We start from the raw sequence: 115,343 nt of genomic DNA on the forward strand, positions 1-115,343 counted from the left end.
CGGACTTTTGCAACCCTAACTGTGATCACACAGAGATCACAGCAAGCGGCACAAAGCGGTTCATGATTGAACAGTGCGGCGCTTGCCGAAAGAACAAATAGCGGCAGCCAAGGCGGCCGCACTAGGGAGATGAAGGCTGATGTCCAACAATAATCAATTCACGCGCCGTAGCCTGTTGAAGACCGCCGGCAGCATTGCGCTGGTGTCAGGAATTTCCGCGCCAGCGATTTTGCGGGCGCAAACCACCGACGTCATCAAGATCGGCCATTTGACGCCACGCACCGGTTTCCTCGGACCGCTCGGCGAATATGCCGTGATGGCCGCCGACCTTGCGGTGGAAGAGATCAATGCCGCGGGCGGCATGGCGGGTCGCAAGGTCGAGTTATTGAAAGAGGATTCGGTCAATCCGCAGACCGCCTCGACCAAGGCGGAACGCATGATCGAGCGCGACAAAGTCGCCTGCATCATCGGCGAGATTTCTTCGGCGTCGTGCCTGACCATCGCGCAGGTCGCCTCTCGCACCAAGACCCTGTACATCAACACCGGCGGCAACTCCGACGCGTTGCGCGGCAAGGATTGCCAGCGCTATATGTTCCACGTGGAGTCGCAGAATTCGATGTACGTGAAGACCGTCGGCCGCTCGCTCCTGCGCGATGGCCTGGTCAAGGGCAAGAAGTGGTATTCGCTGACGGCGGACTACGCGTTCGGCCATGACCTCTTGAAGGTTTCAAAACGCTTCATGGAAGCAAATGGAGGCCAGTTCGCCGGCGACGATCTGGTGCCGACCGACGCTGCCGATTTCTCCGCCTACTTGCTGAAGATCCGCGAGGCCAAACCCGACCTGGTCGCGATCAATCTCGCCGGCAACCAGACCACCAATTTCCTCAAGCAATATGCCGAGTTCGGCCTCACCATCCCGGTCGGCGGGTTCGGCTTCGACACCGCATTGGCCTGGGCGGCAGGCAAGGGCAACTTCGTCGGCACCTGGCCAGTTGTCTGGCATCACCTGATCGACACCCCCGGCAGCAAGGCGTTCGTGGCGGCCTTCACCAAGAAATACAACAAGCCGCCGGAGAACCAGGCCTGGGGTGATTACATCTCCATGAAGATCGTGGCGCAGACCATCAACGAACTGAAATCATTGGAATCGCCGAAGATTATCGAGCATTTCGAGAAGGGTGCGAAGTTTGATCTTCTCAGGACCCGGCCCGGCTACTTCCGCGGTTCGGATCATCAATTAATGCACGAAATGTATGCGGTCACAGCGCTGCCCGCCGACAAGATCAAGAACCAGTGGGACATCTTCTCCTCCAGCCCGGCGGTCCCGGGTCCCACCGAAGACCTCGAAGTGATCGCCGCCACCAAAGAGGAGAACAGCTGCACGTTCCCGAGCTGACGAACGGATATTGGCGTCTCTCTGGAGTTCCGGAGAGACGCCAACTCTCTATCCTGTTCGCAAACCTCCCTGGCGCGCAGCCGGCGCGTATTCCAGCAGCGGGACCAAAGTGATGTCCGCCGTGTTATTAGCCCAGCAAATCCTCAACGGCCTGCTCGACGGCGTATACTATCTGCTGATCGCGCTTGGCCTGTCGCTGATCTTCTCGCTCGGCGGCATTGTCAATCTCGCGCACGGCGCGTTCTACGCAATCGGCGCCTATCTCACGCTGGTGCTGTCGCCCTATCTCGGCTTCGGCGGGTCATTCGTGGCGGCGCCGATCGTGGTGGCGCTGCTCGGCGTGGTGATCGAGCGCACCTTGTTCAGCCGTTTTTATCGCTCCGATCCGATCCTTTCGCTGCTGATGACATTCGGCCTTGCCATGGTGGCGGAGCAGGCTCTTCGAATGATCTTCGGCGCACCGCCCTTGTCCTACTCGATTCCGCAATGGCTGCGCGGACAGGTCGCGATGGGCAGCTTCATCTATTCGTTTTATCGCGTGGTACTGCTTGGCATTGCAGCGACTTGCATCGCCGGCCTGTGGATGCTTCTGCAAAAGACTTCCTTCGGCCGCGTGGTCCGCGCCGGCGTCCAAAATCCAGACATGGTCGGTGCGCTCGGCATTTCGTTGCAACCCTATATGTCTGCGGTTGCAGCGCTCGGCATCGGGCTCGCAGGCCTCGCCGGCGTGCTGCTGGCGCCGATCTATTCCATCCATCCCGCGATGGGCCAGGAGATCATCACTCCGGCGTTCGTGGTCGTGGTCATCGGGGGCCTTGGATCGTTCTGGGGCGTGGTTGCGGCAGCATTGCTGGTCGGCCTCGTCAAAGGCGTAATGGTTGGGATCGGCTATTCCGCAGCCTCCACCGCAGCGATCTATCTGTTGATGCTGCTGGTATTGCTGTTCCGGCCACGCGGCCTATTCGGCGAACGCATCACGCGGTTCGAGTAAGGCGCTGGAAATGTTGAAGCACCTGCCAGTTCCGCTATTGATCGCCGCCCTCGGACTTCTCGTGCTGCCGCCGGTGCTGCTCGCGCTTGGCTTGACCATGACCTCGGCCACCGAGGTCGTCACTTACGCGCTGGCCTGTATGGCGCTGAACATTCTGGTCGGCCATACCGGCCTTGTGTCTTTCGGCCATGGCGCGTGGTTCGGCCTTGCCGCCTATGCCGCCGCCCTGCTGCAGCGCAACTGGATGCACGATTCGTTTTTCGGCCCGACCCTTGTCGGCGTCCTGAGCGTAACCGTGATCGCCGCTGCGTTCGGATTCCTAATCCTTCGACGGCGCGGTGTCTATTTCTCGCTGCTGACGTTGGCTCTGGCGGCGATGCTATACGCGGTGTCATTTCGCTGGACCGAAGTCACCGGCGGCGAAAACGGCCTCGGCGGTATCACACGGCCGACGCTGTTCGGCTTCAATCTGGAATCCTCCACAAATTACTACTGGTTTGTCGCAATAATTGCGTTCGCAGCGCTGATCCTGCTATGGCGATTCCATAACTCGACGGTCGGTAGCGTGCTGGTAGCGATTCGCGAGAACGAGCAGCGCGCCCGTTTTCTCGGCTATCCGACCAACCGCTACAAACTCGCCGCCTTCGTTCTGTCCGCAGGGATCACCGGACTTGCCGGCATCCTGCTGCTTTATCAAAACCGCATGACCTCCGCCGATCCGATCTCGGTCTCGTTCTCCGGTGATCTGCTGGCGATGGTCGTGATCGGCGGCATGCGCAGTTTCCTGGGCCCCGCGCTCGGCGCGCTGTTCTTCATCCTGTTCCGCGAATTTCTGGGTATTTATACCGAGAACTGGCTGTTCTGGTTCGGTCTGGTATTCGTCGGCTTCATCGTGTTTTCACCGACCGGCCTGATCGGTGTCGGCGAGCGGCTGATAGCGCCGTTTCGCAAGAAGACAACAGAAGATGCCGCAATGTCGGCGCGCCGCATCGAACTCTTGCCGCTGCCTGAATTTTTGCGGCCCAAATCTCACATCCACGGACCGGTGCTTGCCGCACGCCACATCGTCAAGAGTTTTGGGGGGATCAAGGCCGTTCAGGGCATTGATATCTCCATCGCAGACCGCACGCTGCATGCGTTGATCGGCCCAAATGGCGCCGGCAAGACCACGGCGTTCAATCTCTTGTCGGGTATGTATCCGCCTGACGAGGGCACGGTATCCTTGATGGGCCAGCCGATCGCCGGACATACACCGGAGGAGATCGCCGGAGCAGGCATCGGCCGCTCGTTCCAAATTACCAACCTTTTTCCGGCGCTCAGCGTTGGCGAAAACATCCGTCTCGCCGTGCAGGCGCGGCATCCGCGCCGCTTCGATCCTGTCACCAATGCCCTGTCGATCGACGCGATCAATGCCGAAACCGACGCTACCATCCGCTATCTCGGTCTCGCGGGCATTGAAAAGGCCGAAGCGGGCAACTTGTCCTATGGTGGCCAACGCCTTCTCGACATGGGCGTGGCGCTCGCCACCGCACCGCGCGTGCTGCTGCTGGACGAACCGCTGGCGGGGCTTGCCGCGGCGGAGCGCGAGCGGATCGGTGCCATTATCAAGCGCATCTCGTCGGATTTGCCAGTGCTGCTGGTCGAGCACGACATCGACCGGGTGTTTCAGCTGGCGGATCATATCACGGTCATGAACGAAGGCCGGGTCCTGCTCGACGGCACCGTCGACGAAGCTCGAGCCAGTGCAAAGGTGCAGGAAGTCTATATCGGTTCCGGCGCCACCGAGGTTGCCGCGCGCCCGCGAGAAACCGCGGCCCGTGTCAACGCGTTGCTGACGGTCAACAATATCGACACCTTCTACGGCAAGAGCCACATTCTCAACGATGTCAATTTCACGCTGCACGAGAACGAGATCATGGCGCTGCTGGGTCGCAACGGCGCCGGCAAGTCAACCCTACTGAAAACGCTGGTCGGCATCGCGCCAGCGTCGCACGGATCGATCAGACTCTCCGACAGCCAGCTTATCGGCAATTCGTCGGCGCAGAATGCGCGGCTCGGGATCGGCTACGTGCCACAGGGCCGCGGTCTGTTCGCGGGCATGAGCGTCGAGCAGAATCTTGAACTTGGTGGGCTGAAGCGCCAAACCGGCAATGGCGTGCATTGGACTCGGGAGCGCATCTACGAATATTTCCCGCGGATTCGAGAGCGGCTCGACAGCCCAGCGGATTATCTCTCGGGCGGCGAACAGCAGATGGTTGCGGTGGCACGCGCGCTTTCGGGCGACGTGCGGGTATTGCTGCTCGATGAGCCCTTCGAAGGCCTCGCTCCAACCATCGTAGAGCAGTTGTTCGAAACCTTCGACCGGCTGCGCAGGGAAATCGCAATCATCATCGTCGATCACCATCTCGATCTGGCGTTAGCGCTGTCTGATACCACGGTAGCGCTGGAGCGCGGCCGGGTGATCCACCAAGGGCCGTCCAAAGACTTGCGCCACGATCTCGACCTGCGCCGCAAGGTGCTCTGGCTGTGAGAGGACCGCGAGGAAGGATGATCGACACATCGCCGTCGTAGGCACGCCGGGCTTATCGGACGGCCTGGGCCGCGATTTTTGCCCGCGCCGGACGGGAACTTCCACGCTCACCCATCCTTTCTGCTGAAGTTTCTCGCCGCCAAGCATTTGTGGGACGGTCACCCTTCGCGTATTTAGGCGTTATGGAACGGCGATGTCCGTTCTTCTCTCGACAGCCGACATTCCGCGCCCCACCTGCGATGTCCGCTCCGTGCCATGAGCCGACATCGCTCCAATCAAGCAGCGATACTTGTCAGGCTCCTTAGCGGCCGTAGGGGAAGCAGCGGTTGCGATCGAGTGTGAGACCGAAATGCGCTCCCAGCGCAGCGATGGCCGCTTCCTGCTGAGGATAAGGATCGGCATTGGATGCGGCAACGATGATGATCCGGAACCCGCCGCGATCCTTGCCACCCGGTGGCAGCATCGCTGTAGTCAGTGCATTGCCCTCCCTGTCGCGCAACGTGAGGAAAAGCGGCATCTCTCGCTGTACATGGGCCTCGAGGCCGATGTCGCGCTCGATCGCGTTGGGCCGCTCCGGACGCCAGGACTGGACTGCCTTCTCCCGCTCGCGGCAGAAATATTTCTCGACTGTGTGGCTCATCAGGCGCGACTCATGCGCCGCTTCACCTTCCGTCTCGATACGGAACCAGGTCTTACCCTTCGGCGCGTCGCAAACATACTGCATTTCGCCCGTCCTGCGATCGCCGCAATTCGAGGGCGGCGGGCCTGCAAAACCAATATGAGATTCGCTACCGTGTATATAACGCTGCACGATCGTATAATCGGAAGTGCGGCTGCAACACCCGCGCGACTATTGCCTGAGAGGCACCGCGCCAGTCGACGCGAAGGGCCAACGCACTAAATCGCTGCGCGATAGCCCGCTGCGCGGGGAGCCCGACCGCGAGCACGGTAGCCGGGGTCAAGATCGTCGATAGCGCGCGGGTCGCCCTGTCTTGAAGATCGAGGTGTCGTCAACCTCATTCAAGACAGGAGTTTCCTATGAGTACGGATGCTGTCAGCCCGCTGCGCCAGCGCATGATCGAGGACATGAATGCGCGCAAGCTCTGTGCGGGCACGCAGAGAGGCCATATCAGCAGTTGCAAGCGGTTCGCGGCGTTTGTGAAGCAGTCCCCCGACACGGCCACACTTGAGGACATCCGCCGCTTCCAGCTGCACCTGGCCGAGACGGGCGCGAGCATCTGCAACCGCAACCGCATCATGACCGGGTTGCGGTTCTTGTTCCGCGTGACGCTGCGCCGATTGGACCTTGCGGCCGAGATCTATCATCTCCGCGAGCCTCAGAAGATCCCGCTGGTGATGAGCCAGGATGAGACGCGGCGCCTGCTGGCCGTCGCCGGCAGCCTCAAGGCCCGCCTCCTGCTCAGCCTCGGCTATGGCTGCGGGTTGCGCGCCGGCGAGGTGGTGCGGCTCAAGGTCAAGCATATCGACAGCGCGCAGAAGATCATTCGCATCGAGCAGTCCAAGGGGCGCAAGGACCGTAATGTCATGCTGTCGTCAAAGACGCTCGATCTGTTGCGGCAATGGTGGAAGGCGCGCCCATCGCGTCACGATGCGCAAACGCCCGTGCCGGAACGCTGGCTGTTTCCCGGCACCAGGGCCGGCAAGCCCATGACCACCCGCCAGCTCAACCGCCTGTTTCATGAGGCGGCCGATGCGGCCGGGATCAGGAAGGGCGTGACGCTGCACGCGCTGCGCCACAGCTTCGCGACCCACCTGCTGGAGGACGGCACCGATATCAGATTCATCCAGGCGCTGCTGGGTCACGACAAACTGGACACGACGGCGCGCTATACCCGTGTCGCCACCGGCATGATCGCGGCGATCGAAAGCCCGCTCGACCGGCTGTCGCAGCCTCGCAAGAGACCCAGGAAGAGCAGGAAGAACCCGCCGCCGGCGTAACGGCCGGGAGCTGTGTCGCGTCCAGCGCTGGAGGTCGCGGATATCTTGCGCGACCACGGGGCGGCGTGGCGGCGCGCCAATGCGGGCCACGTCAGTCTCGGCCAGCTGAAAGTCATGAGTGCGATCGAGCGCTGCCGCACGGCGGCGCTCGGCGGCCATGTGGCGCGCTGCGAGAACGAGACCTGCGCCCACACCGTCATCGCCTACAACAGCTGCCGCAACCGGCACTGCCCCAAGTGCCAGGGCGCTGCGGCCCGCGAGTGGCTGGCCGAGCGCGAGGCCGATCTCCTGCCGGTGCCGTACTTTCATGTGGTGTACACGCTGCCGGCGCAGATCGCCGACATCGCCTATCAGAACAAGGCGGTGATCTACGACCTGCTGTTCAAAGCCTCGGCGGAGACCACGCTCACGATCGCGGCCGATCCCAAGCATCTCGGCGCTCGCATCGGCTTCATGTCGGTGCTGCACACATGGGGTTCCGCGCTGACGCATCACCCGCATGTCCACATGGTCGTGCCGGGTGGTGGCCTGTCGCCGGACGGATCGAAGTGGATCGCGTGCCGACCACGCTATTTTTTGACCGTGCAGGTTCTCTCGGCGTTGTTCCGCAGGCTGTTTCTGGAGATGCTGGTCGCGGCTCACCACGCCGGCCGCCTGCAGTTCTTCGGCGAGCATGCGCGGCTCGCCGATAAGGCTGCATTCGCTGCCTATCTGACGCCACTGCGCGAGATCAATTGGGTGGTCTACGCCAAAGAGCCGTTCGCCGGGCCCAGGCAGGTGTTGCGCTATCTGTCGCGCTACACCCACCGCATCGCGATCTCCAATCGCCGGCTGCTGTCCGCCGACGAGAACGGTGTCACCTTCAAGTACAAGGACTATCGGATCGAGGGGCCCGCCCGCTACAAGGCGATGACGCTGGCGACCGACGAGTTCATCCGGCGCTTCCTGATCCACGTGCTGCCGAAGGGCTTCCATCGCATCCGACACTATGGCCTGCTCGCCAACGGCGCCCGAGCCGCAAACATTGCGCACGCGCGCCAGCTGCTCGCTCAGCCGGCGCGCCCTAAAGAACCCGAGACGCCCGAAGCCGCGATCAACGAACCCCGCGTGCTGCCGCGTCCATGCCCGTGCTGCGGCGCCCGCATGATCGTCATCGAGACTTTTGAGCGCGGCTGCGAGCCGAAGCACCGCCCCACACCGGCGCCGGCGCCGATCAGGATCGACACATCATGAGACCATCGCCGCCGATCAACGACCGCAGTGACAAGCGCTATTCTGGCCGGCTCTCAGCCGGCAGCGCCCACGCTCGCATCGCTGTGCTGGATTCACCAGCAGTCGCGCGACCAATCTTGTCGCGCGACGCGCAGATCGCTCGTTCATACCGACGCACACCCCTACGCGTGGCAGAAACCCGATCATCGCAACCGCTCCGGTCCAGTCTTCTCAGGCCCGAGCCCGCCGCAAAATCCCCATAGCGCCCGCTGCACCGTCAGCGCCCCACCTCCCGCGATTTCGTGCCTTGGCGCTTTTCGGACGCCGGCCGTCGGTGCCCGGGGATAGCTTCGTCATCCCGGCATCCGAAAACCTGCACAATTTCGGAAGTGAACGCACTCATTCGATCACCTCGTCGGCGAACGACAGCAATGTCGGGGGCACGGCAATGCCGAGCGCTTTGGCGGTCTTGAGGTTGATCACGAAGGTAAACTTGCTCGCCTGCTCGATCGGGAGATCGCCGGGCTTGATACCGCGAAGTATTTTCGCGACATAGCTGCCCGCATGGCGAAAGCCGTCCGCGAGGTCACTTGAATAGGACATCAGAAGGCCGGCGCGTCCCCATTCCGGGTATACGCCGACCTCGGCTTTGCCGACGCGGCAACGAGAGGCATTAGAGTTCTTCCAGCACACGTTCCCGCACGAGCGCTCCGACTTGAGCCATTGGCGCAAGCGGTTCTGCGACAAGCTGGAACTGCTGCTGGCCGAGAGCCTTCGGGTGGCGCACGGCAGCGGCGCATTGCGCAGCAGGACCTGGCCCGGGTCACGGTCGATACCACGGTGCAGCCCAAAGCCATCAGCTTCCTGACCGACGCCAAGCTGCTGCATGCGGCGATCCGGGGCCTGAACTGGCTGGCCACGAGCCACGGGGTTCGGCTGCGGCAATCCTATCTGCGCGTCGCCAAGCGTGCCGCGATGATGGCCGGACGCTATGCCCACGCCAAACAGTTCAACCACCATCGCAAGCAATTGCGCCTGCTGCGCGCCCGGCTTGGCTGGATCGTCCGCGACATCCGCCGCAAGATCGAGGGCAACACCGAGCTTGAGGCGGCCTTCGAGATCGCTCTGGCGCGCGCCAGCCAGATCCGCTCGCAGCAGCAGCGCCAGCGCGGCTACAAGCTCTATTCTTTCCATGCCCCGGAGACCGAGTGCATCGGCAAGGGCAAGGCCTCGGCGCCGTACGACTTCGGCGTCAAGGTCTCGATCGTCACCACCAACGCCCGCGCTCCCGGCGGCCGGTTCGTGCTGCACGCCAGGGCGCTGCCGGGCAATCCCTATGATGGACACACCCTGCGCACCATCATCGAAGATACCCAGAAGCTCACCGGCCGTGAGATCGAGCGCGCCTATGTCGATAAGGGATATCGGGGCCACGATGCCCCGCATCCGCGCCAGGTCTTCATCTCCGACCAGAAGCGCAGCGTCTTCGGCGCTATCAAGCGTGAGCTCATGTCAGGGCCGGCCTTAGATATTTCCTATGTTGCGACGGAGAGTTAAGGAGGCTTCCGTGAACAGCTGTTGTCCGCGACCAATATCTTCGTATTTCATCGCCTCCAGCAGCAATTGCAGCGCCTCGCGCAGCCGTAAATCACAATCATTGAACAATGCGTTTCTCAGCGCCTGCTGCGGGGCCGCATCGTCGATAACGACAATATTTCCGCATCCGTCCTCCGGCGCATGTTCGTTCAATTGAAACAGCTTGATCATGTTGCGGGCATTCTCGATCATGATGATGAGATTGGGAATGACCGCCCGATACAAAATTGAAAAAATCTCACTCGGAGATTCGCTTGGTGGTTGCCTCATGGAAGCGCCCGTCTCTGATACGTCTGTGTGCAAGACGTATTGTTAAGTAAATCTTTCAAATATCCACTTTCTTCTGTATCGCGCGCTTTATGCGCGATAGCCTTGCCGATTCGAACAACAGTGACGCGTCTATTGATTTCATTTGATGCTGGATTTTTTCACGTGTTTGCGGATCGTCGATCAAACCAACAATGCCATAAAGCGTCTTGAGACTTCTCTGCAGTACATCGATGCTGTGACTCAATGTTTCGCACCTGCTTGCGGCCGCGACAATTTGATCCGCCGTTGCTCGCGGAGGCATTTGAACAACATCGATTTGAATGGCGTCGGCAGATGGATGGGTGGGCTTGGTCGATCTTTCCAACAGTTGAACTACGGTCCCCATCGTCTTCCCTTTTATTTCTATTCAGCAAATGTGCCAGGTGTCTGGCCCCCGGGTTGGAGGCCAGCCGTCGTCGCCATCAGGCCGCCCGCACCGTAGTCAGGAAATTGCCAACCTCTAGCTTGAGGCGGTTGCTTTCGAGGGAAAGCGATTGCGCCGACCCAAGCACCTGCGATGATGCCGTCCCGGTTTCGCTCGCGCCGCGTTGTACGTCGGTGATATTCGAGGCAACCTGCGTGGTGCCCTGCGCCGCCTGCTGAACGTTGCGGGAGATCTCCTGGGTCGCCGCTCCCTGCTCTTCGACCGCGGATGCAATGGTCGATGAGATTTCCGAGATCCGGCCGATCGTTCCGCTGATCTCCTTGATCGCTGCCACTGAGTCCTGCGTCGCCGTCTGGATGCCCGCAACCTGGTGGCTGATCTCGCTGGTCGCTTTTGCAGTTTGCTCGGCGAGCGCCTTGACCTCGGATGCGACCACCGCAAAGCCGCGTCCCGCCTCTCCGGCGCGCGCCGCTTCGATGGTTGCGTTCAGGGCGAGCAGGTTGGTCTGTCCGGCAATGGTGTTGATCAGTTCGACTACATCGCCAATGCGCGTTGCCGCCTGGGACAGCGCATTGACGCGATCGTTGGTCTTTTGCGCCTGTTCCACCGCATCGCCGGCAATTCTGGCGGCTTCCTGCACCTGACGGCTGATCTCGTTGACCGAGGAGGCCATCTCTTCGCTGGCGGACGCCACCGACTGGACGTTCGCCGATGCTTCCTCAGAAGCGGCGGCGACTATGGTCGAAAGCTCCTGGGTATGCTCCGCAGTCTTGGTCAGCGTATTGGCCGCAGCCTCCAGTTCGGTCGACGACGACGACACCGTCTCGATGATCTCGCCGACTGCGTTCTCGAACTGGTCGGCGAGCCTGTGCATGTCAGCCCTGCGTTGCTCGACGGATCGCTTTTCGGTTTCCGCCTGCTCGGAGCGCAGCCGGTCGGCCTCGATCATATTGTCCTTGAAGACCTGCACTGCGCCCGCCATTTGGCCAATCTCGTCGGTGCGTTCAACTCCTGCTACGATCACCGAAGTGTCACCGGTTGCGAGCTTGCCCATCGTTGCCGTGATAACCTGGATCGGCGTAGCGATCGACCGTGCGGTGAAAAGTGCAATGATCCCGCCGGCGCCGACGCCCACTGCAAGCAGCACCCACAGCACCGTCGCCAGGAACGACATGCTCGTCTGTACCGCGAGCGCCTCTTCGGCGAGCATCTTCTTCTGGTTGGTCTTGATACCCCCGGAGCGGGTACCGTCGGCGCCCTTGGGTCCATCGAGCAAATCGAGAATCTTGAGCGCGCGGGGTGCCGCCTCTGTGACGAGAATTGCGACGGGTACGTTCCAATGCGCGGACTCCCGGATACCGAACATCTTTTCGTACAGCGGCATAAATTCTCCCCGCGCCTTGCCGACTTTGTCGAACGACGCCAACTGACCAGCGGTCAGCAGCCCTTTTTGGGCACTCACGGCGGCAAAGCCTTTTTCGAAACGCTCCCACGGCCCGGCGAATTTCTCTTTGTCGCTTTTCTCACCCGACAACAGATACATGCGAAGCTGGGCCGTGGCGGCCGCGAAATTTCCACGCGTATCGGCCATCGCCTTGAGCAATTTCTTCCGGTCGGATGTTGCCTCCAGGGCGTCCTCCTCGTTGATCATCCGGGTGATCTCCGAAAATATTACCTCGGCGCGAGGACCGGCTTCGATCAGCAAGACCTTGGTCGCCGGCAGCGCGTCGGCGGTGAAGGCGATCGCCTCGGCCTTGTCCTGGGCAGCGCGGAACTCCGCGAGTAATGCCTTGGTCTCGGACCATTTGCGCTTGTTCTCGGGGTTGGTGAAGTGCACGGCCCTGTCGTCGAAGGCGGCCACGGTGGTTTCCAGTTCCTTCCACATCGCCGCACGATTGAGCTTGCCTTGCGGGTCGCCGGTCAAAAGGTAGCCGCGCAGCGTCGCCAGCGTAGAATAGAGATTGCCGACCATCTCGGTGCTCGCCAGTGCTACCGGCGTGCGCCGGTTTACCATGCGATCGACGATCGTGGAGACTCCGTCGACGGCAAACACCGTGTATCCGACCGCCATCGCGATGATCGCGCACACGGCAGCAAAGCCAGCGATGAGCCGGCCGCGGATACGTAGTCCTGAAATGAATGGCATAAGGGATCTCCAAATTTATGCTTAAATCCGACGATGTTGAGGCTCGAAATCATGCGTTCCTTATTCGCGGGGAACATTCCGTCGCCCTCTGCACGTCCGTTCTCGGACGCGTCAGCGTGCAGGACGCATCATTAACGAAGATAATTAGAACGACATTAAGCAAAATTTTACCAATGCTGCAGGCGCGCTGCAAAAAATGCCTCTCAATCGCGATAGCAAATACAAAAATTGCAATCGAGCGAGTGATGCGCGCCGTGTAACTACAAATTTTTCACAACGCCTGGCGATACGGAAAGAGAAGCGACTCTCAATGATGTGGCAGCGAAGATGAAATATCGGCACGATCCCGAGAATCGGAACACCGGTTCCGAAAAAACCTCACGTCCAAACACGGTCGGCGCAATTTCGCGCAAGGGAATAGGTTCACTCTCGTCATCGACGAATGGAAACAATTGTGGCCGCAATTGCATGCCGACGAAGGCAGGCGAATATGCTCGCGCAGACCTGCTGCAATTATCGCGGCCGGACGCCGGGCTTGCCGATTTGCGGAAACAGCAGTTCGACCCCTGAATCCGAAAGTACTTTGCGGAATACTTCCAGCGATTCGTCGGACACCGGCAAAGCGCCGTCATATTCTTCAAGCCGCCGCACCACGCCCGACGACACGCCCGCCTGCTCGGCAAGCCGCCTGACGGACCAGTTCAAAATTCCCCTGGCTGCGCGCATTTGAGCGCCGGTGAGTCTGGACGGCGGGGCAGAGAATTCCAACTGTTTCTGGTCGTGTACATCGATGGACGTGCCGATCCACTCTTGAATGCTGCCGTCCAGGGTCAGGATCGGCGCAGCACTGCACCTGAACCACCGGTAAGCACCGTCGGGTTGCAGCAAGCGATGCTCAACCTTGTAAGGCCGTCCGGTCTCGACCGCGACCGACCAGCTTTTCAGCGCGGCATCGCGCTCTTCTTCATGCAACAGGTCTACCCAGCCATGCCCATGAACCAGCCGCGGACCGTCTTGCCCTGCAGCTTTCCAATTCGGCAGCGAGGTGATGCGGCCGTCGGAGCTGGCGGTCCACACCAGACCTTCTACCGCCCTAATCAGCGCGTCGTGGCGTTCGATGCCAGCCCTGAGTGGCTGCAACGATTCGTAGTTCTTGGTAATGTCGAGCGCAACGCCTAATAGCTTGGCGGGCTCGCCGGCCTCGTTGAACAATATCTCGGCCTGGTCGTGGACCCAGCGGAGCCGGCCATTTGGCCTGATGATGCGAAATTCACGCTCGAGCGGCAGGCCATCGAGCAGCATGTCGCCGACGTCACGCTTCAAAGGGCGATCGTCGGGATGAACTCTTTGATTGAATTCCTCAATTGACGGAGCAACCGTGCCGGGATTCAGTCCCAGTAATTCATGGAAGCCGCGGGACCAATGCATTTGCCCGGTTAAAACATCTAGACGCCAAATCCCGGCACCAAGCTTCTCTTCAAAGAAGCGAAGTGTATCAGTTGCTCCGAGGTCGCCCTCGAGCTGGATCAATTTCAAAGCCTCTCGCTTGCAGTCTCCAGGGAAAAATTCCAACTGAGCAAAATAAAATTTCCAACTCACCAAAATAGAGTAGAACGAAATTACAAGCTATTCCCCAAATGGCTTGCTGATATGCCCAGAGCTTGATGCTTGCTGGCACGCCAGCTACCCATGATCGTCTCTAGCCGGGAAGACATATTGCTCGTCAATCAGAATTTTTCCGGGTGGTGAAGTTTTTGGGCCACACTCGGGGCAAAGCGGAGAGCTCTTGTGTCGTCGAAATTACAATGTGATTTTCGAAAATGTCATGGCCGACTTAGGTGACCTGGTGTCGCGGAAGCCGCGGGTCTACACCGACGAAGAACTCGAAAATCTCGACGATGAAGAGGCGGACGACCCCAACGAGCCATCCTAAGAGAGCCAGGGTTTCAAGGTGGACGAATACGTCGTCTACCCGCAGCACGGCGTCGGCAAAATTGTTAGCGATCGAGCGGCATGGCGCTTGAATCACGTCCGGAGCGACGACATCGACGCCAAAACCGGCCAAAAGGCGTTTCCGAGATTACCCACTAACTGGACATGCTGCGGACATGCCAAAATCGACGCAAATGACCCGTAACGAAAATTCTGGGAACGTCTTCGACACCACAAACGTTTGACCGCGGACGTTGGAGTCAATTCGCGTTTCCCTCGCTAAATCCCACCTCAATCACCATCTGTACCGGTTAGAGTTGAGGCCAAATCTGCCCATCCACTGCACCCTGCTTCCGTTTCAAGCGCTCTGAGCTGGCCGCAGAGGAAGATCGTCGATCGCGTTCAATACAACATCCGCATGCGTGAAGTTGCGGAAGCTACCGATTGCGGCCGGACGTCCGAGCAAATAGCCCTGCATCTCGTCACACAGTTCGTCCTGCAGGAATTGCAGTTCAGCGTCGGTCTCAACGCCTTCCGCGAGCACGGGCAAACCAAGGCCACGTCCAAGACCCAGCACTGCACGGACGATGGTAGCGGCCTGACTGTTGGAATTTACCGACTTGACGAAAGAACCATCGACCTTGATCTCAGTCCGTAGCAGGCACGGAATGATGCTCATGTGCGATGCGCCAGTCGCCATCGACCTTGCGCAGGCCAACAGTCAGTCGGAACAAAAAGCCGTCCTTGTCTATAGGATTGCTGGACGAGTCAGGTCCGCACCACATGATGGCGACCGCGAAGGCGACGTCAGCGCCTGCGGTAACGGCGAGTTCTCGAAAGTCGAAGGCCGTACCCGGCTTGTGGTAACGGAAAAGCAGATCCCAGGTCTGTTCGTAGGCTTCGATGCCCCTGCATTGAAGTGGCGGCGGCAAGTCGAACATCACCATGTCCCGCTCGTGGTGCGCAAGAATGGCGGGAAGATCGTGCCGGCGGACAGCGTCCGCCCAGCCCTCGAGAAGGGCTTTGATCCGGGCTTCTTCGGCCTTGGCCTGTTCAGGCATGGTTTGGGCTCCTTGTTGAGAACCTAGGACGAACGAAGGCTGGCAAATCCGACAACGTCTAAGCCACTGAAGCTCACAGCGCCAGTTTCGGGAATTTAGGCCATTGGCGCTTGGCCGTCGACTTTGCGCGAATAGCTGCCGTTCCTTGTAAGTTCGCTAGTGGCCCTGGCCGGACCTCCCGCGATTTCCGCTTTTCCGCCGCTCGTGGGAGCTAAGCAGACATCACTTAGAGATGGCAGAACGGTCGCGATGTGAGTACGCGCCATCCGCTAATTCAGTTTGCCCTTTTGGGCATCGGACGATGGATGTGTGGCCTTTGCCGAATTGCGCGCCTCCATCCGGTCTGCCAGCATCCGAAGCTCATCCGCAAGAACGGTCCCTCTCGGAACCGGATAATCATGGGAAATGCGATCATTCATATAAACGCGGAAAACCACTTCTTCCGCAGTCTCAACGATCCGCACTCGTTCAATGCCGGAAAGGGCCATGCTGTCTGCGGCCGGACTTCCAATCGCCTCCTCTAACGAGGTCCTCAACGCACCGATAAGGTCTGCCGTCTCTACTGTGCTTAGAGCGATTTCGTGTTTACCGCGCTCATCGGTGAACCCAATAATCACCCTTCCATCCCGTGAATCCGTATAGGTTAGTTTCATAACCTTGGCTCTCATTAGGGCCACTTAGCAGCAGCGCGATCCGCCTAAGCTCTCATGAGTCTTCAAGCGCTCGAAACCAGTGGGATGACGGTGCGGCACTTTCCGGCGGAAGATGGAACTGGCGGTTCGGCGGCCAACTCAACAGACACGTGACCAAGCCCATGCTCATTCAACAGCTTGGTCAATTCGGAATGCACCGCCCGCCAAACCTGGTTTGGGTCAGCGTCGGCTGCGGGATGTAGGCGAACCCGCAATTGTGTTGGCGCAGTCTGCACTATCTGAAACAACTCCACACCGGGTACATGATCGATCTCAAGCGCGAGCGGTGGCACTGCGACTTTCTCTCCGCGTTCGGTTGGGAAGGTGAGGATGTCGGCAGTGCGGCCCCGCACGCGGATCGCCGGAAGCGGGTTGCCGCAAGGACAAGGATCAGGTCGTTGCAGGATGCGGTCGCCTAGATCGTAGCGGAGGATCGGCTGCACGCGATTGGCGAGGTTGCTCACGAGGACCGTATGCGACTCCTCGCCGGGCGGAACCGGCCGATAGCTCGCATCGACGGGTTCGAGAATCACCCAATCGCTGTTGACATGATACCAACCGTGTTCACAGCCGATGGCCATGAACAGGCATTCCGTCGCGACGTAAACGGTCCGGACCTTGGCGTGGTATGCCCTGGCGATCCGGTCGTATCCGTCCTGCGAAAGCCCTTCCGAAGTCGGAAGAACCAGCACCGGCTGAATATGCAGGCGACCGGCATCCTGCTCGGCGGCCAATAGTGCCATGACGCTGGCGTATCCGATGAGCAGAGCCGGGCGGTACCGATTGAGTTCGGCGACCAGATTGCGCAACGGCGCCTGCGCCGGAAGCGCCCGTAATCGTCGGGCCGACCGTTTTGCGCGGATTGCAGCAAAGCTGGTTGCGCCGATGTAATGGCCGCCCATCGCCAGCACCGACGCCGCGCGGCCGCCGCGGACGAGGAGACGAAGCATGTCGCTGGCGTTAAGCCAGCCCATTATCATGCGCAGCGAAAAAGCGAGTGTGACCGTCCAATTGTGTGTGTCCAACAGAAATATTCCAGGTGTCCCGGTGCTGCCCGAAGTGGTTGCCACGGAATACTGGCCAAGGAGACGTTGCCCGATCAGCTCAGGGTTATCGACGAACCCTCGCACTGCCGCGAAACTAACTTCGCGATCGGTGACCCAGTCGTCAAAATGACGCATTAGCTCTTGCTTATTAGCCACCGGCAGCACGGACGAAGTCTCAATCCGCTCCGGTAGACCCTGATAGAGTTCGCGATAATAGGGCGAGTTGGCGCGAGCGAAGGCGACGGCCTCGCTAAGCCGAGCGCGTTGTCGCTGCGCGATGGCGTTGAGACCTTGCCTTCTTGCGCGGTGCGCATCGAGCAATACCGATGAGATGCTTTCGCTCATGACAAGTGAACCCACAGCAGGCGAGCGCGTGGCGATGACATTCACGTCGCACCACCGCGCAAGAGGCTCGCGAAGGCTTACAGGATCATCAGACGAAAACGGCCTATAACTAACCAACCGCGCCCGACTCGCAGGCGCAAGCGCTTGCGCCGCGTGGGGCGCGGAGGTTGACGCTCGCTTTCTCTGGCCGCTAGGACGCTGGCACTGTCGGCGCTGACCCCGTCGGGCACTGGCACTGTCGACTCAGGTCCTGTGGCGCTCGTGGTGCGAGAGACCGTCTCGATCAACCCGGCCTTGATGTAGACCCGCGCAGGCAGCGGACCCAACTCACGACTTGGTGAAATCGGGTTAGGGCCTGATCCGCCAACAGGGCGCAATGGAATTCGCTTTGACGGGATGCGGCCCATAAGGCATCTACCCGGAGCTTCCCCACGTAGCCGCCTTGAGGTCCATGCGCTGCCCGCTCATCATCGGCCTGTTGCTGCTCGCGTCAACCGACGCGGCCATGCCCGTTGACCTGTCCAGGGCATGCCACCGTCATTGACGGCGACACACTCGAAATTCACGGGACGCGCATTCGCCTATGGGGCAGCGACGCGCCCGAAAGCACCCAGCTGTGCCGGGGAGCGGACAGCTTGCAGTATCGCTGCGGCGCGAAATCCGCGAACGATCTCGACACATTCATCGCGAAACGGTCGGTGAATTGTATCCCGATCTCGCTGGATCGATACGGACGGACCCGTCGCGGCGTGTTCGGTGGCCGGAGCCGATCTCGGAGAATGGCTGGTCCGCAGCGGACTCGCGCTCGACTGGCCGCGGTATTCCAAAGGCAAGTACGCTGCGGCCCAGCGCGATGCCGAGCATGCCGGGCGTGGGATATGGGCGGGTGGCTATGTTGAGCCATGGCTCTATCGCGCATGCATTAGATCAAACGGACGCCCGGTGGATTGCTCGGATGATGCGAACGCGCATCCCTGATTGGCGGGATAAGAAAAGGGGCAACTGTTGGGTTACCCCTTAATAGGAGTCGCCCGGTCTGCCGTTGTTCGCGAGTATCGGCACCATGCAGGCACTGATCGCCGAGAGCTACGACAATGGCCAACGACCACCTTGTGCAGCCACCGCCCATCCTTCAGCAGGACAACAACAACCGCAAAATCGGCATCTGGACCGCAATCCTCCTGCTCGGACCGATTGCCGCTGCCATCGTTCTTGGAGCAGGAACGCGCATCTCTGAAGGCTTCGAACCGTTCACGAAATCGGCGAATGAGCGCGTCTCCGAAAGTTTCGAAGATGTTAAGGGCATCGCCCCCGTCTCCGACGAACTGAAGTACGCGCTGGCGTCGCTGAGCCAGAGCGCGCAGAAGCCGCCGGTTCAGGCCGAAGGCAATGAATGACCCTGTCGATCAATTTTGGCCTGCCAATATCTCTTGGAAGGCATAGCGCAGGTGAAGCGCGGCCACGCACTTTGCGTGGCTCGGATGCAACTAAGTTCATCGTGATGCTGGCTTCCTGGCGCTCTGCTGTTTTGACGGTTCACCCATATTTGCGAAGCTGAGTTGATCCGACTTGGAAGTGGCACGTTTGAGCTCGCTACGATGAGACCCAACGGGATTATCGCAGCAAGTACAATATTTGCCGCTCTCCTACTCCAGTCGGTCGCAGCCAGAAGCGCTCATGACGAGGCTGGCAAGATCACCACTCGAAATGCGACCTATACGATCATAATCCCGCACGAGAGTTACGGCGCGCCATGGCGCGTCTACCGAAATAAGAAAAGTTCTTTTGTCCCACGGAACAGGCGGAGTTCGGCATTCCCGTCGGGACTAAGAACTACGACCTCATTCCATTGATTGCGAGCCCAAGCGGTTCGGGGAATAGATGGTGGGATTATTCGCTCATTGTTGAACGAGGCGAGCACGCCAGCATTAAAGCGCTAGTCGATGGATGCTTTGCAGATAGCTGTAAAATTCGCGCTACGCAGGTGAACCATGCAGCGGATGATGTCCGCTTTCACGTTGGGTGATCCGAGGGGTCGAAAATAACCGCTCACTTTAACGCAGGTGTTCTGTCGATCAGAAACGCAGGATAAACCTGAGAGAGCCCCTAAATGCTGAGACGTGCACGCGACTGTTCGAGGCGCTGCAGGAGTGTAGCAAACCGTCAAACCAAAGCGACTGCCGTTCAGAATACTCCTCAGCAAGTCAGTCGATTAACTTCTTTTTCGCGGGAATAGAAAACGACTGTCCCGGATTTTCGAGAAAGAAGTTTGATCAAGCGTGTCGAGCCGCCAGCATCGACCGGCGAACCGTCGGACGACAAGAAGTCGATCGATTATTTGTGGCCGGGATTTCGAAGCGCGCTATTTCATGATTGGGGGATGAGATGCTGCAAGGCGCCTCCGTGCACAAGCCTGATGCCGCCCAGAGCGCGCTGTCACGCATCGGGAGGCGATTTGGGAGTTGGCCGGCAATCGTCTTTGCCTTGCTCTCGCTTTCCTTCGGATCGGCCATCATCGTTGTCAATCCGCCACTACGCGGGCCGGACGAGATATCGCATTTTCTGCGCATTTATTCGTACACACGAGGCGAGCTTCTGCCCGTCACCGAGATCAATGGCCGCAAGGGAGTCTTTGTGGAGCCCGTCCTCTACGAACGGCTACATTTCTTCAAGGACGCAGGGGAACGGTTCGCCAGGTATAGAGACGCGGGATTCCGCTACGGCCAAGTCATGGTCGAGTATCATAACATCATCATCGGCGCGAGAGATGATGAGGCCGCACAAACGCCTGTGTTCGCGCCGTTCGCCGGCACAGAGGGCTATAGTCCGGTGGCCTATGCTCCTTATATACTCGCGGTAGCTATCGGACGTCTGCTCAGCCTCGATTTACCCGAACTGCTGTTCCTGATGCGCTTCCTCGGCCTGGTCGTTTTCACGGCGGTAACGTCCTACGCCATCGCAGTCACTCCGGCCCTCCCATGGGCGTTCGTGTTGATCGCGATGCTGCCGGTATCGCTCTATAACCGCGTTGTTCTTAGCGCGGACGGTGCGGCGCTCAGCTATGCGCTGGTGATCACCGCACTCTGCTTCAGAGCCGCATTGAATCCCTCTGGCGGGAGCGTCTGGGAGCGCTCGCTATGGATGACGCTATGTGTACTCGCCAAACAGCCGCAGATTGTTTTCGTACTGTTGGAGTTGATGTCCGGCCGGCTCGGGGAGCTCCTTGGCCGGTGGAAGAGCATTGCGATCGTGGTACTGCCTGGCGTTATCCTGTCGCCGCTGTGGGTGATCGGAGTCTCAGCGGATGTAGCGGCGTGGCGTGTCCGCGAGGGACACGAATATCCATTAGAGCAGTTTGATCCGTTGTGGAAACTCGCTTACATGTGGGAGCATCCATTTCATTTCCCGCTGGCGACATGGACGGCTCTGCGCGAATGGGGCGCCCCGCTGTGGCCGGAACTCATTGGCATCCTGGGCTGGCAGGACATTGTGCTTCGGCCCTGGACTTATATCGTGCTCACGGCCCTCCTCCTGCTTGTCCCGCTGCAAAAACTGCCGCTGGGTGGAACGCGTGCGCGCGTAGCGATCGTGACAGGCTTTGCCGTCCTCAGCTACTCTGTGTTGGTTTATCTGATTTTTTTCCTCACCTACACGCCTGTCGCTTCGCCCCATGTCTTGGGCGTTCAAGGACGTTACTTCGTCATCGTCCTGCCCATGGCTGCGATCTTCATGGCCTCGCTGATCAACCTCGAATTACCGTGCGGCGTGCCTGCGTTGGTGGCGATTACCGGCTCAATGATTGTAGGAGTCACATCCGTGGACGCGGTGCTGAAAGCGCACTGGTGATGTGGGCCAGGGACGGACATGTGCAGTACTCGTCCCTTAGGTCTGCTCCGGGTCAAACTCAGAAGTCTGAGTGCGCAACTGGGAAGTCCGCTTTGCCCTCAACAACGGGCATCGTCAGCCAGACCTGTCAGGTCCGAAAACCTGCACAGTAACGGACATTGACGAGGGCGTGCGCGATGTCTGTTTCGTGCACAATACCGGACTTGGCCGCTGCGATCACCTGATCGATTTCGCGCCTTACCGCAAATGCACAGCGGACCAAGCTATCTGATTTGCTCGTGACGCAACGCCGCGTCAGCGACGACGCGGCCTAGCAGGAATTCTCAGGACGGCGGCGTTCGCGAGATAAGGATTGGCCCCGCAGTAGGCCGTGCGACCCGATGCGCTAGCCTGACATTGCTGGTAGCTGGTGAATCCACAATCGCCCGCGCCAGCGTAGTCGTCGCCTTGCAGGCAATACTCGCTGGCTGCGAGCGGGGTTACGCCAGTTGCGAAGATGGTCGCAGACGTCGCGAGGACAAGAAAGACGGTACGCATTTTTCTCTCCCACGTTGAAGTGCCCCACTTGACGGTGGGTCCAAACGCGCGGGGTCTATGTGAACCGGCTCACGTCGGCGGATGCAAATTTTTGAGATCGAACGCGCAGATGTGTAAGGAAGCCTGTCAAGTCCGAGTTGGGTTCAGTTGCTGACTCATGCGGTGCAACATGGCTCTCAGTTCATGCCTTCCGCCGGTCGTGCAACTGATGTAGCCTGATCATTGAGCTGCCGAGCGGGACGTGCCGAAGTCCCTTTTATCTTAGCCGCAGCGCTCATGCCGTCGGCAGGCGCGCATCGAAATCAAACCGACGTCTGCGTTTGCGGGCTCCCGTGCGGCTCCGCAGGGGCTCCGCATGCCAGCAGCTTGTGGAGGTCCGCCATGAAAGTTCCCCGCCGTCAATTCCTGCATCTGGCAGCGGCCGCTGCCATGCTTCCGGCATTATCCCGGCTCGCTTGCGCGCAGAGCTAGCCGACGCGACCGGTGCACCTGCTCGAAGGCTTTGGCGCCGGCGGTGCACCTGACATCGTCGCGCGATTGATCGGTCAATCGCTGTCGGAGCGACTTGGACAGTCATTTGTTATCGAGAATCGCAGTGGCGCTACCGGCAACATCGCCACTGAGGCAGTCGTGGGGACATCCCCGGACGGCTACACGCTGCTGTTGGTTGCCACGCCAAATGCGATAAATGCGACCCTACTCAAGCTCAACTTCGACTTCATCCGCGATATCGCGCCGATCGCAGGTATCGTGCGTGTGCCCTTGGTCATGGAGGTACACCCATCGGTTCCCGCCAAGACAGTCGCGGAGTTCATCGCCTACGCGAAAGCCAATCCCGGCAAGGTCAATATGGCGTCAGCCGGGACCGGATCTACGACCCATTTGGCCGGCGAAATGTTCGAAACGATGGCCGGCGTCGATCTCTTTCACGTGCCTTATCGGGGCGCGCAGGTATTTCCTGCCCTTCTCACCGGCGAAGCGCATGTCTACTTTGGCCCGCTCATCGATCGAATATGTCAGGGCCGGCAATTTCCGCGCCTTGGCGGTAACGACGGTGGCGCGGTCGCCAATATTGCCGGACGTTCCAGCTCTGGGCGAAATCTTGCCCGGTTACGAGGTAAGTGCATGGTTCGGCATCGGCGGTCCAAAGCGCACGCCGGAAGAAGTCATCGAAAGCTGAACAAGGAAGTCAACGTCAGCATCGCCGATCCGAAACTCCAAGCGCGGCTTGCCCATCTGGGCGGCACGGCTCTTGGCGGGTCGCCCGCCGACTTCGCCAAACTGATCTCCGACGAGGTCAAGAAGTGGAGCAATGTGATTCTGGCGGCCAATATGAAACGGGAATGACCAGCAGGGAGCTGCCGCACTTCGGGATTTCGGCCGGCCGATGTCGGCTCAGGGTCATTCGCGTCGGTTTGGCCGCGTACCGACGACTTCCGCTCTACCCCTGATATTGTTGCAAAGTCGAAAATCGAACAACCGAAAAAATCTCGTGAAGGTTGATCTTTGGACTCCTCTGCTGTTGCGTCGCCTTTTAGAGCCACCTCGGAGGTCCGTGATCGATCCTGGCTAAAACGATATGGTCCCTCACGCCGCCGCGCGTAAAACGCATCAGCGGCTCTAAGAATTTTCGCTCGTCACGCCAAAAAGACTTTTGCAACAATATCCCCCTAAGAACAGACATCGTTACCGTGCGTCGGCATGTCTCAAAGGGCCAATGCACTAAATCGCTGCGCGATAGCCCGCTGCGCGGGGAGCCCGACCGCGAGCACGGTAGCCGGGGTCAAGATCGTCGATAGCGCGCGGGTCGCCCTGTCTTGAAGATCGAGGTGTCGTCAACCTCATTCAAGACAGGAGTTTCCTATGAGTACGGATGCTGTCAGCCCGCTGCGCCAGCGCATGATCGAGGACATGAATGCGCGCAAGCTCTGTGCGGGCACGCAGAGAGGCCATATCAGCAGTTGCAAGCGGTTCGCGGCGTTTGTGAAGCAGTCCCCCGACACGGCCACACTTGAGGACATCCGCCGCTTCCAGCTGCACCTGGCCGAGACGGGCGCGAGCATCTGCAACCGCAACCGCATCATGACCGGGTTGCGGTTCTTGTTCCGCGTGACGCTGCGCCGATTGGACCTTGCGGCCGAGATCTATCATCTCCGCGAGCCTCAGAAGATCCCGCTGGTGATGAGCCAGGATGAGACGCGGCGCCTGCTGGCCGTCGCCGGCAGCCTCAAGGCCCGCCTCCTGCTCAGCCTCGGCTATGGCTGCGGGTTGCGCGCCGGCGAGGTGGTGCGGCTCAAGGTCAAGCATATCGACAGCGCGCAGAAGATCATTCGCATCGAGCAGTCCAAGGGGCGCAAGGACCGTAATGTCATGCTGTCGTCAAAGACGCTCGATCTGTTGCGGCAATGGTGGAAGGCGCGCCCATCGCGTCACGATGCGCAAACGCCCGTGCCGGAACGCTGGCTGTTTCCCGGCACCAGGGCCGGCAAGCCCATGACCACCCGCCAGCTCAACCGCCTGTTTCATGAGGCGGCCGATGCGGCCGGGATCAGGAAGGGCGTGACGCTGCACGCGCTGCGCCACAGCTTCGCGACCCACCTGCTGGAGGACGGCACCGATATCAGATTCATCCAGGCGCTGCTGGGTCACGACAAACTGGACACGACGGCGCGCTATACCCGTGTCGCCACCGGCATGATCGCGGCGATCGAAAGCCCGCTCGACCGGCTGTCGCAGCCTCGCAAGAGACCCAGGAAGAGCAGGAAGAACCCGCCGCCGGCGTAACGGCCGGGAGCTGTGTCGCGTCCAGCGCTGGAGGTCGCGGATATCTTGCGCGACCACGGGGCGGCGTGGCGGCGCGCCAATGCGGGCCACGTCAGTCTCGGCCAGCTGAAAGTCATGAGTGCGATCGAGCGCTGCCGCACGGCGGCGCTCGGCGGCCATGTGGCGCGCTGCGAGAACGAGACCTGCGCCCACACCGTCATCGCCTACAACAGCTGCCGCAACCGGCACTGCCCCAAGTGCCAGGGCGCTGCGGCCCGCGAGTGGCTGGCCGAGCGCGAGGCCGATCTCCTGCCGGTGCCGTACTTTCATGTGGTGTACACGCTGCCGGCGCAGATCGCCGACATCGCCTATCAGAACAAGGCGGTGATCTACGACCTGCTGTTCAAAGCCTCGGCGGAGACCACGCTCACGATCGCGGCCGATCCCAAGCATCTCGGCGCTCGCATCGGCTTCATGTCGGTGCTGCACACATGGGGTTCCGCGCTGACGCATCACCCGCATGTCCACATGGTCGTGCCGGGTGGTGGCCTGTCGCCGGACGGATCGAAGTGGATCGCGTGCCGACCACGCTATTTTTTGACCGTGCAGGTTCTCTCGGCGTTGTTCCGCAGGCTGTTTCTGGAGATGCTGGTCGCGGCTCACCACGCCGGCCGCCTGCAGTTCTTCGGCGAGCATGCGCGGCTCGCCGATAAGGCTGCATTCGCTGCCTATCTGACGCCACTGCGCGAGATCAATTGGGTGGTCTACGCCAAAGAGCCGTTCGCCGGGCCCAGGCAGGTGTTGCGCTATCTGTCGCGCTACACCCACCGCATCGCGATCTCCAATCGCCGGCTGCTGTCCGCCGACGAGAACGGTGTCACCTTCAAGTACAAGGACTATCGGATCGAGGGGCCCGCCCGCTACAAGGCGATGACGCTGGCGACCGACGAGTTCATCCGGCGCTTCCTGATCCACGTGCTGCCGAAGGGCTTCCATCGCATCCGACACTATGGCCTGCTCGCCAACGGCGCCCGAGCCGCAAACATTGCGCACGCGCGCCAGCTGCTCGCTCAGCCGGCGCGCCCTAAAGAACCCGAGACGCCCGAAGCCGCGATCAACGAACCCCGCGTGCTGCCGCGTCCATGCCCGTGCTGCGGCGCCCGCATGATCGTCATCGAGACTTTTGAGCGCGGCTGCGAGCCGAAGCACCGCCCCACACCGGCGCCGGCGCCGATCAGGATCGACACATCATGAGACCATCGCCGCCGATCAACGACCGCAGTGACAAGCGCCATTCTGGCCGGCTCTCAGCCGGCAGCGCCCACGCTCGCATCGCTGTGCTGGATTCACCAGCAGTCGCGCGACCAATCTTGTCGCGCGACGCGCAGATCGCTCGTTCATACCGACGCACACCCCTACGCGTGGCAGAAGCCCGATCATCGCAACCGCTCCGGTCCAGTCTTCTCAGGCCCGAGCCCGCCGCAAAATCCCCATAGCGCCCGCTGCACCGTCAGCGCCCCACCTCCCGCGATTTCGTGCCTTGGCGCTTTTCGGACGCCGGCTGTCCGAGCGTGGAGATGGTCTCGGCATGCCGGCATCCGAAAACCTGCACAAATGCGGTCGTGGGTTGAAGCGCAGCTGCTGCCTCCTCAGCCGAAGCATGGCGAAACTAGCAAACAAAAACTGAAGCCTGTGGAGACATCCGGACGCGTTCCGGGCAGTCGAGCTGATCCCCTGCGGCCATGGCCGAGCTCGACCCGCCGCTATTCTCGCGACGGTTGGCCGTAGTTCTTTGATGGCAGCGGGAACCTCCGAGCAGACCTGCCACCGCGGGCGTTACGGCCAACCGAACGCGGTAGTTCGATCAGCCCGTACGCGCCGAACGCTTCGCATTGGAGGCGTTCAGCGGCACGTCAGGGAAACTCGTGGATGCTTTTTCAGGGCGTTGGGCTGGGGAGGTAGCTTTCTCGCCAGAAAGACGCGTCTCGGCCGCCACCGCCGACGAGGAAAAGGGCTTCCAACGAGCGAAGCAGGTCTTCGTCTCGTCGACGGTCAGCTTTGCCGCCTCCCCTACTACAAATGGCTCCACGCAACACGAGGGCAACACGGCCTTTCCCGCTTCGTTCGCGTCGGAGTGGGATACAGATACCATCGGCCTGATCGTGCTCGTCGTCGTGTTGATGATCTTTTTTGTCGCCGCCAAGCTGTCAGAGATTCATCACCCGCAGGACTAATTGCCGCCTTAACCCCAGTAGACCCTACTCACTTGATTGGGGTCGGCGTCATGGACCTGTTTGGGGCCGAGAAAATTGCCACTGTCAGGGAGCAATCCGCAGAGATCTGCCGTCTCTGCGGTACCAAGCTCGTTCTCGTCAGAGTGATCATCGATTCCGACACCGGCTCTACCTATCGAATGTTCGAATGCAAGTGCGGAGAGCGCATTTGGAACGACTAGGCTAGAAGTCTGCAACTGGGCGGTTAGACCTCAGTTGGCGGCCCGACGCACGACGGGACCGGACGACATGCGCCGGGCGTTGCCACTGCGAGGTGCCCCGAAATGGCCTATTCAGGCTGGGTCTGATTCTTGGCGGAATTGGGCGCGCTAGCCGACGCCGTAGGGCTTGTTGAGAAAGTAGTCGCGGTTGTATAGTCCAACATTGGGACGGATTGCCACTTTTTCCCAATGATTCGGCAACCAAGAGAAACTGTTAATTGCTGAGCGAGCATGAAGTACGCGCAAGACTCTTGTAGTCTGTCCATCAGCGTAGAGACGACAACTCCGAAGCGTCCACGATGTCTAGTGATCCTGGCGTAGCAGCAAAGCCCGGTCGTTTGCTCCTTACAAATCGAGAATAGAAGGAAATTCATTTCGCTTTTTGGGCCCGCACAATAGAGGCGTGCACCATGAACACTCCGGATGAGGACACCGTATTGAAGGCAACTGAGGATGCCAGGCGCATCCTTGCCGAATACATCGCACCAGGGCCGCGCGACGCTACTCAAACGGTGCACCGGCTATTGGCCGTTCTCGATACAGAGGAAGTCGTTCGCGCTTTGGATCGTATGAAACGGCGCCAGACCATGCGGCTCGTGGAGTGAAGCGGCCCCGGCAATACGCAACGCACCGGGGCCACCAACACTGGGAGATGGCCCCAGGCTGGGGGCTTGGGAGCATGTAGCCAAGGGCGGTGCAAAGTAGCCCGCGATCCGGCCCTCGTCTGTCCGGCTGCCGACATAGGGCCCGCCAGCGTGAACCGGCGGGCTGAAGTGCACGCGAGGTGCGAGGTCATGCGACCGCTAGTCACGCGAGGTGCGACAAGTGAGAAATGCCGCCCATACCAGTCCAGCGACCCAGCCCACGAGGATTGTCACAGCCACGATGCGTAAGGGTAATGGGGTTGCATCCATCAATGCCAGCGCAGTGCAGATCACCGCGACCCATTGACGATATACCGAACGCAAATGGGCTTGCCGATAGACCGCACGCAACACGCGCCAATAGATCGTCGAACGCATGGTGATTTGATCACCTCATTGAAGCGTTCCTGTAATCAAGGCTTCACAAACCTGCGGCAGAACCGATACATCCCGCTGCTCCGATCCACAATGGACTTCAATTTGCAAACCCGGTTTTGCGACGGCTGACATGGCCCATGCCCTGGCGCCGCAAGCTTAAGAGGGACCTGATCTACCTCGATACGAGTAAGCAGGTTGACGACCCCGTCACGTCAAGGTCTTCGCCACCACCGACGCCGCGGAAACCTGGTTCGAGGAAAACGGTCCCGAAGGCGTGGCCTTTGAGTATGAGGTTCGGGAGTGAACCGCATCGGCCGCAGGCCCTCAGCGCCACGTTTGCTCCCTTAGCCGACGGTCAAGACTACCCAGGATATGGCCGCGGCAAAAAGGGCTTGAGAGCTGATACCGAGCGGCCACTTAAGGTTCGACTTCGTGTGGATCCACTTGTGAAAACGCTGCAAGGCCGCCAAGGGGCGATTTGGAAATACGGTGTGCACGAACCGTACCGGGTCGGGCGCCATCCCCGCGAGGGCGCCTAGCACGATCACTCCAGTCGCCGCCGGCGTCGCGAAGAGCCAAATTGCTATCAATAGACCCGCACAAGCATCGAAGCCGATAAGGGCCAAATCCAGATAGAGCCTCAGATCCCCTATTAGGCGCCGATTGTTTGCGCCGAGCTTGAGCGAGATCGCCCGAACGGGATAATCCCAATGCGGGATCGCATCGATCGCAAAGTGGCTTGCGAAGGCTGCTAGCGCAACGAGGACCGGATGCGCAGGAAACAGGCTAGCGATGGCGCCGCCGACAACTGCATGAGTGCTTAAAATCATCTGTGGGGTAAGGCCATTTCCAGATGCGGGTGCGTGGCTGGGGTCGTTTCTTCAAGGAGCCATCTACAACGAAAAGCCTGGCAACCGACTACACCGCAAATTAAAATGCGGCCCCAGCGGGCTTGAAGGCTGGGGCCGTAAGTAAGGAATATGCGTCTGTGCCGAGAAACAAACTGGGTTCGGCACATCCACTTGATAGCAAATGGCAGAGTACCTCGTACCTGCTCTATTGGGTGTCCAATCGGATCTTTTGGGGTGCCCCATCAGGCCGTTGTTCGAGCCGGCGCAAATGGGAACGGGAGGCAGCTGGGCGCGTTGATGATGGCGCCAGAAGCTTTCCAGCATGGCGCATTGGAATGACGGCCCCAGTTATTGAGAGGACTGGGGCCGTTTCACTCCGAAAACGAAAGCCCGGCTTTTGGCCGGGCGAATCGAAAATATTCCGAAACGTGATGAAACGCGAACATCTTAGATCAGAAGAGACACCAGTGTCGGTTCGCTTTGTCACCTAGGAATCGGAATTTGGTCCCGTAAGATTACGGAGATCCCCGCCCGCTTCGTCGCGGCAACGCTAGCCGGCGCCGTAAGGCTTGTTGAGAAAGTAATCGCGGTTGCCCAGCGCTTTCTCTGCGTACTGGCCGATCGCAACGGTCGCCTAGACTGTTGGTAACATCAATTGTTGCCCAATTACGCCTCATGAAGCCGGTGCTCCGTACCCCACCCTTTGTTGGGGGCCGCCATGGAGCTATTTCGAGCTGAGAAGATTGCCACCGTTCAGGACCAATCAAACCATGACTGCCGGTTCTGCGGAGGAAGGCTCACTCTCCTCAAAACGATCATGGAATCTGAAAGCGCAGTCGTCATTCATATATTTGAATGCGGGCAGTGCGGCGACCGCGTTTGGAATGAATAGGCGGCCCGACGCATGACACTTCCAGACGACATACGCCGGGCCTTACCACTACGGATTACCCCCGGAATGGCCTGTTCAAGCGGGTCTGATTCTTGGCAGAATTGGGCGCGATGAATGGCGGTGGTACTTATTTTGACTCCAAGCTGTTTCCTTTATCCTATTTCAGGTGACGACGATGATCGAAGAAAAGGTCGCCCGCCTGCGCGCACATGATAATAACATCACCCGATATCGGCGGCTGCTTGAGACCGATCTTTCGGACCTTGAGCGTGGGTTTATCGAAAGGCGCTTGAACGAGGAAAGGTCGGCTATGAAAAGCTTGGCCAATCACCCAGTTTCCGGCGGCCGAGACTGAATGCAGCGCCAGCAGAAAATCACTCTTGGGGAAATGCGCCAGTCCGGCCCTCGCCACCACGGACGCCGCGGAAAAATGGTTTGAGGAAAACGATCCCGAAGGCGTGGCCTTTGAGTACGAGGTTCTGGAGTGAACCGCATCGGCCGCAGGACCGCTTATGGGCGACCCAAAGATCCTTATCTACAACGCCTTCACTGATCATCGCGTCGCGCGGACGCAACTGCCGCTCGCAGCATGCGGTCATTGATTTCCGTGTCAATGTTGGTGGCGCGCTCGTCTCCGCGCAAATCGTGGCTGCGGGAAACGGAATTTGCAAAAGCGCCCGCAGTTCGACCGCCGAACCTGCGGTCGCCGCTTCACCGCGAATAGATGGTGGGAGCGTCCACGGCCATATCCAGCAGAGCCGACTGTTCAGTTCGGCAGCTTGGAAAGGGTCTCAGGACCAAACCGCTGCAGCTTACTCTTGCGGCAATGCAGATCATTATCCACGCTCAGCCAGCACGCTACCCTGCCCTTCGCGATCCAGATCTTCAGGTGGTCCAGAGATCTGCGGATGTCAGATCACTCCAAAGAACGACCGCGCACACCTGCCCTCACTAGATTTTTCTTGATCTCCCGGTGCACACGTCGTGCACACGCCACCCTCTAACCAATTGAAAAACTTGAACTCTCGCTCCAATCCATCATGGGTGCAACGGAGAATCTGGCTTCTAACATATTGTTTTCATTCAACTTAATAATCTTTGCGGCCCAATCGATTTTTGGTTCGACGGACGATCCGAAGCGCTAGAGCTAAAGCATTTTCCTTTCTTTTCAACGGCTTGATCTGATCACTCGATTATTTTGACTTATTTCGACCATGCCCGGTACTGCACGGCAGTACCAAAATGCCCGCGCAGTACCGCTCCTCGACAAAGTGTTTTGGCAATGCCCAACTACGCCAGCTGGTCGAATTTGAAATGGGAATGGCACTACCGTGACGCGGACGCCTGATCGATCAGCAATCCGAGCGTAGCTATACGGGTTCGTTCGGTGTAACCGCCTGTTTGCTGCTACAGAGACGCGCGACGCGCAAACAACACCGCCTGCCGCTCCAAAGCTCTGCGCAACTCGGCAGAATAACCAAGTTCGTCAATCAGCGCATCGACCATCTCTTTGGGCTCATCTTCGGCAGTGAAGTGCAATCTCTCCCATCCTCTCATCGACGGAGGGGCAATGGATTGAATCTGCTTTTCGAGCGCGGCGAGTTCACTAAAATAGTCTCGTCCTGCGCCCAACAATGGTACACTGAAGTATACCGCCTTGCAGTGCCTCCGGCAAAAGACCGCGCGCAGCCGCTTAGCAGCTTTAGCGTCTCGTGACTCCTGCAAAGCACACGGCTCGCGACTGCGCCACATCCTCCCGGTGTTGTAGGCATGGGAGAACTTGTGGCTATATCCCTCCGAGCCTGTCCATGCTTGTTGTTGATGCGCACCCTAAAACCGCCGCCGGTTACCGCAGTGACCCCGAAATATCGAACCTGACCCGAATGGTCGACGAGGGCATAGACGCCGTGTTCGTCTGGCAACTTTTCTAGCGCGACCGGCACGCGCGTCGTTAGCGCGTCTAGCACGGAATAAGGTTCAAGCACTGGGATCACCAATCCATATTGGCCGCTTGGTCAAATCGACCAGCCAAGTGGTCCACGAATCGTTCCATCTCTTCAAGAGACTGCATAGCCCGAGCGTAGGTCCCATCCGAGGCCATGGTCAGTATGATCGGCAACTGACGTTGCTGGATGTAGAGTTCGGCCGGCTCTCTGGGGCCACTCCACAAGTGCAGTATGAACGCGTCAATGATCTGCAAGGCGGCGTCATCATCGAAAGTCAAACGCTCGCCCATCGTCAGCCGCTTGTTGCCAAGGCGATGAGGAAGCAGCAGAGGGACAGCACCTGCACCGGAGTGAAATTCGAAAGCCTTTCCATCCTTCCCGAACGCACCATGGGCCACGAAATTTCGTAGCTCCCTGCGAATTTCGATCAGTTTGTCGTAGAAGCCCTTCGTGGCAGAATCAGAAAGGTCGAGCGCATACTTAAATTTTTCAGCCCAATTTTCGTCTGCAAGGCGCGCAACGTCTTTCCCAGTTTGCAGTCGCCCGCTGAGGATCGAAATGTGGATGAATACGTGCTCAGTCCAACTGAAGAAGGACTCGATTGTGGTAAGAGCCAGCCATTGAGCCTCCGTGCGCAGTTGGAACGCTGGGCGCGATATTGATGTCCACTTTCCGCTAGTCGTTTCCCCCTCAGTTATGGTTTTTTCGTCTTTGCGCGCTTCGGCTTCGACAGCCTTGCTCCGATAAGCCTCCCTAAAATACGTGAAACGCGCAAAAAGCGCATCGCTATTATTGGTGACGTTAACGGAAGATGCCTCGACCGCTTTATCCGCAAGCCAATCGAAGAAGGGCTCGGCAGCCCTAGTCGCCTTCTTGATGTGCGTCACAATATCGCGCGCAGCGCCTTCATCCATTTCCAGATCGTGAACAAAAACACCGACACCGAATTTTCGATGTTCGATCAAGAATGCCTTGCCTTGATAATCGATGGGCACCGACCAAGAAATCTTTTCGAATTGGCCCAAGTTCTTGAAGCCAAGCAAGTCTACAAGAAGAAAGTAGACCAAATAGTACGGTGGCAAGCTGCGACCGGCTTCTGAGCGCTTTGCGTTGAAAAGAAACTCCCTGTCCGCGTGTGTGGCATCGCTAGCTGGGGAAATCGGACCAAGCGCCCGCCTTGCGGCCTCTCGTACGGACTCCAGTTCCGCAGGTAGCGGCAGACTCATTGGCATATTGAGTTCGTTAGTTGCGTAACGGAGGTCTGTCCAATCGATTTTTCGGGTCGAAACACGCGCCCTTGCTGAAATATACAAAATTATGTATATTGAGCCCAATGATCGCCCCAAATCCGTCGAGTTCCGCGGCAGCGCACTCGACGATTTGTGCGCGTTTCCGCAGGCAGCCCGGCGTGAAGCTGGCGTGAAGCGGGATATCAACTCGACCAAATCCAGCGCGGGCGCGAGCCGGACGACTGGAAGGCTATGAATACGGTCGGCCGAGGGGGTACGCGAAATTCGAATTCGCGAAGCCGCGGGAGCTCAGAGTGTTGTATGTGGCGAAGTTCGACGACGCCGTCTACGTGCTGCACTGTTTCCAAAAAAAGACGCAGAAAACGAGCAAAGCGGATCTGAACCTGGCCGCGCAGCGTTATCGGGATTTGTTAAAGGAGCTAGGTCAATGAGCAAGAAACGCTTCGCCAATGTGTGGGACGCAATTGAGGAGACGCCTGCGCAGGCTGAGAACATGAAGCTCCGTTCGGCGTTGATCATGGCGTTGAAGGATCATATCGCTCGGACAGGGCTAAGCCAGTCGGAGGCCGCTAAGCTGCTTGGTGTTACCCAGCCACGTATCTCCGATCTCATGCGCGGCAAGATCGAATTGTTCGGCCTCGATACCTTAGTCAATATGATCGGGGCTGCCGGCCTGCATGTTGAAATGCGGGTCTCGGACGCAGCCTGATCGAAAGCCGCTCGCCGACAGCGTGGTAAAGCATTTGGTACTGCACGGTTGACCGCAACCCGGTTTAAGTGCTGATCGTGCTTCGCTTTTCCCGCTCAGTCCGTCCACTCCATCATGGGTGCAATGCAAAATCGATGCGTTAACATATTGATGTTATTTCGCTTTCTCGTCCCATCTGGAATAGCTGATTTTTTAGCCGACAGAAATTCAAAGCTGACTGGGAGGCATTTTCCTTTCGTTTCAAGTGGTTAAGCGGATCGCCTGCTCGTCCTTCAACGATGCTGCACCTCGCCTGGTACGGCATCGCAGTACCACATGAGCTCGTGCAGTACCGCGATGCTGCACCAAGCTTCTACACTTCTTATCGATCCACCTAAGTTCAGACGCAAAGCAACCTGCCGTCCTCCCCGCGCCTAGAGCTCCACAAGTGCAATCGCAGTTTCGGCGATTATAGAGCAAGAAATCTTGCCGGAATGTTGCTTCGGAGGGGAGCGGTCGCGCTCTCTGAGTTGCTCGGCGTTTGGCCCGTCCAATAGCGGTCGTTTCAAATTCGTATAGACTGGGGAGCCGTTTCACTTGCCTCGGAACCTCGATGCGATCCCTTTGGTCGCGACTGCTAGCACTTTGGATGATGCTGGTCTTATCGGGAGCGGCGACAGCCTATCTCCTGTTCGAGTCCTTTCAGCAGACAGCGAACGCGCGCGTCGCGCGCTCTGAGGAGTTGGTCGCGCGGGCCTGCCGGGATATCGCCGACCGCTACCAATTCTTCGTTTCCGGTTGGACTGGCGGGCAGGTCGACGATCGAGTGAAGCAGGAGCTCACGGCACTGGTTCAGGTCGCGCTCTCAAGCGCCAACGGCGTCGAGGGCGGTATCTGGCAAGCCGATGCTGGCTCACTCGCCTACGCCTTCCCCTCCTATGAGGGTACGGGTCCGAAGACGGATCTTCCCGCTGCAGAGCTGAGCACGATCCGTGAAGTCAATGCCGAAGCATTCCGCTCCCGACGGCCGTCCGGCCTGCGGCAGCCGGCGCGCTCGCAGACTCTGCTGGTGCACGCCTGCCCGCTGCGTGGACCGCTGCAGGGCACCACCGCCTGGACCATGACGCGTGCCTTCACAGCGGAGGGGCCGGCCTACACTCAATTGTTGACCGGGCTGCTCGTGCTTGCACTCACCATCTTCGGATCGGCGATCTGGCTCGCGCGCGTGCTGTTCTCATGGTCGCGGAAAATCGCTGTGCTGGAGAAGGCGCTCGGCAAGGGCGAAAGCGGGTCGGTCGACCTTCCAACGCTTCCGCATACCGGCGAGCAGGAGCTCGACCGGCTGGTCGACGCGCTCAACCAGACCGGCGATCGGCTTGCGCTGGAGCGTCGTCGCGCCAGTAGGGCCGAACGCCTGGCAGCAGTCGGGCACCTTTCCGCAGGACTAGCGCACGAAATTCGGAATCCCATTGCGGCGATGCGGCTCAAGGCGGAAAACGCTCTTGCCGCGAGCGATGATGCCCGCAAGACGACCGCGCTGGAGGCGATCCTCAAGCAGGTCGCGCGGTTGGATACGCTGCTACGCAACCTGCTGCAAATGACCCAGGCCGGCGAGCCCAAGTTGAGGGATGTCGAGCTTGCGCCGTTCCTGCAAAACACGATCGAGCCTCACCAGGAACTCGCGGCAGCCAACGGCTTGTCGCTGGAGGTGGGAACTCCCGAGCCGAACGATCCGTTACCTCGCTTCGACCCCTTTCAGATGCAGCGGGCTCTCGACAATCTGATTCTTAACGCGATCCAGAACACGCCCGCTGGCGGACGCATTGTCGTGGATGCCCTGCACCAGCAGGACAAGTTGCTGCTATGCGTGACCGACAGCGGTGCAGGCGTGAGCGAGGAGATGCGCGAGCGCCTGTTCGAGCCGTTCGCAACCGCGCGCTCCGAGGGGACCGGGCTTGGACTTGCCATCGTGCGAGAAATCGCGCGTGCTCACCGCGGAGAAGCTCGCCTTGCGTACACCGGGCGCGGTGCGAGGTTTGAGATTGAGGTGCCATGGCAAACGTCCTGATTATCGATGATGACCCGGCCTTATGCGAGGGCCTCGCCGAGGCATTGAGCGACCTCGGCCACATGCCACAAACAGCGTCATCGGGACGCGAAGGTCTTGCCGCGCTGTCCGAGAAGATGGACGCGGTGCTGCTCGATCTCAAGATGCCCGGCATGGATGGAATCGAGGTGCTGCGACGCATCCGATCGCAGGAGAGCCCGCCTGCCGTGGTGGTGCTGACCGCCTTTGCGAGCGCCAATAATACCATCGAAGCCATGCGGCTCGGAGCTTTCGACCATCTCACCAAGCCGATCGGACGCGCTGAGCTGAAAACCCTCATGGAGCGCCTGCCGTCGCGGCGGCGGCCGGTCGTCAACGTAAGCAAGAGCAGCCTTGATAGTCTGATCGGATCGAGCGAGGGCATGCGGCGCGTGCAAAAGGCGATCGGGCTCGCTGCCGACAGCCAGGCGACTGTTCTTATCCTCGGCGAAACCGGCACGGGTAAAGAGCTGGTGGCGCGTGCGCTGCACGTGCACAGCCGGCGCAAGGACGGCCCCTTCATCGCCGTCAACTGCGCCGCGATCCCGCCTGACCTGCTCGAAAGCGAACTGTTCGGGCATGTGAAGGGATCGTTCACGGGCGCGACCGGCGACCGCACCGGCGCCTTCCGCGACGCCGACAACGGCACACTGTTTCTCGACGAGATCGGTGACATGCCGCTTGCGATGCAGGCGAAGATCCTCCGGGTGCTGCAGGAGAAGTTGATCACTCCGGTCGGCGGCAAGCCGGTCCGGACCACGGCGCGGGTCGTTACCGCAACCCACCGCGACTTGCCAAAGCTTGTGGCTGCCGGCGAGTTTCGCGAAGACCTCTACTATCGTCTGAATGTGGTTCCCATCGCGATCCCGCCGCTGCGCGAGCGGCCATCCGATATCGTGCCGCTCACCGAGCACTTCCTTTCCCTATCGGTCACTCCCGGCCAACCGATGAAGCAACTCCGTGCGAGCGCGATCGACAAGCTCAGCCGTTACAACTGGCCCGGCAATGTCAGGCAATTGCGCAATGTCATCGAACGGGCGTGCGTACTGACCAGAAGCCACACCATCGACGCCGGCGATATCGACACCAGCGCCGAGGAAAATGACCCAATTCCGACCGCTCTTCGGGAGAGCGATCTGCCGGCAGCGGTAGCGCGGCTTGAGGAAGCGATGATCCGCAAGGCGCTGGACGCCTGCGGCGGCAACCGCACCGAAGCGGCACGCCGTCTCAACATCAACCGCCAGCTTCTCTACACCAAGATGCAGCGTTACGGCCTGACAGGCGGCGATGCGTCAGAAAATCCGACACGCGCCGTCGGAAAAGACGACGACTGAACTACCTCACCTCCCGTTAACTCCTTCACAAACAAGCACTTCGGCTTTGGCACGCCCGTTGCTGAACCTTTCGCGCCGGCGACCAGGTCGCCATTCGGAAGGAGCTTGATGATGAAGATGACAACGACACGGATGCGCGCACTTGCGTGCGCGTTCCTCGCCGCGACCGCCGTCGGCGCCGTCGCGAGTGCCCATTCGCAAACCCCCGGCGCAGTCTGGGATTCGTCGCAACTGCCGGAGTCGCGCGGCCGGGTGAAGCAATACACGTTGACGCCGCGCGGTGACGTTGACGGGCTGATCCTTGCCGATGGCACGGAAGTGAAGCTGCCGCCGCATCTTTCCGCGCAGATCGTCTATGCGATCCGCCCGGGTGATGAGGTTTCGATCCGCGGTCTTCGTGCGCGGGCGATTCCATTAGTCGATGCAGCTTCGGTCACCAACATCGCAACCGGCAGAAGCGTCGCCGACAACGGACCACCTCGCGGTCCCGACCGCGGCGGCATGCAGCAGGCCTTCAGCGGCCGGATCGTTACAACACTGCACGGCAAGCGCGGCGAGGTGAACGGCGCGCTGCTCGACGACGGCACCCAGCTTCGCTTGCCGCCGCCGGAAGCCGAGCGTCTTGCCGACTGGCTGCAGCCTGGGCAGATGGTTTCCGTACGCGGAGAGCTGCTCGACACCGCACTCGGCCGGGTGGTCGACGTGCAAGCGATTGGCGCTTCACCAGGCCAGATGACCGAGCTCGACGGACCGCGTCCGCCGCGCGGCCCCAACGGCGGCCCCGACCGGTTCGGTCCGCCTCCGCCGCCCCCACCGGCTCCGCCGCGCGGCTGAGTCCGCCAGCGAATTTCAGAAGCAACAGACCAAAGAGGAGAACAATATGCACTGGATTGATCCCGATTGCCTGCCGGAAGTGAAAGGCACCGTCGAACGCTTCCTTCTCAACCCGCACGGCGAGATCGACGGCTTTGTCATGAGCGGCGAGACGCAGGCGCCCGTCCTCGTTCACACGCCGCCGCAGATGGAGGCCGAGCTCACCCGCCACGTAAAAGCCGGCGACGTGGTCAGTGTCCGCGGCGTCCGGCCGCGGAAAGCCGACCTCATCGCGGCGGTCGCGGTCACCACAACGAACGGAGCGAGCGTGATTGACCGGGAACCGGATCATGACCGCGAGCATCCCACGCTCGAAAAAAGGAAGATGTCGGCCGAGGGAACCGTTCGGCTGTCGCTATTCGGCCCGAAGGGCGACCTCCGCGGCGCGCTACTTGCCGACGACACGGTGATTCGTATCGGGCCGAAGGAGGCTGAACAGGTTGCGAAGCTCCTTGCGCCGAACGCGAGGATCGCCGTGAGAGGCGACGGCATCGAAACCAAACACGGCCGCGTGGTGAATGCGAAGGAGATCGGCACCGGCAGCGGCGATCTTCGTCCGATCAAGGAGGCAAAGCCGAAGCCCAAGCACGAGGCAAAACCAAAGTTCGATCAGGCTGCACACACCTGCGGCGGAGAGCGGTGAAAAGAAATTGGCGGAATCACATCGATGGTCGAGGCCGGACATGTCCAGCGATTCAGTATCAAGACAGCGCGCCAACCGCGCCCTCGATGCCGCCAATTTCTTCCTGGCCGATGTCCGCGACGGGCTTGGGCCCTATCTCGCCGTCTATCTCCTGACTGATCAGAAATGGGACGAAGCCAGCATCGGCGTGGTGATGTCGATCGCCAGCTTTGCCGGCATTGTCGCGCAGACTCCCGCCGGCGCGGCGGTCGATACGATAAGGGCAAAACGTCTGGTGATGGCCTGCGCGGCACTGATCGTCACTTGCGTCTCTCTGATCTTGCCTCTTTGCCCCGGCTTCTGGCCCGTTGCGGTGTCGCAAGGCATCGCGCATGCGGCGGGCGCGATCTTTCCGCCTGCGATAGCCGCAGTTTCGCTCGGCGTCGCAGGCCATCGCGCCTTTACCGTCCGCGTCGGCCGCAACGAAAGCTTCAACCACGCCGGCAATGCGGCAGCTGCGACGATTGCGGGCGGCACCGCCTATTTCTTCGGCCCACAGGTCGTGTTCTATCTGCTTGCCTTCATGGCGATCGCAAGCCTCGTCAGCGTGCTGGCGATCCCGGAAGACGCGATCGACCATGAGCTGGCGCGCGGGCTGCACGACCATGGGATAAATCTGGACGGAGCCCGGGAGCAGCCGTCAAGCCTGAGTATTCTCCTGACTTGCCGCCCGCTTCTGCTCTTTGCGGTTTGCGTGATGCTCTTTCATCTCGCGAATGCGGCGATGCTTCCGCTGGTTGGACAAAAGCTCGCGCTGCAGGACAAGGGTCTCGGCACCAGCTTGATGTCGGCCTGCATCACCGCGGCGCAAATCGCCATGGTGCCGATGGCGATGCTGGTGGGCGCCCGCGCCGACCGATGGGGGCACAAACGCTTCTTCCTCGCCGCGCTACTGATCCTGCCCCTTCGCGGCGCGCTTTACACGCTGTCCGACAACAAGGCCTGGCTCGTCGGAGTGCAGCTCCTCGACGGCATCGGCGCCGGCATCTTTGGCGCGATCTTTCCCGTCATCGTGGCCGACCTGACGCGCAACACCGGACGCTTCAACGTCGCACAAGGCGCGATCATCACCGCGCAAGGCATTGGCGCGGCACTCTCCACCACGTTCGCCGGCCTGATCGTCGTGAAAGCGGGCTATAGCGCAGCCTTCCTCAGCCTCGGCGCAGTCGCAGGAATTGGCTTTGCAATTTGCTGGTTTGCGCTGCCCGAGACGTGCGCGCATTCCAATGCAGGGACAAGCCGAATGACGCAGACGACATCGTCAGCTTCCGGCATCGCTGCGGGATGATTTTTGAAGCTTTTGGAGACGACACGACGATGCCGCATCACGAATCGCTTTGTGCCTGGGCAATCATTATCCCAGCAACTGCAGGCGTCATTGTCAGGCCCTTTCGTCTTCCGGAGGCGGTCTGGGCGGTGATGGCCGCCGTTGCGCTGGTAATGTTGGGGCTGCTGACCCCGCGCGAAGCGTTGAACGGGATTGTCAAAGGCCTCGACGTCTATCTCTTCCTGATCGGAATGATGCTGACCGCCGAGCTTTCGCGCCGCGAGGGCCTGTTCGATTACCTTGCCGCGTTTGCGGTCGAGCATGCGCGCGGCTCGCCACAGCGGCTGTTTCTTCTGGTCTATGCCGTCGGCATCCTAGTCACCGCGCTGTTGTCCAATGACGCCACTGCGATTGTGCTGACGCCCGCGGTCTATGCCGCGACCCGCGCCGCCGGTGCGAGCCCCCTGCCCTATCTGTTCGCCTGCGCCTTCATCGCCAATGCCGCGAGTTTTGCTCTGCCGATTTCGAATCCGGCCAATCTGGTGGTATTCGGCGAGCGCATGCCCCATCTATTCGAATGGCTGCGCCAGTTCGCGCTGCCCTCCATCGCCGCCATTGTCGTAACCTATGTCGTGCTCCGCCTTACTCAGCACCACGCGCTCGCTGAAGAGAAGATAGAGAGCCGCGTGCCGCATCCCAAGCTCGGCCGCGGCGGCAAGTTCACCGCAATCGGCATCGCCGCGATCGGCGTGGTACTGCTGACCGCTTCGGCACTTGACGTGCAATTGGGTTTGCCGACCTTGATTTGCGGTCTTGTAACGGCTGCGGCAGTGCTCGCTCTCAGCCGCCAGTCGCCCTGGCCGGTGATAAAAGGCGTTTCCTGGAGCGTGCTGCCATTGGTTGCGGGATTGTTCGTGATGGTGGAAGCGCTGGTGAAGACCGGCGCGATCGGCCATTTCAGCGCGCTTCTGCAAGCGGGAATCGAGAAATCACCAACCCAAGCCGCCTGGGGCGCCGGAATCGTCACTTCGATCGCAGGCAACATCGCCAACAACCTTCCCGTAGGCCTGGTGGCGGGCTCGGTCGCGGTCAACGACCACCTCCCTCCGCCGGTCATGAGCGCGATGCTGATCGGCGTCGACCTCGGGCCCAATCTCTCGGTGACCGGGTCGCTCGCAACGATCCTGTGGCTGGTGGCGCTGCGGCGGGAAAACATCGACGTCACCGCCTGGCGTTTCCTGAGAATTGGCGTGCTGGTGACGCCGCCCGCGCTGGTCGCGGCGCTCGCGGCAGCAATCTGGTGAGCGGACGCCTTGATCGAGCCTGAAGCCGATCCTTCGAACTCTTTGCGGTTGCGTCGCGATCCTCCTTCCCACGGGATCCTACAATGAGTTTGTGGATAGCGTATCGCTCCGGTGATGGGACGAGGACTGGCACGCCTGCACCGTGCAGCAGTTGTCACTTTCATGAAAGAGAACGCCTGTGGCAAATTGAGGCCGACGATGGACTGAGTTGAGGACTTAGCTTCCGACGCTGGCTTCGAATACGGCCCGCTGAGCGGGCGTCAGATGCAGTCCATGCTTGGTTCGCCGTTCCAGAACATCGGCAGCTTTCCCTGCCCATTCCGTTTCTCGAAGGTAGAACGCCTCGCGTTCATAGAAGTCTCCGCCAAAATGGCATCCAAGATCCGCGCAGGAGCGGGCTGACCCCAGCAGTTCCCGCGCGCGTGTGCCGTACAAGCGCGCGCAGTGATGGACCAGCGTCTGCGGGAGACCGGCATAGTCGCGGGCCAGATCCGCCGCGAAATCATCAAATGTGCCGGGAATTTCGCCACCGGGCAGCGGCTTATGCGCAGTCCACGCCGGCGACAGCTTCGGAAACCAGGGTCCCAGGCGCTGCAGCGCATGTTCCGCCAGCTTGCGATAGGTGGTGATCTTGCCGCCGAAGATCGAAAGCAGCGGCGGAAGCCCGGGTGCGCCGTCGATCTCGAAGACATAGTCCCGGGTCACTGCGGACGGATTTTCCGAATTGTCGTCATAGAGCGGACGAACACCGGAGAACGCATGAACGATATCGCGATCCTGCGGTGCGTTTCGAAAATAGCGGCACAGCACCTGCAGCAAATACGCGATCTCGGCGTTATCAATCGCCACTTCCTCCGCACGCCCGTCATAGGGGATGTCGGTCGTGCCGATCAATGCGAGATTTTCTTCATACGGATTGACGAAGATAACGCGACGATCGTCGTTCTGCAGTAGGTAAGCATGCGGCCCGCTCCAGAATTTCGGCACCACGATATGGCTGCCCTTGACGAGCCGCACGTTGTGAGCGGAATTCAGGCCGGCTACTCCCTGCACGACGTCCTGCACCCAGGGTCCAGCCGCATTGACGAGCACGCGGGCCTGCGCGACCTGCGCGCCGCCATCCTCGCCCTGCATCTCGAGTAGCCATCTGTCCCCTGCCCTGCGTGCGCGCACAGCGCGGGTGCGCGGCAATATTCGGCGCCGTTACGCGCGGCATCGACGAGATTGAGAATCACGAGCCGCGCATCATCGACCCAGCAATCGGAATATTCGAAGGCGCGCCGAAACTCGGGCCGCAGCGGCGTCCCTTCGGGAGCACGCGAGAGGTCGAGGCTGCGGCTTGGCGGCAGGCGCTTGCGGCCGCCGAGATGATCGTAGAGGGACAGGCCTGCCCGAACCAGCCACGCGGGACGCTGCTCCGGCGAATGCGGCAGAACGAAGCGAAGCGGCCAGATGATATGGGGCGCGGAGGCCAGCAGCACTTCCCGTTCGATCAGGGCCTCGCGCACCAGCCGGAATTCGTAATATTCGAGATAACGCAAGCCACCATGCACGAGCTTGCCAGAGCGCGACGATGTCCCTTCTGCGAAATCGCCCTTCTCGCAAAGCAGGACTTTCAGCCCACGACCGGCGGCATCGCGCGCGATGCCAGCCCCATTTATTCCGCCACCGATGATGGCGATGTCGACCAGCCCGTGATCCCTGCCCGTGACCGGTGCAGCGTCCGTCATCGCTTCCCGCTGAGCTTCTTCTTTGACCGGCGCGCCGCGGCCTTCGCTACCGATGCGCGCGCCTTCGTCGCCGGCTTCGGCTGCGCGGCCTGCAGGCCGTAGGTCGAGAATCCCCTGGCCGTTTCCGCGATTTCCTCATCGCTGAGGATGCAGGGAGAGCCGAGGGCGAGCGAAAGGTAATACTGCCGCGCGATCGTCTCGAGTTCGACTGCAAGCCACATGGCCTTGTCCAGATTGGCCCCCAGCGCAATCATGCCGTGATTGGCCAGCAGGCAGCCGTTGCGGCCTTCCAGCGCAGCGATTGCGAGATCCGATAATTCCTTGGTGCCGTAGCGCGCGTAGCCCGCGCAGCGGATATCGGTCCCGCCAAACGCCGCCATCATGTAATGGCAGGCCGGGATCGACTTGCGCGCAATGGCAAGCACGGTTGCATAGGTGGAATGGGTGTGAACGATGCCGCCGACATCCGGCCGCGCCCGCATAATGTCTAGATGAAAGCGCCATTCAGTGGATGGCTGTAACGGCCCGGCCCACTCTCCGTACGCACCCTCGAGCGGCATCGACGCAATCATCTCCGGCTTCATGGCGTCATAGGGGGTAGCTGATGGCGTGATCAGCATCCTGTCCTCGTAGCGGGCGGAGATGTTGCCGGAGGTGCCCTGATTGAGACCCGACGCGTTCATCCATCGGCACTTGGCGATGATCGCCTCGCGCAATTGTCGTTCCTCACGGGTCATGTCGTGATCCCTTCTTCTTCAGCACGGATTGAGCGGCGGCTCGCCCGCGAGAAAGCGGCGAACCTCTTCGGCCGCCTGGTCGGCGGCGATGGTGACAGTGCGCACGGAGGCGCCGGCGATGTGAGGCGTCAGTGTGACGTTTGGCAGCTGCAGTAACGGCCAGTCGGGCGGCACCGGCTCGACGGCAAAAGTGTCGAGCATGGCGCCGCCGAGCTGGCCAGATGCCAGCGCATCGGAAAGCGCTTGATAGTCGACCAGCGGGCCGCGCGCGGTATTGATCAGAAACGCGCCCTTCTTCACCCGTGCAAGCGCTTCGCGACCGATGAGTCCGGTGGTCTCACGCGTCACCCGCGCATGCAGGCTGATGACGTCGGCGCGCGTCAACAATTGATCGAGCGCGACATGTTCGACGCCATCGTTGCGGTCCGCGGCGCTGAGCTGGACATAGGGATCGGCCACCAGGAGCCTGCAGCCGAAAGCCTTGAGCAGTTTCACCACGCGGCGGCCGATCGCGCCGTAGCCTACGATCCCGACGGTCATTTCGCCGAGCTCGCGGCCGGTGCGATCGGCCCGATAGAGATCGCCGCGCCATTCGCCCGCGCGCAACGCTTCATGGCCGCTGCGGATGAGACGCGTTTCGGCGAGTATGGCGCCGATCGTGAATTCGGCCACCGCACTGGCGTTGCGACCGGGCGTATTGACGACCAGCACGTTGTGATCGCGCGCGGCTTGCATATCGATATTGACCGGCCCGCCGCGCGAGACCGCGATGAACTTGAGCATCGGCAGCCGCTCCAGCATCGCCCGCGAGATTGGTGCCAGATGAGTGACAAGAAGTGTGGCGTCGCCGATGAAATCGGCGACTTCATCGGGATCGCCCATAAACTCCTTCAACCCGTCGAGCGTCGAGCCCGCGTAGCCGTGCTCCATCGGCTCGTCCGGCCAGGGTTGCTCCAGTGTGCGGATATGGACGCTGTTGCCGCAGGCAGCCGCGATCCGCTCGGCAAAGACCGACGGCAGCATGAAGCGATCCCCGACGATGGCGATCGAATTAGACATGATCGCCCCCCGCACGCAGCGCAGCAAGCCGCTTCCAGACCGGCCGCGACGCAAGGCGCGCATCGAGATAGGCCGGGAACATCTGCGCATAGCGCCTCGCCAACACGGCAGCCGGCTTCTGCGGCTCGTTGAGATACGGCCTCACCCAATCCTCGGCGCAGGCGGTCATGTCCGGATAAAAGCCGATCGCCACGGCCGCGATCATCGCCGCCCCCGCAGCTCCTGCCTCGCCGCGGCTGCAGACCTGGATATCGCATTCCAGCGCGGCACCGAGGATGGCGCCAAGGGCGCGGCTGCGCGCCGCGCCGCCGGTGATCCGCACAACGCGCGGCAGAGCGCCCATGGCGGCGTAGCAATCGCGCGCAGCGAAAGCGAGTCCCTCCATCACGGCCCGCATCAGGTCCCGGTAGCGATGATGCGAGCGCAGGCCGAAGAATTGCGCGCAAGCGTCATGGGCCACGAACGGACCGCGCTCGCCGGCATTGGAGATGAAAGGATGAAACAGCACCTCACCCGGTTTCGCCTGCAGGACTTCCTCGTCAAGTCGGCGAATAAGGTCACTCCTCGAGCGTGTCACGCCCTCAACGGCAAGCATGTCCAGCGCGAGATCGAGCAGCCAGTCGATGTTCAGCGTGGCGGCCATATTGGATTGCATCTGGGCGTAATGGCCGGGCACCGGGAATGCCATGGTATAGCCGGTCGCCTCGGTGTTCAGCGTCACCGCGTCCGCGTTCGGAACAAGGCGCATATGCATCCCGGTCGAACCGATGATGGTGCAGCCGACCGCCGGATCCGGGTCATGGAGCCCCGCGCCAAGCGCCGTGCAGATCACGTCGACATAGCCGAGACAAACCGGCACACCTTCGGGCAGGCCTGTCTCCGCCGCGGCGACAGCGTTGAGCGGATGCGTGACGGCCACGCCGTCAACAACCTCGGGAAACAGTTTTACCAGATCGGCAATCCCGATCAGTCGCGCCGTTTCGGTGTCAAAACAACGTTTGCGGAAGTCGCCGCACGAAAATGTCGCCTCTGACGGGTCGGTTGCGCGCTTGCCGGTGAGCAGGAAATAGAGCCAGTCCTTGCAGTGAAAGGCAGTCGCCGCGCGCGACAGCGTCTCCGGAGCATGCGCGTGCAGCCAGGCCAATTGCGGCCCCTGCTGGCAGGCGTTTAGCCCGGAGCCGGTACGCCGATAAAGAGGCGTGTTGCGCTCGCTGGCGCGAATTGCCTCGACCAGTGCCGCCGCACGCGAATCGAGCCAGAGCAGCGCCGGTCCGACCGGCCGGCCGTCGTCGTCGACGAGCCATGTGCCGTCACCCTGCCCGGTGACCGCGATCGCCGCCACGCGCGAGCCCAGATCAGGCACCTTCGTTGCGAGCCCGCGAAGCGCCGCAACCGTATCATTCCAGGTGCGCGGCATGTCCTGCTCGACACGACCGCCGGGCGACGTGCTGTAGGTATTCGGCAGGGAGAAATCACCGAGCTGCCGTCCGTCCCGCGTGAACGCCACGGTCTTGATCAACGAAGTGCCGGCATCGATGCCGATGATTACGTCTCGGCTGCGCGTGGAGGCCATTGTCAGGAAACCTCCGCGTGGTGAATGCAAGCTCCATCGGGACCGAAAATGTGCAGGTGGCGCGGCTCCAGCGCGAACTGAAGGATGTCTCCCGGCCGCGCCGCGATCCGGCTCGGCATCACGGCAATCAGCAGGTTGCCTGCACATTCGCCGGCGATGTGCGATTGATCGCCAAGCCACTGGTTGGAGACAACACGCACCCGCACATCCCCTGTCCCGACGGCAACCTTCTGCGGCCGGATACCTACCCGCACGCACGGCAGCTCACCAAGTGTCTTCTCCGCCGCACGGTCGAGTGCGTCGCCTCGAATCTGAAAAATGATGTCCGAGCCGATCGACAGGCGGAAGCCGCCATCCGACGGCGCGACATCTGCCGCAAGCAAGTTCATCGGCGGCTCGCCGATGAAGCTTGCGACGAACAGATTGGCGGGACGGTTCTTCAATTCCTTCTCGCTCGCGAATTGCTGCAACACCCCGTCTTCCATGACTGCGATGCGATCGGCAAGCGCGCTCGCCTCGGTCTGATCGTGGGTGACGAAGATCGCCGTCATCTCGCGCTCTGCGAGCAGGTTCTTGATCCGGCCACGCAGCACCGCCCGCAACTGCGGTTCGAGCTGTCCCATCGGCTCGTCCAGCAGATAGAGATCGGCGTCCCGCACCAGCGCGCGCGCCAGCGAGACGCGCTGCTGCTGCCCTCCGGAAATCGCGCGCGGAAAACTCTCCAGAATGTCATCGATCTCGACCAGCCGGGCGACCGCATCGACGCGGCGCGATACCTCGCTCCGCGAAAGCTGCTGGGATTTTAGCGCGAACCCGATGTTCTGGCGGACGGTCAAGGGTGGATAGAGCGAATAGCCTTCGAAGGCCATCGCCACCTTCCGGCGTGCCGGCGGCAGTTCGTCGATCCGCCGCCCGCGCAGCGCGATCGAGCCTGCCGTCACGCTCTCGAAGCCCGCGATCATGCGGAGCGTTGAGGTCTTTCCGCATCCCGACGATCCCAGGAGCGCAACGATCTCACCTTTCTCGATGTCCATATTGAGGGAGCGGACGGCATGCACCGGCGGCTTGCCGCGGCTGCGGTAGACCTTGTCGATATCGCGAAGTTCGAGCTTACCCATGGTCATCCCGCTCCCATCACGCCGCCTGCCGCCGATGCGACAGACCTATTCGAAGCCCCGTCGCGCGATCGAACAACAGAGCTGCTTCCGGCGCGAAGCGGACGAAGACCGCGTCATTGGCAGCGCCATGCGGTGCCTCGGGCGGCAGCGCCGTAAGCCACTCCGTCCCGTCCGAAAGCCGCAGCAGCAATACCGCCTTCTCGTGCATCGGAGTGACCGCGAGAATATGGGCCGGTATCGCGTCCTCGCTGTCGGAGAATGAAATCACCAGATCCTCGGGCCGGACGCCGAGCCAGCACGGACGATCCGGCAGATGTCCATCGGACGAACCGAGCCGCACCTTCGCGCCAGAGACCATCGCGGATAGCGTACCGTGCTCGGCAAACGGCTTAACCTCGGCGAGATTGATGCTGGGATCGCCGAACAACCGCGCCACCGCAACCGACGCCGGCGCGCCATAGATCGCCTCCGGGCACGCGACCTGTTCGAGCCGGCCTCCCACCAGCACCGCGATGCGGTCGGAGATCGCCATCGCTTCCCGATAATCCTGGGTGACGTAGAGAACGGCGGCAGTGCCGCGGCGCAAGAGGTTCGGCAGTTCAAGCCTCATTTCGTAGCGCAGCTTGGCGTCGACGTTGCGCAGTGGATCGTCCAGCAGAAGCACATCCGGGTTGCCGATCAGCGCACGCGCCAGCGCCGTCCGCTGCTTCTGGCCGTTGGACAATTCGCGCGGGGCGTGACCAAGCACGTGCTCGATCTTCAGGAGCCGGCTGATCGCCTCGACTCGCGCGGCGGCGTCGGGTGCAGCGCGCTTCGCTCCCAGCCCGCTCGCGATATTGTCCCGCGCGGTCATGTGCGGGAACAACGCAAAATTCTGGAACGCCATGCCGATCCCGCGCCGCTCCGGCGCAGCGCCAACGATGGAGCGGCCGCCAACAAGGATATCGCCGTCATCGGGCTCGAACATGCCCGCAATCATGCGCAGCAGCACCGTCTTCCCGCTACCGGACGGCCCGAAGACGGCGACGATTTCGCCGGGCTCGACGGTCAGCGAGACGCCGTCGGCCGGGTGCACCACCCCAAACCTCTTTCCGACGGATTTAAGTTCGAGCCGCGCCATCCGATCAACCCTTCACCGCACCGAGCGACAGGCCTTCGACCAGATAGCGCTGCGCATAGAGCGCGAGCAGCAAGGTCGGCATCACCGACAGCACAATCGCCGCGGCGATCTGGCCATACTGAATGCCCGAAGCGGTGACGAAAGCAAGCGCGCCCACCGTCACCGGCTGCTTGTCGGCGGAGGCAAGGATCAGGGCAAAGACAAAATTGTTCCAGCAGAAGATGAACGACAACAGCCCGGCGGCCGCGATGCCGGGACCGGCAAGCGGCACCGCAATACGCGTGAACGCCTCGCGCCAGGAATGGCCGGCAAGGCGATAGGCGTGCTCGATGTCGGGGCTCATATCCTCAAAATAACCGCGCACGATCCACAGGATCAAAGGCAACGCGATCAGCTGATAGACCCAGACGATTCCGAAATAGGTGTCATTGAGACCGAGCTGCTGATAGTAGAGCGACAGCGGCAGCAGAACGAGCAGCGGCGGCGCGAAGCGGAACGACAGCAACGTGAATGCAATCGTCTCGCCCAGCCGGAACTTGTAGCGCGCAAAAGCGTACGCCGCCGGCACACCCAGCAGCAGCGCCAACACCACCGCCGCGCTCGACAGCACAAAGCTGTTGAAGAGATTCCGCATGAAGGAGATCTGGAGATTGCCAGCCGCGGTACGCAACTGGCCCGAGATCAGCGCCTCGTAATTGGTGAGCGTCGGTTCGAAATAGATGCGGGGCGGAATCCGCAGGATCTGCTCGTTGGTCTGAAACGACATCAACAGGATCCAGAAGATCGGAAACATGAAGAAGACGAGGATGACCGTGAGCGCTACGCCCCGGAAGATGCGACCTGCAAGACTGACATGTTCCATCGCCGCTCTCCCTGACCGTCACGCCTGATGGTGCGCGCGTGCGCGCAGCCGCAGCCAGTTCTTGATGAAGATATTCGACAGGATATTGGTGATGAGCCAAAGGATCATCAACAGCGCCGTCGAGCGGCCCACATTGGTATACTGGAAGAATTCGAGATAGGCCTGGACCTGAAACACCATCAGCCGGTCGCCGGGGCCGCCCTGCGTCATGGCGTAAATGATGTCGAATTGCTGGATCGAGTCGAGCAGGCGGAACAGCGAGGCCGTAATGATGTACGGCGCCAGCATCGGAAGCGTGATCCGGAAGAACACGAAACTTGCCGGCACCCCGTCGAGCGCCGCCGCTTCGAACGGCTGCCGCGGCAGCGACCGCAACCCGGCGAGCAGCAGGATCATGATGAAGGGCGTGTAGACCCAGATATCGACCAGCACGACCGTAAACAGCGCGGTCGACGGATCGGAAGCCCATTTGAAATCAGTGATGCCGAACAGGCTGACCAGATACGACAGGATGCCAAAACTCGGATTGGTCATGAGCTTCCACATCAACGCCGCGATTGCAGGCGCCGTCATCAGCGGCAACAGCAGCGCGATCGAGACCGCGTTGTGGAAACGGGTCGGCCGCCGCAGCAGCAGCGCAATCGCAAGACCGAGCAGGAGCTCGAGCACAACGGTCAATGCGGTATAGGTGAGCGAGATGCGGAACGTGTTCCAGAACGCGGGATCTGAAACGAAATCGACATAGTTCTGCACGCCAATGAAGCCGCGCAGATATGGCAGGTTCAGCCGATAGCGTTGCAGCGAATAGATCGCCGCTGTCACGAACGGAACGAGGATGGCCACGCAGACGAGCAGCGCCGGCAGGCTCAACACGTACGGCAACATCTGACCGCGTGGCCTTGCCTTGCGGTCGGCGCGCGCGCTCGTCTGGAGGATTTGCAGCATGGTCATGATAACGGGGCCACGAACGGTTTGCCGGAATGCCGCCGGTCCGGGTGTGGCCAGGACCGAACCGGCGGCATCCCGATGGTACCGCGAAACCGGCAGCACGGTGTGAGGTATTAGCCCAGCCCGGCCTGCTTCAACTGACGATTGATGCTGTCGGCCAGCTTGTCTAATCCTTCATCGACGGTGACCTCCTTCGCGACCATCTTCTGCAAGGAAGCGGCCCATTCGGTCGTCAGATCAAAGAATAACGGCTGCGCCGTGAAGTAGATCTTCGCACCGGGCGAAGAGACGTCATGCTGCTCGAGATAGCCGGGATAGGATTTCGCGATCCGGTCGCGGAACTCGCTATCCTTCCACACTGACGCCCGCACCGGATTGACAAAATCCATTTTGCGCGCGCCGAACAGGTCATGCTCCGCGGAGGCCGCCCATTGCATGAACAACCAGGCCGCGTCCTTCTGCTTTGAGAAGCTCGACAGCGCGAGCGACCAGATCCAGACATTGGGCGTTGGTGCCTTGGCTGCCGGATTGGCGGCGAAAGGTGCGTAGCCCAGATTGCCTTTTTCCTTGTTGTCGCCGCCGTTCATGAAGTAGCCAAGGATGTCGGCGTCGAAGATCATGCCGGAAGCGCCGGCGCCGAGATCGGTGCCGACCTGATACCAGGTGTAAGTCGACCAGTTCTTCGGTCCCGACCCCTGGATCATCTTGACCCATTTCTCGTGAAATTCCTTCGACGCCTTGGTATTCATCGCGGCCTTCAGCTTGCCGCCTTCCATCACGAAGTCCTTCTGCCCGAAGTTCGAATAGGCCGACAGGAAACCGGGATGAATGGTCGCCCAGGAGCGCGAGCCGCGGACGCCGACGCCGTAGGGACCTCCCGCATCCTTGGTGATTTTGGCCGCGACCTCGATCATCTCATCGAGGTTCTTCGGCGGCTTGACGCCGACCTTGTCGAAGACCTTGCGATTATAGGCGATGTTGTTGAGCTCATAGCCCCACGGGATGCACCATTGCTTGGCCTTGCCGGAGCCGAGCTCGGAGCCTGCGACGCCGTCCCATGCCGTCGAGGCACGCAGTCCGGGCAGCACGTCTTCCCACGCGAAGGCCGGATTGGTTTTTGCAGGATCCTTGATGTAGGTGTTGAGGTCCTCGATCCAGCCTGCCGGACCGTAGGTCCAGGTCATGTAGGCCCCGGTCATGAAGGCGTCGTACTGGTCCGACTTCGAGGACAGCGCCGCCGTCACCTTGTCGAAATACACGTCCTCCGGAAAGATGTCGTAAGCCACGTTCATCCCGGTCAGCGTCTTGAACGCCTCGATATCGCCGACCATGGCATCGACGTAAGGATGCTTGTTCAACAAGAGCTTGACCGTCTTGCCGCTGTGGGCCTTCCAGTTGAAATCCGCGGCCATTGCCCTCGACACGGAGGATGCGAAGGCCGCGTTTGCGGCGACGCCTGCTATACCGAGCTTGGCGGCGCCATCCAGCAGATCACGCCGGCTGATGCGTTTGGCGGCGTAGGATTCGAAAAGGTTCTTCTCACGATCGAACATTCATTCCTCCCAGGTTGCGCTTCTTACTTTCCCTTCCGGCCTTTGTTTTTTTCTCTTCCGGACGTTCTCTCCGGCTTGTCGGAAGCGAGCGCCTGAGCGGTCGCTTCGTCGATGATCAGTCCGTGAAGTATGCCGCTGCGCAGCACGCCCCGCAGGGCCGTCACCTTGGCCGGGCCGCCGGCAATCGCGACGATCCGGTGCTTCCTGAGATCGGCCACGCTCATGGAGGTCGCCCGCGCCGACAGGTCGGTATCCAGCACCGTTCCGTCGGCACTGAAGAAATGCCCGAGCAGATCGGCGCAGGCGCCGACTCGCTTCAATTCGGCCACCTCGTCGGGCTTGATCATGCCGCTCGACACCAGGAACCCATCACGGCTGACCTGGCCGATGCCGACGAACAGCAACGACGCCTTGCGCGCCAGCGCGAACACGTCGGCAATGCCGAATTGCTGCATCAGTACGGCCCGGTCGGCGACCGAATTGGCGAATACCGGCACCGGCAACAGATAGGCCTCTGCGTCCGTGCGCTCGGCGAGGCGATGAATCACGTCGAAGGGATTGGCCGCGAATTTCCGCGTCAGCCCGCCAAGCAGCGACACGAACTGCACTTTGCGCGCGGGCGTTTGCGGCAGCTGTTCGACCACGGCAGCGAGCGTGCGGCCATGGCCGACGCCGATCACCTTGTCTTCGCCGCGTTCGAGGGTCTGGCGCAGAAAGCTTGCGCCTTCGAGCGCCAGCGCCTTGAGCGGCAGGTCGCCCTCGCCGAGATCGGGCGCCACGCGGCAGAACGCCAGGCCGAAGCGCTGGGCGAGCGTGTTTTCCAGCGCCACGCACTCTGCCACCGGGCCCTCGACGAAAACGCGGATCATGCCCTCGCGGCTCGCCCGCGCGATCAGGCGGTGCGCCTTGGTGCTCTGGATATTCAGGCGGGTTGCGACTTCCGACTGCGTTAGTCCGGCAGCGAAATACAGCCACGCCGCGCGGGTCGCGAGCGATGCATCGCCATCGATCATGTGCAGCTTGTCGGAAGGTGCAGCCACGCTCGAAAGGTCCCACTTGCAAATTTCTTCACGGGCTGCAAAAAATTGCAGAGGGCAGACAAATCGTCAAGCCCTTACTCATGCTGCGATGCAATCGGTCGGTGGGAACCTTTTTGCGCGCGAAGAAGTCAGGGCAGCGGTCATAAAGGCGAGCGCCAAGGGTGGTGAATTCCAATGACAGGTTTGTTCCTCGGCATTGATATGGGGACCGGCGGCGTTCGCGCATGCGCTGTCGACGCGCAAGGCGACGTCCAGGGTTTTGCCTCGACCGTGCTCCCCGCGCCGCGCCAGGAAGGCGACGCCATCGATCAGGAGCCGGAGCTTTGGTGGCAGGCCGCGGTCACGACCATTTGCAAGCTCGGGGAGACGATTGATCTCGGCCGCGTGGAACGCATTGCCGTTGACGGCACTTCCGGCACGCTGCTGCTGATCGATGCGCTCGGCCGGCCGTGTTCGCTCGGGCTGATGTACAATGACGCTCGCGCCGTCCGGGAAGCAGCGCGTATCGCCGATGTTGCCCCGGCGGAAAGCGGCGCCCATGGCCGCAGCAGCGCGCTGGCCAAGCTGCTCCATCTCCTGAACCGCGGCAATGTCGGGAATGCGCGTCATGCTGTTCATCAGGCCGATTGGATTGCCAGCCGGCTCGCGAACCGTTACGGCATCAGCGATGAGAACAACGCGCTCAAGCTCGGCTACGACCCGATAGCCCGCGCGTGGCCGGCCTGGCTTGACAAGCTCAATGTCCCCGGCGAATGGCTGCCAAGGGCGCTTGTGCCGGGCACGCCCTTCGCCGAGATCGACCCGAATGTCGCGCGCACGCTTGGGCTATCGCCATCAACGCGCATTGCGGCCGGCACCACTGATGGCGTCGCCGCCTTCATCGCCACCCGCGCCGATCAACCGGGCGACGCCGTCACCTCGCTCGGAACGACGCTGGTGGTGAAACTGCTGGCAACGCAGCCGATCTTCGCGGCGGACCAGGGCGTCTACTCGCACCGCCTTGGCGAGCATTGGCTCGCCGGCGGCGCCTCCAACACCGGCGGCGCTGCATTACTCATGCATTTCACGACCGAGGAGATGCAACGTTTGACGCCGCAGCTCAAGCCGACGGAGCCGACCGGGCTCGATTATTATCCGCTGCCCAAACCCGGCGAACGCTTCCCGATCGCCGATCCGAGGCTCGAGGCACGGATCACGCCGCGACCAGCCGAAGACCGCCGCTTCTTCCAGGGGCTTCTCGAAGGCATCGCCTCGGTCGAGGCGCTCGCCTATCAGCGCCTCGCTCTGCTCGGAGCGCCACATTTGCGCCGCGTCATCAGCATCGGCGGCGGTGCGAGGAACCATGCCTGGACTGCGATCCGACATCGCATTCTCGGTGTTCCCGTCGCCGTCGCCGAGCAGACCGAGGCGAGCTACGGCGCGGCGTTGCTCGCATTGCACGGCGGTCCGCCATGAACGCCGGCACCATCACGATCTCCGGCCTTCGCGCAATCGCCGACAGGTTCGATCACGTCCTGCTCGACCAATGGGGGACCCTGCACGAGGGCAAGGCGATCTTCCCGGCCGCACGTGAATGCGTGGCCCGGCTGCGCGAAGCCGGCAAGCGCGTGCTGGTACTTTCGAACTCCGGCAAGCGCGCGAGCCGCAACCAGGAGCGCCTTGCCACACTCGGCCTGTCGCCGGAGGCCTACGATGGTATTTTGTCGTCTGGCGAAGTCACCTGGAGCGGGTTGCACGCACGAGCGCACCAACCCTTCACCGGGCTGGGCCGGGCCTGTTTTCTGATCACGCGCGATGGCGATCGATCCATTGTCGAGGGGCTCGACCTGACCATCGTAACGGACGTGCAAGAGGCCGACTTCATCCTGCTCGGCGGGCTCGACGATGCGGCCGCCGACCCTGAGCATTGGCGCGGATCGCTGAGCACCGCGGCGGCGCGCCGGCTGCCGATGCTGTGCGCCAATCCCGACCTTGTGATGTTCGGTGCAAGGGGATTGATCCCCGCGCCGGGAGCGCTGGCAGCCTTCTATCAGCGGCTTGGCGGCGCAGCGACATTTGTCGGCAAGCCCCATGCGCCCATGTTTGCGGCGGCACTCGGGCGATTGGGAAATCCCGATCCGCACCGCGTCCTCGTCATAGGCGACTCCCTCGATCACGACATCGCCGGCGGCCGTGCGGCAGCAATGCTGACCCTGCTCGTCCGTTCAGGCGCCCACAGGGAGACGCTGGCGGATGCCGCCGAACTGCCGGCGATCCGGGCCGCAGCCGGCTCGGAAGCTAGAATGCCGCACTGGACGATGAAACATCTCAGCTGGTGAGGTTCGCGCGATGCAACAGCCCGAAATCCTTAACGAGCTCCGCCGCATGTCGGCGCGCGTCGGCCGAAACATGCTGCTGGTACAAGGCGCCGGTGGCAATTCATCCATCAAGCACGGCGACGTGCTCTGGGTGAAGGCGTCAGGCACCTGGCTCGCCGACGCCGAGGACAAGGAGATCTGCGTGCCGGTCTCGCTCCCGGGAGCCCGCGCCGCGCTGGCTGCCGGCAATGAGCGCATGCCGCTGGCGTCCGGGCATCCCGAAAGCCAACTTCGTGCCTCGATCGAGACCTCGCTGCACGCGCTGATGCCCCATCCGGTCGTTCTTCATGTCCATTCAGTCAACACTATCGCGTGGTCGGTCCGGTCGGATGCCGAGGACGAACTGGTCGCCCGACTGCGCGGCCTGCCCTGGCGCCGGCTCGATTATCATCATCCCGGCTTGCCGCTCGCGCAAGCCGTGGGCGAGAGTCTCGCGCAAGGACCGGCTGACATCCTGATCCTCGGCAATCACGGCCTCGTGGTCGGCGCCGCGACCTGCGATGCTGCGGATGAATTGGTGGCTGAAGTGGAGCGCCGGCTGGCACTGGAGCCACGCAGTGCAGCGCCCACTGACGGTGGCTCGCTTCACCTTATCTGTGCGGGCTCGGAATATCGCCTGCCAAAAGATCCGCTCTGCCACACGCTTGGCACCGACCACCACAATTTCGCGATCGCCACGAAGGGCTCGCTATATCCGGATCATGTCGTGTTTCTTGGACCTGCCCTGCCGGTGCTGTCGAAGGGCGAGAACCTGACCGCGAAAGTTGCCCTTACTGATGGGCGCGGCTACCCTCCTCCGGTCGCCGTGATCGTTCCCGGTAAAGGTACTGTGATCCGCAACGACGCCAGCGCCGGCGCGGAAGCCATGTTGAGCTGCCTCGCACTTGTGACCAGCCGCCTGCCTCGAAACGCGACGATCAAATACCTGTCGTCGCGCGATGAGCAGGCATTGCTGAACTGGGATGCTGAGCACTACCGACAACAAATGACAGAAAATCGCTGATGCGTGGGAGGCGAAGATGCTGAAATCGATCGATCCAATCCTGAATGCAGACGTCCTTTATGCGTTGCGCGCCATGGGTCATGGCGACGACCTCGTCCTCTGCGACACCAATTTCCCGGCCGACGCAGTTGCCCATCAGACCGTGCTGGGCCGCCTCCTCCGTATCGATAACGTCACCGCCGCGCGGGCGGCGCGAGCCGTCCTTTCAGTCCTGCCGCTCGATTCCTTTGTCGAAAAACCGGCGTCGCGGATGGAAATCGTCGGTCAGCCCGAGGACGTCCCTCCCGTGCAGTTCGAGGTGCAGAAGGAGATCGACGCAGCAGAGGGACGTTCATTGTCGATGGGCTCGGTCGAGCGATTTGCCTTCTATGAACGTGCGAAGAATGCGTACTGCGTGATTCAGACCGGCGAGCGGCGCTTCTACGGCTGCTTCATCTTCAAGAAGGGCGTGATCGCCCCCGACACGGCCTAGCTTGGCGAAACAATGGAGCCGTGAAAAAGCCGCGATGAGGACGAAACCATTGCTCATCAAAACACCAGTCGGCAAGAACGCCGATCTTCTCAGCGCTATCGCGAGCCGCTACCGCGAAGATGATGTCAGCGGATCGCATCGCCCACCGATGCTCGGACGGAGAAGCCATAAACAGTCTACATAACCAAACAGGGAGGTTTACGCGATGAAACAGCAAGGACACGATCCGCATTCAGAACTGCGACCAAACCGGCGCGCTGTCTTGATGGGAGCAGCCAGCGCCGCCGCCTTGGGTACGACCGGCGCGCTCGGCACGTTCTCCGGGCTTGCGTTGGCACAGAACAATTTGCGGTCCCAGATCTCGCAAATCCCGGGGGTGGGGAAAGGCGCGCCAACCGACGCCGATTGGCAGAAGGTCGGCGAACTCTGCCTCGGCCCGACCAGGGCCAGTGTCAAGGAAGGAGAATTCAAGGGCGTCGAGCTCTCCTTCATGGGGCTGAACAACCAGAATCTGCACAACTTGCTGTTCCGTGGTTTCCTGAAACCGTGGGAGGCCTATACGGGCGCGAAGATTTCATGGATCGATCTTGCCCAGGCCGACTACAACCCGCGACTGCAGCAAGCGATCGCGACCGGCACGGTCGACTTCGACATCCTCGAAATGGGCGCACCGTTCGAGGGAGACGTGTGCGGCAAGGGACTGGCGTCGGAGATGCCGGACTGGGTCAAGAAGCAGATCGATATCGACGATTACGTCGACTATCTAAAGCCGCCGGTCGGAACCTGGAACGGCAAGACCTATCGCGTCACGATCGACGGCGACTGCCACAACTTCAATTACAGAACCGACTATTTCTCCGACCCCGCACTCGCGAAGGCCTGGAAGGACGCCGGCAACCAGAGCGAATGGGGCGTACCGAAGACCTGGCAGCAGGTCCAGGCCGTGACAAAATTCCTCAAGGGCAAGAAGATCAAGGGCCAGAACGCGTACGGCTACCTCGATGCGCCCAAGCCCTGGGGTGGGTTCGGCTTCTACTTCCTTGCCAGCCGCGCCTCCGCCTACGCCAAGCATCCGGACGACAAGGCCTGGCTGTTCGATGTCGACACGATGAAGCCACGCATCAACAATCCGGCCTGGGTTCGCGCCATTCAGGACGTCATCGACGCGCTGCCGTCCGAGCCGGCCGATCAGCTCAACGCCGACCCCAACACCACCGGTTTCCAGCAATTCCTGGCCGGCATCGGCTCAATGATCCCCTGGTGGGGAGACATTGGCCAAGTGGCAAAGGCGAGCGACACCTCCGTGGTCGGCGATGTCGTCGGCTTCGACATCCTGCCCGGATCGGAAGACGTCTACAATTCCAGGACAGGCAAGTGGGACAAACTCGCGAGCGGTCCAAACCATGCGCCGAACTGCGCCTATCTCGGTTGGGGCATCTACGTCATGGCACGGGTCGCAAGCGACGAGCGCAAGCACAAGGCGGCCTGGAGCGCGGCCGCACATCTCGGCGGCAAGGACCTCTCGCTCTGGATGGTCATGTATCCGTCGGGATTCCAGGCCCATCGCACCAGCCATTTCGACTTCGATGAGTGGGTGGCAGCCGGCTATGATCGGAAGTACATCACGTCCTATCTGAACTCGCAGCGCACTTCCTATAATCACCCCAACCGGGCGGTCGAGCCACGCATCCCGGGTATCTTCCAGTACTACAGCATCGCCGAGGACGAGCTGACCAAGATCTTCGCCGGCAGGGTTGACGCGCAGACCGGCGCGAACAACATCGCCGCCGCCTGGGAAAAGCTGACCGACCAGATCGGCCGCGAAAAGCAGGTCGCGCTCTACAAGGCGTCTCTCGGCGTGTAGCATTCCATCTACATTCCGCTTGATCACCATCGGGCTTTCGGCTGGCGCCGCGTCGGGCGCCAGCCGAGGACTTCTCCTCCGTGCGACTGGGTCAAAGTCCAAATCGGCAGAGTGCAATCTTGATGCAGAATTCATCATCGGTGGCGGACGCCCGGCATCATAAGCCTGCCTCGCCGCGGGTTGCCGGCAGCCGGAAGAATGTAGGACGCGCGGTCGTCATCCTCGCCTCGCTTGCGTTCCTGGCCCTGCTCCTCATCCAGATTCTGTATGCGGCGGGAGCGACCACATCGGGGTTCGCCGATTGGCGACCGATCCTTGCTGCGTATCTGTTCTGGGCCATCGCGATCGGGATTGGCCAGGTCGTGATCCGGGGGGAGCGTGGTCTGCGGGCGCTATTCCTGTTGCCGGCCGTTTTCTTCACTGTTGCCGTTGTGATTTTTCCAACGCTGTTCGGATTTTACATCGCGTCGCTGGATTGGAACCTGAGCTCGCTCGAAGGCCCGCGCTTCTATGGCTTCAACAATCTCATCGGATTGTTTCACGACACTTATTACTGGAACGCGCTAGGCAACATGATCTTCTACACGGCCGCGGTGCTTGGCGAATATGCGGTCGCGTTTGGGCTGGCGCTGTTGCTGAACGCCGAGATACGAGCGCGGAAATTCTTTCGCGTCGTTTTCCTGCTGCCGATGATGCTCAGTCCTGTCGCCGTGAGCTGGATGATCGGCAAGTCACTGATGGAATACCGCTTTGGCCCGGCCGCTACACTGGCGCGCTATCTGGGGTGGGATAATCCGGCGTTCTTCGCCTCGCCATGGATGGCATGGCTGAGCATCGAGGCCATGGATGCCTGGGTTTCGATCCCCTTCATCATGATTATCCTGCTCGCCGGTTTGCAGGCAATGCCGAAGGAGGTGCAGGAAGCGGCCAAGGTCGATGGCGCGAACGGCTGGCAGTCGTTCTGGCATGTCACATTCCCCATCACGCTGCCGGTGAGCATCACCGTCCTGATCATCAGGATCATTTTCAAGCTGAAGCTCGCCGACATCGTGATCAACGTGACGGCCGGAGGGCCCGGCGGCGCCACCGACACGGTGTCGAGCTTCATCTACCGCGTCTATCGCGATCGATCGAATGTCGGATACGGCACCGGTCTGGCCATATTCTACCTGCTCCTGATCATCGCGCTGCTGACGATATTGCTGCGCCTGTCCAATCGCTGGACGCAGAAAGTCGAGTAGCACGAGATCGAAACAGGTTTCACAAGGGAGTTGCTCGGTTGGCTACATTCACCTCGGCATCAAAGCCGGTCCGCAAGCATCATCCAGCGACCCGGGCAAAGCGGGCCTTGAGCCGGGTGCTCATCTATGGAGCATTGCTGTTCTGGGCGTTCGTCTGCCTGTTTCCGATCTATTGGACCATCACGACCTCGTTCAAATCGGCAGTCGACGTGACGCAGGGTCATTTGATTCCGTGGCTGGATTTTCAGCCGGATTGGAAGGGCTGGCGCTCGATCGGCCTGTCGCCGGATACGATGTTCGGAACATCCACCTCGCGCGCCGAATTCGGCAGCCGGTTCGCAAACAGCATTATTACATCGGTCGGTGCGTCGGTGCTGGCGCTCATCCTTGGTTCGCTGGCGGCTTACGGCTTGAGCCGATTCCGGTACAAGTTCGCATGGATGCGCAACGACGATATCCTGTTCTTCTTCATGTCCCAGTTGATTTTGCCGCCGGTCGTCCTCGCGTTGCCGTTCCTGGTGCTGTACAAGGCATTGTCCCTGCTCGACACGAGATTTGGCCTGATCCTGCTCTACACGCTGACGGTTCTGCCGATTGTCATCTGGATCATGCGCGACCAGTTCAACTCGATCCCGATCGAACTCGACGAAGCGGCTTTCGTCGACGGCCTTTCGACCTGGGGCGCATTCATTCGCATCGTGTTGCCGCTCTCCGTTCCCGGAATGGCGGCTGCATTCATCCTTTCGCTTGTACTGTGCTGGAACGAATACTTCTTCGCCGCGCTGCTGACGAGTACGGACGCGAAAACTCTGCCTGTCATGGTGGCGAGCCAGACCGGCTCGCAGGGCATCAACTGGTGGTCAATGGCAGCGCTGTCGACGGCGGCAATCGCTCCGCTCGTCGTCGTCGGGATCTTTCTTGAACGCTACATCGTCAGCGGTTTGACCACGGGCGCGGGAAAGTAGCCCCAGGCGATCAATTGGCTTCAACTTTCCGTCCCCGGCCTGAGAGATAGATCCGCGCCGCGTTACCGCCGAATATGGCTGCCTTTTCGTCCGCTGACAGACCGGCCAGCAGGGCCTTGGCAGCGGCAAGCCATTTTTCGTAACCGCCCGCCAGATTGACCACCGGCCAGTCGCTTCCCCATAGCAGGCGATGTGGCCCGAAGCACGCAACGACATGATCCACTGCCTTCCGTAGATCCGTAATTTGCCAGCCCACAGCGGCCTCCGTCGCCAAACCCGATAGCTTGCAGACGATGTTGGGGCGTTCAGCAAGTAGCGCGACATCGCGATGCCAATCTGCCATCTCGCCGGTCGCAAGCCGGGGCTTGGCGCAATGGTCGAGCACGAACTGCACATCGGGATGACCGTCGACCAGCCGCAGCAGTCGCGGCAAATGACGCGGCAGCACCAGCGCATCGAACACCAGGCTATTTCGGGCCATGGCCGCCAATAGCGGCGCCAAGGCGGGGCGGAGCAGCCAATCGTCATCGGGAATGTCCTGCACCATCGGCCGCAGCCCAACCAGGAGTTTGTGCGCGGCGAGAGCATCGATGCGCGCCTCGCCGTCGGCTGCGTCGAAATCCGTCCAGCCGACCACGCCCCGCACCACCTGCGCCTTCGCCGCGATGTCGAGCAGAAACATGGTCTCCGCCTCGGTCGGTGCAGCCTGCACCAAAATCGTCCCCTTGATGCCCGCCGCAGCCAGGTGCGGCGCCAGGTCCGAAAGGGAAAAGTCACGGTGGATCGGTGCGAGCGCGGGCGTCAACCAGCCGTAATCGCCTCGGGCCAGAGTCCACAGATGATGATGCGCATCGATCCGCATCAGCCGGCCACCGACAGCGGAACGGGAGCTTCCGCAGCCAGCAGGCGCTCGGCCTTCAGATCGGCCCAAAGCGCGGTCGGCACCGTGCTGGACAGCGCGGCGACGTTGCGCTCGACCTCCTGCGGGCTCTGGCCCCCCAGCACAACGCTCGCCACCGCCGGATGGCCCAGAGCAAAATGCAACGCCGCGGTCGGCAGGGCAACGCCATGCGTATCACAGACGCTTTCGATCCGCGCCACCTTTGCGAGGATCTCAGGTGGCGCGTCCCTGTAATTGTATTTGGCGCCGCTCACCGCGCCGGTCGCCAGAATACCTGAATTGAATACGCCGCCGAGCAACACACCGATTCCCTGTTGCTGCGCGAGCGGCAGAAATTCCGCGAGCGCCGGTTGCTCAAGCAGGGAATAACGCCCGGCGAGCAGCATGGTATCGAATGATCCGGCTTGCGCGAAACGTACGCACATGTCGGCCTCGTTCACGCCGATCCCGATGCCCGCAACAACGCCCTCCCCGCGAAGCCGGTCCAGCGCCACATATGCGCCAGCCATCGCTTCGCGAAACCGCTCGTCGATTGCGTCGAGACCATGAGTCCAGACGTCGACGTCGTGGATCAGCAACAGGTCCAGCCGATCGGTCCCTAGCCGCAACAGCGACTGTTCCACCGAACGCATGGTGCCGTCATAGGAATAATCGAACACGGCCCGGTGCGGCAGCCCTCCCACAAAGCCGGAACCGTCGCCTCGCCCGTGAAACGGATCCATCCAGCGACCGACCTTGGTGCAAACGACGATGTCCTGGCGCGGCACGCGCCTGATCGCGGCGCCGCAACGATGTTCGGCGAGGCCGTTGCCATAGTGCGGGGAACTGTCAAGAAGATTGATGCCAAGTTCGAACGCGCGTTCCACCGTATCGATGGCCGTGTCGTCATCCAGTTTCACGAAGAGATCGCCAAGCGGCGCGGTTCCGAATCCCAGGATCGAAACCTGAAGCCGCGTCCGACCAAGGGCACGGCGTGGCAGTGCGAATGCTGATTTCATATTGACCGGCTCTTTTCGGCCCATTGCCCAGTCACGGCGATGCGCCTTTTCTTCGCCTTGCTTGCCACTGGGCTATTTCCGCTGACTGTAACCCCCTTGGCCAACCATGGCCATCCGCTAAGGGGATTGCTCAGGCTGGAGAGTGATTTTGCCACCGACAAGCGTCGAGCGGAAGTCAATCCGACGTATATGTCAGTAGCGCGTGATCTGTCGTGTGTTTGTAGCTCGTGAAGTGTCGTGTTTTTGGTGCCCCGGAACAAAGGGGGCACGATGGGCACGGCATCCATTCACGAGGGTGTACGACGGATGCGGTTTTCGGATTTGCTGGATCGGACGGAGGCGAAGGAACTGACGCAGGCGGCCGCGGCTGAGCTTCTCGGGATCAACGTGCGGACGTTTCAACGTTGGGCGGAACGCTATGAGGCGGAGGGCGATGACGGGCTTGTCGACCTCCGTATGGGGCGGCGATCGCCGCGGCGCGCGCCGGAGGAAGAGCTTGAGCGGATGCTGGGGCTGTTCCGGGACAGGTACGCGGACTTCACGGTGAAGCACTTCCACGAGCAGCTGCAAAAGCGGCATGGCTATGTGCTTGGCTACACGGTGACGAAGCTGGCCTTGCACGCGGCGGGCTTGGTGCGGAAGGCGCCGAAGCGTTCGGCGCACCGCAAGAAGCGTCCGCGCCGGCCGCTTCCGGGCATGCTGCTGCATCAGGACGGGTCGCGCCACGCCTGGATCGAAGGTCTGCCGGCGATGGACCTGATCGTCACGCTGGACGATGCGACGAGCGAGATCTACTCGATGTTTCTGGTCGAGGAAGAAGGCACGGCGTCGACGTTCCAGGCCTTGGGCGAAGTGATTGGCGGGCGCGGCCTGTTCTGCGCGCTCTACACCGATCGCGGCAGCCATTATTTCTACACCCCGAAGGCTGGCGAGAAGGTCTCGAAGACGCAACAAACCCAGGTGGGACGGGCTTTATCGCATCTTGGGATCGAGCATATCGCAGCCTATTCGCCGGAGGCGCGCGGGCGCTCCGAGCGGATGTTCGGCACGCTGCAGGGCCGGCTGCCGAAGGACCTGCGGCTCGCCGGGATCAGGACGGTCGAAGCCGCCAATGCGTGGCTGAGGGCGCATTACATGGCCGAGCATAACGCGGCGTTTGCGATCAAGGCCGAACAGCCGGGCACGGCGTTCGGCGCCGATCGCCACGAGGCTTGGCGCGAAGCGCTGTGCGTGATCGAAGACCGAACCGTCGCCAACGACAATACGATCGCATGGAACGGTCGGCGGCTGCAGCTGCCGGAGAGCCGGCTCAGGCCCCACTTCGTCAAAGCCCTGGTGCGGGTCCATGAGTATCCCGATGGCACCGCGAGCGTGTTCCTTGGCCCGCACCGATTGGCGACGTTTGCCGCCGACGGACACCAGATCAGCCCCGACGCGCCTCAGCCTGGCAGCGTGCTCGGAGCCGTCAAGGACAAGCCCTTGCGGGCGCGCAAGCGCGCGTCCTTGACCGCCCCTGCGCGCGCCGCCGTCGAGATAGCGCGGGTCGGGGCGGAGAAACGGGCTTCAAGTCGAACAAAGAAACCGACCAGGAGGGCTAACCCGGCAGCAATATCCGTGGCATGACCAACCCGGAGGAAACCGTCCACGCCTTCCGGCTCCTCCGAAACTCAACAACGAAGGCGACAGATCACGAGCTACAAAAATACGACAACTTCACCCGCTACGGACAGTCAATCCGACGTATAAAACGGCGAGCCACGCCCCCGGTGTTCTCGCGCTTCACTCGACATGTCCGGCGAGAAGACGAGACAATGCCGGGCCGACATCAGATTGGCGTGGTGGATCAGCTCCGGCGCGCCCGCAAGTGAAGGCCGCGCAGGTGGACGCAAACGACAGCGCACGACCAAGCTCGTCGGAATTCAATTGCGCCAGCGCTCCGCGCTTGATCCGTCCGATCGCGCGCAAGGCGAACAGCAGGGCTGCCTGAAAGCTGTCGCCTGCCCCGATGGTATCCACCGCAGCTATTACGGGCGCCTCGACCTTCACGAGACCCGCTTCTCTGTGCCAGGCTTGGGCTCCATTGATCCCGCGCGTAACGACGACCAGACTTGCACCAGCCGCAATAAGCGACCTCGCCCTTTCATCGTAGCCGCTGCCGCCATAGAGAAATTCAAAATCGACATCCGACATCCGCACGATGTCGGCGGCGGCGGCAAATGCATTCATCTGATCGACGTAGCGCGCCTTGTGCCTGACCAGGTTGGGCCGGCAATTCGGATCGAAGGAGATGGTGGTCGAGCCGCCTGCGTCTTCGATCATCGCCAGCGCCTGGATTGCCCCGTTGTCGCTGGCAAGCGTGGTCGACCCGACATGAAGCGCTTCAATCTGGTCAAAGAGGATGGAGCCGCGCTGGTAGATCCAGTTTCGGGACGCCGTCGCCTCGTCATAGAAAGCGTATTGCGGCTCGCCTGCGACGGTGCGGACGAACGCGAGAGTCGTCTGGCAATCGCTTCGCGTCACGTAGCGAAGGTCGACCTGCGAGGCCGACGCGTGGTCGGCAATCATGCGGCCGAAGAGATCGGTCGAGATGCCGCCGACGAACCCCGACGGCGCGCCAAGACGCGCCATGCCGACAGCGATGTTGAGACAGGAGCCTCCGACAACCGGCACCGCCGCGTCGCGTCCATCCGCGGATTTGACCGGCAGGAAATCGACCAGGGCATCTCCACAACTCAGCAGCATCGCTAGTTCTTCATATCCTGGTTCTTCGTCTGAAGTCCGGCAATGGATGCGATTCCCTGCATCGCGTCGCGGCTGTCTCGCTCCAGCTTCCGCATCAGCCCGTGAACTCGCCGCTTTGTCCGGTGGAAATCGGTCAATCCCGGCGGGGTCGACTCGCTCAGCCGGCCGATCGCCGACATCGAGGCCATCGCCTCGCCGATTGACCCGCAAGACTTCGCCGCAACTGCGCCCAGCATGCCAGCGCCGAGCAGCACGGGCTCCTGCGTTTCGGGAACCGCAACGGTCAGGCCGGTCGTATCCGCCATGATCTGGCGAACCAGCGGACTTCGTCCCGCGCCGCCGCTGATCACCATCATATCGCTGTCCACGCCGTGCGACCGAAACGCTTCGACGACATCGGCAAGACCATAGGCAAGCCCGCACAGCCCGGCCACGAACAGTCGCTCCATCGAGCCGATGTCGACGTCGAGATCCATGCCTGCAACGACCGCGCGGGAATAGGGATCGGCAAAGGGCGACCGGTTGCCGAGAAACTCGGGCAGAACGTGGATATCGCGGGCCAGCAACGCCACCTCACCCAGACTTGGCGCGCGCGAGACGATGCGCCGTTCGAGAAATTCAAGAACTTCAATGCCGGCAGAATGCGCGGTCGCGACGGCCTCGTTATAGGCAGCGTGAGACCTGATGAGGTGATCGATGGCCGCACCAGCCGCGGACTGCCCGCCCTCGTTGAGCCAGAACCCGGGCACCATTCCCGAATAGTAAGGACCCCAGACGCCGGGGACGAAGCACGGCTCACGCGTCGTCGCCATGATGCAGGCCGAGGTTCCCATAATGTAGGCAAGACGACGGCGCACATCGACCGTCTCACCCGACTTCCCGCGTCCGCCGATCGTGCCCACGCCTCCGGCGTGCGCGTCAATCAGCGACGCGGCGACCGGCGTCCCTTCGAGGAGGCCGAGATCGTGTGCCGCGGACTTCGTCAGCCCGGCACCCAGCGGCGTGCCGGACGGGACGATCTCCGTTCCGATTTTTGCGTAGTTGTCGGAGACCAGGTCGCCAAGACCAACGCGCTCGAAATAGCTGCGGCTCCAGCGCTGATCGTGGGCGAGATAGTTCCATTTGCAGACGACTGTACATATCGATCGCGCCGTCGATCCGGTGGCGCGAAACGAAAGATAGTCGGCAAGATCGAAGAAATGACCCGCCGACCGATAGGTCGACGGCAGGTGCCGCTTCAGCCAAAGCAGCTTTGGAATTTCCATTTCCGGCGAGATCGAGCCGCCGACATAGCGGAGAACCTCGTCCTGTGTCTCGTTCACCTCGCGCGCTTCGTTCATCGCGCGATGATCCATCCAGACGATGACGTTCCTTCGATCGTCGCCGGAGCTACTTACCGTCAGCGGATGGGTACCAGCGTCGAGCACCACGAGCGAGCAGGTCGCGTCAAAACCCAGCCCCTTGACCGCGGAAGGCGGAACGGCTGCCTCCCGCATCGCGGCGCGAACCGAAGCGGCACATGCTGACCAGATCTCGGACGACGACTGTTCGACGACACCGCCCGCTTCGTGCCATAGCGTGATCGGATGCCGGGCCGTGGCGAGCAGACTTCCCTTCTCGTCAAACACTCCGGCTCGAGCGCTCGACGTTCCGACGTCGATGCCGATGAAGGCCTCCCGCATTACAACCCCGCTTCAGTTCAGCGCCAGCTCACCAGCACGTATAGCCCCCGTCAACGAGGACAACACTCCCGGTCATCAGGCTGGCGGCATCGGACGCCAGAAACAGGACGACGGACGCGATTTCGTCCACCTCTCCCATCCGGGCCATCGGCGTACCGCCGATCCAAGCATCGTACATCCGCGGGTTGCTTTTGACGAATGCGTTGAGGGGGGTTGTGATATAAGTCGGCGCCACGGCGTTGACACGGACGCCGCGAGCGCCCCATTCGGCGGCGAGCGACTTGGTGAGATGGTGCACCGCGGCCTTCGAGGCGTTGTAGTAACACTGCTCTTGCGGCTTGTTGACGATGAATCCGGACATCGACCCGATGTTCACAATGGAACCAGATTTTGCACCGAGCATATGCTTGCCGAAAGCGCGGCAGCACCAGAACGTGCCGTTGAGATTGACGTCAACGACGTTCAACCAATGTTCGTCGGCGACTTTCTCGGCCGGCGTCTCGCTCCGCGCAATGCCTGCATTATTGACCAGGATATCGATGCCACCGTGGCGGGACGCCAGTTCGTCGGCGACCTCGGAAACGCGGCGCGAGTCTGTCACATCCATGATAACGATCTCGGCATCCAGGCCCTTTGCTTTCAGACTCGCGCAACCGGCCGCGGCAAGTTGGGGGTCGCGATCCGCGATGACGACCTTCGCTCCCGCCTCCGCCAGCGCCTCCGCGCAGGCAAGCCCGATACCCTGGCCGGCGCCCGTCACCAAGGCCGTTTTTCGGTCAAGTTTGAATTTTTCCAGATACATCGTCTTATTCTTCCTGTTTGCTTATCGCGGCGCGTCGCGCGCCATCAGCCCCCGATTACCGCGCCGTTCTTGTCGAAGCGGTGCAGCCGGGTTGAATCGGGCGAAAGCCATACGCGGTCGCCGGCCTTGAGATTGAATTCTCCGATACAACGCGCCGTGAGTATTCCGAGCTTGCCGGCGTCCACATAGAGAAAGGTATCGCTGCCCAGATGCTCGGCGACCGACACGGTACCGGGCCAACCCTCTCCCTCCTTGCCGATCCTCAGGTGCTCAGGCCTGACGCCGAGCGTGGCGACGCCGGGCTCGCCTGCCGCCTCGCCGGATACAAAATTCATCTTTGGCGATCCGATGAAGCCGGCGACGAACAGGTTTGCCGGACGTTCGTACAATTCGAGTGGCGAGCCGTATTGTTCGATATGGCCGGCGTTCAGCACGACGATCTTGTCGGCCATCGTCATGGCCTCGACCTGGTCATGGGTGACGTAGATGGCGGTGGTCGCGAGCTGCTTTTGCAGTTTCGTCACTTCAAGCCGCATTTGAACGCGGAGTGCCGCATCGAGATTCGACAAGGGCTCGTCGAACAAAAATGCCTTCGGCTCGCGCACAATCGCGCGTCCGATCGCGACGCGCTGACGCTGTCCACCGGATAGCTCCCGCGGCTTTCGATCGAGATAGGGCGTGAGGTTCAAGGTAGCGGCCGCTGCCTCCACCTTGCGGTCGATATCCGGGCGCGGCAGGCCGGCCATCTTCAGGCCGAACGCGATGTTGCCGCGGACGCTCATATGCGGATAGAGCGCATAGGATTGGAACACCATGGACAGCCCGCGCTTGGCCGGCGGCACGTCCACCACATTCTTGCCGTCGATCAGGATTTGCCCGCCGGTGACATCCTCCAATCCGGCGATCAGGCGCAAGAGCGTCGTCTTCCCGCAGCCGGACGGCCCGACGAAAACAACGAAGGAGCCGTCCTCGATATCCAGATTGGCATCCTTGATGATGTTGACCGGCCCGAACGATTTCCGGACCCCCTGCAGCGTTATCTGGCCCATGATCTCTGTTCCCCTGCTATTTGACGGCGCCGAAGGTCAGTCCGCGGACAAGCTGCCGTTGCGTGAACCATCCGAGGATGATGATCGGCGCAATGGCGAGCGTCGAGGCGGCCGACAGTTTTGCCCAGAACAGGCCTTCGGGACTCGAATAGGATGCGATGAACGTTGTGAGCGGCGCTGCCTCCAGCGTCGAAAGGTTCAGCGTCCAGAACGCCTCGTTCCACGCCAGGATGAAATTAAGCAGCAGCGTCGAAGCGAGGCCCGGGACAGCCATCGGCGTCAGCACATAGACGAGCTCGCGCCCGATGGTCGCCCCATCCATCCGCGCCGCTTCGAGAATGTCTTTCGGGATTTCCTTGAAGTAAGTGAAGAGCATCCAGATCACGATCGGCAGATTGCCGAGGCAAAGAATCATCACGAGACCGGCGCGCGTATCGAGCAGCCCGAAATCGCGGAAGATCAGATAGATCGGAACCAGCACGCCGACCGACGGCATCATCTTGGTCGAAAGCATCCAGAGCAGGACGTCCTTGGTGCGCCTGGTCGGCGCGAACGCCATCGACCAGGCTGCCGGAATGGCAATGATCATCGCAATCAGCGTCGACCCGCCGGCAATGAGGATCGAATTGACCGCATGATGAACGTAGTCACTGCGCTCCTGCACCGTCGCGTAATTCTCGGTGGTCCAGTGAAACAACAGGAATTTTGGCGGCATCGAGAACGCCTCGAGCTCGGTCTTGAAGCTCGTCAGCACCATCCACAGGATGGGCAGGAAAATCAGAAATCCGAACAACCACGCCGCCGCCGTGGACACCCATATGCGTCTCGCCGTCACCTTGCGTGCCATCGCTTACGCCTCCAGATTCCGCCCGACGATCCGCACCAGGAAGAAGGCCACGACATTGGCGATCACGACCGCGACCAGTCCACCGGCCGAGGCGTTGCCGACGTCGTACTGGACCAGCGCCTGCGAGTAGATCAGGAACGCGATATTGGTGGTCGCCAGGCCGGGGCCGCCGCCGGTCGTGACAAAGATTTCGGCGAACACGGTCAGCAGGAATATCGTTTCGATCAGGATGACCACGGTGATCGGCCGCGCGAGGTGCGGCAAGGTGAGATAGATGAAGGTGGAAAGCGCGCTCGCCCCGTCCATCTCGGCGGCTTCCTTCTGCTCTTCGTCCTGGGACTGCAGCGCCGTCAGCAAGATCAGGGTGGCAAACGGCAGCCATTGCCAGGCCACGATCAGGATTACCGCGAGCAAAGGCGCATCATTGAACCAGTCGATCGGCGTTGCGCCCACGAGCGTCGCGACCCAGGCGAACAGTCCGGACACCGGATGCATCAAGAGGTTCTTCCAGACCAGCGCGCTCACGGTCGGCATCACGAAGAATGGTGCGATCACCATCAAGCGGACGATGCTGCGCCCGATCACCTGCTGATCGAGCAACAGCGCCAGCGGCGTGCCGAGCAGGATGGTGATTGCGAGCACCGATCCGACCAGCACAAGCGTGTTTCGTAGTGCGGTCAGAAAAGCGGGGTCAGTGAGAAAGTATCGAAAGTTCTCCAGCCCGACGAAGCCCCAGGTTTCCGAATCGAGGAGGCTATAGCGCAGCGTCGAGAAATAGATCGTCATGACGAGCGGGACGATCATCCAGATGAACAGCAATGCGACGGCCGGCGTCAGCAGAGCCCTTCCAAGGACCTGGGTTTGCTGCGTCGCCATCGCCGCCTCCTGCTATCTCTTGAAGGTGGCTGCCGTCCGTGCCGGGCCGGTCGGCAGCCAAGATTGGCGCGGCGCGCTATTTGATATAACCGGCGCGCTTCATTTCGCGTTCGGTGGCTGTTTGCGCGGCTGCGAGTGCGGCGTCCACCGTCGAGGAACCGGCCAACGCCGCCGAGAATTGCTGGCCGACGCTGGTGCCAATACCCTGGAATTCCGGAATCGCCGCGTATTGCACGCCGACATACGGCACCGGCTGCACACTCGGCTTGTTCGGATCGGCGGCATCGATCGATGCCAGCGTCAGCTTGGCAAACGGCGCGACCTTCAGATATTCCGGGTTCTGATAGAGCGATGTTCGCGTGCCGGGCGGTACGTTGGCCCATCCCTCCTTCGAGGCAACGAGCTTGGTGTAATCCTTGCTGGTCGCCCAGGCGATGAACTTCTCGGCGGCGGCCGTCTTCTTCGAACCCGCGGGGATCGCGAGATTCCATGCCCACAGCCAGTTGGCGTTCTTGCCGAGCCCCGCATTCGGCGCAAGCGCGAAGCCCACCTTGTCGGCCACCTTGGAATCCTTGGGGTTGGTGACAAAGGAGGCGGCCACCGTGGCATCGATCCACATCGCGCATTTGCCGGAGTTGAACAGCGCGAGGTTTTCATTGAAGCCGTTCGAGCTGGCGCCGGGAGGACCCGCAGCTTTCATCAGATCGACATAGGTCGAGAGCGTCTTCTTCCATTCCGGCTTGTCGAATTGCGGCTGCCACTTCTCATCGAACCAGCGCGCGCCGAACGAGTTCGACATCGCGGTCAGGAACGCCATGTTTTCGCCCCAGCCCGCCTTACCTCTCAGGCAGATGCCATACACGCCTTCGGATTTATCGGTGAGCTTCTTGGCCGCATCGATCACGAAATCCCAGGTCGGTTTTTCCGGCATCGACAAGCCGGCCTTCTGGAACAGGTCGGTGCGGTACATGACCATCGAACTCTCGCCGTAGAACGGTGCGGCGTACAGCTTGCCCGATGCCGAGACGGCGTCGCGGATCTTGGGAAGCAGGTCCGCGGTGTCATAGTCGGGTCCGAGATTGTCGAGCGGAACGAGCCAGTTCTTCTTGGCCCAGATCGGAACCTCATAGGTGCCGATGGTCAGCACATCGAACTGTCCGCCCTTGGTCGCGATGTCGGTGGTGACGCGCTGGCGCAGCACGTTCTCTTCGAGGGTCACCCATTTGACGGTGATATCAGGGTTTTTGGCGGTGAATTCGCCGGTCAGCGCCTGCATCCGGATCATGTCGCCATTGTTCACGGTGGCGATGGTCAGGGTTGTCTGTGCGATGGAAGGGGCTGCGCCCAACAAGGTAGCCGCGCCCAAGAGGGCGCTGAGGACGTGCTTCACGGTAACCTCCCTTATTGACATTGAGCATATGCCCACGCCTTGCAATTATGTTCACACCGAGTCCGGGGGTTGTCAAGGATCGGAATCGCACTTCTGTACGAACTCGCAAGAACTGGCGGACATGGTTCGATGGGCCCGCATGCCCGAATCGGCGGCGGGAGACCCGCGCGCGACGAGGCCGAAAGCCCGGTCAGCTAGCTACGTTTTGAGGATCGCGCCCGCCGTCGCCTCGTCGGTGATCAGCCCGTTGAGGAGCCGCCCCTTCAGCGCCGCCCTGATGGCCGAAACCTTGGCACGACCGACCGCCGCTCCGATGGTCAGGGCCTCGGCAGGTACCTGCGGTGGAATGCTGGTGAGGCGAAGGTTCGTCCCGCCCTTGATGAGGCGCCCCTCCTCGTCGAATGCCCAGCCGATCAGTTCGCCAACGGCGCCCAGCCGCATCATCTCAAGCAGCTCTTCGCGCGAGACGAAACCGTCAACATGGACTTGCGCCTGCCGATCCATCTGCCCGATCCCGACAAGCCGCAGGTCGGCCTTGGCGGCGACCGCTCTCACCCTGGCGATCGGATCTATCTTGAGCATCTGGTCGCGCTCGCGCTCGGACGACATCAGAAACGGCAGCGGCATCGGATAGTGCCGCGCCTTGGTCCGGTCGGCGAGACGGCCGACGGTGTCGAAGAAGCTGGCCGAGCCGTCGGCCGAAATGTTTCCGACCAGCGACACGATCTGATGGTTCGGACAATCGATTGGAGACACGCGCTCGACGGCAGCCCGCACCGCTCTCCCGGTGCCAAGCGCCACGATCGTCGGCTTCTCGGCCCGCAACGTCGATTCCAGGATGTTGGCGGCGCGCTCGGCAATTCCAGCGGCCGACAGCGGCGCGGCGGGGTCGGTCGGCACGACTTCGCAGTAGGCGAGATGAAACAAATCTTTCAGGCGTGCCGCTAATTCCATGCATGCAGCGATCGGGTGCTCGAGGCGGAAGGTAATCAGGCGTTCGGCAAGGCACAGCGAAACCAGGCGCTGCGCGGAGGCGCGCGAAACCTGAAGCATTTTGGCAATCTCGTCCTGGGTGTGACCGGCAATGAAATAGAGCCAGCCTGCCCGCGCGGCTTCGTCCAGACGCGACTTCTCGTTATCGGATGCTGCCATCAGTCTCCTTGCCGATCCGTCCAGAATTCCGCCATTCGTCCGAACACGCGATCGGCCCCCGCTTCGCGCAGAATGGCCTTGCCGTCACGCGATTGATAGTGGCTGCCTCCGACAAATCCCCAAACGGTCATGCCGGCAGCCTTGCCCGCCTTGACGCCGCTGACGCTGTCCTCGATCACGAGGGTACGACCTGGATCTATCTGCATCCTCTCGGCTGCGTAGAGGAAGAGGTCGGGCGCCGGTTTGCCGCGTTTCACCATTTGTGAGGTATAGAGACGCGTGTCGAAATGCGGCGTGAGGCCGGTCAATGAGAGCGAGAAGGACACCCGGTCGACATCGCTGGACGAGGCAACACAATGCGGGATTTGCAAGTCTTGCAGTACAGAGTTCACCCCTTCGATTGGGCTAAGCGACGAGAGAAAAGCAGCTCGAACCCCCGCCCTCAGCTCGGCCGCAAATTGCTCGGGAATCAAACGTCCCAACGCTTCATAATGTTCGAAGACTGCGGTCAGGTTTCGTCCAAGGAACAGATCAAGCGCCTGATCGACGTCAAGGCTGATGCCGTATCCCGCCAACGTGTCGGAGAGACAGCGACAACTCAGCACCTCGCTATCGACCAGTACGCCGTCGCAGTCGAAAATGATGAGCTCGGGCCTGATCATCGCAAGTTTTCCCGATCCAACCAGAGCATATACTCAAGAAATGGGCAATAACTCTCCCCTTATTTCACCAGGGCGCACTTCACCGCCTATCTCGGTTCGCCCACCTTTGATCTGAAGGTCAGCGGGGCGTCCCGCGAAACCGCAAGTCTCAGGGATGCAGAGTCTGGTTGGGTGAGACGTGGATGCCGTGAGCGACGAGCTATCTGGTGTTCGCCTGACCAGCCAATTCGGCTGTGATTGCTCAACGACCTTGCATACAATTCGACAATAATGCCTTCCGTTTAGGCAACCAACTTGCTGCACAAGATTCAATCTATCGACTATATCGAAATGATTTCAAACAGTTACAACGAAATGTTCACTGAGAAATCTCTGGCACGAACATTGCGACATCCCTCCTGAGCTCCGCCGTTTCGGCGCGGCTGCGCAATAGCGGGCGACCCACGCGCCCAGAGGGAGCAGGCAATGGATTTTGGCAGGATTTCTCGACGGCATTTGTTGCAAGGCGGCGCGGCGCTGACGCTTGGTTCGGTGCTTGGTGCGCGTTCGGCGCTGGCAGCCGATACCACGATCGGCTTCATCTATGTCGGGTCGCGCGACGACTACGGCTACAACCAGGCACATGCGCAAGGTGCTGCGGCGCTGAAGAAGCTACCCGGCCTCAAGGTGGTCGAGGAAGAGAAAGTCCCGGAAACCGACGCGGTCGAAAAGACCATGGAGTCGATGATCAATCTCGACGGCGTCTCCCTGCTCTTCCCGACATCGTTCGGATACTACAACCCGCACATGATCAAGATGGCCAAGAAGTTTCCAAAACTGCGCTTCGAGCATTGCGGCGGGTTGTGGAGCGACAAGGATCCCACGAATGCCGGCAGCTATTTTGGCTATATCGACGAGGCACAATACATCTCGGGCATTGTCGCCGGCTATTCGACCAAGAGCGGCAAACTCGGCTTCGTCGCGGCGAAACCGATCCCGCAGGTGCTGCGCAATATCAACGCTTTCACGCTGGGCGCCAGGCTCGCCAACCCGAAGGCGACCACGCAGGTGATCTTCACCGGCGACTGGTCAATGCCGGTCAAGGAAGCCGAAGCCACCAACAGTCTGATCGACCAGGGCGTCGATGTTCTTACCTGCCATGTCGACGGCCCGAAGACGATGGTCGAGAATGCCGCCCGCCGCGGCGCGATGGTTTGCGGCTATCACGTCAACCAGTCGCCGCTCGCGCCGAAAGCCTACCTCACGGGCGCGGAGTGGAACTGGGAGGCGCTGTATCCAAAGTTCGTCAAGATGATCGCCGCCGGCGAAGCAATTCCGAACTTCTATCGCGGCGGCCTCAAGGAAGAGATCGTGAAATGCTCGCCCTATGGCGAGGCGGTCTCGGTTGAAGCACGCAAGCACGCCGACGACATCAAGGCAAAGTTCCTGTCCGCCGAGGGCTACACCATCTTCAAGGGCCCGATCATGGACAACAAGGGCAAGGCGGTCATTACCGCCGGCACTGATCGCGGCCAGAAGGATCCTGAGCTGGAGAAGATGGACTATCTGGTCGAGGGCGTGCTCGGAGCGACTTCGTGACCACTGACACGGCTGATCCGGTGGAAGCGGTCGGAGTTGCTCCGGCCGCCGATGCCGGCTTCCTCCAACGCTACGGTGCGACCATCGAATACATCCTGATACCCGGCGCGGCGCTGGTCGGCGCGCTCGCCGTATTCGGCATCTTCGTGGCCTTGTTCGGCAAGAACCCGCTCGATCTGTATTTCTACATGTACCAGGGCGCGTTTGGAACCTGGTTCTCCTGGCAGAATACGCTGACGCGCGCCGCGCCCCTGATCCTGACGGCGCTATGCACCGCGCTGCCCGCGCAGCTCGGCATGGTCATCATCGGCGGTGAAGGCGCGCTGCTGATCGGCGCACTGTCGGCCACTTCGGTGGCACTGGCCATGCCATGGGCGCCGCCGCTAGTCGTGCAGATCGCGATGGTTTGCGCCGGTGTAGTCGGCGGCGGTCTCTGGATCACGCTTGCGGGGGCGCTTCGGCAGTATCGTGGCGTCAACGAAACGATTTCCAGTTTGCTTCTGGTTTACATTGGCCTTGCGATCCTCAATCATCTGGTCGAGGGCGCGATGCGGGACTCCGCCAGCCTCAACAAGCCTTCGACGCGGGAAATCGGCGCCGCCAACATGATCGGCACGATCCCTGGCACCGACATCCATTGGGGCCTGGTCTTCGGCCTTTTCGCGGCGGTCGCATCCTACATCCTGATCTATCACACCGTGTTCGGCTTCGCCGCACGGGTGGCCGGCGGCAACATCCGCGCCGCAAAGATCGTCGGGCTCGGCGTCGGCAAACTGATCCTGTCGGTGTGTTTCCTCGCCGGCGGCGCGGCCGGGCTCGCGGGCATGGTCGAAGTCGCCGCCGTCCAGGGCCGCACCAACGCCAATCTCGCCGCCGGCTACGGCTTTACCGGCATCCTCGTAGCCTTCCTCGCGCGACACAATCCGCTCGCGATCATCCCCGTCGCGATCCTGCTTGGCGGCATCAGCGCCAGCGGCGGCCTGCTGCAGCGCCGGCTCGGTCTGCCTGACGCGTCGGTGCTGGTCCTGCAGGGCATCATCTTCGTCTTTGTGCTCGCCAGCGACGCGCTGTACGGCCGCATCGGCTTTCTGAAAGGAAAGTCCTGACATGGCGGATGGATCGATCGGGCTCTGGACGGTGCCGCTCGCCGTGTTCGGCGGTGCGATCCGCGTCTCCACGCCGTTTCTGTTCGTCAGCCTCGGCGAATGCATCACCGAACGCTCCGGTCGCATCAATCTCGGCCTCGAGGGCACGCTGATCATGGGCGCGATGAGCGCCTACGGCATCTCCTATCTCTCGGGCTCGCCCTGGCTTGGCGTGCTGGCGGCCGGCATCACGGGCGCCCTGCTCGGCGCGCTCCATGCCGGCATTTGCTCGCTGCCGCGGGTGAACGACATTGCCGTCGGTATCGCACTGATGCTTTTCGGCACCGGGCTGGCGTTCTATCTCGGCAAAACGTTGATCGAACCGACCGCCGCGCGCCTGCCGGCGATTGATTTCGGCTGGTGGAGCGACATTCCCCAGGTGCGAGCGGCGCTCCGGATCAATGTGCTGTTCCTGATCGGGGTGGCGATCGCGCCGATTTTGTTTTGGGCGTTCCGAACCACACGCTGGGGCCTGTTGATCCGCACCGCCGGGGAAAGCTCTGATGCCGCGCGCGCCATGGGTTATTCCGTGCTGTGGATTCGGCTGCGCGCCACCATGGTCGGCGGCTTTCTCGCCGGCATCGGCGGTTCGTTCCTGTCGCTGTTTTATCCTGGAAGCTGGAACGAGGGCCTCTCCTCAGGACAAGGCATCACCGCGGTAGCGCTGGTGATCTTCGCGCGATGGGATCCGATGCTGTGCCTGTGGGCGTCGCTCGCGTTCGGCGGTGCGGCCGCCCTTGGGCCCGCGCTGCAATCGGTCGGCGTCACCTCCGGCTATCACCTGTTCAACGCCGCGCCGTACATCCTGACGCTGGCGATCATGATCATCACCTGTTCGCCGAAGCGCACGTTGACCGGCGCGCCGGCCGAACTGTCCATCACCCGATAGGCGGGAGCGAACCATGCCCGAGCGCTATATCAAATCCGAACCCTACGCGTGGCCCTATAATGGCGATCTGCGCCCGCAAAACACTGCGCTCATCATCATCGACATGCAGACCGATTTCTGCGGCGTCGGCGGCTATGTCGACAAGATGGGATACGACCTGTCGCTGACCCGCGCGCCGATAGAACCGATCAAGCGGCTGCTCGCCGTCATGCGCGGGCAAGGTTTTCACATCATCCACACCCGCGAAGGACATCGGCCTGATCTCACCGACCTGCCCGCCAACAAGCAGTGGCGCTCGCGGCAGATCGGCGCCGGGATCGGCGATCCCGGCCCATGCGGCCGCGTGCTGGTGCGCGGCGAACCCGGCTGGGAGATCATTCCCGATCTTGCGCCGCTGCCAAGCGAACCCATCATCGACAAGCCCGGCAAGGGATCGTTCTGCGCCACCGACCTCGAGCTGATGCTGCGGCTGCGCGGCATCGAGAATATCGTACTGACAGGCATCACCACCGACGTCTGCGTCCATACCACGATGCGGGAAGCCAACGATCGCGGCTTCGAATGCGTCCTGATCGAGGATTGCTGTGCCGCGACCGACAAGAGCAACCACGACCACGCGCTGAAAATGATCAAGATGCAGGGCGGCGTGTTCGGCGCGGTCGCGACGTCAGCGGCGCTGATCGGAGCGCTGTCGTGATTATCGGCGAGACGCCGTTACCCAGCGGGGCGCTCGGCGTCGACGCCATCGCCATGACCATGCGGTTCGGCGACTTCACCGCGCTCGATAACGTCGAACTCAAGGTTAGGCCGGGCTCGTTCCATGCATTGCTCGGCGAGAACGGCGCCGGCAAGAGCACACTGGTGAAATGCATCATGGGCTACTACCACCCGAGCGAGGGCGACATTCTGGTGGGCGGCCGCGAACAGGCGATTGCCAACCCCAAGGACGCGCACGCGCTCGGGCTCGGCATGGTCTACCAGCACTTCACGCTGGTGCCGGCAATGACGGTCGCCGAAAACCTGGTGCTGGCGCGCGACGACGTGCCTGCGATCGTCGACTGGTCAAAGGAAAAGAAGGCGCTGGAAGCGTTTTTGGCGCGGATGCCGTTCAAGGTGCCGCTCAACGCAAAGGTGTCCGACATTTCGGCCGGCGAGCGCCAAAAGTGCGAGATCCTCAAGCAGCTTTATTTGAAGCGGCGCTTTCTCATCCTCGACGAGCCGACATCGGTGCTGACGCCGGGCGAAGCCGACGAGGTGCTGGGCATGCTGCGCGCCATGGTCGTGGCGAGCGATCTCACCATCCTGATGATCACGCACAAATTCCGTGAAGTGATGGCCTTTGCCGACGACGTAACCATCCTGCGCCGGGGCAAACTTGCCGGGCACGGCAAGGTCGCGGATCTCACGCCTGACGATATGGCCCGCACCATGATCGGCGCCGAGCAACTGACGGTGCAGCCGCCACGGGTCGGCGAAGTCGGGGAAACCCGGCTTGAACTCAGCAAGCTCACCGCGCTCGACGATGCCGGGGCGATCGCCGTCCACGACGTATCGCTCACCGTGCGCGGCGGCGAGATCGTCGGCATTGCGGGCGTCTCCGGCAACGGCCAGCGGCAGCTTGTCGAAGTGCTGGCCGGCCAGCGCGAGGCCGAAAGCGGCGAGGTCCGCGTCCGCGGCGATCTCTATCACGCAAGCCGCGAAGAGATGCGCCGGCACAAGATGTCGCTGCTCCCCGAGGAGCCCTTGAAGAACGCCTGCGTCGGCGGCATGAGCGTCGCCGACAACATCGCGTTCCGTGAATTCGACCGTGCGCCGTTTGCCAAAAGCGGCTGGTGGCTCAACCGGTCAGCCTTCCGCAAGGATGCCGAGCGCAAGATCGGGCTATACAAGATCAAGACCCGCACGCCGGACACGCCAATCTCGGCACTTTCGGGCGGCAATGTGCAGCGCGCGGTGTTGGCGCGGGAACTCGGCGGCGAGGTCGAGGTGCTGATCGCCGCCAATCCCTGCTTCGGGCTCGATTTCGCCGCCGTCGCCCAGATCCACGCCGAGATCATGGCGACCCGCAACCGTGGCGCGGCGGTGCTTTTGGTCAGCGAGGATCTCGACGAACTGCTCGAATTGTCGGATCGTCTGATCGTGATGTTTCATGGTAAGTTCGTTCACGAGGCCCGCGCCAGCGAGGCCAACCTCACCGAAATCGGGCGACACATGGCGGGGCATTGATGGCCAACGTTCCAGTCGACCAGCCGGCACGCGACACGCATTTCCTGCGCCACTCGTTCGATGTCGCCCGCCGCGCCATGGCCCACGGCAACCATCCCTTTGGGGCTGTTCTTGTCGACCGGGATGGCAATTTGCTGCTGGAGGCCGAGAACAGCTATATGCAGGCCCATGACGGTACTGCGCATGCCGAGCGGCTGCTGGCGACGCAGGCTTGCACCACGCTCGATCCGGGCACTCTGCGCAGCGCTACGCTGTATTCATCCGCCGAGCCCTGCGCGATGTGCGCCGGCGCGATCTATTGGGCCGGCATCGGCCGCGTGGTCTACGGGCTGAGCGAACATCGGCTGCGGGATCTCACCGGCAACCATCCGGAAAATCCGACGCTTGATCTGCCGTGCCGGGAAGTTTTTGGCCGCGGCCAGCGATCGACCGAGGTGGTCGGACCGCTGCTCGAGGACGAGGCAGCGGCGGTGCATGCCGGGGTTTGGGATAAGTAGCTCTGAGCAAGGGCCGGCGCTTTCCCCTACTTTCGGACGCGCCTAAACTAGCTCAGTATTGAGGTATCCGTTCCTCTTGACCGTGACAACGAATGCTGAATTCGACGCCTGCCGAGCTGAACACCGGTGCCACGCCGCTGCTCCGGACGGTTGGCCTGACCAAGCGCTATGGCAGCTTCCTCGCCAATGAGGCGATCGATATCGATATCTGGCCGCAGCAGATACACGCGTTGCTCGGCGAAAACGGCGCGGGCAAATCGACGCTCGTCAAAACCATCTACGGATTGATCCAGCCGAGCGAAGGCGAAATGCGCTGGCAGGGCGAGAAGATGGTTCTCTCCGGACCATCGGAAGCCCGCAGCCGCGGCATCGGCATGGTGTTCCAGCACTTCTCGCTGTTCGACAATCTTACGGTGGCGGAAAACGTCGCGCTCGGGCTCGACGGCAAGGAATCCTTCAAGGACATGTCGGCGCGCCTTGAGCAAGTATCCCATGTTTACGGGCTTCCGCTCGATCCCAAACGCGAGGTCTGGCAATTGTCCGTGGGTGAACGCCAGCGCATCGAGATCGTGCGTGCGCTGATGCAGAATCCGAAATTCCTGATCCTCGACGAGCCGACCGCGGTGCTGACGCCGCAGGAAGCCGACCAGCTCTTCGTCGTGCTCAATCGCCTGAAAGCTGAGGGCCGTGCCATCCTCTACATCAGCCACAAGCTGGAAGAAGTGAAGCGCCTTTGCGACACCGCCACCATCCTGCGCGGCGGCAAAAAGGTTTCGACCTGCAATCCCAGGGCAGAAACAGCGGCTTCGCTCGCGCGGATGATGGTCGGCGGCGAGATCAAGGAAGTGAAGGCGCCCGCCAACCGGAAAACCACCGTGCCGCGACTTGTCGTCAACGACCTCAGCCTCGAGCCGGACGATCCGCACGGTGTGCGGCTTCGGAACATCTCCTTCGAGCTCAAAGGCGGCGAAATCCTGGGCATCGCCGGTGTCGCCGGCAACGGTCAGGACGAGCTTTTTGCCGCCTTGTCGGGAGAACGGCTGGCACGAGACCCCGGCACAATTGTCATAGACGGGCATGCCGCGGGGCACCTTTCGATCACGCAGCGGCGCAAGCTTGGGGCGGCCTTCGTTCCCGAGGAGCGGCTCGGCCACGGCACCGCGCCGCGCATGAAACTTTCGGAAAACGCGCTGCTGACCGGCCACGCCGCGAGCGGCATGGTCCGGCACGGCTTCGTCAATACCGCCGCGACCCTGAAGACTGTCGACCGCGCCACCGAAACCTTCGACGTGCGCAAGGCCAAGCGCGATCCGGAAGCCGCCAGCCTCTCCGGCGGCAATCTGCAGAAATTCATCGTCGGCCGCGAAATCCTGCGCAACCCGGTGGTCCTCGTCGTGAGCCAACCGACCTGGGGCGTCGACGCGGGCGCCGCCGCCGTGATCCGGCAGGCCCTGCTGGATCTCGCCACCGGCGGCGCCGCGGTGCTGGTGACGAGCCAGGACCTCGATGAACTCGCTGAAATCACCGACCGCATCGCCGTGATGTTCCACGGCCATCTGTCGGAGCCGATGCCAACCGCCGATGCGAGCCGCGAGAAACTGGGCCTGCTGATGGGCGGTAGCACGCTGGAGCAGAAGGAAGCGGCGCATGCAGTTGGTGCTTGAAAAGCGCGCCGAGCGATCGAACACGATCGCGCTGATTTCGCCGCTGATCGCGATCGGCCTGACGCTCGTGACCATGAGCATCCTGTTTGCGATCCTCGGCAAGAACCCGATCACCGCGCTCGGTGTCTATTTCATCGATCCCCTGACCGACAGCTATTCGCTGCAGGAAATCGCGGTGAAGGCGACGCCGCTGGTGATGATCGCGATCGGCCTGTCGCTCTGCTACCTCGCCAACGCCTGGAACATCGGCGCCGAAGGACAATTCCTGATCGGCGCCGTTGCCGGAAGCTGGCTTGCGGTGAAGACGCAGGGCACCGACGCCGGCCCGTGGGTATTGCCGGCGATGATGCTGCTGGCTGCAATCGGCGGCGCGCTGTACGCCCTGATACCGGCGATCTGCAAGGTCAGGTTCGGCGCCAGCGAAATCCTCACCAGCCTGATGCTGGTCTATGTCGCCGATCTCTTGCTCGATTACCTCGTGCGCGGTCCGTGGCGCGACCCGAAAGGCTTCAACTTCCCGACCACGGCCGAGTTCGATCCGGTCGCTACCGTGCCGGTGCTGATCGAGGGCGGCCGGCTGCATCTTGGCGGCGTCATTGCGCTCGTGGTGGTCGCCGCAGGCGCGGTGCTGCTCGGCAAAACCATCAAGGGGTTTGAAATCCGCGTCGTCGGCGCCGCCCCGCGCGCTGCGCGCTTCGGTGGTTTCAACTCCAACCAATTGATCCTGCTGACCTTCGCGATTTCGGGCGCGCTGGCAGGCCTTGCCGGGATCATCGAGGTCGCAGGCCCCGTCGGACATCTGCAGCCCGGGATCTCGCCCGGCTACGGTTTCACCGCGATCATCGTCGCGTTCCTGGGGCGGCTGAACCCGGTTGGAATATTAATTGCAGGCCTTTTCCTGGCACTCACCTTCATCGGCGGCGAGCAGGCGCAGATCGCAATGAAAATCCCGTTGGACGTTACCAAGGTCTTCCAGGGCATTCTGCTGTTCTACGTGCTCGCCTGCGATTCCCTCATCCTCTACCGGTTCAAGCTCATTTTCGCGTCGCCAAAGGTGTCCAGTGGGGCTCATTGAGGCCATCATCCTTGCGGTGCTGGCGGCCTCCACGCCGCTGCTGCTGGCTGCGACCGGCGAACTCGTGACCGAACGCTCCGGCGTGCTCAACCTCGGCGTCGAGGGCATGATGATCGTCGGCGCGGCCTGCGGCTTCGGCGGCGCCTGGCTCTCCGGCTCGGTCACCATCGGCACGCTGTGCGGCATCGCCGCCGGCGTGCTGATGTCGCTGGTCTTCGCGCTGATGACGCTGGGACTTGCGGTCAACCAGGTCGCCACCGGCCTCGCCCTGACCATTCTCGGAATCGGCCTTTCCGGCCTGATCGGCTCCCGCTTCGTCGGCGAAAAGATTTCGCTGGCGCCGCATCTTTATATTCCCGGCCTCACCGATATCCCGCTGATCGGGCGCATTTTGTTCGGTGAGGACGCCTTCGTATACCTCTCGCTGGCACTGGTCGCCGGCGTCTGGTTCTTCCTTTACAGGACGCGGGCCGGCCTGATCCTGCGGGCCGCAGGCGACAATCACGCTTCCGCGCACGCGCTCGGTTATCCCGTGCTCAGGATCCGGATGTTCGCGGTGATGTTCGGCGGCGCCTGCGCAGGCCTCGCCGGCGCCTATCTGCCGCTCGCCTACACGCCGTTCTTCATTCCAGGCATGACGGCCGGGCGCGGATGGATCGCGCTGGCACTGGTCGTGTTCGCGTCATGGCTGCCGGGACGCCTCGTGATCGGCGCCTATCTGTTCGGCGCGGTAACGATCCTGCAGCTGCATGCGCAGGGCTGGGGCGTCGGCGTGCCATCGCAATTGATGTCGGCGTTGCCCTATCTCGCGACCGTCATTGTCCTAGTCCTGATTTCACGTGCACGAACTGGCGGCTCGACCGCGCCTGCGGCGCTCGGGACCGTGTTCGTGCCCGACCGGTAAACATGCCCGAAGCGCGCGCGACGGGGCGCCGCGCAGCGGGAGAGACCGTCCACCCGTCAGTAAAACGGAGAATTCCATGAAAAAGATTCTCATCGCGGCGACTGCAGCGATGCTCGTTACCGGAGCAGGCCTGTTCGGCGCTGCCGCCGCCGACAAACTCAAGGTCGGGTTCATCTATCTCGGACCGGTCGGCGATCTCGGCTGGACCTATCAGCACGACCTTGGACGCCTCGCCATGCTCAAAGAATTCGGCGACAAGGTCGAAACCACGTTTCTGGAGAACGTCAGTGAAGGCCCGGACTCCGAACGCTCGATCGAGCAACTGGCGCGCGCCGGCAACAAGCTGATCTTCACCACGTCGTTCGGCTACATGGAGCCGACGCTGAAGGTCGCCAAGAAATATCCGAACGTGCACTTCGAGCACGCCACCGGCTACAAGCGCGACAAGAACTTGTCGACCTATTCGGGGCGGTTCTATGAGGGCCGCTACATCCAGGGCGTCATCGCCGCCAAGATGTCGAAATCAGGCGTGCTCGGCTATATCGCCTCGTTCCCGATTCCCGAAGTGATCTCCGGCATCAACGCCACCATGCTCGGCGCGCAGACGATCAATCCCAACATCAAGGTCAAGATCATCTGGGCCAACACCTGGTTCGATCCCGGCAAGGAAGCCGACGCCGCCAAGGCGCTAATCGACCAGGGCGCCGACATCATCATGCAGCACACCGATAGCCCTGCCGCGATGCAGGTCGCCGCCGAGCGCGGCAAGCTGGCGTTCGGCCAGGATTCCGAAATGATCAAGTTCGGCCCGAAGGCGCAGCTCACCTCGACCATGAACAATTGGGGCCCCTACTACATCCAGCGCGTCAAGGCGGAGCTCGACGGCACCTGGAAGTCGGAAGATTTCTGGGGCGGCCTGAAGAGCAAGCTCGTCGTCATGGCGCCCTACACCAACATGCCCGACGACGTGAAGAAGCTGGCGATGGACACCGAAGCCGCCATCACCGAAGGCAAGCTGCAGCCGTTCAAATGTCCGATCGTCGGCCAGGACGGCAAGGAAGTCGAATGCAAGGGCGGTACCCATCTCGACGATGGCCAGGTGCTCGGCATGAACTTCTACGTGAAGGGTATCGACGAGAAGATTCCCGGGAAGTGAGGACTGCACGTCGCTGTTACCTCTCTCCGCCCTTTTGCGGGGAGAGGTCGGATCGCTTCGACGGACAGCAAAACTGCGAAAACAACCCCATGCAAAGTAGCAATGGGGCCTCGCACCATCCGAAAACGCAAGATCTAGTTAGAAATCGACCATCGCAAATCTCTGCTCGTCATTCCCGGATGCGCCTCTTGGGGCAGGCCTCAGATGTGCAACAGCACATCGGGGAATCCTTACCCCTGATGCATCGCGCGCGCGGCGGCGCTGTGGCGGCGGATCAGGTCTGACAGGTCGAGACCTGGGATCGCGCCGTCCGTCACAACCCATTTGCCGCCGACCATTACCCGGTCGGCCCGATGCGCGCCGCATAGCACCAGTGCCGCCAGCGGATCGCCGTGGCCGGAGAAGCGTAGCTCGTCGAGCTTGAACAGCGCGAGGTCGGCGGCCTTGCCGACTGCGATCTCGCCGAGCTCGGGGCGGCCGATGCAAGCCGCCGATCCCTTGGTGGCCCAGCGTAGCGCGTCCTTGTGGCTGACGCGGGAAACGCCGTAGCGCGCCCGCTGCAGCAGGAACGCCGCGCGGACTTCCTGCATCAGGTTGGATTCATCGTTGGACGCCGAGCCGTCGACGCCAAGCCCGATCGAAACCCCCGCCTCCTCCATCTCGCAGACCGGACAGCAGCCCGACGCCAAAACCTGGTTGCTGCAGGCGCAATGGCTGATGGCGATCCTGGCCTTGCCGAGCCGCTTCATTTCGTCCGGGTTGAAGAAGATGCCGTGGGCCAGCCAGGTCCGGGCATTGAGCCAGCCGCACTGTTCGAGATAGTCCAGCGGGCGGCAGCCATGCATCTGCTCGCAGAACTTGTTCTCGTCCTCGGTCTCGGCCAGATGTGTATGCAGGGGGACGTCGAGCTTGTCAGCAAGTGCGGCGGTCGCGCGCATCAGCGAGGTCGTCACTGAAAACGGCGAGCATGGCGCCAGCGCGATCTGCACCATCGCGTCCTCACCGCGCTGATGGTGCTTCGCCACCACGCGTTCGCTGTCCGCCAAAATCGTATCCGCGTCCTGCACCACGCTGTCGGGCGGCAGCCCGCCATCCTTCTGCGAGCGGTTCATCGAGCCGCGCGTCAACAGCACGCGGATGCCGAGCCGCTGCGCGGCGGCGACCTCGATGTCGAGGGCGTCCTCGAGCCCGGCCGGAAACACATAATGGTGATCGGTCGTGGTGGTGCAGCCCGACAGCAGCAGTTCCGACATCGCTACGGTGACACCCAGGTGGAGCGATTCCGGCGTCAGCCGCGCCCAGACCGGATAGAGTGCCTGTAACCACGGAAACAATTCGCGATCGAGCGCCGCCGGCAGCGCCCGGGTCAGCGTCTGGTAGAAATGATGATGGGTGTTGATCAAGCCGGGCAGCACAACGTGGGCGCTGGCGTCATATACGGTGGCGTTGGCGGTCGCTGGTTCCCGACCGCGCGGCACGACCTCGACGATCTTGCCGCCACGGACCACGAGACCGCGCCCGGCGTCGTCAGCGAGAATAGAAAGGGGATCCCTGATCCAGATCGCCTGCGTTTGGTCCATAATCCCACCTGATTTGCGAAGGCGTGGTCGCGAACGCCATCCTCTTGCAAGGACTGTCTTGCAAGGACCCTTCCCAACCGAATGGCAATTTGGCGCTGGACTTGCAAGACTTCATAGCCGGAGATGCGTCTATTTGAAAGCGTTGGTGTATCCATGGACCTGAACACCGTTGCCGCGGTTGTCCATCCGACGACGCGGGATCAATTGCCCGTTTGGACGGCAGGCGATGCTTGGCTCGCCGGCGGGACCTGGCTGTTCTCGGAACCGCAGGCCCATCTGACGCGGCTGACCGATCTTACCGACCTGAAATGGCCGGCGCTGGCCATCAGTGAGACCGGACTTTCAATCGCGGCGACCTGCACAGTGGCGCAGCTCGATGCGCTGGCCTGCCCGCCGGAATGGATCGCCTCGCCGCTGATCAACCAGTGCTGCAGCGCGTTTCTCGCCTCCTTCAAGATCTGGAAGACGGCCACCGTCGGCGGCAACATCTGCATGTCGCTGCCGGCGGGGCCGATGATCTCTCTCAGCTCGGCGCTCGACGGTGTCTGCACGATCTGGCAGGCCGGCGGCGGCGAGCGGAAAATTCCCGTCGCCGATTTCGTCACCGGCGATCAGCGTAACGTACTCGCGCCGGGCGATCTGTTGCGGCAAATCGAGATCCCGCTTGCGGCCTTGAGGCGGCGCTCGGCGTTCCGCCAGATTTCGCTGACGCCGATCGGCCGCTCGGCGGCGCTGCTGATCGGCAGCGTGACCCGCGACGGTCGATTGGCGCTGACGATAACGGCATCGACCAAGCGGCCTGTTCGATTGTCTTTTGAGGGAATCCCGAACAGCAAAGAATTGGGCGAAGCGATTTTGCAGCGCACTGCCGACGATCTCTATCACGACGACGTTCACGGCAAGCCAATATGGCGCAAGCATATGACGCTGCGGCTTGCGGAAGAAATCCGCGTCGAATTGCAGGACACGGCCTACGCATGACGTTCCAGATCAACGGCAAGGAGTTTTCCGAATCCCCGCGAGCCGGGCAGTGCCTGCGGACGTTCCTGCGCGAACTCGGGCATTTCGGCGTCAAGAAGGGCTGCGACGCCGGCGATTGCGGCGCCTGCACCGTGCTGATCGACGGCGAGCCGGTGCATAGTTGTCTGATCCCGGCCTTCCGCGCCGACGGTCACGCAGTGACGACGATCGAAGGCCTTGCGCCGGATGGTGGCATCCATCCGATGCAGCAGGCGTTCCTGGATGCGCAGGGCTTTCAATGCGGCTTCTGCACATCAGGCATGATCTTGACCTGCGCATCGCTGAACCAGGCGCAGCGGCAGGACCTCGGCGCCGCGCTGAAAGGCAATATCTGTCGCTGCACCGGCTATCGCTCGATCGAGGATGCGCTGAACGGCAAGAACAACATCGAAGACGCCGCCGCGGGCGGCGCATTCGGCCGCAGCCTCCCTGCCCCCGCCGGACCGCAGGTGGTGCGCGGCGCGGCGCGCTATACGTTCGATGTCGCGCCGGAAGGTATGCTCCATATCAAGATGCTGCGCTCGCCGCATCCGCACGCCAGGATCATCGCGATCGACAAGACTGCCGCGCTCGCCATTCCGGGCGTGCATACCGTACTGACGTCAGAAGACGCACCGGACCGCTTGTTCTCGACCGCGCGGCACGAGTGGGACTGGATGGACCCGGACGATACAAAGGTGCTCGACAATGTCGTCCGCTTTATCGGACAGAAGGTTGCCGCCGTGATCGCCGAGACCGAAGCCGCCGCGGAAGAAGGCTGCAGGCGGCTCGAGGTTCAGTATGAAGTCCTGCCAGCGGTGATCGGTCCTGCCGCCGCGATCGCACCTGACGCCCCCGTGCTGCACGGTGACAAGACAATCGAAAACCGCGTCGCGAACGCGGGCCGCAATATCGCGGCCGAAATCCATGGCGAGTTCGGCGATGTCGCGGCTGCGCTGGCGCAGGCCGCGGTCACCTTTGAAGGTACGTTCACGACGCAACGGGTGCAGCACGCCGCGCTGGAGACCCATGGCGGCCTCGCCTGGGTCGGTGCCGATGGAATCCTCAATGTCCGCTCCAGCACGCAGGTGCCATTCCTCATTCGGCGTACACTGGCCGACCTCTTCCATCTCCCGCCGGACAGGGTGCGGGTATTCTGTGAGCGCGTCGGCGGCGGATTCGGCGGCAAGCAGGAAATGTTCGTCGAGGACATTCTTGCGCTCGCCGCGCTCAAGACCGGCCGCCCGGTCAAATTCGAACTGACGCGGGAAGAACAATTCATCGCGACCTCGACGCGGCATCCGATGCAGGTCACCGTCAAGGCAGGCGCCGACAAGGACGGCAAGCTCACGGCGCTGCAGCTCGACGTACTCTCCAACACCGGCGCCTATGGCAACCATGCCGGGCCGGTGCTGTTTCATTCGGTCCTCGAATGCATCAGCGTCTATAATTGCCCGAACAAGAAGGTCGACGGCGTCGCCGCCTATACCAACACCGTGCCGGCAGGTGCCTTTCGCGGTTACGGCCTGCCGCAGACGCTGATCGCCGTCGAGGCCGCGATCGACGAGCTGGCAAAACAGCTCGGCATCAGCCCGTTCGAGATGCGCCGACGCAACGTCGTCAAACCCGGCGATCCCATGTTGTCGCCGCCGGAATCCAAATATCACGACGTGCTCTATGGCAGCTATGGCCTCGATCAATGCCTTGATCTGGTCGAGCGCGCGTTGGCCGCCGAGGCGCCGATGCCTTCGCTCTCTGCGGACTGGCTGACTGGGGACGGCATCGCGCTGACCATGATCGACACCGTGCCGCCAGCCGGTCATTTCGCCGATTGCAGCATTTCACTGCGCGAGGATGGCGGCTTCGACCTCACGGTCGGCACCGCCGAATTCGGCAATGGCACCAGCACCGTGCATTGCCAGATCGCCGCGTCCGCGCTGGCGACGACCGTCGATCGTATCCGTCTCCTGCAATCCGACACCGCACATGGCGGCCACGATACCGGCGCCTATGGCAGCGCCGGGACTTTCGTCGCCGGCCGCGCGACGCAGGCCGCGGCCGAGGCGCTGGCCGGCCAACTGAAGCAATTCGCGGCGTCATTGTTGGGCGAGAACCCGGACGCGTGCACGCTCGACAACCATGCTGCGGTCTGTGCCGGACGCCGTACCCCCTTTGCCTTGCTCGCCACGTCCGCGCACGCGCTAGGCAAGATGCTCAGCGCCAGCGGCAATTCGAGTGGCACGCCGCGCTCCGTCGCCTTCAATGTACAGGGCTTTCGCGTCGCCGTGAACAAATACACCGGTGAACTCAAGGTCCTGAAGAGCGTGCAAGCCGCCGATGCCGGCCGTGTCGCCAATCCGATGCAGTGCCGCGGCCAGGTCGAGGGCGGGGTCGCTCAATCGCTGGGTGCTGCGCTCTACGAGGAAATGGTGATCGACGACAACGGCCGGGTCATCAATCCCAAATTCCGCGACTATCATCTGCCATCCTTTGCCGACATTCCCCGCACCGATGTGTTCTTCGCCGATACGTCAGACACGCTGGGGCCAATGGGCGCCAAATCGATGAGCGAAAGCCCGTACAACCCGGTCGCCGCCGCGCTCGGCAACGCCATCGCCAACGCCACCGGTATCCGCTTTACGGCGACCCCGTTCAAGCCGGACCGGCTATGGCCGCTGTTGCATGAGAAGTTTGGCAAGTAGGTTTCGGCCTCGAGAAGACCTTTACCTGCCTTGACCTCTGCGCGACAGGATGAAAAGCCAGTCGGCATGGGGCAAGCAAGTCAGCGCGGTCAGCCCCTGAACGCGATGACCACTGCTTCTTTTCAAATTTTGCAATGCAAGCAGACAGCAGGAACGGATCTTCTCCTATTTCGGAAAGCATTTGCAGATCGCGCCGACCGCCATTGCCGTGCGTACCGTGCAGAAGCCGATGCCACCGATCTGGGGCCAGCAAGATCATCCCTGCGATCAGCCGCGAATTGCGCGTGATCGAGGTGATTCCCATTCGTGCTGCGATGTTCCAGTCTCGCTCTACGTTCGTTCACGACGAATCCGCAATGATTCATGTTCCGGGACGATACCACCACCATCATCCTGCGAGATCGCAATGGCTGCGAGTACCGTCCGGTTGCTGATTTCAAGCTTCTGAAAGATGTGGTGAAGATGCACCTTGATGGTGCCGTCCGTAATCTTCAGGCGTCGGCCAATTTCCTTGTTCGACAGCCCTTCGGACACCAACCGCATGATCTGGCGCTCCCGGTCTGTCAGCACAGCCAGTGCGTTCTCCGAGATTACAGCTTGCTCACGACCTACGGCCTGGTCGGCAGCGGGCGGCGGCAACAGCGGCCCGCCTCCCGCAACCTGGCGCAAGGACTGCACGAGAATTTCGGGCTCCACATCCTTTGAGATGTAGCTGTAACCGTCGGCGGCGGCTGACATGACCAGCTCACGTTCCACTTCAGATGCGGTGAAAAAGACGAACCGCGTGGAAGGATTCTCGGCGTTTACGAGGGAGAGGATCTCCGGCCCGGTCATGCCAGGCATCGAGCCGTCGAGAATAGCTATGTCCGGCGCTAGATTCCGAATTGCTTCGACGCAGGCCGGACCATCGATGCAAGATGCAACAATCTTGAAATCGGAATGGGCCCCAAGCACGTTGCTCAAACCCTGCAACACTACAGGATGCCGATCTGCAATCACGACGGTGATACTCATCGGGCAGTCCTCAGCCTGTCCCCAATGTTAAACCCCGCCCCCCGGCCGTTGTTCATCTCCCCCAGCTCGATGCCCCAATGCATGCAATATATATCGACCAAGGCAGCATGGCTAATGTCGCGTCGCAAAAGCCCGAAGGCGAAGAGGCTTCCCCTTTGCCCGCGCTTCCTCAAGATACTCTACCCATTCCTGGAAGACGAAAGCACCCGTAGAACTGCGGGATTGCTTAGCGCGGTTGGCCTTTTCACCCTCTAATTCGCGCGGATCAGGTGCTGGCAAGCGGTCGCTTCGATCGAAATTTTGCAACGCTCGATGGACTTCGCACTATTAACTCGCCCAGAGAATGCCGCGAACACGTTTACTATTATGAACGACATTTCTTCGCACGTACGGAGGGCGTATACCCAATGGTATATAGGGATAGCGGCAATTCGAATCTAACATTCAACAACGCTTATTAATTTTGGTACCTGTAAATCTACCAACTCGATGTTGTGAAAGGAGAACAACTCTACCCGACTGAAGCTGCCAAATTTCTAGAAACAAGATGACCAAGAAGAAGACTCGATCGATCGAAAAAGCGCTAATTCAAGGCCGAGATTACCGTGTCTTTCGAAGTGTTGATATTGTCAATTGCGTAATGGCTGGGAGAGTAAAATGGCGAGGCGGCAATCTTTTGCAACGTTCATTGTTGGGAAAAGCGTTCTAATCAGAGAGGGAATTGCCAGAATTCTAAGCGCAGCAAATTTTCGTACCCTGGCGTCGGTGTCATGCGCTGACGATTTGTCGCCGGGCAAGCTCCAATCGCACCCATCGCTGGTTCTCATTGTCCATGCGGGTGATGATTTCGAATCCGCGGTTGAACAAATCGAGCTCTTGCGGGAGCGGCATCCGAAAGCACGGATTGCGTTCGTGGCCGATCACTATCGGCTAGACGAAATGGTTTCGGCATTTCGGGCGGGCGCCAGCGGCTACTTCATCGACGTCATGACATGCGATGTATTCATCAAATCCATTGAACTGGTGATGATGGGCGAAACAATCTTCCCGCCGGCATTCATGTCATCCATTCTTCTCGCTGAAAGCGAACACTTCGCCAGGGCAGAGCCACGCAACGACAATGATCCGGCGATCACCGTCACGACGGAGCGCAGCATTACGCAACAACTGTCCCCCCGGGAAAAATCGATCATGCAATGCCTGATCGCGGGCGATTCCAACAAGTCCATAGCGCGCAAGATCGATATCGCGGAGGCGACCGTGAAGGTCCACGTCAAGGCGATCCTCCGCAAGATTCGGGTCCAGAACCGGACCCAAGCGGCAATTTGGGGGATGAACAACGGTTCGCTGGCGCGGCCGATAAATGACGGCGGCAATACAAGCGAGCAATTTCCGGATTCGCTCCCGATGGTTTCCGATATCAAGCAGATTGAGGGATTAGTACGACCGGAGTTGATCGATCAATCCACAAACCGCGTGAAGACTCCCAATATTGGCCGCCTGATGCGCAACGGAACAGCACGGCTTAGCAAATAGGCCGGGCAACTGTCAGGACTCGCGCATCCCCAGTTTCTTGAGGGGAATTGCACCGAAGCTGTCGATTGGGACTGAGCCAGTCGCACGCGACCTTGTGTAGGATAGGATCGACGCCAGTGGCGCTCCAGCCTTCGAGGTTCACTGCGATTTGGATTGATTTGCCCCATACGCTCAGCCGTTCCACTACTTCAACACCGAGTGACCCCTCGTCGATAAATACCCAAGCGCCCTCACATGAGCGTCGATATCGAGCATATGGACGTCATCACGGATGCCAAGTTTCCGTCAGCGTTCGTCGGAAATTCCGCATGACCAGGGTTGCGAGCGCCGCGAGATGGTTCGGCATCGGACGCCGCTACCTGAACCAAGCATAGCTATCTGAGTACCGCGGGTTCTGGTAGCATTGATCATGACCGCGCAAGTACCGAACGGAAAGCTCCGACATGATTTTATTGACCGGAGGCGCTGGCTACATTGGGTCCCATGTCTCTGTCGCGTTGCTTGACGCTGGGCTCGATGTCGTTGCAGTCGATAACCTCTCCAACAGCAACGAAGCGTCTCTCGAACGTGTACAAACCATCTGCGGACGATCGCTCGTCTTTCGACATGCCGACATCCGCAACGAAGAGGCGATCTACGAGATGCTGCGCGCTTACGAAGTGACCGCCGTTATTCACCTCGCGGGGTTGAAGGCGGTGGGCGATTCCAACGTTCGGCCCATGACCTATTACGAGAACAACGTCGTGGGAACGATGCGGCTGGTGTCAGCGATGACGAGAGCAAGCGTGAAGAAACTCGTTTTTAGTTCGTCCGCAACCGTTTATGGCACTCCCGTGTACCTGCCGCTGGACGAACAGCATCCCGTCGGACCGACAAATCCGTACGGGCGCACAAAGCTTTTCATCGAAGAAATACTAAAGGATCTTTATAGATCCGACGACGGTTGGCGGATTGGTGTTCTGCGCTACTTCAATCCGGTTGGTGCGCATGAAAGCGGACTCATCGGTGAAGACCCTCTGGGCGTTCCGAACAACCTGTTGCCGTTCGTGGCGCAAGTGGCAATTGGAAAGCGTGAGAAGCTACACATTTGGGGAAACGACTATGATACTTCGGATGGCACAGGAATCCGAGACTTCATTCATGTCGTGGATCTGGCATCCGGCCATCTAAGTGCTTTGAGCCACCTGAAAGAGCCCGGCGTACTGACCGTCAATCTCGGAACAGGAAACGGCAATAGCGTCCTGGAGGTGATTCGGACATTCGAGGTCGTGAGCGGCAGGCCAATTCCCTACGTGATCGACGAGCGCAGGGTCGGCGATGTTGCAATCTGTTATGCTGATCCGACGGTCGCGAGGAAACTATTGGGTTGGACATCAAAGCGATCATTGACGCAGATGTGTGCCGACCATTGGCGTTGGCAGATGAAAAACCCAAATGGCTATCGTGGGTCTTGAAAGTTCGAGAACAGCCGTGGCCCGTTCATTGAAATCGTCCACGTATAGCGCGGCCTCGCGGCCGCGGCGGGCAACTGTCATAACGCGGCCGTGGATGAGCCAACAACGAGCGTCTCCGCCAATGTAGCGGGGCGCTCCCGCTCAATAAGGCTGTCGCGGACACTTTCCGTGTTCGCCCAAACTGGTGCTACCGCCGTAGCGCCTCAATCCGCGCTTTCGCCTCCGTGATTCCTGCAGCATCGGCTTTCGCGTAGAGGTCTTGCGCTCTGACCGCATCGCCGCGCGTTCCAAGAGTTCCCCATTTGGCCAGGATCAAGGGATCATAGGTTTCGGCGAGCGAGAAGCTTGCCTGGACGCTACCCATCTCGACCGCGCGCTCCAGCACAATCCGCGCCGCGCCTATGTCTCCCTGCCCGACCAGCGCACTCGCACGCGCAAGCAACGCTGCCCCTGCCGCGGCTTTCTTCGAATTGGGCTGGGCATCGCTCCGAGCGCCCGCCACTGGTGCCCGATCGGCGACTGACTTCGCGTTTTCCGCAGGCTTGTCCCGCGCGACCGAGCCAACCGTCACGGCATTGGGTGCAACTTTTTTCGCAAGTGCGAGATCCCGCTCGAGCTGTTCGGCCCGAGCCCGCTCCTGCTGCAGTGAGCTGCGCAACGAGGCCGAGTCGCGCTCCGCCGTCTGCCTGGTCCGCGCGACCTCCTCGCTTGCCTTGGCCGCCAAGGCAGCCTGGGTATCGAGATCGCGACGTGCGGTGACGAGATCCTGTTCCAGCCGCGCCGTCTGATCGCGCCCGTCCTGTGCGGATTTGCGAGGCGACGGCGCACCGCTTGCAGCCGCCTGTCTGAGTTCGGCCGCCTCGTCTTCAACTTTGCGGGCGTGAGCCTCATATGCATACAGCGCGCTGCGCGTCATCGAGAGGCCTTGCGCAAGGGCGTCGGCCCTTTCGCGCTCCTTCCGCATCGATTGCCTCAGCTCGGCAGCATCAGCCTCCGCGGCCCGCTTCGCCCGCAGAACTTCCTCGGGTGCCTTTGCCACCAGTGCTGTCTGAGTTTCGACGTCGCGACGCGCCGCCGCAAGATCCTGCTCCAGCCGTGCCGACCGCTCGCGCTCCTGTTGCAGAGACTTCTGCAGTGCCGCTTCGCTGCTCTCGCTTGCCTGCTTCAGCCGGGACGCTTCCTCGCTTGCTTTCGCCGCCAGTGCCGTCCGGGTCTCTACCTCGCGCTGCGCCGCCGCAAGATCCTGCTCCAGCCGCACGGACCGCTCGCGCCCCTGTTGTAGGGACTTCTGCAGTTCCGCTTCGCTGCTCTCGCTTGCCTGCTTCAGCCGGGACGCTTCCTCGCTTGCTTTCGCCAGTGCCGTCTGGGTCTCTACCTCGCGACGCGCCGCCGCAAGATCCTGCTCCAGCCGCACGGACCGCTCGCGCCCCTGTTGCAGAGACTTCTGCAGTGCAGCTTCGCGGCTCTCGCTTGCTTGTTTCAGCCGGGACGCTTCCTCGCTTTCCTTCGCCGCCAGTGCCGTTTGGGTCTCGACATCACGCCGTGCCGCCGCAAGATCCTGCTCCAGCCGCACGGACCGCTCGCGCCCCTGCTGCAGGGACTTCTGCAGTTCCGCTTCGCTGCTCTCGCTAGCCTGTTTCAGCCGGGACGCTTCCTCGCTTGCATTCGCCAGTGCCGTCTGGGTCTCGACATCACGTCGCGCTGCCACGAGATCCTGTTGCAGCCGCGCAGACCGCTCGCGCTCCTGTTGCAAAGAGGTTTGCACCTCCGCCGTGCCACTCTCCCCCACCTGCTTCAGCCGGGACGCTTGCTCACTCGCCTTCTCCGCCAGCGCGGTCTGCGTTTCGACGTCGCGCCGCGCCGCTGCAAGAGCCTGCTCCAGTCGCTCGGCCCGATCCTGCTCCTGCGCGAGACGTTGCAGCAGTTCGATGTCGCGCCGTGCAATCGTGAGCTCCAATAACAGTGTCTCCGCCCAGTTGTGTTCCCGTTCCGGAGGCTGTCCTGCATTGCCGGTCGTTGCTTGCGCAACCTGCACCGATTTGTCGTCGCTGCTCCTGCCCGGCGGCAGGGGGCCAAAGTCGCCATAACCCGCTATTGCACCGGAATCGAAATTGCGGGCAGCCATCGCGTGTTGTGCATCCGCCAGGTGCCGCGCGTGATCCGGGGAGGACTGGGTTTCCGAAGCCCATGTCATAGCGAGCATGGTCACGGCTATCCATGCGGTCGCGGATCGACCCGGCGTGGGCAGATGCTTCATTGCCTTCTGCGCAAAGGGCGCCTCGGCCGATTCGCTGCGTGAGGCACCCGAGACGTCGCGGGCGGGCTTTGCTTGCTCGTTGAGAATGATGACGCGCCCCATAGGCAATCCCCGTCGCATGGTGGGTGACATGGCCTGTTGCGATGCGTCATTATGCGCCCCACCGATGCGAATCCTATAACTCGCATGGACGACCCCTCCCTACCCCTTTTGGGGGGTAGGCTGCCGAACGTTGTATCGATCTTGCGGGAACTGCGGGTTTCCTTGAGCAACGCGACGCTCGGCGCCTGGCCGGCGCCGACCGGCACGGTCGATTTGGTAACGACCACAGTGAAGCCGGTCAGCGCAGCCGCGATCTCTCGGGCGGCAGCATGGACATAGCTGAGATCGGCGTGACCATCGCCGCGACGCGACGGTGTACCGACCGCGATAAACACGGCGTCGGCTTCGGCGACCGGATCATATCAATGGTGGTGCCAGTCTCGTGGCGTGGAGAAACTTCTTCGCAAGCCGTCAAACGCGCAAAAGCAAAGGCATAAACTGCCGCAAAACTGCTTCGGGGCGGCGCCGGAACTTCGGTCGAGATTCGAAACGTCACGATGGGTGCGCGCTTGTCCCATTGGCGGATTCGCCAGCGACGGAACGGATCAACGCTTTCCGTTTAAGCTGAGATGGCGACCAGATGTGGCTCCTCCTGTTGGTGCGATCGGCGTGCCTGGTCGTAGCGAAAAAATGTAACGGTCGGCCTCAGTCCGTCCTGCAGTCTTACGGTCGGTTGCCAGCCCAATTCGGCTTTGGCGAGGGAAGTATCGGGCCGGCGTTGTCTAGGATCGTCGCGGGGCAGCGGTAGATTGACGAGCTTTGACGAGGACCCGGTTTCAGCGAGCACCAGTTCCGCAAGCTCGCGAATGGTGAATTCTCCTTCATTTCCCAAATTGACTGGTCCGGTGAATGAATCACGACTTTCCATGAGGCGCACAAGACCATCTACCAGGTCATCAACGTAGCAGAATGAACGCGTCTGGCTGCCGTTGCCATAAAGCGTAATCGGCTCGCCGCTGAGTGCCTGAATAATGAAATTGGAAACTACTCGACCGTCAGCCCGATGCATCCGCGGACCGTATGTGTTGAAGATGCGAGCGACCTTGATTTCGACGCCGCATTGTCGGTGATAATCGAAGAACAAGGTTTCGGCGCAACGCTTTCCCTCATCATAGCAGGATCGAGGACCAATGGGGTTCACGTGACCCCAGTAGTCCTCGGTTTGAGGATGAACCGCGGGATCGCCATAAACCTCGCTCGTCGAAGCCTGCAGAATTCGACACTTCAACCGCTTGGCGAGGCCCAACATATTTATCGCGCCGTGTACCGACGTTTTTGTGGTCTGCACCGGATCGTGCTGGTATTGGACCGGCGATGCCGGGCAGGCCAAGTTGTAGATTTCGTCGACTTCGATGTACAAGGGAAAGGTGATATCGTGGCGCAGAAACTCAAAGCGCGCGTTTGCGTGCAAATGTTCAATGTTGTGCTTGGTTCCCGTGAAGAGGTTGTCCACGCAAACAACTTCATGACCGTCGGAAAGCAGTCGATCGATTAAATGGGAACCCAAAAAGCCGGCTCCTCCGGTGACCAAAACGCGTTTGCAGCTATCATAATTACGTCGCATATTACTCTCCGTTCGAAATGAATAGGCCGACGCTGCATTGAGCTATCAGCGTCGCCAGTCACCTCCCAGACGTAGCGCCTCGTTCTGAAGCTATCTCGCGCCGCGAATCGCCTGCGATCGTGTCGGTCCGGCCCATCACCAGGGGGATAGTTGCAGAAAGCCTTGCCTTCGGAGAGGCGCGTCAGGACCATCTTGGTATCGCAAGCTGACCTCGACGGCGTCACCCGGCTGCAACTCCGTATCTTCGCTCGCGATAATCCGTTCCGGCCCTTTCTCGCCCTTTCTAATGATGGCAATGTCCGGCTTACTGCCGGCTCCTCGCGCCAGCTGCGATCGAATCATCGTGGTGTATTGAAGCTTCTCGGCGACGCTCTGCAGCTTCTCGCGAATTTGGTTGAGCCTTAGGCTCGTGTCTTGCAATTCACGCAGCAGCTCGAGCCTCCGCTGATCGTCGAGCTTTGACAGCTTTCTGACGAACTCGTCCTGCTGCTTCTTGACCTGCAGCAGTTGCGCGAAGGTCTGCAGCTTCCGGGTCGATGACAGCAGCACCGCGCGACGCGCATCCGTAACGCGAGGGCTGGTCAAGGAACCCTTGCCAAAGAGGTCGGACGCTTTTTGCAGTTCTTCGAGGTCTGCCTGAAATCCCTCTTCCTCTTTCTTCTGCTGCTCTGACAGCACACGGACCTGGTCGTCTCCCTGTCGAACCCCGCGCTGGAGGAATACCTTTTCCTGCTGATAATCACTTTGCTTCGTCTTCAGATATTCCGTTTCCGCATGGACGATTTCCGAGATCGTCGATCGAGCTATGGGCACGTCCGTCAAAGCCGCTGGATTGAGCTGCGTCCCCTCTCCGAGCTCATTTTTTATGCGCCACATACGAGCCTGTTCTTTGGCGAGTTCTGTCCAAAGCGATCCATACTCGCTTCTCAAGTCTGCTGACTCGAGATACGGGTTATTCATCCTGATACGCATGATGTCGTAGCCGCCTGCCACTGCGACGAGTTGGCGTGCGGTGATGGACGGCCGATAAGAGTATTCACCCGGCTTCGACACGTCCCCGTTTACGTAGACCGGCCTGTATTCCGCGACGATCGTCGTGACCTGATCTGCGTCTATTACGATTACGATCTCGCGGCCATCCGGAGTCCTCTGGCGAAACGCCTTGCTCGCTAATGCGGCGCCGATTTGGGCGCGGATCTGCGGTAGGGGCAGTCCGGCTACTGGAAGCATTCCGACCAGCGGAACCGAAATTTTCCCGTCCATTTGGACCGCAGGACGATGCCGGAGCTCCGGCACGCCCGCCACCGCGATCTCCAGTACATCTCCGATGTTTACCCGATATTCGGCCTTTGCCTGAGTGACGGAAATTGTCAGGCCAACAGTCACCAAGCCCCATTTGAGGCAACCGCCCAGGTTGCTGCCAAAGACATCGACATGAAAGCAATTGCGCGGCATGGCCACAACTCTCTGTACTGACGTGGTCACCGGGTGAAATCCTCCAAGTCTTCTCGCGGAAGGCAGCGCGTCGACATCGCTACTGTGCGAGCAACGTTCAGACACGCGATCCGCAAGACCAACGTTCTATTTACTCCAAGGGCGCCGAGCCGCTCAGTGCCTTCTTCCGCCATGTTCGATTGATCGATCTTTCAAACAATTCGCCTTACCACTGGAATGGACATTTCGAGCGGATTGCTTTCCGACAAATCTTAATCCTGCATTGCCGCAGCTCAATCGACCATCGTGGCTACCCCTGCTACCCATTTATTGCCAATTCGAACCAGTGTCTCCGATGGTACTGATTTGGTTAGAGAGACAGGGTGACTGGCTGGCAGAGTGCTATGAATTATGCCTCTTTTACTAATTTGCCGACCTCGACCAAGTTTCCGGCACACTCGGTTGATGTCGGCAGGGCAGTTACAGCACGCGTCGGTAGAAGCCGCTTGGCTGTCCTGTTGGTATTGGCAGCTGCGACGGAATTCCTGCTCGTAAGCATTGCGGCCTATTCCGCAGCCTTCCTCTATTATCGGTTGGTCCGGCAGCATTCGCCAGATCCCGCCCAGTACATTCCGGAAGCCTTTCTGATCTCCACATTGCAGTTGCTGGTTTCCGTGGGGCTCCGGCAATATTCGCGCATTCAGACTCAGCCCCGCCACGTGTTTCTATGGAACGGCGCCACCGGCGTCTTCCTCGTATTCTCCGTCTTTCTCTCGATCATATTTCTTCTGAAAGTCTCCGAAGACTACTCGCGCGCTACTGTCATAGCCCAAGCTGTGAGTGTCCTCCTTACGGTACTCTGCACCCGGGCAGTATGGTTCTCATCACTACAGCCCGCGATTGCATCAGGGTTGATAGACGCCAGGCGCGTCATTCTCATAGGAGACCCGAGGCACTGCCTGCATTTTTCCGCCCGAGCAGCTGCCACCGGAATTCGGACCATCCGCTCGTTCGACTTTCCGACATTTCGCGCCGGCCCTTCAGTACGATCGCGTCCCGGCGCCGTCCAAGTGCTACCTGATGCTCGCCCACTGGTCGCGGAATGCCGCCCCCTTCGAACCGATGACATTGTAATTTTGGCGTCGGAGCCGGATGTCCCGGCTGCCCTCGCGCTTGCCAGCGCCCTGTCAGAGCTGCCAGCTGACGTTCACGTCGTCCCTGTTGGGACTGTCGATCTGATGGCCGTGTCGCGGATCACTCAGTTCGGCAACATGGTGACGATGCGAATCTTCCAGTGTCCCCTCACTCCTTTTAACCGGGCAATAAAGCGAGCATTCGATGTCGTCGCTGCAATCGCCGGACTTATCGTGGCCAGCCCCCTTCTCGTCATCGTTGCGCTCGCAATCAAGCTCGATTCCGCTGGGCCGGTACTATTTCGCCAGACGCGGCACGGCTACAACAACGAGCCAATTCGCGTGCTGAAATTCAGATCGATGACCGTGATGGAGGACGGCGACAATTTCAGACCTGTCACCAGACACGATGCACGTGTGACTCGTCTGGGACGCCTCATACGCCGTACCAATATCGATGAGCTTCCGCAGTTATTCAACGTTCTGGTCGGCGACATGTCGCTTGTCGGGCCCCGTCCACATCCAACCGCGCAAAACGAGGTGTTCGCCGAGCTGATTTCGTCATTTTTCCGTCGTCACAACGTCAAGCCTGGCATTACGGGCTGGGCTCAGGTCAATGGGTACCGTGGCGACACCGATACCCTCGAGAAGATGCAGCGCCGTGTGGAGCATGATCTGTACTATATCGACAACTGGTCACTCCTTCTCGATCTCAAGATCATAGTCATGACCTTCATTTCCAGAAAAGTGTATTGGAATGCCTATTAACTTTGTACTGACCTTTTATTTGGCGAAGCGCCGCGTATCGGACTTGGGCATCCATCGTGTCCCACCAAGCCCTTCGCTTCATCTGATCTGCGGAACCTCAGTAGTCCGGCGCTGGTACGGGTAAATGATGCAGACTTATAAGACAGGTAATTCGATAGATCCGGGCGCCATGCCGCCTGAATTTCGTTCGCCAGTCGATCCCCTGGCAGAGGCGGTGTCCTTCATACGGCGGCACCTCCGGATCATGTTGCTGACGTTTTTTGTAACGATTGGTGCCGCTCTCCTCTACCTCGTTGCTGCAGTACCGACGTTTACTGCCGCGGCGAAACTCGTCATAGATGCGAAAGCGCCTCCAACAGACGCTGCGTCCGCGTCAACGATGGTGGAAAGTCAGATCGCGATCATAAAGTCTGAAGGTCTCGCTCGCGTAGTGATTCGGAAGCTTGGTCTAGCAGAGGATCCGGAATTTGGCGGGCGAACTGGCGGCTTGCGCGGCATAATCAGGCCGATATCCCGGCTGGTCGGCTTGAGTAAGCCGGAAACGGAATTTAGCGTGATGCGGCGCGCCCTCCAATCGTTCGACCGCAAGCTTTCGACCAGGCGCCTCGGGCTTACATACATTGTCGAGATGACCTTCGACTCCACCGACCCCGAGCGAGCGGCGCAGATCTTAAACACCGTCGCGGAGACGCATATTGCGGCTCAAATGGAGGCAAAATTCAAATCTGGGTTGCGAGACGAGAAATGGGTCAAGGATCGGATGACCGAGTTAAACGGTCAAGCGTCAGCTGCCCAAAAAGCTGTGGTGGAATATCAAACTGTCGACGCCGGTAAGCCCTCATCGCAATCGACGGCGAAAATGCAGGGTGATCTCCGCGAACTGGAAGCTACCGCGGAAACCTCCGCAAAGGCCTATGATAATTTTCTTCGTATGCTGCGCTACATGGAGGCGCAACAGCAATCCTCTAACGTCGAGGCGCATCTGCTCATCGAAGCATCCCGTCCCTTGGAGGCCAGTTCGCCGAAGGTGGTAATCGTGCTTGGAATATCGATAGTTGGTGGGGTGCTTCTTGGCATCGCTATCGGAATGCTGCGCGATCTGTTGGGTCGAGGCATCCGCATCAGCGGCGACGACGCCACGGCCTCCTCTGTGGTGATTCTTCAGCAGGGCGAAGCGGCTGTGGCCAATCAGAACCATGCACCCGCTGCCATGTCACCACTTCGACGCTAGAACCCAAGGGAGGAGCCCGGCGCGTTAGAGCCCAAGCCGGGATGAGGCGCGGCCCAGACGCGTAATCGGATCCAGACTTAGCAAGCCTCAAGTCCTGATTGCAACCATGGCTCCCGCGCGGCCATGATCAAGGAAGGCGGCAACGCTTCAGCCCTGCCTTTCGGCAAGAGCCGAAATAGGTAGTCCAAAAGGGTCGAGGCTCAATGCGGTTGCAAGCATATACTCAATGGCGCGTCCACGATGCGACAAAATGACTTTCCACTTTCATCGCTGGCGTCCGTCGTAGATGTTCACAACGGCAGATCTCGGGACTCCTCCCCTCATCATCGGGAGACCGCCCAAGGATTGACGTGGTCGAACACGCCCGCGGCGAAGCACGAAGCGTACATGGCAATTTTCTTTGTACAGTATTCAAGGAAGTGAATGCGAGGGTCTTGGATGTTCGGATCCCTCTTCGGGAAGTCTGTGCTGGCCTTCGTTTATCGTTGCTCCGGTGCGGTGGTCACGTTCGCCTTTGGCATCTGTTTCGCCAGGATGATGACCATCGAAGAGTATGGCACTCTCGTGTCGCTGATGACCTTCGGATTAATCGCCTCGACGATTGGCCTGGCTGGTCAGCAACTTCGTGTGCTGCGGGAAGTACCGGTTTTCGCAGCTCGGAAGGACTATACGGCGATCGGCTCGATCGTCGCAAAACGGGTTCGGGTGGCATGTTTGGGCAGTATCTTGGCGACAGTGATCGCCCTCCTCATATTCGTCGCCGCCCAGGGCCGGGGAGGAATATTCGGACGCTGGGAGCATTCCACGAGCTTGCTTCTGATACTGCCATCGGCATTGATCGAAATGCAGAGCTCGCTTGGTCGCACGCTCGGCTCCGTCAACATGGCACTCGTGCCTAAGGACGTGTTGTGGCGATTGTTCATCATATTGTTGGGCGGCGCTCTCTTCGCAACGTACGGTCATCCGGTGCAGGCGGCGGATGTTTTGGTGATCGCGACCGGCGTCCTGGTCCTGCTGATCGCCATGCAGCAAGTTCACCTGCGACATCTCGCCGAAGGCCATAGGCTATTCACCACGGCGGTGATGCGATCGAGGGAGAGCATTGCCGACGTCCTCTCCACTTCCGCTCCCTTCTGGGTGACCAGCGTTGCCACCGTCATGTTCGGGGCAATCGACATCGTCATTGTCTCGGTCATCGTTGGTCCAGAATCCGGCGGATATTATTACGCCGCCAATCGGCTCGCACTCCTTCTCGATTTTTTTCTGGCGACCTTCTGCGTTCCCGCAGCACCTCTCATCGCGCGCCTGTTCGACGAGGGTCGTCGCACGGAGATCACACGCGTCATGTCGGGTGCGACACTGGCTGCCTTTATTGGAGTGCTTGGATGCGTCGTGGTATTGGCGCTGGCCGGCGACATCGCGTTGATGGCCTTTGGAAGGAGTTTTGTCGGCGCCCACGGCATCCTGATGGTACTGTCGGTCGGCATGTGGGTGTCGACATACTTCGGCGTCGGCAGTATCGCACTGAACATGACCGGGCACCAGCGGGCCGCTATGAACATCATGGTCATCACTTCAGTATTGGGCATCGTGGCCATGGTCGGCGCGACCTGGATGTTCGGGATTTGGGGAACAGCGGTCGTTGTCGCCATCGTGTGGGTCGCGAACAGGGCATGGATGGCGGCCCACATCTACGCGGCGGAAGGGATCGATCTCACCGCCACCACGATGCTACTCGCTATCGCGAGGCGTGCAACACGGATGGCCGCATGAAGATGGGGAGTACCCACAATTGTCGCCGCTCCGCTACCGGTGAGCTCGATCGACATGTTTCTATCTCAACCGTTTTGCTTACAATTGCTCAAGGTGACGTCGGAACCTCCAAGGCTACCGTAACGGGAGGGAGAAGTTATCGATGGATTCGATCCATGGGTAGCTGTCTTCGGCGCCGCCGATCCAGAGGTCGCAACCCGCTGAGCAGGTCCTCAAATGAACCAGATTCTGCGAAATTGCCTGTACTACGGCGCAAGTCGGGTTGGAGAGCTGCCTTTCCTTCGCTCACGCCTCGCGGCCAGAGCGGCAATCATATTGTTTCATGAGATACAGCGTGATTGTCAGTCCGAATTGATGACGGGAACAGCAGTTTCGCTTTTTGAGTATTCACTCGATTGGCTGCAGCGAGGCGGATGGTCAATCGTCAGCCTCGATGAATGTCTTGAGAAACTGGCAAGGAATGATCGATCGCGTCGTTATGCGGTTCTCACTTTCGACGACGGCTACCGCGACAATGTCTCGGTGGCGCTTCCAATCCTCGAGCGGCATAACGCGCCGTTCATGATGTACGTGCCCACTGGCGCCCCAACGCGCACCATGCAGACGTGGTGGTTGGGTTTGCGTAAATTATTTCTCTCGAGAGATAAGGTTGCTATCGATGCACTAGGCCGCCAGTTCCATTGTTCTGACATTCGAAGCAAGACATCGGCATTGACCGAGGTGACCCGGTGGGTTCACCAGGATTATCGGCGCGGCGCAATGCTCGCGCCGACGTTCAAACAGAATGGGATTTCGCTAGCGGCATTGAATGACGAATACTTTCTGGACGAGCGCGAACTTGGCATTCTTGCGCGTCATCCGCTCGCGTCAATCGGAGGCCATACGGCCTCACATGCAGCGCTTGCGACCCTGGACGAGCCTTCAGCGCGAGCCGAATTGGCCGATAACCGTGGCTATCTAGAGAATCTTCTTCAATTTCCCGTTCGGCACGTTGCGTATCCGTATGGCGGTTTCAGAGCGTGCGGTCCTCGTGAAGAGCGTCTGGTGACCGAAGTGGGTTTTCAAACTGCGGTGACAACACGACAAGGGCGATTGCACGATCACACGGTGAATCATTTTGCTCTTCCTAGAATCGGCTTTAGCAGTCGTTCAGGCTTCACGGCTCGAATGAGCGGTATCATCGAAGTAGTGCAGGCGCCATGACCTTGCCCCCACGGGCTTGACCCAGTTTGTACTGGCCCACGACAAGGACCAGAGCGTGAAGCGCAGCTGTCTTTCGGAAGAGGCCTTCGGATTCGCAGAGACGATTATTAACAGGTTCAGGATGCCCGACAAAATTGCCCTCACCGTGAACCAGTTCGGTGGCTATGGATCACTCTCACGAACGCCCTGCTCGCTAGAACTTGGCTTGATCGCCAGCATATGTTTGCGCTTGGGCACCCTTTTTCTTTTCCTTGGATCGCCGTCGCCCAGCTATGCCGCCCAGCTTCTTTTCAAGTCGAGCTTCGAGGGAAGCCTGCTGTTGGGTGAGCCGTATGAATGTGGAACATCATGTTGGCAGGACATCAAAGGCTCTGATGAAGTGACCGGCTATAGCTGGCCACCTCAGATTTGGCAGGGCGTCGGAACGCTTCAACTTCTTGCCGACACGCCGGTTACGCCAGATACGGTCAGCACTTATGTCTTTAATGAACTCCGGAGAGTCGTGGGGCCTCACGGCCAACAAACCTCCGTTCTTTATAGTGAGATACGGAAGCGCGGCGGCGGTGCCACACAAACCCCATATCAGCTCAGGCCCTCCAGCACCGCTTTGCAAGAGAACCTTTATGTGAGCTATTGGATCAAACTTCAGCCTGACCTGCTGGAACGACTTGGGCCAAACAGCTGGTGGGTGCTGTTCGAATGGAAGACCAATGCACAACATAGGCTTATTACTTATATATATACCGACCGCTTGAATAAGCCCTACTGGCATTTGAAGACGGACGATCTATCGGGTGGTGTGACCAGGAGTTTCTGGGAGATTGCGAACCGCACCGCTCCTGTACCGATCGGGGAATGGTTCAAATTCGAGTTTTTTTGGCACCGGAGTTCTCAACACGATGGACGTGCATGGCAAGCCATCAATGGTCAGGTAGTGTTCGATCGCTTCGGGCCATTGCTAGGTGGAAACGACCCCATAGACCGGATTATGCTAACGCAAGTCTATGCCGGCGGAACTCTTCCATTGTATCAGTGGGTAGACGACATCGAAATATGGGATGGATTTCCCTGCGGAAACGGCGTGCCCTGTGGGACCAAGTTGACCATCCCCCAATGACGGATTCATATGCAATGCGGCGGTTAGGTCTCGGCGAATTTGATCTGAGATCATTCTTTTGACCGCCGGAGGCTAGAGTTTCCGACTTTGTCACGGTGGTTGGCCAGCAAAGCCGTCGCTATCCACGCGCCGGCAAACCGGGCCGCCTGATCACCTCATTACGAACGACTCCGTATAGCTCCTGCTGCTGTGCTTTCCCGGCCATGTAAAGCAGGAACAATAGATTGGATTGATGGAACACCACACCGTTTGTGAAAAAGAGCACCAGGAACAATGCAACGCAGGGCATCCTGTATTCAGGGTCCAAGCGCGATAAAATCACATACCATGCACAAATGACGGTTGTTGTGCCGACAAGTCCGTAACAAACCATCAGATTGAGAAGGTCGTTATGAGCGGCCATCTGGGTTGGGCCAGACCCGAAACCATAAAGCCAGATCGCTCCACGCCCAAAAAGGAGTTCCAGCAGCGATGACCCTTCCAGCATTTGGGTATAGTAGAGCCAGATTTCGTTGCGCCCGCTCGTCATACTGTAGATGTCGAGCTGCTGCTGAAAGGAATCTCGCTCTCTAAAAAGCATCCGTTGGAGAAACCCGTCCACTAATTCGGAGTTCGACAGAAGAAGGGCTATGGAGCTCCCCGAAACCACAAGCAGGACCAGAAATGCTCTCAAGTTCCACAGCGAGCTATATTTCCTGATCAAGAGTGCCAGAAGGAAGCCCAAGAGGGCGGATCGGACATTGAGAACGGCCAGTACGATCAATGCAACGATTGGAAAACCGATCCATTGATTGATTATCAAAATTGAAAACTTGACTATCGTCTGGGCGACAACATGGAACGGCTGCTCATTGAGGGTGGTCAACAGATCCGCCTCCGCCCCGCTTTCGCGCACCAAGAAAATGATCACCAATCCGCACATCACGGGTGTGCCGAATATCAAAGCTCGCTTTCGTAAGCGGACAAAGATTGACGGATCGCAGCGCGACAAGGACAACAGGAATATGATCGGCAAAAGGACTGTTATTGAAAAATAGAGTTGTGGGATCGCGTCGGCGGGTATCCAGAGCAGGTTAACTATCAGCAGCGACAAGACGGTAGCGCAGATAGCCATGTCCCCGCGAGTGATCCCAGATAATACGATCTTGATGGCCGCCAGCCCCAACGCCACGCCGACGTAAAGAGCCACCACCATTGTGCCCTTTTCGTCAGGACTGAGAATGTCGGCACCGCACCTAAACATAAGGAACAAGAACAGCGCGTTTACAAGCATCTGCAGGTGCTCCGTTGTGGTTCGCATCTTTCAAGTTCTGGTATCGGTCTGACCGGGAACAACTTGTTGAGGCTCCACATCTAGAGCACGCTAATTGTGATAGTCGAGGGTTCGTGGAGACGACCCTCGAAAAGGATCTGATCGGTAGGTATGCGCACGCCGAAGGATGGCGACAACCACCCAAGTCCTGCTGCTTCGTCGCCGCGAACCACCCTAGCCCTCAATGGACCGGCGCTTGCGATTCGAATGAATTGACGATTGTTGTGGGTGATCAATACCCCACTCCGATCCGGCTCGACTGTCGACTGGCAGGTCGGATCCAGGAGAAACGATACAGTAACGTTTCTGTCTGTGGGGACTTCAAGGAGTTCGTCAACGATCGTGAACCGCGAAGCGTCATCAAATTCCACCGTTCGTCGATGCGTTACGCCATATTGCGCGACGTAGCCGTCATGCTCTGCCACAACCCGCGCAATTGGAGCATTTTCGGACAATATGAGGCGCGCATTCGCCTTGCTCGCCCAGTTAAACGGCCCAGATGGGCGACTTGATCCAGTGCCATCAAGACTTAAAGTGTTATGAACCGTGGTATCCCTGAACAGATTCCGCAGGTCCCTGTTCGAATGATACAGGTACGTTCCAGCATCTACGATCACAGGCTGGCTGCCTACAGATAGCCAGATGGAAAGCGTATCTGCGTGGCCATGAGCAGCGATTGACCGATAGCCAATTGGACCGTGATCGAACGTAAGAACGACAGGATCCTTATGCCAGCTTCGGATTACCGAGAAGCCGCCGCTCGTAAACGAACGCATTCCAACAGGTTGTGCTGGTGACACATTGGCGGATCCCAGGATTACATCACGAATGCTTGGATCTTTGGCCGGTGGCGCGAGATCTGGGCGGCCGACGCAGCCCGAAACGACTGCGACAATGGACGCGACGTATTTTGGCTCTGGCGCTTGTGTCGTCGCGATAGCTCGGCAATCGTCGAAGTCGCCGATCGCAGGTATTTTTGCATCGCTGTCCATCAGCCAAAGAGAATGCTCAGACCACGCTGAAAGCCGCTCTACGGTAGCTGCTGGCAGGCTGCCTTCGCGTTCAAGGGCCGTGGCGGCAAGGAGGAACAGCTCAATCGAAAATGCAGAGTAGCCAGGAGATTGTTCAGCACCCACACCGTCCGGATGAATTTGCTGATCAATTTCGGCGAGCAACGCGCGCCAGCTATTCTCGCGTAATACGACGGCACCGGGAAATCCCGGAGCCATGGTCGAGCCGACAATCAGTCCCGCAAGTTCGGCGATCCGGTGGTTGTTAGCGGAAGAATTGAGCGATGGAAATCGCCTGATCCAGTCGACATGTGCAAAGAAGAAGCGAAGCGCCGCTTTGCGTGTGACGCTGTCAAGGGAATCAACTCCGATGATGGAGAGCGCCAACGCCACCGAGCTGATACGCAGGGCGAGTTCGATGCCGGAAATCCAGCTAGGTCCACGAAAGGGTGGATTGCCCGCCATCCATGACCTGATCATACCAGCCAAAAGCGCAGACTCGCTATGGTTCTTGAGCACTGCATCGGCGGCGAGAGGAACTAGAAATTGCAGCCGATTGAGCTCCCAAACGCGCTTGATTTCTCGCGTGTTTATGCCATGCCGGAACGAGATGTCGAAGGTGTAGGCGTCCCATTGCGGAAATGACTCGCCGTTTTCGGGGTCGATACGCCAGAACCTCGGATCTGGTGGAATCAAAGGAGGCTTCGGCCAACGCGCACCGAGAAGGCAAAAGTTGCCAGCACGGATGTTGTCGGCTTCGCGCGTTATGAGAGCGGAGAGATCTGGTGAAGCGGCGATAATCCGGGAACGAATGCCGGGTATCATCGTCAGCGGACCAAATGGCTCAACCGCGTCCCAGCCGCCATCATGCCGACGCGCAGCTTGCCTACTGGCAGTCTCGCGTACCCGGTGGGCAATCTCCGCCGCACTCATTGCCGCCAGACGGTCACGGTACCAGGCGATTCGACCAAAAACGGATCCCAAAAAGCGCCTCACATGGTTGATGCAACTAAATTTCTAGCGTCGCGGGTCAAACGACTGGGGTTTTCGGTAACGCGTAATACACGCATGTCAGCGCTGTCCCGCGTCGACCGATTCAGTCCAGATCGCCACGAGGCGTTCAGCGCAAACTTCAATGTCCAACCGCGTTCTATGCAAAGCCTTTCCAGCCTCTCCAAGACGCCGCCTCAAGCCTGGATCCTCAATGAGGCGGCCGAGTGCGGAAGCGAGTCCCTCGGCGGAACCTGGTTCGACGAACAGTCCAGTCTTCTCGTGCTCAATAATATCTGGAAGCGCTCCGACCGGGGTACAAATGACGGCCGCGCCGTGAGCTAGTGCCTCGATCACCGACATCGGGAGATTTTCACTAAGGGATGGAAGCACCAGAATATTGGCCTCACGCAACAGCGCCTCGACCCGCGCCGGCTCGACCCAACCGGGCACCGAGATACGATCGCCAAGCCCCGCTTGCTCAACTGCGGCTCTCGTATCCTTCACCGCTCCGTCACCTGCCAACGTCGCCCTCCAGCCAGACTTGGAAGCCAGGCTCGCAAGAGCCGACACAAGTTGCGGAACACCTTTTTCCGGCCCGAGCCGGCCCAAGAAGAGAATGTTGGCTGCATCACCCATGATTCCGGGATTCCTGGCGATAGCTTTCCGTGTGGCATTTGGAACAACGACAATTTTTCTGGAACAGTCCGGAACTCTGTCAGAAACTATCCGCTGCCAGTAGTTGCCGAGCACGACGATCCTCTGGCTCTTTCGAAACATCCGATCTATTTCATTCTTCAGGATACCCTTCCGAGAATCCCAAAAATGATCAAACTGCCCGCTATGCAGATGCAACGTGTATGGCAGCCGACAGATTCTTGAGATGCGGGCCAAGATGAGTTTGCGATACGTGCTGCCGTGCGCCGAAAGATTTATATGCACAACATCTACTCGTCCGAGCAGCCTGAGCAGCAACAAGCGCACGATGGCGAGCGCAAGAAAGGCGGGTGAGAACAGTATCGATCCCGGGCCTCGAGTGGTGATGAAATTAGATTTTGTGTTTGCGAAACGCTCTATTCGTAGAGCGCCTCGCAACTCGTCCATCATACGATCAACGCCTCCTTGGCCACCTGCGCCGAGGGGAGTAAAAACGACAACCTGAAGCGGACGAACCGCTCCTTCATTGGATTTCGTTTCGCTTGTGCAAGCCGTGTCTGTCCTTCTCTGGTTAGCCAACATTGTCATGTTGCTATCCTGAAGGTGCGCAAGAACATCTCGAGATTTATCAATGACCAAAGGACTCTTTCGTGGTTCTGTCGACCATCAAGGTGCTCCGTCACAAGCCTGCGAAGCTTAAGGCCGCTTACTAACCGTGCAACGCTCGATGTTTCACTCACCAGCATGTCCTTTAGGAACGCACGGTAAGGCCCTCTGAACCATTCTCCGACGGGCACACGGAATCCGACCTTTTTCCGTCGCAAGATTTCCGGTGGCAAGATCTTGTCCATCGCAGCACGTAGCACCGTCTTGCCACCCTTGCCTCCGGTCAGAAACTCGTCCGGGAATCGTGCCACGACGCTGGCCAGCACTGTATCCATGAACGGCATCCGCCCCTCGATCGAGCCAGCCATCATCATTCGATCGCCTCGCTCCAACAGATTATCTGGAAGCCAGGATGTCTGATCGAAAAATAGCGTACGCCGCAGACTGGATTCTATCTCCGACGAGTATGGGAAGAGGTCCGGCGGCATTGCCGATAGCCGCCGACCTAGCATCGCTTCGCTTTCGCCAACCGAAAGGCCACCGAACCATACCCGCATGCGGTTCACATGGTCGCGCTCGCCCGCTGCCAATGCAAGGATCTTCACACGCCGCATCCCATAGGGCAATGAACGCGCCAGCGGATGGATCAGTCGGTCATGCAATAGCTTTGGCATAAGCCATTGGTACAGACCTATCCACTGCTCAGCCCGATGCTTCGGGTATCCACCCATCAGCTCATCGGCGCCCTCTCCCGTGAGTACCATCTTCACGTTACGAGAGGCCATCTCCGAAAGCATGAAGATCGGAACGTCGGATGCCTCGCTAACCGGCGCGCCACGCCGCAAAACGGCTGTTGACCAATGCTCCAGGAAGGCATTTGGTTCGACGACTAGTTCATTGTGACTGGTACCGAATTGACCTGCGACGACACGCGCATGATCGAGCTCCGAATACTCCGCTTCCCGAAAGCCTACCGAGAACGTTCGCACCGGCTCTGCGCTATGCCTAACCATGGTTGCTACGACCGCCGACGAGTCAACGCCACCCGAAAGATACGCGCCGAACGGCGCGTCGCTACGCATGCGAATGCGAACGGCCTCGTCAAATGTCGCTTCGAATAGACGAATGGCATCTTCAAATGACTTAACGTCCGGCACTGTCGTCGCGAACGGCGGCGTAAAATAGCGTGTTGTCTTCAGCGTTCCGCCTTGCCATACGGCATAGTGACCAGGCAGCAGCTTCTTCACCGCACGGAAAAACGTGGAGGGCCCTGGAACATAGCGATTGAGAAGATATTGGCCCAGCGCTTCCGAATCGAACGCTCGGCTAAAACCCGGAAACTGAACGATCGGCTCAATCTCCGAGCCGAAGAGAAGAACACCCTGCAGCTCGGCGAGAAACAGTGGCTTTTTGCCGAAGGCGTCGCGGGCAAGTACTAGTCGCTGCTCGGTCTCGTCCCACAGCGCAAAGCCGAACATGCCGCGCAATCTGCGTACTGCGTCGAGCTGCCAGGCGCGATAGGCTTCGATAAGCACCTCGGTATCCGAGTTCGTGCGAAAGCGATGGCCAAGCGCAACGAGTTCCTGTCGTAGTTCAACGTAATTATAGATTTCGCCGTTGAAGATTAAGGTGAAGCGGCCGTCCTCACTCGACATTGGCTGCGCGCCGCCACCGATGTCGATAATCGAAAGCCGGCGGTGGCCGAAGCCGATTTGAAATCGCTCATCAGACGTCTCGTGAAGCCGGTAGCCCGAGCCGTCCGGCCCCCGATGACACATCAAATCGGTAAGGCTGATAAGGGTGTTGCGATCCTGATGCTTCGCCGCCTCAACGACCCATCCGAATATCCCGCACATTGCGACGCCCTATCTGCACCACATCAGGCGATTGCCGACATATGAAACCGCCGCGATTAAGCTCTCAATCAAACGAACAGGGCCGGGAGGCCGAATGAATGGTTGCCATAGTGAGCTCGCTTAATCAGCTGTCGCGTCGCCTCAGTTCAAGTACATCAGCGCGTCGCCGGCGGCTCGGTGAATATCTCAGACTGAAGACCTTTTCATAAGCATTCAGAAGGTTTGCTGCCTCGTGGTCCCAAGCGAGTTCGTCACGGATTCTCTTCTGGCCGAATGCGCCCATACGGACACGCCGCACCGGATCATCGATAAGCTCCAGTATCTTGTCGCCAAACTCCGCGGTATCTGTATTCCTTGCATATAAAGATGCCTCTGCGGCCGAAACCCGCCCTTCGGTGAGGTCGAATTGAACGATGGGCCTGCCCAAGGCCATGTACTCCATGATCTTGTTCATCGTAGATTTGTCGTTGATCGTGCTGGGGCGGTCCGGATTTACGCAGACGTCTGCCGTCGAAAGTATTGTGAACAGCGTCTCATCATCGACACGGCCGGTGAACGTCACCAATTCGTCCAGCTCAAAGGACGTTGCAAGTTTCCTGACTTCCTCCAATACCGGCCCACTCCCGACAACGACGAACTGGACATCATCGCGGTTTCGTCTCCTGCGGACGTGCTTGATCGACTCCAGTAGCAGATCGATCCCTTCCGGTTCTCCAATAACACCCACATATGCGACCAGGAATTTCCTTCCTTTCTTCCAGGCCGGGTCTGGTGGAACCGATCGCACGCGCGAAAGGTTCGGACCGGAGCGCACAATGAACACACGATCCGGGCTCATTCGCCCTCGTTCAATGGCGATGGTACGGTACGATTGATTTGTCGCTATTGATACGTCAGATAATGCGAATGTCATGCGCTCGAGAAGGACCAAAACCCGCCAGAGAAGGCCACGACGTTTGAATTTTGCTTCATAAAACTCCGGATTGATATCGTGCTGGTCGTAGATGAATGATTTTCCAAACAGGAACTTATGAAATGCACCAACTACGAAAATGAGATCCGGCGGATTACAAGCGTGGACCACATCAAATCCACGCGTTGCGAGAATTTTCAGACTCAGCACGAACTCCCAGAACAATGCCGCGCCGTATTCGGCGAAATAGCTCAGCACCCCCCGCCCTTCTCTCGGCAACCAGTGGCGATAGACCGCGATTCCATCGATGATCTCAAATGAGGCCGACGCACCCGGTCCCTTGGGACAAATTACAGACACCTCATAGCCATGCTGCGCCAATGTGCTGGCCTCCGACCACACTCGGCGATCGAACGGCACTGGAAGATTTTCGACGATGATGAGCACCCGGCGGCGAACCGAACCATTGATCCCGGGTTGGGCAGCCGGCGCGGCACCGGCCGGCCCCGAAGTGGCATCCGAACCGGCCAATTCGCGGAGCTGGCTCTCGATGCCGACCGACTTGGGTGGCTTCGCTACGCCCGCTTGAGCAGGGCGGCCCGCACCGCGATCGTCACGAAAGCGTGTTAACATCGATGATCCGCCTGGTGCGTAATGCCATGTGTTTCGCCCATCCCCTGGTGTCGATGACAAGGTCGAACAGCTCCGACTCGGCGACCGACTTTGGGATCAGTAGTTTGCGGAGTGCGGGCAGATTTGAAAACGCATAGCCAAGATTCTGACCCAACAATTTGGACGGCTCGACGTGGGGATCGTAGAT

92 protein-coding genes and 7 pseudogenes (1 of these 99 running past the window's edge) are annotated in these 115,343 nt (G+C 60.5%); 50 read left to right on the forward strand and 49 right to left on the reverse strand.

Annotated features, from left to right (window positions below):
* The first annotated feature begins 139 nt into the window (after positions 1–139).
* The 3 genes from V1293_RS09750 to V1293_RS09760 all read left to right on the forward strand — a co-directional run bounded on the left by V1293_RS09750 (position 140) and on the right by V1293_RS09760 (position 4,917).
* Positions 140–1,396 (forward strand): ABC transporter substrate-binding protein, encoded by a 1,257-nt coding sequence (locus V1293_RS09750; protein ID WP_334508871.1) that lies wholly within the window; start codon positions 140–142, stop codon positions 1,394–1,396.
* A gap of 112 nt (positions 1,397–1,508) precedes the next feature.
* Entirely contained in the window at positions 1,509–2,387 is an 879-nt protein-coding gene (locus V1293_RS09755; RefSeq protein WP_334508873.1) for a branched-chain amino acid ABC transporter permease, read from the forward strand.
* Between the two features lie 10 nt (positions 2,388–2,397).
* The gene (locus V1293_RS09760) at positions 2,398–4,917 is read left to right on the forward strand and encodes a branched-chain amino acid ABC transporter ATP-binding protein/permease (protein ID WP_334508875.1); all 2,520 of its coding nucleotides are present in this window, start codon (positions 2,398–2,400) and stop codon (positions 4,915–4,917) included.
* A 301-nt stretch (positions 4,918–5,218) separates the two neighbouring features.
* Here the strand turns inward: V1293_RS09760 and V1293_RS09765 are convergent, their stop codons facing one another.
* Positions 5,219–5,641 (reverse strand): hypothetical protein, encoded by a 423-nt coding sequence (locus V1293_RS09765; protein ID WP_011087400.1) that lies wholly within the window; start codon positions 5,639–5,641, stop codon positions 5,219–5,221.
* 314 nt (positions 5,642–5,955) lie between these two features.
* Here V1293_RS09765 and V1293_RS09770 point away from each other — a divergent pair, with 314 nt between their 5' ends.
* The gene (locus V1293_RS09770; RefSeq protein ID WP_334508877.1) at positions 5,956–6,876 is read left to right on the forward strand and encodes a tyrosine-type recombinase/integrase; all 921 of its coding nucleotides are present in this window, start codon (positions 5,956–5,958) and stop codon (positions 6,874–6,876) included.
* 12 nt (positions 6,877–6,888) lie between these two features.
* The gene (locus tag V1293_RS09775; protein WP_334508880.1) at positions 6,889–8,109 is read left to right on the forward strand and encodes an IS91 family transposase; all 1,221 of its coding nucleotides are present in this window, start codon (positions 6,889–6,891) and stop codon (positions 8,107–8,109) included.
* Between the two features lie 378 nt (positions 8,110–8,487).
* On the opposite strand, the gene V1293_RS09780 is transcribed toward V1293_RS09775, so the two are convergent.
* On the reverse strand, positions 8,488–8,691 hold the full coding sequence (locus V1293_RS09780) for an ABC transporter substrate binding protein (protein WP_334508882.1): 204 nt from the start codon (positions 8,689–8,691) through the stop codon (positions 8,488–8,490).
* A gap of 73 nt (positions 8,692–8,764) precedes the next feature.
* Here V1293_RS09780 and V1293_RS09785 point away from each other — a divergent pair.
* Positions 8,765–9,618, forward strand: a pseudogene (locus tag V1293_RS09785) (IS5 family transposase); the annotation flags it as partial.
* Here V1293_RS09785 and V1293_RS09790 read toward each other — a convergent pair.
* The 4 genes from V1293_RS09790 to V1293_RS09805 all read right to left on the reverse strand — a co-directional run bounded on the left by V1293_RS09790 (position 9,613) and on the right by V1293_RS09805 (position 14,054).
* On the reverse strand, positions 9,613–9,954 hold the full coding sequence (locus V1293_RS09790) for a hypothetical protein (protein WP_334508885.1): 342 nt from the start codon (positions 9,952–9,954) through the stop codon (positions 9,613–9,615). The pseudogene V1293_RS09785 and the gene V1293_RS09790 sit on opposite strands and share 6 nt — an antisense overlap.
* Positions 9,955–10,009: 55 nt before the next feature.
* Positions 10,010–10,339 (reverse strand): hypothetical protein, encoded by a 330-nt coding sequence (locus V1293_RS09795; RefSeq protein ID WP_334508887.1) that lies wholly within the window; start codon positions 10,337–10,339, stop codon positions 10,010–10,012.
* A gap of 76 nt (positions 10,340–10,415) precedes the next feature.
* On the reverse strand, positions 10,416–12,524 hold the full coding sequence (locus V1293_RS09800; protein ID WP_334508889.1) for a HAMP domain-containing methyl-accepting chemotaxis protein: 2,109 nt from the start codon (positions 12,522–12,524) through the stop codon (positions 10,416–10,418).
* Between the two features lie 513 nt (positions 12,525–13,037).
* Complete coding sequence (locus V1293_RS09805; RefSeq protein ID WP_334508891.1) at positions 13,038–14,054, reverse strand: PAS domain-containing protein; 1,017 nt, start codon at positions 14,052–14,054, stop codon at positions 13,038–13,040.
* Between the two features lie 415 nt (positions 14,055–14,469).
* Here V1293_RS09805 and V1293_RS36130 point away from each other — a divergent pair.
* Positions 14,470–14,661 (forward strand): annotated as a pseudogene (locus V1293_RS36130) (CarD family transcriptional regulator); the annotation flags it as partial.
* A gap of 153 nt (positions 14,662–14,814) precedes the next feature.
* Here V1293_RS36130 and V1293_RS09810 read toward each other — a convergent pair.
* From V1293_RS09810 to V1293_RS09825, 4 genes are all read right to left on the reverse strand, one after another.
* Entirely contained in the window at positions 14,815–15,135 is a 321-nt protein-coding gene (locus V1293_RS09810; RefSeq protein ID WP_442894227.1) for an EAL domain-containing protein, read from the reverse strand.
* Positions 15,104–15,517, reverse strand: coding sequence for a YybH family protein (locus V1293_RS09815; RefSeq protein ID WP_334508893.1), 414 nt, complete (start codon positions 15,515–15,517; stop codon positions 15,104–15,106). Before V1293_RS09815 ends, V1293_RS09810 begins: the two co-directional genes overlap by 32 nt.
* 269 nt (positions 15,518–15,786) lie before the next feature.
* The gene (locus V1293_RS09820; RefSeq protein WP_334508896.1) at positions 15,787–16,170 is read right to left on the reverse strand and encodes a hypothetical protein; all 384 of its coding nucleotides are present in this window, start codon (positions 16,168–16,170) and stop codon (positions 15,787–15,789) included.
* Between the two features lie 62 nt (positions 16,171–16,232).
* A complete protein-coding gene (locus V1293_RS09825) occupies positions 16,233–17,645 on the reverse strand; it encodes a phenylacetate--CoA ligase family protein (protein WP_334508899.1) in 1,413 nt (470 codons plus the stop codon).
* A 1,049-nt stretch (positions 17,646–18,694) separates the two neighbouring features.
* On the opposite strand from V1293_RS09825, the gene V1293_RS09830 reads away from it, so the two are divergent.
* Together V1293_RS09830 and V1293_RS09835 are read left to right on the forward strand one after the other, a co-directional pair.
* Positions 18,695–18,997: a hypothetical protein gene (locus V1293_RS09830; protein WP_334508901.1), complete on the forward strand. Its 303-nt coding sequence runs from the start codon at positions 18,695–18,697 to the stop codon at positions 18,995–18,997.
* Positions 18,998–19,985: 988 nt separating this feature from the next.
* Positions 19,986–21,446 carry a DUF2142 domain-containing protein gene (locus tag V1293_RS09835; protein ID WP_334508903.1) on the forward strand — a complete coding sequence of 487 codons (1,461 nt, stop codon included), beginning with the start codon at positions 19,986–19,988 and terminating at the stop codon, positions 21,444–21,446.
* 294 nt (positions 21,447–21,740) lie between these two features.
* On the opposite strand, the gene V1293_RS09840 is transcribed toward V1293_RS09835, so the two are convergent.
* On the reverse strand, positions 21,741–21,983 hold the full coding sequence (locus tag V1293_RS09840) for a DUF3551 domain-containing protein (RefSeq protein WP_334508905.1): 243 nt from the start codon (positions 21,981–21,983) through the stop codon (positions 21,741–21,743).
* Positions 21,984–22,466: 483 nt separating this feature from the next.
* Between V1293_RS09840 and V1293_RS09845 the strand changes: the two are divergent.
* The 6 genes and pseudogenes from V1293_RS09845 to V1293_RS09870 all read left to right on the forward strand — a co-directional run.
* Positions 22,467–22,955 (forward strand): annotated as a pseudogene (locus tag V1293_RS09845) (tripartite tricarboxylate transporter substrate-binding protein); the annotation flags it as partial.
* A gap of 10 nt (positions 22,956–22,965) precedes the next feature.
* Entirely contained in the window at positions 22,966–23,163 is a 198-nt protein-coding gene (locus V1293_RS09850; RefSeq protein ID WP_334516679.1) for a tripartite tricarboxylate transporter substrate-binding protein, read from the forward strand.
* Positions 23,164–23,846: 683 nt separating this feature from the next.
* A complete protein-coding gene (locus V1293_RS09855; protein ID WP_334508877.1) occupies positions 23,847–24,767 on the forward strand; it encodes a tyrosine-type recombinase/integrase in 921 nt (306 codons plus the stop codon).
* 12 nt (positions 24,768–24,779) lie between these two features.
* A complete protein-coding gene (locus tag V1293_RS09860; protein ID WP_334508880.1) occupies positions 24,780–26,000 on the forward strand; it encodes an IS91 family transposase in 1,221 nt (406 codons plus the stop codon).
* A 671-nt stretch (positions 26,001–26,671) separates the two neighbouring features.
* Entirely contained in the window at positions 26,672–26,980 is a 309-nt protein-coding gene (locus V1293_RS09865; RefSeq protein WP_334508907.1) for a hypothetical protein, read from the forward strand.
* Positions 26,981–27,650: 670 nt separating this feature from the next.
* Positions 27,651–27,845 (forward strand): hypothetical protein, encoded by a 195-nt coding sequence (locus V1293_RS09870; protein WP_334508910.1) that lies wholly within the window; start codon positions 27,651–27,653, stop codon positions 27,843–27,845.
* A gap of 761 nt (positions 27,846–28,606) precedes the next feature.
* Here the strand turns inward: V1293_RS09870 and V1293_RS09875 are convergent.
* The 4 genes from V1293_RS09875 to V1293_RS09890 form a co-directional block, all read right to left on the reverse strand.
* Positions 28,607–29,092: a hypothetical protein gene (locus V1293_RS09875; RefSeq protein WP_334508912.1), complete on the reverse strand. Its 486-nt coding sequence runs from the start codon at positions 29,090–29,092 to the stop codon at positions 28,607–28,609.
* Positions 29,093–30,162: 1,070 nt separating this feature from the next.
* Positions 30,163–30,417, reverse strand: a complete 255-nt coding sequence (locus V1293_RS09880) for a hypothetical protein (protein WP_334508914.1) — start codon at positions 30,415–30,417, stop codon at positions 30,163–30,165.
* Positions 30,418–31,412: 995 nt separating this feature from the next.
* Positions 31,413–31,544, reverse strand: coding sequence for a hypothetical protein (locus V1293_RS09885; protein WP_334508916.1), 132 nt, complete (start codon positions 31,542–31,544; stop codon positions 31,413–31,415).
* A gap of 451 nt (positions 31,545–31,995) precedes the next feature.
* Positions 31,996–33,183: a hypothetical protein gene (locus V1293_RS09890; protein WP_334508918.1), complete on the reverse strand. Its 1,188-nt coding sequence runs from the start codon at positions 33,181–33,183 to the stop codon at positions 31,996–31,998.
* An 85-nt stretch (positions 33,184–33,268) separates the two neighbouring features.
* On the opposite strand from V1293_RS09890, the pseudogene V1293_RS36135 reads away from it, so the two are divergent.
* The 8 genes and pseudogenes from V1293_RS36135 (at position 33,269) to V1293_RS09930 (ending at position 41,435) form a co-directional block, all read left to right on the forward strand.
* Positions 33,269–33,632: pseudogene (locus tag V1293_RS36135) on the forward strand (type II toxin-antitoxin system RelE/ParE family toxin).
* Positions 33,629–33,910 carry a helix-turn-helix domain-containing protein gene (locus tag V1293_RS09900; RefSeq protein ID WP_334508922.1) on the forward strand — a complete coding sequence of 94 codons (282 nt, stop codon included), beginning with the start codon at positions 33,629–33,631 and terminating at the stop codon, positions 33,908–33,910. Before V1293_RS36135 ends, V1293_RS09900 begins: the two are co-directional and overlap by 4 nt.
* Before the next feature lie 592 nt (positions 33,911–34,502).
* Positions 34,503–35,957: a sensor histidine kinase gene (locus tag V1293_RS09905; RefSeq protein WP_334508924.1), complete on the forward strand. Its 1,455-nt coding sequence runs from the start codon at positions 34,503–34,505 to the stop codon at positions 35,955–35,957.
* Positions 35,942–37,309 carry a sigma-54-dependent transcriptional regulator gene (locus tag V1293_RS09910; protein ID WP_334508926.1) on the forward strand — a complete coding sequence of 456 codons (1,368 nt, stop codon included), beginning with the start codon at positions 35,942–35,944 and terminating at the stop codon, positions 37,307–37,309. Before V1293_RS09905 ends, V1293_RS09910 begins: the two co-directional genes overlap by 16 nt.
* Before the next feature lie 108 nt (positions 37,310–37,417).
* Positions 37,418–38,143, forward strand: coding sequence for a hypothetical protein (locus tag V1293_RS09915; protein ID WP_334508928.1), 726 nt, complete (start codon positions 37,418–37,420; stop codon positions 38,141–38,143).
* A gap of 46 nt (positions 38,144–38,189) precedes the next feature.
* A complete protein-coding gene (locus V1293_RS09920; protein ID WP_334508930.1) occupies positions 38,190–38,825 on the forward strand; it encodes a hypothetical protein in 636 nt (211 codons plus the stop codon).
* A gap of 40 nt (positions 38,826–38,865) precedes the next feature.
* The gene (locus V1293_RS09925) at positions 38,866–40,152 is read left to right on the forward strand and encodes an MFS transporter (protein WP_334508932.1); all 1,287 of its coding nucleotides are present in this window, start codon (positions 38,866–38,868) and stop codon (positions 40,150–40,152) included.
* A 29-nt stretch (positions 40,153–40,181) separates the two neighbouring features.
* A complete protein-coding gene (locus tag V1293_RS09930) occupies positions 40,182–41,435 on the forward strand; it encodes an arsenic transporter (RefSeq protein ID WP_334508934.1) in 1,254 nt (417 codons plus the stop codon).
* Positions 41,436–41,451: 16 nt separating this feature from the next.
* Here the strand turns inward: V1293_RS09930 and V1293_RS09935 are convergent.
* The 11 genes and pseudogenes from V1293_RS09935 to V1293_RS09985 all read right to left on the reverse strand — a co-directional run.
* Positions 41,452–41,586: pseudogene (locus tag V1293_RS09935) on the reverse strand (GSU2403 family nucleotidyltransferase fold protein); the annotation flags it as partial.
* A gap of 65 nt (positions 41,587–41,651) precedes the next feature.
* Positions 41,652–43,165 (reverse strand): annotated as a pseudogene (locus V1293_RS09940) (glycerol-3-phosphate dehydrogenase).
* Positions 43,162–43,902, reverse strand: coding sequence for a class II aldolase/adducin family protein (locus V1293_RS09945; protein ID WP_334508937.1), 741 nt, complete (start codon positions 43,900–43,902; stop codon positions 43,162–43,164). Before V1293_RS09945 ends, V1293_RS09940 begins: the two are co-directional and overlap by 4 nt.
* An 18-nt stretch (positions 43,903–43,920) precedes the next feature.
* On the reverse strand, positions 43,921–44,961 hold the full coding sequence (locus V1293_RS09950; protein WP_334508939.1) for a 2-hydroxyacid dehydrogenase: 1,041 nt from the start codon (positions 44,959–44,961) through the stop codon (positions 43,921–43,923).
* Complete coding sequence (locus V1293_RS09955; RefSeq protein WP_334508940.1) at positions 44,954–46,534, reverse strand: FGGY-family carbohydrate kinase; 1,581 nt, start codon at positions 46,532–46,534, stop codon at positions 44,954–44,956. The genes V1293_RS09950 and V1293_RS09955 overlap by 8 nt, the downstream gene beginning before the upstream one ends.
* Before the next feature lie 2 nt (positions 46,535–46,536).
* Positions 46,537–47,652 (reverse strand): ABC transporter ATP-binding protein, encoded by a 1,116-nt coding sequence (locus V1293_RS09960; protein WP_334508942.1) that lies wholly within the window; start codon positions 47,650–47,652, stop codon positions 46,537–46,539.
* 16 nt (positions 47,653–47,668) lie between these two features.
* Positions 47,669–48,772, reverse strand: coding sequence for an ABC transporter ATP-binding protein (locus V1293_RS09965; protein ID WP_334508944.1), 1,104 nt, complete (start codon positions 48,770–48,772; stop codon positions 47,669–47,671).
* 4 nt (positions 48,773–48,776) lie between these two features.
* The gene (locus V1293_RS09970) at positions 48,777–49,634 is read right to left on the reverse strand and encodes a carbohydrate ABC transporter permease (RefSeq protein WP_334508947.1); all 858 of its coding nucleotides are present in this window, start codon (positions 49,632–49,634) and stop codon (positions 48,777–48,779) included.
* 18 nt (positions 49,635–49,652) lie between these two features.
* Complete coding sequence (locus tag V1293_RS09975) at positions 49,653–50,579, reverse strand: carbohydrate ABC transporter permease (protein ID WP_442894338.1); 927 nt, start codon at positions 50,577–50,579, stop codon at positions 49,653–49,655.
* 116 nt (positions 50,580–50,695) lie between these two features.
* Complete coding sequence (locus V1293_RS09980; RefSeq protein ID WP_334508951.1) at positions 50,696–52,135, reverse strand: extracellular solute-binding protein; 1,440 nt, start codon at positions 52,133–52,135, stop codon at positions 50,696–50,698.
* A gap of 23 nt (positions 52,136–52,158) precedes the next feature.
* Positions 52,159–53,148 (reverse strand): sugar-binding transcriptional regulator, encoded by a 990-nt coding sequence (locus V1293_RS09985; protein WP_442894339.1) that lies wholly within the window; start codon positions 53,146–53,148, stop codon positions 52,159–52,161.
* Positions 53,149–53,349: 201 nt separating this feature from the next.
* Between V1293_RS09985 and V1293_RS09990 the strand changes: the two genes are divergently transcribed.
* From V1293_RS09990 to V1293_RS10020, 7 genes are all read left to right on the forward strand, one after another.
* The gene (locus V1293_RS09990) at positions 53,350–54,630 is read left to right on the forward strand and encodes an FGGY-family carbohydrate kinase (RefSeq protein ID WP_334508954.1); all 1,281 of its coding nucleotides are present in this window, start codon (positions 53,350–53,352) and stop codon (positions 54,628–54,630) included.
* A complete protein-coding gene (locus V1293_RS09995; RefSeq protein ID WP_334508956.1) occupies positions 54,627–55,493 on the forward strand; it encodes a TIGR01459 family HAD-type hydrolase in 867 nt (288 codons plus the stop codon). Before V1293_RS09990 ends, V1293_RS09995 begins: the two co-directional genes overlap by 4 nt.
* A gap of 10 nt (positions 55,494–55,503) precedes the next feature.
* Positions 55,504–56,535, forward strand: coding sequence for a class II aldolase/adducin family protein (locus V1293_RS10000; RefSeq protein ID WP_334508958.1), 1,032 nt, complete (start codon positions 55,504–55,506; stop codon positions 56,533–56,535).
* Positions 56,536–56,551: 16 nt separating this feature from the next.
* Positions 56,552–57,007, forward strand: coding sequence for an RbsD/FucU family protein (locus V1293_RS10005; protein WP_334508960.1), 456 nt, complete (start codon positions 56,552–56,554; stop codon positions 57,005–57,007).
* Positions 57,008–57,212: 205 nt separating this feature from the next.
* The gene (locus V1293_RS10010; RefSeq protein ID WP_334508962.1) at positions 57,213–58,871 is read left to right on the forward strand and encodes a sugar ABC transporter substrate-binding protein; all 1,659 of its coding nucleotides are present in this window, start codon (positions 57,213–57,215) and stop codon (positions 58,869–58,871) included.
* A gap of 122 nt (positions 58,872–58,993) precedes the next feature.
* A complete protein-coding gene (locus V1293_RS10015; RefSeq protein WP_334508964.1) occupies positions 58,994–60,112 on the forward strand; it encodes a carbohydrate ABC transporter permease in 1,119 nt (372 codons plus the stop codon).
* A 107-nt stretch (positions 60,113–60,219) separates the two neighbouring features.
* Positions 60,220–61,077, forward strand: a complete 858-nt coding sequence (locus V1293_RS10020) for a carbohydrate ABC transporter permease (protein WP_334516680.1) — start codon at positions 60,220–60,222, stop codon at positions 61,075–61,077.
* 10 nt (positions 61,078–61,087) lie between these two features.
* Here V1293_RS10020 and V1293_RS10025 read toward each other — a convergent pair whose 3' ends face one another.
* Positions 61,088–61,939, reverse strand: a complete 852-nt coding sequence (locus V1293_RS10025) for an amidohydrolase family protein (RefSeq protein ID WP_334508967.1) — start codon at positions 61,937–61,939, stop codon at positions 61,088–61,090.
* Positions 61,939–62,976 carry an aldo/keto reductase gene (locus V1293_RS10030; RefSeq protein ID WP_334508969.1) on the reverse strand — a complete coding sequence of 346 codons (1,038 nt, stop codon included), beginning with the start codon at positions 62,974–62,976 and terminating at the stop codon, positions 61,939–61,941. The genes V1293_RS10025 and V1293_RS10030 overlap by 1 nt, the downstream gene beginning before the upstream one ends.
* Before the next feature lie 306 nt (positions 62,977–63,282).
* Here V1293_RS10030 and V1293_RS10035 point away from each other — a divergent pair, with 306 nt between their 5' ends.
* The gene (locus tag V1293_RS10035) at positions 63,283–64,599 is read left to right on the forward strand and encodes an ISNCY family transposase (RefSeq protein WP_334508972.1); all 1,317 of its coding nucleotides are present in this window, start codon (positions 63,283–63,285) and stop codon (positions 64,597–64,599) included.
* A 156-nt stretch (positions 64,600–64,755) separates the two neighbouring features.
* Here V1293_RS10035 and V1293_RS10040 read toward each other — a convergent pair whose 3' ends face one another.
* The 9 genes from V1293_RS10040 to V1293_RS10080 all read right to left on the reverse strand — a co-directional run bounded on the left by V1293_RS10040 (position 64,756) and on the right by V1293_RS10080 (position 74,178).
* Entirely contained in the window at positions 64,756–65,718 is a 963-nt protein-coding gene (locus V1293_RS10040) for a carbohydrate kinase family protein (protein WP_334508974.1), read from the reverse strand.
* Positions 65,719–65,720: 2 nt separating this feature from the next.
* Positions 65,721–67,400 (reverse strand): FGGY-family carbohydrate kinase, encoded by a 1,680-nt coding sequence (locus V1293_RS10045; protein ID WP_334508976.1) that lies wholly within the window; start codon positions 67,398–67,400, stop codon positions 65,721–65,723.
* A gap of 28 nt (positions 67,401–67,428) precedes the next feature.
* The gene (locus V1293_RS10050) at positions 67,429–68,202 is read right to left on the reverse strand and encodes an SDR family NAD(P)-dependent oxidoreductase (RefSeq protein WP_334508979.1); all 774 of its coding nucleotides are present in this window, start codon (positions 68,200–68,202) and stop codon (positions 67,429–67,431) included.
* 44 nt (positions 68,203–68,246) lie between these two features.
* Positions 68,247–69,251 (reverse strand): ABC transporter ATP-binding protein, encoded by a 1,005-nt coding sequence (locus tag V1293_RS10055; RefSeq protein WP_334508981.1) that lies wholly within the window; start codon positions 69,249–69,251, stop codon positions 68,247–68,249.
* Between the two features lie 16 nt (positions 69,252–69,267).
* Entirely contained in the window at positions 69,268–70,098 is an 831-nt protein-coding gene (locus V1293_RS10060; RefSeq protein WP_334508983.1) for a carbohydrate ABC transporter permease, read from the reverse strand.
* Positions 70,099–70,101: 3 nt separating this feature from the next.
* Positions 70,102–70,974 (reverse strand): carbohydrate ABC transporter permease, encoded by an 873-nt coding sequence (locus tag V1293_RS10065; RefSeq protein ID WP_334508985.1) that lies wholly within the window; start codon positions 70,972–70,974, stop codon positions 70,102–70,104.
* Between the two features lie 76 nt (positions 70,975–71,050).
* Positions 71,051–72,364, reverse strand: a complete 1,314-nt coding sequence (locus V1293_RS10070) for an ABC transporter substrate-binding protein (protein WP_334508987.1) — start codon at positions 72,362–72,364, stop codon at positions 71,051–71,053.
* Between the two features lie 198 nt (positions 72,365–72,562).
* Positions 72,563–73,516, reverse strand: coding sequence for a sugar-binding transcriptional regulator (locus tag V1293_RS10075; RefSeq protein ID WP_334508988.1), 954 nt, complete (start codon positions 73,514–73,516; stop codon positions 72,563–72,565).
* Positions 73,516–74,178 (reverse strand): HAD family hydrolase, encoded by a 663-nt coding sequence (locus tag V1293_RS10080; protein WP_334508989.1) that lies wholly within the window; start codon positions 74,176–74,178, stop codon positions 73,516–73,518. Before V1293_RS10080 ends, V1293_RS10075 begins: the two co-directional genes overlap by 1 nt.
* A gap of 465 nt (positions 74,179–74,643) precedes the next feature.
* On the opposite strand from V1293_RS10080, the gene V1293_RS10085 reads away from it, so the two are divergent.
* The 10 genes from V1293_RS10085 to V1293_RS10130 all read left to right on the forward strand — a co-directional run bounded on the left by V1293_RS10085 (position 74,644) and on the right by V1293_RS10130 (position 85,312).
* A complete protein-coding gene (locus tag V1293_RS10085) occupies positions 74,644–75,756 on the forward strand; it encodes a BMP family ABC transporter substrate-binding protein (RefSeq protein WP_334508992.1) in 1,113 nt (370 codons plus the stop codon).
* A complete protein-coding gene (locus tag V1293_RS10090; RefSeq protein WP_334508994.1) occupies positions 75,753–76,862 on the forward strand; it encodes an ABC transporter permease in 1,110 nt (369 codons plus the stop codon). The genes V1293_RS10085 and V1293_RS10090 overlap by 4 nt, the downstream gene beginning before the upstream one ends.
* A gap of 1 nt (position 76,863) precedes the next feature.
* Positions 76,864–77,790, forward strand: a complete 927-nt coding sequence (locus V1293_RS10095) for an ABC transporter permease (protein ID WP_334508996.1) — start codon at positions 76,864–76,866, stop codon at positions 77,788–77,790.
* Positions 77,791–77,803: 13 nt separating this feature from the next.
* Positions 77,804–78,487: a biuret amidohydrolase gene (gene biuH, locus V1293_RS10100; protein ID WP_334508998.1), complete on the forward strand. Its 684-nt coding sequence runs from the start codon at positions 77,804–77,806 to the stop codon at positions 78,485–78,487.
* Complete coding sequence (locus V1293_RS10105) at positions 78,484–80,016, forward strand: ABC transporter ATP-binding protein (protein WP_334509000.1); 1,533 nt, start codon at positions 78,484–78,486, stop codon at positions 80,014–80,016. Before biuH ends, V1293_RS10105 begins: the two co-directional genes overlap by 4 nt.
* Positions 80,016–80,513, forward strand: a complete 498-nt coding sequence (locus tag V1293_RS10110; RefSeq protein WP_334509002.1) for a nucleoside deaminase — start codon at positions 80,016–80,018, stop codon at positions 80,511–80,513. Before V1293_RS10105 ends, V1293_RS10110 begins: the two co-directional genes overlap by 1 nt.
* Positions 80,514–80,605: 92 nt before the next feature.
* On the forward strand, positions 80,606–82,177 hold the full coding sequence (locus tag V1293_RS10115) for an ABC transporter ATP-binding protein (RefSeq protein ID WP_334509004.1): 1,572 nt from the start codon (positions 80,606–80,608) through the stop codon (positions 82,175–82,177).
* Positions 82,161–83,252, forward strand: a complete 1,092-nt coding sequence (locus V1293_RS10120; protein WP_334509006.1) for an ABC transporter permease — start codon at positions 82,161–82,163, stop codon at positions 83,250–83,252. Before V1293_RS10115 ends, V1293_RS10120 begins: the two co-directional genes overlap by 17 nt.
* Positions 83,239–84,156 (forward strand): ABC transporter permease, encoded by a 918-nt coding sequence (locus V1293_RS10125; RefSeq protein ID WP_334509009.1) that lies wholly within the window; start codon positions 83,239–83,241, stop codon positions 84,154–84,156. Before V1293_RS10120 ends, V1293_RS10125 begins: the two co-directional genes overlap by 14 nt.
* A 76-nt stretch (positions 84,157–84,232) precedes the next feature.
* Entirely contained in the window at positions 84,233–85,312 is a 1,080-nt protein-coding gene (locus V1293_RS10130; protein ID WP_334509012.1) for a BMP family ABC transporter substrate-binding protein, read from the forward strand.
* A gap of 230 nt (positions 85,313–85,542) precedes the next feature.
* Here the strand turns inward: V1293_RS10130 and V1293_RS10135 are convergent, their stop codons facing one another.
* On the reverse strand, positions 85,543–86,892 hold the full coding sequence (locus V1293_RS10135) for an 8-oxoguanine deaminase (RefSeq protein ID WP_334509015.1): 1,350 nt from the start codon (positions 86,890–86,892) through the stop codon (positions 85,543–85,545).
* Between the two features lie 153 nt (positions 86,893–87,045).
* On the opposite strand from V1293_RS10135, the gene V1293_RS10140 reads away from it, so the two are divergent.
* On the forward strand, positions 87,046–87,873 hold the full coding sequence (locus tag V1293_RS10140; protein WP_334509017.1) for an FAD binding domain-containing protein: 828 nt from the start codon (positions 87,046–87,048) through the stop codon (positions 87,871–87,873).
* On the forward strand, positions 87,870–90,593 hold the full coding sequence (locus V1293_RS10145; RefSeq protein ID WP_334509019.1) for a molybdopterin-dependent oxidoreductase: 2,724 nt from the start codon (positions 87,870–87,872) through the stop codon (positions 90,591–90,593). The genes V1293_RS10140 and V1293_RS10145 overlap by 4 nt, the downstream gene beginning before the upstream one ends.
* 330 nt (positions 90,594–90,923) lie before the next feature.
* Here V1293_RS10145 and V1293_RS10150 read toward each other — a convergent pair whose 3' ends face one another.
* The gene (locus V1293_RS10150; RefSeq protein ID WP_334509021.1) at positions 90,924–91,607 is read right to left on the reverse strand and encodes a response regulator transcription factor; all 684 of its coding nucleotides are present in this window, start codon (positions 91,605–91,607) and stop codon (positions 90,924–90,926) included.
* 657 nt (positions 91,608–92,264) lie between these two features.
* Here V1293_RS10150 and V1293_RS10155 point away from each other — a divergent pair.
* Together V1293_RS10155 and galE are read left to right on the forward strand one after the other, a co-directional pair.
* The gene (locus V1293_RS10155) at positions 92,265–93,143 is read left to right on the forward strand and encodes a response regulator transcription factor (RefSeq protein ID WP_334509023.1); all 879 of its coding nucleotides are present in this window, start codon (positions 92,265–92,267) and stop codon (positions 93,141–93,143) included.
* A gap of 443 nt (positions 93,144–93,586) precedes the next feature.
* Complete coding sequence (galE, locus tag V1293_RS10160) at positions 93,587–94,597, forward strand: UDP-glucose 4-epimerase GalE (protein WP_334509024.1); 1,011 nt, start codon at positions 93,587–93,589, stop codon at positions 94,595–94,597.
* 187 nt (positions 94,598–94,784) lie between these two features.
* On the opposite strand, the gene V1293_RS10165 is transcribed toward galE, so the two are convergent.
* The 4 genes and pseudogenes from V1293_RS10165 to V1293_RS10180 form a co-directional block, all read right to left on the reverse strand.
* On the reverse strand, positions 94,785–96,956 hold the full coding sequence (locus tag V1293_RS10165) for a hypothetical protein (RefSeq protein ID WP_334509025.1): 2,172 nt from the start codon (positions 96,954–96,956) through the stop codon (positions 94,785–94,787).
* Positions 96,851–97,312 (reverse strand): annotated as a pseudogene (locus V1293_RS36140) (hypothetical protein); the annotation flags it as partial. The gene V1293_RS10165 and the pseudogene V1293_RS36140, both read right to left, overlap by 106 nt.
* Positions 97,313–97,515: 203 nt before the next feature.
* Positions 97,516–98,520 (reverse strand): UDP-glucuronic acid decarboxylase family protein, encoded by a 1,005-nt coding sequence (locus tag V1293_RS10175; RefSeq protein WP_334509028.1) that lies wholly within the window; start codon positions 98,518–98,520, stop codon positions 97,516–97,518.
* A 135-nt stretch (positions 98,521–98,655) separates the two neighbouring features.
* Complete coding sequence (locus V1293_RS10180) at positions 98,656–100,005, reverse strand: polysaccharide biosynthesis/export family protein (RefSeq protein WP_334509031.1); 1,350 nt, start codon at positions 100,003–100,005, stop codon at positions 98,656–98,658.
* Between the two features lie 353 nt (positions 100,006–100,358).
* On the opposite strand from V1293_RS10180, the gene V1293_RS10185 reads away from it, so the two are divergent.
* The 5 genes from V1293_RS10185 to V1293_RS10205 all read left to right on the forward strand — a co-directional run bounded on the left by V1293_RS10185 (position 100,359) and on the right by V1293_RS10205 (position 107,179).
* A complete protein-coding gene (locus V1293_RS10185; RefSeq protein WP_334509034.1) occupies positions 100,359–101,855 on the forward strand; it encodes an undecaprenyl-phosphate glucose phosphotransferase in 1,497 nt (498 codons plus the stop codon).
* Positions 101,856–101,979: 124 nt separating this feature from the next.
* The gene (locus V1293_RS10190; RefSeq protein ID WP_334509036.1) at positions 101,980–103,086 is read left to right on the forward strand and encodes a hypothetical protein; all 1,107 of its coding nucleotides are present in this window, start codon (positions 101,980–101,982) and stop codon (positions 103,084–103,086) included.
* Between the two features lie 438 nt (positions 103,087–103,524).
* Positions 103,525–104,859, forward strand: a complete 1,335-nt coding sequence (locus V1293_RS10195) for a lipopolysaccharide biosynthesis protein (RefSeq protein ID WP_334509038.1) — start codon at positions 103,525–103,527, stop codon at positions 104,857–104,859.
* A 216-nt stretch (positions 104,860–105,075) separates the two neighbouring features.
* Positions 105,076–106,062 carry a polysaccharide deacetylase family protein gene (locus V1293_RS10200; protein WP_334509041.1) on the forward strand — a complete coding sequence of 329 codons (987 nt, stop codon included), beginning with the start codon at positions 105,076–105,078 and terminating at the stop codon, positions 106,060–106,062.
* A 121-nt stretch (positions 106,063–106,183) separates the two neighbouring features.
* On the forward strand, positions 106,184–107,179 hold the full coding sequence (locus V1293_RS10205) for a hypothetical protein (RefSeq protein WP_334509043.1): 996 nt from the start codon (positions 106,184–106,186) through the stop codon (positions 107,177–107,179).
* Between the two features lie 118 nt (positions 107,180–107,297).
* On the opposite strand, the gene V1293_RS10210 is transcribed toward V1293_RS10205, so the two are convergent.
* From V1293_RS10210 to V1293_RS10235, 6 genes are all read right to left on the reverse strand, one after another.
* On the reverse strand, positions 107,298–108,452 hold the full coding sequence (locus V1293_RS10210; protein WP_334509045.1) for a hypothetical protein: 1,155 nt from the start codon (positions 108,450–108,452) through the stop codon (positions 107,298–107,300).
* An 80-nt stretch (positions 108,453–108,532) separates the two neighbouring features.
* The gene (locus V1293_RS10215; protein ID WP_334509047.1) at positions 108,533–110,485 is read right to left on the reverse strand and encodes a heparinase II/III family protein; all 1,953 of its coding nucleotides are present in this window, start codon (positions 110,483–110,485) and stop codon (positions 108,533–108,535) included.
* Positions 110,486–110,572: 87 nt separating this feature from the next.
* Positions 110,573–111,787 carry a glycosyltransferase family 4 protein gene (locus tag V1293_RS10220; RefSeq protein WP_334509049.1) on the reverse strand — a complete coding sequence of 405 codons (1,215 nt, stop codon included), beginning with the start codon at positions 111,785–111,787 and terminating at the stop codon, positions 110,573–110,575.
* A complete protein-coding gene (asnB, locus tag V1293_RS10225; RefSeq protein WP_334509051.1) occupies positions 111,733–113,610 on the reverse strand; it encodes an asparagine synthase (glutamine-hydrolyzing) in 1,878 nt (625 codons plus the stop codon). Before asnB ends, V1293_RS10220 begins: the two co-directional genes overlap by 55 nt.
* Positions 113,611–113,734: 124 nt before the next feature.
* On the reverse strand, positions 113,735–115,156 hold the full coding sequence (locus tag V1293_RS10230; RefSeq protein WP_334509053.1) for a glycosyltransferase family 4 protein: 1,422 nt from the start codon (positions 115,154–115,156) through the stop codon (positions 113,735–113,737).
* Positions 115,137–115,343 carry the end of a nucleotide sugar dehydrogenase gene (locus V1293_RS10235; RefSeq protein WP_334509055.1) on the reverse strand. Its footprint extends 1,056 nt past the window's final position, so 207 of the gene's 1,263 nt are visible here — the last part of the coding sequence; its start codon lies off the right edge, out of view; its stop codon occupies positions 115,137–115,139. The genes V1293_RS10230 and V1293_RS10235 overlap by 20 nt, the downstream gene beginning before the upstream one ends.

The organism is Bradyrhizobium sp. AZCC 1693 (genome assembly GCF_036924745.1).
Taxonomy (GTDB): domain Bacteria; phylum Pseudomonadota; class Alphaproteobacteria; order Rhizobiales; family Xanthobacteraceae; genus Bradyrhizobium.

Coding starts and splice junctions, on each gene's coding strand:
- V1293_RS09810 (WP_442894227.1), bottom strand. CDS start 15,135: ATGAGCATCATTCCGTGCCTGCTACGGACTGAGATCAAGGTCGATGGT.
- V1293_RS10115 (WP_334509004.1), top strand. CDS start 80,606: ATGCTGAATTCGACGCCTGCCGAGCTGAACACCGGTGCCACGCCGCTG.
- V1293_RS10045 (WP_334508976.1), bottom strand. CDS start 67,400: ATGCGGGAGGCCTTCATCGGCATCGACGTCGGAACGTCGAGCGCTCGA.
- V1293_RS10030 (WP_334508969.1), bottom strand. CDS start 62,976: ATGAAATCAGCATTCGCACTGCCACGCCGTGCCCTTGGTCGGACGCGG.
- V1293_RS09820 (WP_334508896.1), bottom strand. CDS start 16,170: ATGAAACTAACCTATACGGATTCACGGGATGGAAGGGTGATTATTGGG.
- V1293_RS10190 (WP_334509036.1), top strand. CDS start 101,980: ATGATGCAGACTTATAAGACAGGTAATTCGATAGATCCGGGCGCCATG.
- V1293_RS09800 (WP_334508889.1), bottom strand. CDS start 12,524: ATGCCATTCATTTCAGGACTACGTATCCGCGGCCGGCTCATCGCTGGC.
- V1293_RS10185 (WP_334509034.1), top strand. CDS start 100,359: ATGAATTATGCCTCTTTTACTAATTTGCCGACCTCGACCAAGTTTCCG.
- V1293_RS10110 (WP_334509002.1), top strand. CDS start 80,016: ATGGCCAACGTTCCAGTCGACCAGCCGGCACGCGACACGCATTTCCTG.
- V1293_RS10065 (WP_334508985.1), bottom strand. CDS start 70,974: ATGGCGACGCAGCAAACCCAGGTCCTTGGAAGGGCTCTGCTGACGCCG.
- V1293_RS09960 (WP_334508942.1), bottom strand. CDS start 47,652: ATGGGTAAGCTCGAACTTCGCGATATCGACAAGGTCTACCGCAGCCGC.
- V1293_RS09850 (WP_334516679.1), top strand. CDS start 22,966: ATGTCTACTTTGGCCCGCTCATCGATCGAATATGTCAGGGCCGGCAAT.
- V1293_RS09815 (WP_334508893.1), bottom strand. CDS start 15,517: ATGCCTGAACAGGCCAAGGCCGAAGAAGCCCGGATCAAAGCCCTTCTC.
- V1293_RS10075 (WP_334508988.1), bottom strand. CDS start 73,516: ATGGCAGCATCCGATAACGAGAAGTCGCGTCTGGACGAAGCCGCGCGG.
- V1293_RS10130 (WP_334509012.1), top strand. CDS start 84,233: ATGAAAAAGATTCTCATCGCGGCGACTGCAGCGATGCTCGTTACCGGA.
- V1293_RS09900 (WP_334508922.1), top strand. CDS start 33,629: ATGAGCAAGAAACGCTTCGCCAATGTGTGGGACGCAATTGAGGAGACG.
- V1293_RS09945 (WP_334508937.1), bottom strand. CDS start 43,902: ATGACCCGTGAGGAACGACAATTGCGCGAGGCGATCATCGCCAAGTGC.
- V1293_RS10135 (WP_334509015.1), bottom strand. CDS start 86,892: ATGGACCAAACGCAGGCGATCTGGATCAGGGATCCCCTTTCTATTCTC.
- V1293_RS09915 (WP_334508928.1), top strand. CDS start 37,418: ATGATGAAGATGACAACGACACGGATGCGCGCACTTGCGTGCGCGTTC.
- V1293_RS09840 (WP_334508905.1), bottom strand. CDS start 21,983: ATGCGTACCGTCTTTCTTGTCCTCGCGACGTCTGCGACCATCTTCGCA.
- V1293_RS10195 (WP_334509038.1), top strand. CDS start 103,525: ATGTTCGGATCCCTCTTCGGGAAGTCTGTGCTGGCCTTCGTTTATCGT.
- V1293_RS10230 (WP_334509053.1), bottom strand. CDS start 115,156: ATGTTAACACGCTTTCGTGACGATCGCGGTGCGGGCCGCCCTGCTCAA.
- V1293_RS09995 (WP_334508956.1), top strand. CDS start 54,627: ATGAACGCCGGCACCATCACGATCTCCGGCCTTCGCGCAATCGCCGAC.
- V1293_RS10040 (WP_334508974.1), bottom strand. CDS start 65,718: ATGCTGCTGAGTTGTGGAGATGCCCTGGTCGATTTCCTGCCGGTCAAA.
- V1293_RS10010 (WP_334508962.1), top strand. CDS start 57,213: ATGAAACAGCAAGGACACGATCCGCATTCAGAACTGCGACCAAACCGG.
- V1293_RS09975 (WP_442894338.1), bottom strand. CDS start 50,579: ATGCTGCAAATCCTCCAGACGAGCGCGCGCGCCGACCGCAAGGCAAGG.
- V1293_RS10165 (WP_334509025.1), bottom strand. CDS start 96,956: ATGGGGCGCGTCATCATTCTCAACGAGCAAGCAAAGCCCGCCCGCGAC.
- V1293_RS09920 (WP_334508930.1), top strand. CDS start 38,190: ATGCACTGGATTGATCCCGATTGCCTGCCGGAAGTGAAAGGCACCGTC.
- V1293_RS09795 (WP_334508887.1), bottom strand. CDS start 10,339: ATGGGGACCGTAGTTCAACTGTTGGAAAGATCGACCAAGCCCACCCAT.
- V1293_RS09835 (WP_334508903.1), top strand. CDS start 19,986: ATGCTGCAAGGCGCCTCCGTGCACAAGCCTGATGCCGCCCAGAGCGCG.
- V1293_RS10210 (WP_334509045.1), bottom strand. CDS start 108,452: ATGCTTGTAAACGCGCTGTTCTTGTTCCTTATGTTTAGGTGCGGTGCC.
- V1293_RS10175 (WP_334509028.1), bottom strand. CDS start 98,520: ATGCGACGTAATTATGATAGCTGCAAACGCGTTTTGGTCACCGGAGGA.
- V1293_RS09875 (WP_334508912.1), bottom strand. CDS start 29,092: ATGATTTTAAGCACTCATGCAGTTGTCGGCGGCGCCATCGCTAGCCTG.
- V1293_RS09985 (WP_442894339.1), bottom strand. CDS start 53,148: ATGATCGATGGCGATGCATCGCTCGCGACCCGCGCGGCGTGGCTGTAT.
- V1293_RS10080 (WP_334508989.1), bottom strand. CDS start 74,178: ATGATCAGGCCCGAGCTCATCATTTTCGACTGCGACGGCGTACTGGTC.
- V1293_RS09770 (WP_334508877.1), top strand. CDS start 5,956: ATGAGTACGGATGCTGTCAGCCCGCTGCGCCAGCGCATGATCGAGGAC.
- V1293_RS09870 (WP_334508910.1), top strand. CDS start 27,651: ATGAACACTCCGGATGAGGACACCGTATTGAAGGCAACTGAGGATGCC.
- V1293_RS10000 (WP_334508958.1), top strand. CDS start 55,504: ATGCAACAGCCCGAAATCCTTAACGAGCTCCGCCGCATGTCGGCGCGC.
- V1293_RS10145 (WP_334509019.1), top strand. CDS start 87,870: ATGACGTTCCAGATCAACGGCAAGGAGTTTTCCGAATCCCCGCGAGCC.
- V1293_RS10120 (WP_334509006.1), top strand. CDS start 82,161: ATGCAGTTGGTGCTTGAAAAGCGCGCCGAGCGATCGAACACGATCGCG.
- V1293_RS09905 (WP_334508924.1), top strand. CDS start 34,503: ATGCGATCCCTTTGGTCGCGACTGCTAGCACTTTGGATGATGCTGGTC.
- V1293_RS10205 (WP_334509043.1), top strand. CDS start 106,184: ATGCCCGACAAAATTGCCCTCACCGTGAACCAGTTCGGTGGCTATGGA.
- V1293_RS10140 (WP_334509017.1), top strand. CDS start 87,046: ATGGACCTGAACACCGTTGCCGCGGTTGTCCATCCGACGACGCGGGAT.
- V1293_RS10200 (WP_334509041.1), top strand. CDS start 105,076: ATGAACCAGATTCTGCGAAATTGCCTGTACTACGGCGCAAGTCGGGTT.
- asnB (WP_334509051.1), bottom strand. CDS start 113,610: ATGTGCGGGATATTCGGATGGGTCGTTGAGGCGGCGAAGCATCAGGAT.
- V1293_RS09890 (WP_334508918.1), bottom strand. CDS start 33,183: ATGCCAATGAGTCTGCCGCTACCTGCGGAACTGGAGTCCGTACGAGAG.
- V1293_RS10150 (WP_334509021.1), bottom strand. CDS start 91,607: ATGAGTATCACCGTCGTGATTGCAGATCGGCATCCTGTAGTGTTGCAG.
- V1293_RS09765 (WP_011087400.1), bottom strand. CDS start 5,641: ATGCAGTATGTTTGCGACGCGCCGAAGGGTAAGACCTGGTTCCGTATC.
- V1293_RS10025 (WP_334508967.1), bottom strand. CDS start 61,939: ATGCGGATCGATGCGCATCATCATCTGTGGACTCTGGCCCGAGGCGAT.
- V1293_RS10055 (WP_334508981.1), bottom strand. CDS start 69,251: ATGGGCCAGATAACGCTGCAGGGGGTCCGGAAATCGTTCGGGCCGGTC.
- V1293_RS10085 (WP_334508992.1), top strand. CDS start 74,644: ATGGATTTTGGCAGGATTTCTCGACGGCATTTGTTGCAAGGCGGCGCG.
- V1293_RS09970 (WP_334508947.1), bottom strand. CDS start 49,634: ATGGAACATGTCAGTCTTGCAGGTCGCATCTTCCGGGGCGTAGCGCTC.
- biuH (WP_334508998.1), top strand. CDS start 77,804: ATGCCCGAGCGCTATATCAAATCCGAACCCTACGCGTGGCCCTATAAT.
- V1293_RS10155 (WP_334509023.1), top strand. CDS start 92,265: ATGGCGAGGCGGCAATCTTTTGCAACGTTCATTGTTGGGAAAAGCGTT.
- V1293_RS09965 (WP_334508944.1), bottom strand. CDS start 48,772: ATGGCGCGGCTCGAACTTAAATCCGTCGGAAAGAGGTTTGGGGTGGTG.
- V1293_RS09750 (WP_334508871.1), top strand. CDS start 140: ATGTCCAACAATAATCAATTCACGCGCCGTAGCCTGTTGAAGACCGCC.
- V1293_RS09855 (WP_334508877.1), top strand. CDS start 23,847: ATGAGTACGGATGCTGTCAGCCCGCTGCGCCAGCGCATGATCGAGGAC.
- V1293_RS10005 (WP_334508960.1), top strand. CDS start 56,552: ATGCTGAAATCGATCGATCCAATCCTGAATGCAGACGTCCTTTATGCG.
- V1293_RS09990 (WP_334508954.1), top strand. CDS start 53,350: ATGACAGGTTTGTTCCTCGGCATTGATATGGGGACCGGCGGCGTTCGC.
- V1293_RS09790 (WP_334508885.1), bottom strand. CDS start 9,954: ATGAGGCAACCACCAAGCGAATCTCCGAGTGAGATTTTTTCAATTTTG.
- V1293_RS10060 (WP_334508983.1), bottom strand. CDS start 70,098: ATGGCACGCAAGGTGACGGCGAGACGCATATGGGTGTCCACGGCGGCG.
- V1293_RS09830 (WP_334508901.1), top strand. CDS start 18,695: ATGGCCAACGACCACCTTGTGCAGCCACCGCCCATCCTTCAGCAGGAC.
- V1293_RS10035 (WP_334508972.1), top strand. CDS start 63,283: ATGCGGTTTTCGGATTTGCTGGATCGGACGGAGGCGAAGGAACTGACG.
- V1293_RS09930 (WP_334508934.1), top strand. CDS start 40,182: ATGCCGCATCACGAATCGCTTTGTGCCTGGGCAATCATTATCCCAGCA.
- V1293_RS09950 (WP_334508939.1), bottom strand. CDS start 44,961: ATGTCTAATTCGATCGCCATCGTCGGGGATCGCTTCATGCTGCCGTCG.
- V1293_RS10095 (WP_334508996.1), top strand. CDS start 76,864: ATGGCGGATGGATCGATCGGGCTCTGGACGGTGCCGCTCGCCGTGTTC.
- V1293_RS09925 (WP_334508932.1), top strand. CDS start 38,866: ATGTCCAGCGATTCAGTATCAAGACAGCGCGCCAACCGCGCCCTCGAT.
- V1293_RS09980 (WP_334508951.1), bottom strand. CDS start 52,135: ATGTTCGATCGTGAGAAGAACCTTTTCGAATCCTACGCCGCCAAACGC.
- V1293_RS09760 (WP_334508875.1), top strand. CDS start 2,398: ATGTTGAAGCACCTGCCAGTTCCGCTATTGATCGCCGCCCTCGGACTT.
- V1293_RS09780 (WP_334508882.1), bottom strand. CDS start 8,691: ATGTCCTATTCAAGTGACCTCGCGGACGGCTTTCGCCATGCGGGCAGC.
- V1293_RS09910 (WP_334508926.1), top strand. CDS start 35,942: ATGGCAAACGTCCTGATTATCGATGATGACCCGGCCTTATGCGAGGGC.
- V1293_RS09755 (WP_334508873.1), top strand. CDS start 1,509: ATGTCCGCCGTGTTATTAGCCCAGCAAATCCTCAACGGCCTGCTCGAC.
- V1293_RS10015 (WP_334508964.1), top strand. CDS start 58,994: ATGCAGAATTCATCATCGGTGGCGGACGCCCGGCATCATAAGCCTGCC.
- V1293_RS09955 (WP_334508940.1), bottom strand. CDS start 46,534: ATGGCCTCCACGCGCAGCCGAGACGTAATCATCGGCATCGATGCCGGC.
- V1293_RS10050 (WP_334508979.1), bottom strand. CDS start 68,202: ATGTATCTGGAAAAATTCAAACTTGACCGAAAAACGGCCTTGGTGACG.
- galE (WP_334509024.1), top strand. CDS start 93,587: ATGATTTTATTGACCGGAGGCGCTGGCTACATTGGGTCCCATGTCTCT.